This is a genomic window from Planctomycetota bacterium, assembly GCA_016125255.1.
Classification (GTDB): Bacteria; Planctomycetota; Phycisphaerae; order Phycisphaerales; family Zrk34; genus RI-421.
This window is the reverse complement of the sequence record WGMD01000009.1, coordinates 114012-229354: the sequence shown is the minus strand read 5'-3', so window position 1 is coordinate 229354 and position 115343 is coordinate 114012. Positions and strand designations below refer to the sequence as shown.

Below are 115343 nucleotides of genomic sequence, written 5' to 3'. Positions count from 1 at the left end.
GCTTTTTGCCGAAGGGAGCGAAGCAAAGCGTCCGGCATGCGGCGGCTGGCGGTCGGCCCGCGGCGGCGCTTCTGAATATAATGCGGCATGAAAATCGCACGCCGATCATGGCCCGCCGCTCTGCTGCTGTTGTTGTTGCTTGTCAGTGTCGCCGCCATCGCGGACGAGCCGGCGACGCTGAGGGCCACATGGGACAAGAACACGCTGACGATTCGTGGGCCGAAGTTGCCCGGTGGCGCGATGAACGTCAACTACCTCGAAGCGTTCTGCCGGCCCGGCTCGACCAACCGCGACTGGCGCGGCACCGTCATTCCGCACAAAACACAGCTTGTCAGCGCCGCCGATGACGGCACATCGCTGGTGCTGCGCTCGACGCTCGACGACGGCGTGACCGTCGAGCATGTCATCACCGCGCACGCGGATCACATCGACTTCGCCCTGACCGCGCACAATCCGACCGACCACGCTTCGCTCGCCCACTGGGCGCAGCCCTGCGTCCGTGTCGCCGACTTCGCCGGCTGCGGCGACAAGGACACCAAAGATGCCTCCGCCTACATTCACAAATGCTTCGTCTTTCAAGGCGGACGGCTCCAGCGCATGCCCACAGAGGATTGGGCCACCAAAGCGCGCTACACCCCCGGGCAGGTATGGTGTCCGATCGGTGTGCCGCACGAGGATCTGAATCCGCGTCCGCTTAATCCCCACGCGCCCGACAACGGGCTCATTGGCTGTTTCAACGCCGACGAAACCATGATCTTCGCCATGGCGTGGGACCATTACCAGGAGCTTTTTCAGGGTGTGGCCCGCTGCGCCCACAGCGATTTCCGCATCGGCGGCCTCGCGCCTGGTGAAACCAAGAAAATCCACGGCAAAATGTACTTTCTTCCCAACGACATCCCCGCGCTCCTGAAACGCTACAACGCCGACTTCCCCGACGCCAAGTAACAAACGTTACAAGGGTCCACAGTCGTTTCGAGGATGTGACTATTTAGCTTTTAGCCTAAATGCGAAATGGAATTTTGACTTCATGCGTTTTGCCGCGTGCTGGGTTTGGCTTTGGACGATATCTGGCAGGGTTTACCAGCGGCGGGCGCGGGCGCCGGGGGGTTTGATGCTGGTGAAGCCGAAGAGCGGGGTGAGGCGGCAGAGGGGGATGGCGAGGATGAAGCCGACGAAGGCGCTGTAGAAGAGGCCGATGGCGCGGATGACCAGTTCGCTGGTGGCGGACCAGCCGGCGAGCGGTTCGTACCAGGCGCGGATGGTGAAGACCGCGACGACGATCAGTTCGACCGCCACGCCGGCAACGAGCATCATCGCGGCGACGGTCAACGGATGCTCGCGGAAGAGCATCGGGCGGACTTGCAGGAGTACATACCCGCCGACGAGATACGCCAGCGCATGCGGGCCGAGCAGGGTCAGCCCGTGATCGCCCGGGAGGGGCCAGGTCGTGGTCAGATCGATGAGGCCGCCGATGATGAGGGAGGACGCGAGGACGACGCCGGTCGGCGCGGCGAGGCCGACGAACACCGCCAAAATCAGCATGAAATGCGGCACCACCGGGCCGAATTTCGTCGGGATGCTCAGCACATCCGACACCGACACCTCGATGCCCAGAAGCAGGTATGCGAAGATGGCGAAGACCCACCACCTCATGGCGCGTCCCCCCCGGCGGGCAGACCGGCGTGGCGCGGCACGACGACCGTGACCGTGTCCATGTACCGCAGCGACCGCAGCGGCTGCACGATCACATGCTTGCGCAGAGGATCATCCGGATCCTCCATCACCTGCTCAACGCGCCCTACAAGCATGCCCTGCACCGCATCGGGCCAGCCCTCCGATCCGCCGCGGTCCATCAAGCGGGCGTAGTCGCCGACCTCCACCACGACGTCGCGCGGCACATCGTCCGCCAGAAGCGTCTGCTCGTCCTTGACGTGAAGTTGAATCAGGCGATCTCGACCGGCGGGCAACCCCTCGCGCGGCATCGTCGGCGGGGCAAGCATCACGGTCAACAGTTCATCCTTGGCGATGATCGGCTTCAAGCTGCTCGTCGCCGGGCCGACCTGCACGAGCCGCCCCACCAGATTCGCCCCGCTCACGACCGCCAGCCCGGGGTACACGCCGTCGCCGGCGCCGATGTTGATCTGAAGCGTGCCGGACGACGGATCGGCGGATCGGCCGATGACGGTCGCTTCGCGGAATCGGTAATCGTGCCCGATGCGCTGACTGAGCCCCTGCAATTCCGCGTTGGTCAGCTCCAGTTCGCGCACCTGTTTCTGCAATGCGATGACCAGCGCATCCTTGTAACGGAGTTCCTCGCTGAGCTGCTCAAGGTCGCCGAGCACGGGGCGTTCCTCCCAGCCGCGGATGTGCGCGGTCAGGGCGGTCAGCGGCATGGAGATGGGTTTGAGCAGAACAAAGGCGGCGTTGCGCAGCGGCGGGCCGTACACGCAATACGACTCGCGCAGCAACGACATGACCATCAGCGCCGCGATGATCAATGCAAAAGAGCGTCGGGCTGTGAGCGCGGGCAAGGGCATGATTTCAAGAGTGCGGCGTGAGGAGTGCGGAGTGCGGAGTAAAAAACATCAACCGTTGTCTTGAACTCCACACTCCCAACTCCACACTCCGCACTTGATCAGATTTCATCCAGATCGCTCTGAAGCTGGTTCTTCCATTCCTCGATGTTTTCGAGGTAGATGCTCGTGCCGCGGGCGACGCAGGTGAGCGGGTCCTCGGCGATGCGGGTTTCGAGGCCGGTCGCGTTGGAGAGAATCGTGTCGATGCCGCGGAGCAGCGCGCCGCCGCCGGCGAGGGTGATGCCGTTATCGACAAGGTCGGCGGCGAGTTCGGGCTCAGCGCGTTCGAGGGTGCGCGTCACGGTGTTGATGATGGAGGAGAGCGGTTCCTGAAGGCACTCGCGGATTTCCTCGCTGGTGACGACGGTTTTGCGGGGCAGCCCGCTGATCATGTCCCGGCCGCGCACTTCCATCGTGCGCTCCTGCTCGAGCGGCGCGGCCGAGCCGATCTCGATCTTGATGCGTTCGGCGGTCTGCTCGCCGATCATCAGGTTGTAGGTCTTTTTCATGTGATTGATGATCGCCTCGTCCAGATCGTCGCCGGCGACGCGCACGGAGGTGCACTCGGCGATGTCGGCGAGGGACATGATGGCGACTTCGGTCGTGCCGCCGCCGATGTCGACGATCATCGACGCGGTGGCCTCGGCGACGGGGAGCCCGGCGCCGATGGCGGCGGCCATGGGCTCCTCGACGAGGAAGACGCGGCGCGCCCCGGCCCGCTCGGCGGAGTCGAGGACAGCGCGTTTTTCGACGGCGGTGATGCCCGAGGGAATCGAGATGACGACGCGCGGGCCGACGAAGCGCGTGCGGCCCTGCACTTTGCGGATGAAGTAGGCAAGCATCGCTTCGGTGATTTCAAAGTCGCTGATGACGCCGTCTTTAAGGGGGCGAATTGCCGTGATGCTTCCGGGGGTCTTGCCGAGCATTTCCTTGGCGACCCAGCCGACGGCATTGCCGCCCTGAAGGACCTTGTTGGTGCCCTTCTGCACGGCGACGACGGAGGGCTCGTTGAGCACGATGCCCTCGCCGCGCACGCACACGAGCGTGTTGCACGTTCCGAGGTCGATGCCCATATCGACGCTGAACCAGCCTAACAGGGAGTCGAGTATCATTCGCGTCTCAATTGATCGCTGCGCGTAGGGAAACCGCCGTTGAGGTCATCATCGGCAAATCGCGTCCGGGCATCTTAACGGGAAGGTCACACGACGCAAATTGACGGGGAGGGAGTGGCAATGCGTTCGACCATCCATGGTCAGGCCGCACCAGCAAGCGTCGCGGCGGAGGTTTACGGCTTCTCGAGGACGAAGAAGGGATTGGCCCCGTTGTTGGGCTGCTGCCCCTTGGTCACTTCCACGTTCTTCCACCAGGTCACGCCCACCGCGACCGACAGCGCCACGAATGCAATGAACATCAGCACCGTGTAAACATTGCTGACGGGCTTTCGGTTGATCGGGGCTTGTCCGGCGTTCATCTGAGTCATCAGAAATATCCAGGTTTCTAGTTTCTAGTTTCTGGTTTCCAGTTCCGGGGGGTTCAGATGCCGCCGGCGAGGACTTCGTTGTTGGCCTGAATGTCGCCGCGCTTGAGGGTGACGCGACCGGCGGCGGAGTTGAGGTCCACCTGCGTGATGATCAGGTTGGCGAGGAAAGTGTCGCCCTTGTAGACCATGAACTTCATGCCTTCGGTGACCTTGTCGTTGAGGCCGACGTTGATGGCGACGAACTGATCATCGCCGATCTGGCGGACATCGGTGACGAGGCCGTGGATCGGGACATTGGGGTTGGTGCCGGGGTTCTTGATGATATCCAGCGGGCTGGTGCCCGATTTGGCGGGCATCGAGGTCTGAATGGCGTCAACCTTGGCGACGAGCTTCTCGTTCTGGCCGGCCAGATCGGTCTGCTGTTCCTTGAGGAGCTTGACCTGGCGGACAAGGGTGTCGACCTGCGTGGTGCGGTCGCGGAGATTGTCGGACAGTTCGATGTTGCGGGTCTGCAGGCGGAGCATCGCTTCGCGACGATCCTTGATTTCGTCCTGAAGCATGCCGTTGATCTGCGTCGCCTGATCGAGACCGGTGCTCAACCGGGCAAGCTGGCCGCGGACGTCGGCGTTGGCGTTTTCGAGGGTGATGATGTTGGCCTGAAGGTTCTGCAGGTTCGTGTCGCGGCTGTTGATCTCGGCCTGAAGGCGGGCGACTTCGTTCTTGTGGTTCTCGATTTCGGTGTTCTTGGCGGTGAGCAGCGCAGCCAGATCGTTCTCACGATTGGCGGCGTTGTACTTCTGCACTTCAAGCTGCGATTGGACGTCGAGCCACTTGGTCTTGTACGTGTCGGTGTTGACCACGAAGGGCACGATCAGCGCCGCCAGCAGCACCGAAAGAACCATGACCAGCACGACGAAGATTTTGGTGAAGATGCTCAAGAGTGCCTCCAGCTAGCCCAACTTTGACGATTCACGAACGGGCGAGAACCCTCAGGCCGCCCAAACGCGGCGGACCGGCTCGAAATGGCAGGTCCAGCATGGACATATCTACCGTAACGCTAGTAGCTTGTCAAACCCCCGGCGAAGATTTTTTACCCCGGTTGGCCGGCTGGTTTGACGCCGCGCGATCGTCGTAACCTCAGCTTTTGGCCATCGCAACGCTTCTTCGCAGGACGGCGGCGGCGGCGCTGACGCGCACCAGCGGATTCGGATCATCCATCAGCACACGAAGATATGCGAACGTCCGCTCATCCTTGAAATACCCGAGCATGACGGCGGCCTGCCCCCGGACGACGGGGTTTTCGTGCCCGGAGGCGTCCAGGAGCGTGTCCATGCCCTTGAGGTTGCCAAGCTTGGCCAAAGCCCCGGCGGCGGCGAGGCGAAGCTCAACCGGGGCATTGGTCAGGAATTGTTCCATCCCCACTTCCATCTTCCGATCCCCCACTTCGCCCATGGCCAGAATCGACACGACGCGCACTTCATCAAACTGGCTGAACGCGCCGGCGCGCAGGGCATCGAGCACGCTGTCGTCGCCGAGCTTGGCGATCGCCTCGGCGATCTGAATGCGGACGACGGCGACCTGCGGGGCGGCGGCGCGCGGCATCGGTTCGTTGGCGGCTTTCTTGAGCATGGGGATCGCGCTCTTGTCGCCGAGCAGGCCCAGAAGCTGCGCCACGTTCGCCCGAACCGCCGGATCGCGACCGGCCAGATAGTCGGCCAGCGGCGTCAGGTCGATCTCCTCGCCAAGCGAGTAGAGCGAGTAGATCGCCGCGGCGCGGACGGAGGGATTGGCGTCTTTGAGCAGCGGCTTGATGGCGGGGGCCAGACTCTTGAACTTGAGCACGCCGGCGGTGACGACGGCGACGTATCGCACCGCCGGATTTTCATCGGCCAATCCCTTGGTCGCCAGCGGCAAGGCGCGATCGGGCATGATCTGCATAGCTTCTAGCGCATTGGCGCGCAGCAGCGGCAACTCGTCGGATGCCGCGCTGAGCAGAATGTCCAGCGATTCGTTCTGCACTTCGCGCAGCGTTTTAGCCGGCAGATTGCGGACTTTTTCCGAGGGGCGGATCGGCGGCTTCTCGACCGGCTCGGCGCCGATCGCGCCGAACGTCATCGCCGTCATCAGCATCGCCGCCTGTACGAACATCCATGTTCCGAGTGCATGCGTCTTCATGTATGGCCCTTCCGCCAGAAAAATTGCGCCAGTCCGAGTACCGCCATGATAGCCGTTCCGACGAAGCAGACGACGCCGACCGTGTCGCCCACAACCGAATAGATCGTCGTGCGGCTGTCGAGAGTCAGGTCGTGCGTGGCGTACCCGGCGACCTGTTGCGTGCGTCCGTCGACGATGACGCGGGCGATGATGCGGCCGCACGAGTCGATGAAACTGCTCACGCCGGTGTTCACGGAGCGCGCTTCGGACACGCGATTCTCGACGCAGCGGAAGCGCGCGATCTGCTCGTGCTGCGGGCACTGGGCGGTGCCGGCGAACCAACCGTCGTTGGTCAGATTCACCAGAAGGTCCACGCGTTTCGCCCCCCCCCCGCCGTACACCATTTCCCGAGGGACATCGCTGATGACATCCTCAAAACAGATCGGCGTGGAGATGCCCCACGCGCGCCCGTCGGCGGCTTTGACATGGAAGACCGTCGCTTCGGTGCCGGCGCGAAGCGTGTAGTCGGTCTGATACGGCGTGAGCCGAAGCAGCAGGTCCTTGAGCGGCGGAATGCTCTCGACCCAGGGGATGTACTCCCCGAACGGCACACGATGAATTTTGTCATACCGGCCAGCGATACGGCCCGGCGGCTCGATCAGGTACGCGGAGTTGTAGCGGCGATGCGGCCGAAACACCGGCGTCGCCGGGTTGTACGGGGGCCAATCGTCCATCCCGTGCGCCCCCACCATCAGCGGCACGCCCGTCCGCGCGACCCAAGCCAATAGCTCATCGTGATACACCGCCATCGGCGGATTGAGCCGGCGAAACAGATCGACCGACTCGTCATTGATCGCCCGCGGCACCATCGTCTCGGGCCAGACGATCAGGTCCGGCTTATCCGCCAGCGCCTGATCGCTCATCTGAAGCATCGACTGAAAATTCGCCCAGTCCTGCTCGTCGGTCGGCGATTCCTTGTTGCTCTGCGGTATGTTCGTCTGCACGACGGTGACGCGGATCGTATGACCCACATCGATCGGCTGATTCATCCGCCATTGTCCGTACACGAGCGTGACCGCCATCGCCAGCGTCCAGAACGGCAGACTGAATCGCAACGGCGCACCCCATTGTTTGCCATGTGCTTCAAAGAGCGGACGCGTGAGCAGGTCGGCGAGAAGCCCGCTGGTCATGGCGGTGAGGAAACTCACACCGTAGGCGCCGATCGTGTCGGCGATCTGGATCATGATCGTCGGCTGCGAGTGCCCGAGTTCGAACCACGGGAACCCGGAGAGGAACACGCCGCGCATGTATTCAAGACCGACCCAGACGACGGGCACGACCAGCGCAAGGGGCCAGCGGCGGCGACTGGCGATGGAGCGCACGATGAGCACGAAGGCGACGAAGTACAGCGCCTTGTAGGCGGAAAGGCACGCGTATCCCGGCGCCGTGACGGGGATCATCCATGCGATGGCGACGAGCCACCAGACGAAGCCGGTCAGATACGTGATGAGGATCAGCGATCGCGTCCGGCGGGCGCGGAGCGCGGCGAGCGTGAGCGGCACGAGCGAGACATGCGCGAGGGGCCAGACGTCGGGTCGCGGAAACGAAAGCCAGAGCAGCCCCGCCGTCAGCGCCGCGAGGATCGCCACGCCCGGCCATGCGGTCGTGTGCCATCGCGGATGTTCATAGGCGCGGGATTGCATGGGCAGCATCTTAACGGAAGTGATGATATGGTGAAGTGGTGATTTTGCCTTTACATCACCACTTCGCCACTTCGCAATATCACCATATCAATGCACGCCGCGAGCGGCGTCGCTAAACTGGGCGCATGGATACACCCCTGACACTGGCGGCGTTTCAAAAGCACATCTACGACCGGTATTACGCCACCGACAGCGCCCGCGGCGCGGCGGCGACGTTCGTCTGGTTCATCGAGGAAGTCGGCGAGCTGGCAACCGCGCTGCACGGCAAGGACGATGACAATCTCGCGGAGGAATTCGCCGATGTGCTGGCGTGGCTCTGCACGCTGGCGAATATCAAGGGCGTCGACCTCGAAGCGGCGGTGCGCGGCAAATACCTGACCGGCGGCGGGCCGGTGGGACATAAATAAGTGGCGATGTGGTGATGTGGCGAAGTGGTGATGACGTGAACCAGTCTTTACATCACTACTTCACCATATCGCCACTTCACCATTTCAAACCACGCCGCAAGCGGCATCGCTCATCGGGGCGACGTTCGCGCGGGGCGATGACGTTAACGCGGGTCGATTACTTGTTGGCTTCAGCCAGGAGCTGAGCTTCGGCGGTGCGCCAGTTGTAATCGTCCTGACCCTGCGGACATCCGTTGGCGAGCCAGATTTCGTAGGCGCGCGCGGCGATCTGGTCGTGCGTAACGGTGATGACGGGGGTCAGGGCGGATTTGGCGGTCTTGCGGCCGCGGGGCGCGGCGGGCTTCTTGGCGGTCTTGGACATGGTGGAACCCTTGGAAGATTCGGACTTGGCTTTCACAGGCGTCGCAGTGCCCGTGGTGTTCTTTTTCTTGGAGGTCTTGGCGGACTTGGTGGTCTTCTTGGTGGTCTTCTTCTTGGCCATGGCTTGCTTCCTTACAGCCTCGGTTTCTATTTTTTCAGTGAACCCGGCGAACGCCGATGCAGCGTGATCGCCCCCAACCTTTTTCAACGGCATCCGTCCCGTCAAACCCATTCCTGACGAGCGCCATTATACCCGGTCCGCCCCGCAACGTCCGCATCGTTATCCATGAATTGTCTGTGAAACTCGATCCACGACGAAATGCATCAGCGGCGATAGATGCCTCGTTGCTCCTGCTCGGCCATACCCATGTACATGAAGATCGCCGAAACGAACGAAAGCAACGAAATCGGCCAGCAAACGAGCATGATGATCGCCATCGCGTGAGAATTGTCCCGACCCAGCATCGGCACATCCATCCCCGTCAGAATCCCCACCGCCCACATCCCCGGCGCCATCAAAGCCAGACCGATCCCCACAAGCACCGGGATCGCCAACTTGCGCAGCGACGCGGGCCGCGGCTTGCCCCGCCGGCCCTGCTTCTTCTTGTCCGTTTTGCGCTTGGGCGTATTCAAAAACGCCGGACTCGACAGCGGATTATCATAATCCACCTCGTCATCCGTCATCACCACCGGCTCGAGCAATTCGTCATCCACAGCCCCCGCAGGCGTCAAAACCTGCTTCGACGGTGGCGCACTGACCGCTTCCTCTTCTTCCACATCGAAGAGCGGTTCCGCGACGGAGTCCTCGTCGATCCGGTTTTCCGGACCGCTGCTCAGACCCTCTAACGCATCTGCCAGAAAATCCTGCGGACCAGAAGTGCCCATACACGCTCCAACGGCATCTTACATCGTCAAACGGGCCAATGCAAAGATTTTTCCGCTCACCACCGACCTGACCCCCGGAATCCCGCCCCCGGCCTTCCCCGATCCCCAACCCCCGATCCCCGCCTCTCAGTGCATCATCCGCACATTTTCACGTGTAAACGCCTGTGCCGCCCGCGCCGCCTGCGAAAGTTCGCGGTCCGTGCCCTCCGCGTATTTGCTTAGTGTCCCGTGAATCGCCCGCACGTTGGCGCTTCCGTCCGTCGTCCATTGCGAGATGCCCATCACCAGCAGCGCCTCGATCCGGAACCCCTTGTCCTTGTCCATATCGGCGATTCGCACCAGATCCCCCACACTGGCGCCGAGCGTATGGATCGTCTTCATCTTTTGGTCCCACGACCGGGTGATCGGATCGATCTTGGCGACCCATTCCGCCATCGCCGCCGTCTTCGGATCGTTTTCGCCGTATTGCCGCGCGTAGGTGATGGCGACGTTCTGCATCATGCCCAGCCCGGTGAGCCGCGGCGAGATGCGATTGTTGTTGGCGAACAGACGATGACCAAAGGTCCATACCGCCAGCATCGCCTCCTTGCCGTCCGCCTCCGGTTGCTTCTCCGCATACCGCAACGTCAGCGTCGCAAGATGCAGCGGCGCGTTCTTGTACTGCGGCACCGTGCCCGGCTCCATCGGCACGTACGCATCGGCGAACCCGTCAGCGACCTGCCCTTTGTGCCCCGCCACGATGACCATCTTCACCGCCCTGGCCGCCAGCGCCGCATCCGGCCGATCGCCCTTCAGTTCATCGTAATGCTCGATGTAGAAGTCGATCGCCTTCTTATATGTCGCTCCCGCATCGCCTTCCCCACCGGGATTCGTCACGGTCGGCAGCGTCGTCGGCAACGTCGTCCCGGCGAGCTTTTCATCGCTCGACCCGTCCGTCGCCTGGTCCATCCCGCCCCAGAACGCCGCAATCACGCCCACGACAATCAACAGCGTGATGACCGATAAGATCAGATGCTTATTCATGTATGCTCCATGTACCCGGCCCCGCCGCGGTACAGGCCCGGAGTGTAACGAATATTCCCCGATCGGTCACGCCGATCAGGCAAAAGTTTCGGTCTGTAACGGCCGATGATTCATCCATCGAGGCGAGGCGCCTTGCGACGTTGTCCCCACACATTCCGTACAGGAGACGCACACGGATGGTTCATCACATCAACGACGGCACCGTGGAATTCGCATACTTCCGGCCCGGCGCCCGCTCCGTGCACATCGCCGGCGACTTCAACGCCTGGCAGACCGACCGCTACGCCCTGAAGCGCGACGAGCGCGGCTGGTGGCACATCCGTCTGGCCCTCACCCCCGGCAAACACCGCTTCAAGTATGTCGTCGACGGCTCCATCTGGGAAGCCGACTACGCCAGCTACGGCGTCGAAAACGACAAACACGGCGGATGGAACAGCGTGATCTGGGTCGACACCCCCGCCGCCGACGAAACATCCGACCTCCGCCGCGCCGCCTGATTCACACACCCACCACCGTTTAGCGACGCCGCTTGCGGCGGGCTTTCCTAAAGTTCGCGCTGCGCAATCAGATACTCCTCAACCACCTTCCCCCCGATCAGATGCTCCTGAATGATCCGCTCCAGCACCGGCGGGTCGCACGCCCGGTACCACGTGCCTTCCGGATACACCACCGCGATCGGCCCCCCTTCGCAAATCCGCAGACAATTCGTCTTGCTCCGGTAAATCCCCCCCTTTTCGCTCAACCCCAATTCCTTGAGCCGCCGCTTCAGATAGTCCCACGCCTCCAGCCCTCGCTCCTTCGCGCAGCACTTGGGCTTGGTCTGATCGCAACACAGAAAAATATGACGCCGCGCCGCATGCACCCCCATCGCCTCCGCAATGACCCGCTGCGACTCGATCGATCCGGTTTCACTCATGGTTCCTTGAATCCTCATCAAGACTGCGCATCGGAAAATCGGCCGATGGCGTGTGTTGTTGCCGCATGATGGTATGCATCTGCGCCGTGATGTCCGGCCGCTGTTGGGCCAGGTCGTGCGTCTCCCCCGGATCGTTCGCCAGATCATACAACTGCATGGGCTTGAGCCCGAAATCCAGATGCGTCCGAATCCCCTTCCATTGCCCCATCCACAGCGCCGCCTGTCCGCCGAAGCCGGAGGTCTCGCGGTAGAGCCAAGGCCGCGGCTCCTGTTTTTCACCCATCAATATTGGGAACAAATCAATGCCGTCGGTAATCATGTGGCCATCATCTTTCAACGGCCCATCGACCTTCGGTCGACTTGCCAAGGTGATTCTCAAATCTTCAAACCCGCTCAATTTGTCGCAGACCATACCCGCACGAATGTGCCCCGGCCAACGGATGACTAGGGGTACGCGAATGCCGCCCTCATAGAGCGACCCTTTGCGTCCGCGCAGCCCGCCGGTCGAATTAAAGAATTCACAATCCGATCCGCCAAGATTGTCGTACATCGGGCCGTTAGCGCTCGTGAACAGAATGATCGTTTTTTCAGTAAGCCCCAGGTCTTCGACCTGCGCCACGATTCGACCAACATTTTCGTCCATCAGCGTGACCATTGCGGCATAAGCGGCATGTGGCGTTCGCTGCGGCGCGAACGCGCCGCCCGTGTAGGGCTTTTCGGGAAATTTGCCTTCATACTCCTTGATCGCCGCATCCGGCGCCGCCAGAGGCAGCGACGGCAACTTCATCGGATAGTAAAGACAGAAACGCTGATCGTGCATGACGCGGATGAGCGCCAGAGCCATGCCGTTGATCCACTCCGGGGCGTACACATCCCCCTTGTATCGCGCATAGGAGCGCGGATCGTTCGGATCGACATCATCCGGTAGTCTTCCGATGTATTGCGGCTCAAGAGCATTGATACGGATGACCTGTCCATTGAGTTGCAGATCGTGCGGATAATACGTCCTTGCCTCGCGTGTTGAATAATACACCGCCGTGCGGCTGAAACTCGGCACAATGGATGCATCCCGCGCATTGGTCCGCATCAACATGGGGACGCCGCAAGCCATACATGCAAATCCGCGCTCGCGCAAGTTGTACATCATGTCGGCATCATTAAGCCCCGCATGATCCTCCGCCACGCCAGCCCCCGGCTCTCGAACTTCGTCGCGGATATTCGTATGTCCTGGATGTTCGCCCGTCAGCAGGACGTACTGCGAAAGCATATTGGTCGGCCCGCCGGCATAATGCCGCGTGAACCGAATCCCTTCCGCCGCCAACTTGTCGATATTCGGTGTGCGAATTTTCGTCTGGCCATAACACCCCAGGTCTCCATACCCGAGGTCGGAAGCGATAATGATAATGATGTTGGGCGGATACGCCGGCCGTTCGCCTGTGGCGAGCGGTGCCACGACGAGGAGACAGACCCACACCCCCATCCAACTCACCCGCCGTCGCATGACGCAGGCGGTCGCGCCCATCCGCTTGGCCCCCGTGGTGTGTCCGCTTCGCTGACGTTGACGCCCAGCAAGACACGATAGCCCGCGCCGCCCCAGCGGACCACCGCCGCGCTACTGCCCCGCCTGCTCGCCCTTGAATGTTTCGTCATTGAACCGGGCGATCATTGTCGGATGTTTGTCAACAAGGTTGACGACCGTTTCGCGCGTCGCCTGCGTGTCGATGACGGTCAGCTTGGCAAGATGCTCGAGGCGATCGAGCCGGGCGATGCTCGTATCCGTGACATGCGGCTCGAACGCCACGGTCAATTCCGTCATCTGCGGCAAACCCTCGATGAGATTCGTCAGACGGTAGTCATCAAGCCCCGTGTCGAATAGATGCACGCTCGTGAGCTTGGGCAGTTTCTTGAGATAGTTGACGCCCGACTGCGTCAGCTTCGCGTCGCGCACGCACAGGTAGCGCAGCGAGGGAATCTTACCGAGGTAGGCGATGTCCCAGTCGGTGGTGCCGTCCTTGATGAGCGTGACGGAATCGACGTTCATCAGCTCGTGCACGAGGGACATGGCTTCGCGCGTCGTCGGGTTGTCGGACAGGTGCAGCGTCACCGCCACGCCCGGGTCCTCCCAGAAGACGGACCCGCCCAGTTCGGTGATGCGTGCGGCGGCGGCGTCATGGCGGGCTTTGCGAACCTCGTACTGCTCATAAGCCGTCATCGGCTTTGAACAGCCGGTCAGCACGCTGAGCGTCACAAGCACCGCGACAGACAAAATTTGGCGTTGATTCATGAACATCAGTATGCCGCAGGGCCCGACATTGAGCAACACGACTTAAGGCCCGGCGAGCTGCGCGGGCGCGACAATGATCCAGCCCCGCTGATTCAGCGCCGGGTCGTGATCCGTGTCGTTAACGCCCAGTTCGGCGGGCGAGGCGGTCATCCGCTCCCGCGTGATCGTCGTGTATTTGGGTTTGCGATCGACCCACAGGCGCACCGCCCCCGCCGCCGCGTCGGCGTAAAACAACATGGCGTGATCGCTCAGCGAGTCCCCGGCGACGAGCATCGGTCGCCGCACCGGATCGATGTACATCTGGATCGCGATGCGCTTGCCGGTGTGCCAGGTGGCGGGCGTGATCAGCGACGGCGTCAGTTCGAGCGCCATATGTTTCGCCGGCGTGAAGTCCGCATCGTACAACGCCCCCCGGGCGATCCGCTGTCGCGCCGTCGTGACGGCTCCCGTGTCCCGATCGCGCAGCAGCATCGTCACGCCGATGACATTCGCCGGCTCGACATTCAGCCCGTACCGCGCATCGCTGACGACCATGCGCACCAGCTCCTCCAGTGATGCCGTCACGACGTACACGCGCAGACCGTGCTTTTGCAGCGTGTTCACAAGCTGACGCTGCTGCTCGAAAACACGCGGCGGATCGACGGTTTCGTCCACGAAGCTTCGCTTGGGTGCTGACCAGACCCGCACGGGAATCGGCTCATGCGTGCTCATCAGCTCGTCGACCTGCTGCTTGAGTTCGCCCAGCGTGAGCCCGCTGAACGCCTGCGCGATCCAGAGGTAGCTGATGCGGTAGTCGATGGCGTCGAGGCGGTTGTAGTACGAGTAAAGCCCCTCGCCTTCGAGGAACGGAATCGGTTTGAGCGCGGCGGGCAGCTTATCGCGGCTCAGCAGCCCGCGATGCTCCATGAACGCCAGCAGCGATTCTTCCAGGTCGGAGTGCCAGAGCGTGTTGTCCGCGTCGAACACCGCGTAGGGATGATCCGTGCGGGCTTCGCATGCATGCATCATCGCCGCAAGCTGCTCGCGCGGCGCCTGCGGCCAGCCGGGCAGCGCGACGTCGTCCGCGGCGAATGTGACCGACGTCGTCAACATCAATAGCGACAGGCAAACAGCGCGCGACAACATGCATCACCTCAAAGAGGAATTCGGCGGGTTGTGCATGTTAACCGACCGCGTCGCCGCTCACGGAAAACTCACGCAGCCGACTCGGCCGGCTCGTTGATGCGGACGGGTTTGCCGTCGATCGTGATATGCGCCAGGTGCGCCAGCGGGCCGTGCTGCTTCGTCGCCTCCTCGGCGAGGCGCTCCTCGGCGGCGGGGTTGGCGTAGGCATTGAAAATCATGGCCTTGACCGTGGCCCACATCCCGCCGAAGCTCGAGAACGTGTGGTCCACCGCCGACGGCTCGTATCCGCAGTGAACCATGCACTGCTGACACGCCTTGTTGCCCGATGCCCGCCCGTAGTTGTCCCAGTCCGTGCCCTCGATGAGTTCCTTGAACGTGTCGACGTACCCGTCCTGAATGAGGTAGCAGGGCTTCTGCCAGCCGAAGATATTGAACGTCGGATTGCCCCAGGGCGTGCACTCGTAATCGCGCTTGCCCATGAGGTATTCCAGGAACAGCGGACTCTGGTTGAAGATCCACTTCTTCTTGCGGTTGGACAGGAGCGTGTCAAAAAACCGCTGCGTGTTGGTCCGCTCGCGGAGGAACGACTTCTGATCCGGCGCCTTGGGATACGCATACCCCGGCGAGACCATCATGCCTTCCACGCCCAATTCCATCATCTCATCGAAGAACGCCCGCACGCTGTTGGGGTCCGCCCCGTCAAAAAGCGTCGTGTTCGTCGTGACACGGAACCCGCGCTGCACGGCGAGGCGAATGCCCTCGCGGGCCGTCGTGAACGTCCCCTCGCGGCAGACGGCGAAGTCGTGGTTCTCTTCCTGCCCGTCCATATGCACGCTGAACGTCAGATACTTGCTGGGCGTGAACCACCCTTCCTCAAGCTTCTCCTTGAGCAACAGCGCATTCGTGCACAGATAAATGTACTTCCGCCGCTTGACCAGCTCATCGACCAGCTCGCGAATCTGCGGGTACATCAGGGGCTCGCCGCCGGGGATCGATACCATCGGCGCATCGCACTCATCGACCGCCCGCAGCGCATCCTCCAGCGGCAGATTCTTCTTCAAAATGTGCGGCGGATACTGAATCTTCCCGCACCCCGCACACGCCAGATTGCACCGGAACAAGGGCTCGAGCATCAGCACCAGGGGATACCGCTTGACCCCGCGCAGCTTCTGCTTGAGCACATACGTCGCCACGGTCCACATCTGCGAAATCGGAACGCCCATGTCTGATTGGTCCCTGGGGAAAGGTCGGTCGGTGGGGTTGAAGCAAAATGTTAGCGGAACGGGCGGGTGAATCAAGTAAGACCTTTCATGATTCCCTCCGCCCGCGCACCAGAGCGCGCCCCTCCCCGATTTTGACCACCCCCGTGCGCCCCCCGTTTTCACCACAAAATCCCCGATTTCGTCGCCCTTCGTCCCATCCCCGTGCGCATAGGCAGGTCCGTGCGCACCGCCGCGGCCACGCCGACATCCCTGTGCGACGCTTTTTAACGACTTACCTCATCCCCCGGCGCACACCGCGCGCACGCGCGTCATCCCCATGCGCCAAACGCGCCGCCCCCGTGCGCTTTGCGACGCAATCACCGCACAACACTTCCCACATTTTCGTCCGCCCTTCCACCCCGCGCCCGCCGCTTGCGGCGCACGAGCAGCGGTGCGGCGGCTCCGAGGAGCAGGGCCGACGTCGGCTCGGGGATGTAGGCGGCGGCGAAGTTGTCGGTGATCACGATGCGGTCGACCGAAGCGGTCTGCCCGTTGTAATAGTCGCCGAACATGCGCAGCTGCGTGAAGGTCTGGCCGGGGGAGAAGTTCGTGGAGTACCCGCCGGTGTATACGAAGTCGGGCGTGCCTTCGATATCGCTGGGGGGATTGACGAAGATGCTGATCTTCTCCGCGGTCCCGCCGCCGCTTGTCGCCGGGCCGCCGGCGTCCTGCTCGAACTTGACGACGATGCGATACGTCTGCCCATCGGCGATCAGGTCGGCGTTGGACACCTTGCGGTCAAAGCTCGACAACTGGCCCGTGCCGGTCTGCCCGAAGACTTCGTCGCCGAGGATGCCGAACGTGACATATCGGCCGGCGCTGTTCTTCCATTCGAGCAGGAACTGATTGGGATTGCTGTCGGCGCCGAGGGCGGCGTCCTGCTTGAAGTAGAACCCGAAGTAGATCGGCCCGGACCCGCTGTTGGGCGAATCGCCGATCGAACGCGTCGCCGAACGGGACAGCTCGAAACTGGCGCGGTCGAGCCGGCTCCCCGCACCGCGCACGAACTGCAAGCGATTGGCCGACGGGTCCAGTCCCCCGGCGGCGATGTTCCATTCCGTGAACCCGGCCGAGAAGAACGCCGACCACGCCCCGCTCCATCCGAACCCCCCCGCCTTTGCGTCCAGATGCGAGCCGACCGTGTACGAGTCGAACGATTCATAAGCCGCTTTGGAAGTCGGCGTGATCCCCAAAAGCATCACCGCCGCGAGTACCGCCATCGCACCCAGCGAAACACATCGTTGGCGATCCCCATCCGCCGCGCACGTGAATTGAAACATGAAAGCGTCTCCTTCGATCCCCCGAAAATCTCATTGCTCACCACCCGATGCCTCGCTCACAACCACCCGGCGACGCCGCCGGCCTCATCGGGCTCCATGCTCCCAATATACACCCTCCACGCGGGAAACCAAGCCAAATCCGCGGGATTTCTCGATTTTCCGAGTCAATTTGCGGACGCAATCGACGATTCATCCGACCCGCACCACCCACCTGAGCCCCACGTTCCCACGTGGGGCTTCCTTGATGATGACTTTTCCATGTGAAGTGAGCCACGCGTGGCAACGCGGGGCTCCGTTCGAGGGATCGCGACGCGGCCGGGCGGGAGGTTGGAGGCGATAACTTCGCCGCGGCCTTCCGCGGGCTCGGCCACTTCGACGCCGACTTGGATGTTCATGACGTCATCGAGATAGAGCGCGACGTCGCGGCCGGCGGCGTGCACCCCATGGATACGCGACTGCAACACTTCAACGTCGGCGGCGAAAGCTCGTCAGGCCGAGCAGGGCCAATCCCGCAGGGAGTGCGGCGGGGGTGGGGACGGCTTCGAAGCTGCTGAGCTCGAAAGCGCCAAGGATCGTGCTGGCGGATTCGCCGGTCTGCAGGATCCATCTCGAATCGGTCGTGCGGAAATACGACCGCGAGCCGTACACGATCGGATTGCTGTAGCGCCAACCGGTCGAGTCGCCGCTGACCCATGAGACGGCCAGCACATACTCCTGCGACGTCACCAACAGGTCGTGCTCCGCCGATTCGATGTGCAAAAGGTCCGTGCCGTTGTTGTTGACGACCGGATTCAGGGCCGAGAAGTTGCCGAAGTTTTCGACGAGCGTGCCCGGCGTCGCGACGCCGTTGCTTTCGTACAGCGCGACGTTGATCGTCGAAGCGGTCGTGCTGAAGCTCAACGCCGCCAGGTCGATGGAGCCGAGATGAGCATCGATGTCGGGCGTGAAGAACGCCGTCTGTGTGGAAAAGGTGGAGGACACCGACCAGCCGGACGTGTCGTACAGCGGCGGGTCGTTGAGGTCGCCGAGCGTCGAAAAGATGTCGCCCATACCGGCCCGGGCGATCGATCCGGCGAACGCAACGGATACTGCAAAAGCAATTGAAGCGGATCGAAACATGAGAATCTCTCCATGACCCGGGTCGCCGAGGCGAACCGCGCGTCGGACCAATGAGACGCCCCAACGTGTACGTGCAACGCCTCTCGAACCGCAGGCCGATTCGTGATGCGTCAACACATCGCACACATGCGACGCGCCGAAATAAGTTCATCGCGAGGAGTGATACCCGGCCTTCGACATCGGTCCTTGAATCAGACTTCTGTCGCCTTTTATTCTCGCGATCTACGCCAATCCGCTTGTAGACGATCGCGGAACGGAGGTCAAGGACAAAATCGTTAATTTTTCAATCACGCTGATCGGATGGACGCTCTTTATCAATAACACAAGCGAATGATTTGACGGGTGAAACCCGACATGGAATCCCTGCCGCGAACGTGTGCGGTCAATCATCGAGCATGCCTTTGCCTTCGAGGATCCGCGGGGTGTGTTTGTCGACGCGGGCGGAACGGGTTTTGGATTGCTTGGCACCGGCGAAGTAGAGCAGGTAGCCGCGCTGGCGGCCGGGGGTCAGGGCGGCGAAGGCCTTTTTGAGCGCGGGGTTTTCGTCGAGCTTCGCCTGCAATTCCTCGGGGACCGCGAAATCCGCGGTCTTCTTCATTTGCACCTTCTGACCGGACTTTTCAATTTCGATGGCTTCGAGCAGGTACGCCTTCAAGACGGGCGCGAGCTTGACGATGCGGTCGAGATGGTCGAATCGGATGACGCGGGCGGACTGCGTGTCCGGGCCGGGCAGTTCGAGAATGTGTTTGGGGTCCTTGAGGAGGACGCCTTTGACGAAGCTGAGCGTGCAGCAGTCCTTGAACGCGCCGAGGAAGGCGATGTTGCGTCCGTGGTCGGTGTAACAGGGGACGCGCCATTTGACCTCTTCGATCAGGGGCGTGTCCAGGACGATGGCGCGCAGCTTCGCAAGTTCCGCGGACCATTTTTTGTTCTTGCGGAGGTAGCCGTCGACGGAAGGATTCGTCTTGTTCATCACCGGATCAATGTCGCGGGAAGACGGCGGCGCGTCAAGGGTGGGGCCGGGAGGCGGGTGAGGATCGTATGAGGGGCATGGGAGACGGGACGCGCCATCATTCGGGGCCGCCCTCACCCCGGCCCTCTCCCGGGGGGAGAGGGAGTTTGCTTCACCAGTATCCGCGGACGTTGCCGCCGCTGGCGGCGGCGTGGATGAACATCTCGCCTTGGGAGAGCCAGCGGACGGAGGCGTCCAGTGTGGCGATATTGCCGCCTTCGCTGCCCAGGTCTTTGCCGGGGTCGTAGTTCTGCGGGCCTTCGACGAGGCCGAGCGGCCCGTGCGAGGCGCTGGCGCTGGGGGGCGTGAACGTGCCGGACTCGATGAGATCGCCGGCCATGGTCCACGTGCCCTTGTCGGTGAGCCGCTGCGGACTGCGCCATTTGACGTACGGGGGGTAGGTCCAGATGGATTCGTCGCGGCCGAAGAGCGTGTAGTAGGTGATGCGAATCTGCGTGACGCCCTGAATGATGACGAAGTCGGGGCCGCGGTCGGGGCAGAGGAAGGTTTTGAGATTGACGGTCAGGTGATCGCTGTAATAGTCGTAGATGGTTTTGTTGATCCAGCTCACGTGATCGACGCGCGTGGGGCTGGTGGCGTTGATGCCGTTGCGGTCCATGCGGGGCAGCGCGTTCTTGTTCTCTCCACCGTACAGGATGGCGCCGAGCGTGACCTGGCGCAGGTTCGAGGCGCATCGCGTGCGTCGCGCGACTTCACGGGCGCGGGAAAGACCCGGCAGAAGAATGGCGATGAGCAGTGCGATGATGGCGACGACGACGAGGAGTTCGATGAGGGTGAAGCCATTTCGGCATTGAGCGCGACATTTAGCGGCGGGGCTTGCCCCGCGCGGCGGGCGCATCGAACCGCGCGGGGAAAGCCCCGCCGCTAAATGCGTATCGGATTGCATCGGTTCGTGCTTCATTTGCGTCGGCGAATCGTCAGCAGGCCCATCAGCGCCAGCCCGGCGGGGAGTGCGGCGGGCGTCGGGGCGGGGATGGCGGCGAGGGTCGAGATCTGCGCGTTGGTCAAGGCGAATTCGTACATGCGGAACAGGGCGATCTTGCCGTCGAATCCGCCGTAGACGCCGTTGACGGCGTAGGAGGCGTTGAGGCCCATGAGGTTGGCGAGTCCTTCGCCCGGCAGCCCCGCCCCGCCATCGTCGCCGGACCAGTCATTGGGCGTAAACGCGGCGGAGGCGCGCAGGGTTCCGTCGACGTAGAGCTTGATCACATCGTTGGCGGTATCGAGCACCATCGTGGTGTGAACCCATGCATTGACGCCCAGGCCCAGCGACGCGAGGTCGACGGTCGCGGAGGCGTAGCTGCCGCCGTTGCGCGTCGTCAATTCGAGGACGGATCCGGAGAGCGAGAGACTCGTGCCGATGCCGTTGCCGCCCAAGTCCATGAGCAGTTGATTGCCGGTGAGGGTGTCGGCGCTGAAGAGCATTTCGAACGAGGCCGGTGCGTCGGTCGGGTCGCCGACGAAGTCGGTCTGGAGCGTCGTGCCGTTGGACCCGTTGAAGAACCCGGCCTTTTCGGAGCCGTTAAAGTCGTAGCAGGTGATCCCGCCGTAGGTGATGGCGTTCTTGGTGACAGCGGCGTTGGCGGCGTCGCGGAAGCGGATGTCAAAGGCGTTGTCGACATCGGCCTGATCGGTCCACTCGTTGTCACCGGACGTGTCGTACTTGGCGTCGAAGTTGAGCGAGGCGCGGGCGAGGGCGAAGACTTCGGAGGCGGAGAGCGTGTTGTTGTAGATGCGCACGTCATCGATGTTGCCCACGAAATTGCGCGTCGTGTCGGAGAGGCCGTTGCCGATGCGGAGGGGGTTGCCGGCGACGGTGTTGATGGCCTGTGCGCCGGAAGAGCTGATCGTCTCGGCGACGCCGTCGACGTAGAGCTTCGCCTCGTTGATGTTCAGTGAGCCGTCGTCATTGAGGGCGACGACGACATGGTGCCAGTTGCCGTCGGCGATGTTGCTGGACCCGACGATGAACCCGCCCTGCACTTCGGATCGGAGGTTGCTGCCGGCCAGACGCACGTCAAAGCGCTGTCCGTTGGTGTTCGTGCCCCATGAGACGAGGGTCGGGTTGGTGTCGGTCTGCGTGCCGGCCTTGATCCACAGCGCGACGGTGCGGGAGGCGGAGCCGACGACGTCGGCATAGTTGGCGCTGGTCTTGGCGGCGCTGGCGTCATCGCCGGCGCCGGTGAGCTTGAGCGAGCCGGCGCCGAGTTTTTTGTTGGTGGTGTCGATGGTGGCATTGGCGCCGAGCGTGGTGTTGGGGCCGACGGCGGCGTTGCCGTTCGTGTCGAAGGACCAGCGGCCGACGAGATCGGCGTGGGCGGTCGCAGCGAGGAGCGCGAGTGCGAGGGACGCGGCGGCGAGTCGTTGGTGGTTCATTCCGATTCTCCTGTGGCTGAGTCACTTGTGGGGCGAATGCGATTGGAGGTCATGAGCCAATTGATCTGTTGGGGCGTGAGGGCGACGTCGGTGACGAGCAGTTCATCGATGTCGCCGCGGAAATAGCGATAGGGTGTGTTGAGGTAGCGTCCGATGACCAGATTGCCGGGGCGGGTGTCGACGGGCTGGGGGCGGACGGCGGAGGTCGCTTCGGGTTGAGCGTCGACGTAAAGCAGCGCCTGCGCAATGTCGGTCGAACCGGGGCGGAAGACGACGGCGATGTGGTGCCATTTGCCGTCGCGCAGATCGGTCGAGCCGACGATGTACCCGTTCTGCACTTCGCAGCGCAGCGCCCCGATGACGGCATTGCCGGTTTGTTCGCTGTTCCAACAGACCTGCCATTTGCCGCCGGCGAACGCGCGGTCCGGGTCGCCCCAGCACAGGATGGCGTAGGCATTGGCGGGGTCGGCGGTCTTCGGGATACGCACCCACGCCGCGCAGGTCCGCTCCGACGAACCGACGATGCCGGGCAGGTCCGTCTCGATCACGCGATGTCCGTCAAAGTGCATCGCCTTGCCGAAGCGGCCGGGCACGAAGTCGGGGGCGTCGATCGTCATCGCCGAGAGGGTCATGCGGCCGTCGGCGCTGACCGTGCGGGCGTCGCCGTCGAAGCTGATCTGCGTGTAGCCGATCGGGACAAGCCGGGCGAGTTCGGCGGCTTCGAGTGCGAGCGTGGCGGTCGCGCCGCGGGGGAGTCGGCAGGATTCGCCGGCCGCGAGGAATCTCATCTGATCCCCGATCGTCAGCGCCACTTTCCCTTCGCGCACCAGCAGACTGGTTCCATCGGGATCGACGTCGACGGCGAAGTGCGTGCCCAGATCGATGATGGAGGCGTCGCCGGGCAGATCGACGACGAAGCCGATCGCTTCATGAGGCACGTAGGCGTCGATGCGGCCGCGGTCGAGGCGGGCGCGTTTGGATTCGAGCGTGGCGAAGTGACAGGGGCCGGTCATGTCGATGACGGCTCCGCTGCGGAACATGATCTGCGCCCGGCCGGCGACGAGATTGACATCGCCGGGGTGCAGATCGGAGCCGAGCGTCAGGTCGGAGCCGGCGAGGCGTGCCCCGGCGGAAAGGTCGCTGATCATGGCGATGGCGGAGCGAGCCATCGGCGTGCCCGTCGTGCGATGCTTCGACGGGGGCGCTGAAGGCAGGTACACAGCCGTGAGCGCGGCGGCGAGGAGGACGGCGGCGGCGATCGCGTACCACACGCTTCGCCGCGAAGCGCCGCTCCGTGCAGGCAGCGCCGGCGCGATGATGAGCGGGGCATCGTCGCTGACCAATTCGGGTTTGCCGACCTCCGAACCCTGAACCGTGAACCCTTCATCGACGGCGGCGTGCTGCCAGAGCAGGGCGCCGTGAAGCTGCATGTAATGCGAGAACGTCAGGCGTGCTCCTTCGTCTTCGCGGAGCAATCCGCAAAGCTCGGCGTGGTCCGGCGCGGTGATGGAGCCGTCGAGCAGATCGTCGATGAGACGGGTCAGCGGGGCGCTCATGTGGCGTCCCCCGTGAGCGTGCGCTCGATGCATTTGAGCAGCGCGCCGCGGATGCGGTACAGCGCCTGCTTGATCGCCCCGCTGCTGCGGCCGACCTGCTCGGCGACGCGATCGACGGAGGCGTCCTGCTGATACCGCCGGGCGACAAGGTCGCGGTCGGCGAGCGCGAGCTTGTCCAGACAATGGACCAGTGCCGTGCGTCGCTCATCGTAATGGGACACCTGCTGCGCCGCCGTCTGGGCAAGCTGACTCACCAGCGACGAATCGAACCCGAGCCAGTTCTGCCGCGTGCGGCGCTTCAAATAAGCGAGCGTCTGGTAGTAGGCGATCGTCGCCGCCCAGGCATTAAAATCGCTGCCCATCTCGAACGTCTCGCTCTTTTCCCAAAGGACGAGATTCGTCTCCTGCAAGACGTCGTCCGCCTCCGCCGGCCGGGGCAGGAGCGTGAGGATATAGGCGTAAAGCCGCCGCTGGGCGTCGGTGACCAGTCGAACAAACTCTGCCTGCCTCTGGCGGTCGTTCATGGGGACTCCATGAAGATATAGCCGCGGCGGCGGTTTGGTCAGGGGGCGTGAGGGAATATTTTCAGGGAGGATCAGGCCAGGAAACTCGAAATCCAAAACTAGAAACCCGAAACCCGAAACCAGAAACTAGAAACTAGAAACCAGAAACTAGAAACTCAAACCCCTACGCCCTTATAAAACTGAATTCCTCACCCGTCGCGGCGACGGCGAAAACCTTGTACCCCGCGGCGTTGAGCCGGGCGATGGCATGACGTGTCCGCTCCAGATGTTTACCGCTCATGCGGTGATGAAACTCCACCAGGAACTGGCGGATGTCCAGCGACTGGTCGAGCATGTCGTCGATCACATCGTATTCCGCCCCCTCGATGTCCATCTTCACCAGATCAATGTGATCGTGGCCCAGTTCGGCCATGAGCGTCGTGAGCTTGCGGACCGGCGCGCTGACCTGACCCGCCGCCCCCGATTTCATCGTGAACGACACATGCGACTCGTCCGCCGGCGCGTCGAACGACGCTTCGCCGTCGAAGTTCGCCACGCCCACCGGGTGAAACACAAACCCCGGCGGCACGCTTTGCTGCTCGACCCATGCCATCGACCGCGGCGTCGGGTCGTACGCATGCACCGTCAGCTTGTAGCGATCGATGAGCGAGAGGTCGAAGCTGATGTCCGTGCCGACGCCGAAGGCGTAGACGATGCTGTCGGCGTTGAGCGAGCCGGCCACGATGTTCCATCCGCCATAGTCGGACCCGTGCCGCTCGACGGGCAATCGGATCTGCACGCCCTGCATCAGATCCCGGCCGCTCATGTAACGAAAAAACCGGCGAACGCGTCGGACGGCTTGGACAAAAGTGCTCGCCATCGTGCGGGTCGCCGGTTGGGGGTGTCGAACCAGTCGGAACCTGAATCCGGGGCTTGGCTGCCCTGAGCCCGCGGCTTGGGGTTACCAGGCAAAGTGGGCGAACGCCTTGTTGGCGTCGGCCATGCGGTGGGTCTGTTCCTTGATGTTGACGGCCTTGCCTTCGCGGTTGGAAGCGTCATAAAGCTCGCGGGCCAGACGGTGCGACATCGGCTTGCCCTTTTCCTCGCGGGCGCTGGTGATGATCCAGCGGTAGGCCAGCGACATCTGACGACGGCGGTTGACCTGCATCGGGACCTGGTAGTTGGCGCCGCCGACGCGCTTGGAGCGGACTTCGACGCGGGGCTTGACGTTCTCGATCGCCGCCTCGAAGACTTCCATCGCGCTGGGCTTGCCCTTGGTGCGCTCCTCGATCAGCGCCAGCGCATCGTACACCACGCGCTCCGCGACGGACTTCTTGCCGTCACGCATGACGCAGTTGATGAAACGGGCGAGGGCTTTGGATCCGAACTTGGGGTCGGGACGGAGTTGGTCTTCGGCGCGGGTGATTCTTCCAGCCATGGTGGGTTCCTTTCGGCTCGTCTGCCCCGAAGCGATTCGGGGCTTCGTTCACCGGCCCGTCGGGCGGGCGGGTTACTTGCCGGGGTGAAAATGAAAACGCGGGGCGATGCCCCGCCGCTAAACGGTGAGGTTACTTGCCCTTCTTCTGGCCGTACTTGGAGCGGGACTGCTTGCGGCCGTCGACGCCGAGCGTGTCGAGGGAGCCGCGGATGATGTGGTAGCGCACACCGGGCAGGTCACGCACGCGGCCGCCTCGGACGAGCACGATCGAGTGCTCCTGAAGGTTGTGGCCTTCGCCGGGGATGTAGGCGGTGACTTCGTTGCCGTTGCTGAGGCGCACGCGGGCGACCTTGCGAAGCGCCGAGTTGGGCTTCTTGGGGGTCACGGTGCGGACGTTGAGGCACACGCCGCGCTTCTGCGGGCTGTTGCCCAGGTCCTTGACCTTGGACTTGGCGGTCTGCGGGCGGCGGGGGTTGCGGATCAACTGATTAATCGTGGGCATAGCGCGCTACCAGTACGGGTTTGCTCGGGTCCAATCGAAGGGGCAAGTATATCAGCGCGTTTTGACACAGGCAAGACGCCCCCCATAAACAAAGCGACCGCGAACTGGGGGGCAGTCGCGGCCGCTTTGCTCTCTTGGTTCTCACGACCGGGCGACGGATTTCCCTGAATCCAGCCCACACTTTCTCAGATCATTTCCCCGCCTTCTCGGTCTTCGTTCTCCGCCGCTTCCTCTTCGAGCATCTTGCGGAGGTAGTTGTTTTCCCGACGCGTCGCCTCCAGATCGAACATCAGGTACTTGATCGACAGCCGCAGGTAATCGAGACTTTCCTGCAGGTCCGACACCGTCTTGCGAAGCTTCTGGTGCCGGTTCTGGGTGGCGTCGGCCAGGGCCTGGAGTTTGGCACGCTCGCTGGCGGGCAACGTCGAAATCTCGCTCATCAGTTCCGCCAGTTTGGTCTGGAAAACGTTTTCGTCCATGGAAATGCGTCCTCGTAAATGGGCTGAACCCAGTCAGCCGGTGACGAAAGGACTTAGAACAAGCCCGTTGCCACACGAAAACGCGGGATCACGCTTGCGGACGCATCCAAACCTAATCCATGATGAATCATGGCTTTACGAGCGAAAACAAATTTTCATGGGTCAAAAACGCCTGTCGGACGGTCGCGACGGATGTGGCGTGCATGCATCATCGCCCCTCGGGCCTGTTGCTTTGCGGCAACACTGTTGCGTCAAAGCTCGATGCGCGGATCGACGAGGGTGTACGCGACATCGACGAGCAGATTGAAGACGATCAGCAGCACGGCGTAGACGAGGACGACGCCCATGCTCAGAAACAGGTCCTTGTTCTGCACCGCGGCGACGAAGTGCTGGCCCATGCCGGGGATGTTGAACACCTGCTCGACGACGAACGACCCGGTCATCGCCCCCGCCGCCGCCGGGCCCAGAAAGCTGAGCACGGGCAGGAAGGCGACCTTCAGACCGTGCTTGAAGACGACCTTGCCGGGGGCGAGCCCCTTGGCGCGGGCGGTGCGGATAAAGTCGCTGGTCATGACATCGATCATGCCCAGCCGGGTGAGCCGGGCGATGTACGCGGCGAAGGGGAGACTGAGGGTGATCATCGGGAGGATCATCTGACTGAGGCCGCCCCAACCGATGGGGACCCAACGCAGATTCAGGCAGAAGATCGCCAGGAGCGCCGAGCCGGTCACGAAGGTCGGCAAGCTGATGCCGACGAGGACGATGCCCAGCGAGACGCCGTCGAAGACGCCGCCGATGACGCCGACGACGACGCCGACGATCAGCGCGATGACGATCGCGCCCAGTCCCAGTTCGACGCTGACGGGCAGGGACGAGCCGATGATCTGATTGACGGTCCAGTCGGTGTAGGACATGCTCGGCCCCAGGTCGCCGCGGATGACCCCGCCGCGCCGCACGCCGTCTTCATCGCGCTTGCCGATGAGGTATTGGACGTAGCACTTGACGGGATCGTCGAGACTGTAGCGGGCGAGCATGGCTTCGACGATGCGCTGCTCGGGCACGCGGTCGCCGCGCTGCAGCGGATTGCCCGGCACGACCCACGCCAGCATGAACGTGCCCGTGTAGATGACCCACAGGAGCAGCGGCAGTTGGGCGAGTCGGATGGTGATGAATCGAAGCATGAGTGTTCGCCGCATGGCCCTCCCCCGCGAGGGGGAGGGTTGGGTGGGGGTGAATCGTATCAGGTCGACCCGCGTCCGCATCGATGTGCAGACAATCTGAACTGATACGCTTCACCCTCCCCCAGCCCCTCCCTCAAAGGGAGGGGGGTTCACGTGCTACCGGCCGCCGGTGATCTTCATCAAGTGATACATCTGCAGATTCCGCGGGTGCAGACTCACGCCGCTGACGCGCTTGGGGTCGTACATGTGCAGCAGCTTGTAGTAGTAGAGCGGGACGATGGGCATCTGGTCGGTCATGACGTAGTTCTCGGCTTCGCTGAGGATGTTCAGGCGCTTTTGCGGATCGAGCGTCCGGGCGGCCTCGGCGAGCATCGCGTCGTATTTCGGATCGGTGAAGCGCCCTTCATTTTTCGGATCGCCCGTCTGGAAGAGGTTCAGGAACGTCGTCGGATCGGTGTAGTCGCCGAACCATCCGCCGCGCGCGATCATGAATTTGCCTTCGCCGCGGCGGGTCAGAAAGACTTTCCATTCCTGCGCGTCGGTCGCCACTTTCACGCCCAGTTCGTCGGCCCACATCTTGGCGATCGCCTGAGCGATGTTGTCGTGACCGGACCCGGTGTTGTAGGTCATCTCGATGACGGGCAGGCCCTGGCCGCCGGGGTAGCCGGCTTCGGCGAGCAGCTTGCGCGCCAATTCGGGATCGCGATCCAGCCCCGCCGGCGAGCGATACCCTTCGATCGCACCCTTCGGGACGAACACGTTCGTCGGCGTCTGGTAGAGCCGGGTGACGCGCTCCGTCAGCGCCTTCTTGTCGATCGAGAGGGCGAACGCCTTGCGCACGCGCGGATCGTAAAACGGATTATCCCGCCCGTCCGCCAGTTTCTTCTGCGCATTGAACACGTAGTAGTAGGTCCCGTACCCGTCCACCTCATGCACATCGTCGCGCAGCCCGGCGCGGCCGGCGGCGATCAGTTCGGGCGTGATCTTCAATGCCTCCGCGCCGATCATGACATCCAGCGATCCGCTTTCGTAGGCGACGAACATCGTGCCGGGGTCTTTGTAGTTGTCGAGCCGTACGGTTTTGCACGCGACGTTCTGGGCGTTCCAGTAGTACGGATTGGCGGCGAAGCTCAGGTAGCGCTTGAACTGCCAGTCGGTCAGAATGTAAGGCCCGTTGCAGACGATGTGATCGGGTTTGACCCACTGGGGATCGCGGCGGAGCATGCGCGAGGAGCCGTCGACGTGCGTCATCGGTTCGACGACGTGCCGGGGCAGCGGGAACGTCGGCCAGGACGCGAAGATTTCGAGCATGTAGGGAATATGCCGCTCGGTGGTGACGGACAGCGTGTGCTCATCGATGAGTTTGACGCTCACGAGCTCGTCGAACCTGGCGATGCTGTCTTGCACGCGCTGGCGCGCCGCCGCCATGCGGGCGGACGGATCGGCGATGGCGTTGACCTGCTCCAGCGCCTTGTCGCACCAGTCGAAAAAGGCCTTCCCGCCTTTGATGTCCAGAAGGAACTGCTGATAGGGCTCGGCGGTGTCGGGCATCAGGCCGATGCGCCAGGTGTAGCGGAAGTCCTGCGCGGTCAGCGGCGAGCCGTCGGACCAGCGGGCGTCGGGGCGGAGATGGAAGGTGAACGTGTTGCCGTCTTCGGAGATGTCCCATGAGGACGCGATGCCGGGGATGACGGTGAACTTGTCGGGGTCGAAGGTGCAGAGTCCTTCAAAGAGCGCATAGGCGACGCGGACGTCTTCGGTGGCTTCGACCATCTGCGGATCGATCGTGCCGATCGAGGTGTACGCGCTGACCAGCTCGGCGCGCGGCTCGGGGCGGTCCCATGCCATGAACGCCGCCAGCAGCACGGCGATGAGAATGAACGGAATCAACACGCGCATCAACGACGCACTCCATCAGGAGCGCGCCATCATAACGGATTGTGCGAGCACGCGAAGACCATCCGGAGCTTCGGCGGCGCCTGAGCCCGCGGCTTGTTTGGATTTGTGTTTGAACCCCGATCCCCGATCCCCGACTCACCCGCCGATCTTCAGTTCTTCGGGAGCGATGCCGATGGCGGAGGTCGAAAGGATGCCCGGCTTGTTCTTGTCGCCGACCCAGTCGAGGGTGGCGAGCAGGAGCGCGGCGAAGTTGCCGCCCTTGGCGGGCGCGCTCAGTTCAGGCCCCGCGGCGTGGGCGGGGTCGAGCGTCTTGAGCGAATACTTGAAGATTTCCTCCACCGCATCAACGACGTCGAGGCAGGCGGGAACCAGCTCCGCGTCGACCTTCTTGGCCTGAAGCGCGGTGGCGACGACGAGCAGGTACTTACCGCTGATGGCGGTCAGGCGATGCAGCGGCTTGGCGACATTGTTGCCGACCGCCTGCTGCACGACGAGGCGGGTGTACAGATTCAAAAGCCCCTGCTTGTCCGCCCGCAGCCCGCCGGTGATCTGCTTCGACGCCGCCGCCACGCGCTGATCGAGAATGTCCAGGAGCGTGTCCTGCGCTTCGACGATCGTCAGCGCGCCAAGCGCCCGGTACATCTGCTCGAGCACCACGTCCGACGTTTCGCCCGGCATCGCCTTCTTCATCGCCGCCAGCAAGGCGTCCTGCTGGGCCTGCGTGAAGAGCGACTGCCCCGGCTGGGCGAAGCGCGACAGCTCGGCGATGGACTTGGCGGCCCAGTAGCGGTTGGCCTGATTCGCATCGGTCAACGACGCGATGATCAGCTTGTCCGAAGCGCTCGTCGGCAGTTCGGCCACGACGATCAGTGCGTTCATGCGCACGACCGGATCCTTGGCGCTGGAACATTTATTGAGCATCGCCGCCGCCGCGCTGGCCAGTGCATCCTTCACGACGTCGCTCGTCGGTGGCGCCACCGCGCGGAAAGGACCGAGCAGCCGGTCGCGCGCCTCGGCGATCGCATCCGGCGACTCGCCGCGGCAAAGCACATCCGACCAGTACTTGGCGTACGTTTCGATCTTCTCCGTCTGCTGAGGCGACAGCGGGCCCGGCGCGGTGAGAATATCGTCGCTCAGACCCTGACGCTGCGCGAAGACGGAGATGGAAAAGACAAACAACCACATGGCGACCGCGCACGTGGTCAGGCGATTTGAATCCATCCGGCCTCGATTGAGCATCCACGGCTCCGACGCAGCATTAGGGGAAGACCGCCCGGGCGCTCGCCGGTGCGGTGTGAGCGGGGCAACCTTATCAAACATCCGTGTTCCATGTCAAGCGAATCGCTCCACAACCCGCTGACACATTTTAGCTTGCAACTCGCTTGCCGTCCTTGACCATCGGCGGATGCGTCCGTATCTTTCGCCCATGAGTCGCCATCGCTCGGACGTGCCCAATCCCGCGGTCCGCCGCCTGAGTCTGTACCTGAGGCAGCTCGAGCAGCTTCAGGCGCATCAGGTCGCCACCGTGTCCAGCCACAACCTCGCCCAATCGCTGGGCCTCACCGATGCGCAGGTCCGCAAGGACCTGGCCTACTTCGGGCAGTTCGGGCGTCCGGGCGTCGGCTACGAGGTCATCCCCCTCATCCACCGCCTGCGCACCATCTTCGGCACCGACCGCATCAGCCCCACCCTCCTCATCGGGGCCGGCAACCTCGGCAAGGCCGTCGCCGCCTACCAGGGCTTCCGCTCAAAGGGCTTCGACCTCGTGGCCGTGTTCGATTCGGACCCGCGCAAGGTCGGCAAGAAGGTCGGCAAGCTGCCGGTGAGGCCGATGAACGAATTGGCCCAGACGGTGGCGCGGGAGCATGTGCGGCTCGCCATCGTGGCCGTCCCCGCTGAGGCGGCGCAGGATGTCGTCGCCAAACTCGCCGATGTCGGCATCCGCGGCATCCTCAACTTCGCGCCGATTCAGCTTCAGACCCCCGCCGGCATGAGCGTCCGCAATCTCGACGTCGCCGCCGAACTCGAACAACTCAGCTTCGTCACCACCGGCGGCGAAATCGCCCCTCCCGCCGACTGATTGTCTTCATGTTTAGCAGCGGGGCACCGCCCCGCGCTTCAATTGGCGATGGGGTGATGTCGCGAAGTGGTGACATCAATCCACTACCGCGACCCCGCAACGACCCGATTATCAATCAGCCGCGTCGTCCCCACGCGCCCCGCCACCAGACACACCACCGGCGCCAGTTCCACATTCACCACATCCAATACCGCCAGCGTCCGCGCGCTGCGCACCGCCGCGTAATCCACCGCCACATGATGCGCCTGCATCTGCATCCGCATCGCCGACTCGATCGACGCCGGGTCCAGCACGCCGTCGCGGATCATCGTCTCCGCCTCCGCCAGTGCTTTGCTCAAGGACAGCGCCGCCGGGCGTTGCTCGCTCGTCAAATAAACATTTCGGCTCGACAGCGCCAGCCCGTCCGCCTCGCGCACCGTCGGCGCCGCTTCGATCCGGACCGGCAGGCAAAGCCCCGCCGTCATCGCCTCGATGACCTTGAGCTGCTGATAGTCCTTCATGCCGAACACCGCCGTGCGCGGCTGCACGATCGAGAACAGCTTCGCCACCACGCGGCACACGCCCACAAAATGCCCCGGCCGCGCGACCCCCTCCAGCACCGCGCTCATCGCCGGCACGTCGACCGTGACCTCCAGTTCGTCCGCCGGATACATCACATCCACCGTCGGGCAGAACGCCAGATCGACCCCCGCCGTGCGGCACATGGCAAGGTCCCGTTCGATCGGCCGCGGGTACCGCGCCAGATCCTCATGAGGCCCGAACTGCGTCGGGTTCACGAAGATGGACACCACCACCTGTTTGCTAAGCATCTTCGCCCGCTTGACCAGCGCCATGTGCCCCGCGTGCAGCGCCCCCATCGTCGGCACCAACGCCACCTCGCCCAAGGTCCCAACGGCGTCGCGCGTTTCGTCAATCGTGTGCGTGATCAGCATAAATATCTCATGCAAGGCGGGGGGACTTAAGTCCCCCCGCCTCCGAAAGTCAAGGCGCGTCATTTCACAAACGGAATATTCTCCGGCGTCGTCATCTGGCGATACCGCTGGAGCGTACCCGTGACGAACTTCGACGCCGGGTGATGCGTCTGGACGTACTCGCGCGCCGCGCGGCCCATGTCGATCATGCGCCCCGGCTCGCGCACCAGTTCCAGCAGGCAAGCCGCCCAGTCGTCGGCCGTCGGCTTCGTCAACAGCCGCGCACACTCGCCCTTGTGCAGATAATCCAGATACGGGTCGTCGATGCTGATCACCGGCCGCCCCGCCGCCATCGCCTCCAGCACCAGCGACCGCACCGAGCCCAGCGGCTGCGGCTGAATCACCGCGTCCGCCTGCACCAACAGCGCCCGGCTGCCCGGCTCGAACGGCACGATGCTCACCTGCTCCAGCAGGCCCAGCTTCTCCGCCGCCTTCCATAGAAGATGCTGATCCGAGGCGACGGTGTAGAAAAAGTACATCGCCTGCTCGAACTGATCGCGCACTTTCGCCATGCCTTCCAGCAGCGATTGATAATGCCCGTCCGCCCGGCCGTCGCCGACGACGAGGCAACTCAGCGCGTGCGTCGGATCCGACAGCGGACCGCGCTCGATGTCGCTCATGTAGATGCCGACGGGGACCAAGTCGATGCTGGCGCTTTGGCCGAGACTCGTGCGGCAGGCCTCGACCAGCGCGGGCGTGGCGGCGAGATAAGCCGTCGGCGGGCCGTCCGCGTGCGGCTTGAGCATCTGCGCTTCCGCCTTGCTCCACACGCTCACCACCAGCGGCACCTCCAACGTCGCCGCCATCCGCCGGCCCACCGTCTGCAACGACCCGTCCATCACATGAATCAGGTCCAGGTCGATATCCTTCATCGTCAGTGCGACGCGCGTCAACTGAAGGTCGCGCCAGAAGCGCCATCGGCTCCCCCCGTACCACAGCCGATCCCCCGCCATGCTCTGCATCTCCTCCGGCTCGCTGTACCACTCCGGCAGAACCCGCACCACCCCGACCTGCTCATCGACGAGCCCCACCACGAGCCGCCGCAGCGTCGTCAACTCCTGCATCAACCACAATGGATCCGCCACCAGCGCGACTTTCATCACCCCAGTTTAGCGACGCCGCATCAAACATGCCCACCCCCGCCCCGTTTAGCGACGCCGCTCGCGGTGTGCGTGGCATTCGCCAAGACGCAATTGCGAAATGCGTCGACGAAGTGTACGGTTTGTCACATGGGCAAATGGGACAAGCTTCTTGACCAGATTCTTCGCGGCGCAAGCGATGCGAATATCTTGTTTGACGATCTTTGCGGCCTTCTGGAACGTCTTGGTTTTGAGCGCAGCACCGCGGCAGCCACAATATCTTCCGCCGTGAAGGTGTTGCCGAAAAGCCCAATCTGCAAAAACAGGGAAATCACCCCAAGGTGTACCAGGTGCGACAGGTCCGGGATATCATTGTGAAGAACAAACTCGGAGACAAGCTCTGATGGACAAATATGAAGTCATCATCTACTGGAGCGCCGAGGATCAGGTCTTCGTGGCCGAGATTCCTGAATTGCCCGGCTGTGTTGCCCACGGCGACTCGCAGGAACAGGCGCTGGCCAACGCCAAAGACGCCGCGCAGTTGTGGATCGACACCGCCAAACAGCACGGTGACCCGATCCCCACCCCCAAAGGCCGGCGACTGCTTTTCGCTTAAGTTCAACCCATCCCCCCGCCCAGTTGAGCGACGCCGCTCGCGGCGTGCTTCGCCTCCCCTTCGCTGGCCTTGCACCGCCCCTTCTGCTAAAATACCCATCTGTCAAAACCCCCTTGTTTTCAAGGGCCTTTTTGCCTTCCGAACTGCCAACTGAGGCGCCTATTTCATGGACGAAACCAAGCCCAAGACCCCCGCCGCAGCCGGCGATTACACCGAAGATTCCATCAAAGTGCTCGAGGGCCTCGCCGCCGTGCGCAAGCGGCCCGCCATGTACGTCGGCGGCACCGACGCACGCGGCATGCATCACCTGGTCTGGGAAGTCGTCGACAACGCCATCGACGAAGCCCTCGCCGGACACTGCGATGAAATCCACGTCACCATCAACCCCGACGAGTCGATCACCTGCGTCGACAACGGCCGCGGCATCCCCGTCGGACCCTACAAGCACGAGAACCCCCAGCTCAACGGCAAGCCCACCGTCGAAATCGTCATGACGATCCTCCACGCCGGCGGCAAGTTCGACTCAAACTCCTACAAGGTCTCCGGCGGACTGCACGGCGTGGGCGTCTCCTGCGTCAATGCCCTTTCCGAATGGCTCGAAGTCGAAGTCGCCCGCGATGGCAAGCTCTACAGCATGGGATTCGAGCGCGGCGTCCCCACCGACCCGCTCAAAGTCATCGGCGAATCCACCACGCGCGGCACGAAAATCTCCTGGCGGCCCGACAAGGAAATCTTCGGCGACATCAAGCACACCTACGAAACCATCTCCGGCCGACTCCGCGAGCGCGCCTACCTCAACCCCGGCATCAAGATCGTCGTCGCCGACGCACGACCCGGCGGCAAAACCGAAACCTTCCAGTTCAATGACGGCATCGTCGAAATGGTCCGCCATCAGACCGAGAGCAAAACCTCGCTCCACGAACCCGTTTACATCAAGACCGACGCCAACGACGGCGCCCTCGTCGTCGAAATCGCCCTCCGCTACGTCGATTCCTACAACGAAGTCATCACGACTTTCGCCAACAACATCAACACCGTCGACGGCGGAACGCACCTGTCCGGCTTCAAAACCGCGCTGACCCGCACGCTCAACAACTACGCCAAAAACTCCGGCCTCCTCAAAGGCGACTCCGCCCCGTCCGGCGATGACTGGCGCGAAGGCATCGTGGCCGTCATCAGCGTGAAGATCCCCAACCCGCAGTTCGAAGGCCAGACCAAGGGCAAGCTGCTCAACGGGGAAGTCGAAGGCATGGTGAACACGGCCGTGGGCGAGTCGCTGGGGGCGTGGTGCGAGGAGCATCCGACCGATGCCAAGCGCATCTGCTCCAAGGCGATTCTCGCCGCCCAGGCCCGCGAGGCCGCCCGCAAGGCGCGCGAATTGACCCGCCGCAAGGGCGCTCTCGATTCGCAGGGCCTGCCCGGCAAACTCGCCGACTGCACCAGCAAGGACGTCGATCGCTCCGAAATGTACATCGTCGAAGGCGACTCCGCCGGCGGCTCCGCCAAGGGCGGACGCGACCGCGAGTACCAGGCGATCCTCCCGCTCAAGGGCAAGATTCTGAACGTGGAAAAAGCCCGGCTCGACAAGATCCTCGGCTTCGAGGAAATCCGCGTCATCATTCAAGCCCTCCGCTGCGGCATCGGTGAAGAATTCGACATCAGTAAGCTCCGCTACGGCAAGATCATCATCATGACCGACGCCGACGTGGACGGTTCGCACATCCGCACGCTGCTCTTGACCTTCTTCTTCCGCCAGATGTCCGACCTGATCAAACAGAACCGCGTCTACATCGCCCAGCCCCCCCTGTATCTGGCGAGCCGGGGCAAGAAGCATGAATACGTCCTCAACGAGCGCAAGCTTTTCAACACGCTCACCGACCTGGGTCTCGACGGCACCGAACTGATTTTGCGCGACGACACTGGCAAGGAACTCAAGCGCCTCGCCGGCGAAGAGCTTCGCCGCGTCATCAATATGCTCGCCCAGCTTGATGAACTGGCGACGATCGTCGAACGCCGCGGCGTTCCCTTCGTCGATTTCCTCACGATGCGCAACGACGACCCCGAAAAAACCGGCCGCCTCCCCCGCTTCCGCGTCCTCGTCGGTGGTGACAATCTGTTTTTCTGGAACGAGAAGGACGAGATGGCCGCGCTGAAAGAGCGCGGCGTCGCCATCGACCCCTTGACCAGCGAAGCGTATCAACTCACCAGCAAGGGCGACCGCATCGCCATCCCCCGCCAGGAACTTCACGAAGTCAAGGAACTCGAAAAGCTCCTGCCCCAGCTCGCCGCCGTCGGCCTGCCCATCGAAGACTACGCCCTCACACAAGAGATCAGCGTCAGCGGCGAAAAACTCCCCACGCGCTACGCCCTCTCGACCAACCACGGCTCCGGCGAAGCGACGCTCGTCGACGTCCCCAACATCGCCTCCGTCATCGAATCCGTCCACACCATCGGCCGCAGCGGCATGGAGATCAAGCGCTTCAAAGGACTGGGCGAAATGGACGCCGAACAGCTTTGGGAAACCACGATGAACCCCGCCAACCGCACGCTCCTCCGCGTCACATGGGACGCCGCCAGCGAAGCGGAGAAGTTGTTCACCATCCTCATGGGCGAAAACGTCGAACAACGCCGCAAATTCATCGAAGACCACGCGCTGGAAGTGAAGAATCTCGACGTGTGAATTCCGGGAGCCCGTGATGCATACCCTTGTTGCTATTGCCTTCAAAACTTTGGCGCAGACTACAGACGCCGCAGCAAACAATCATGAAGTTATCAATCTGGAGTTCTGGCAGACACTCTTTGTCGCATTGGCTTCCGCTCTTATAGGTTCTTTAGGCAGTTTCGTCCTATACGTATTGAAGAGAAAAAACGCGCCGCGTAAAGAAATTTCCTACGAAATTGACATCAGTAATACTGCGCCCAAAGTTGATGCGAGCTTAGAGGACAAAGTCGCGATCACATTTAACGGCCGCATGGTTGAAGGGCTTTCTCTTATCAAATGTGACATGATTAATTCCGGTAATCAACTGATTAATAGCTTACATCTTCGTTTCGCGGTTCCCGATAAGAATCAGATTATCGAAAGCTATTTAGAACCAAATCCGCAGGAAGAAGTCGGTTTAACAACAGACGATGATCCTAGCTCGAAGCCTAACGAACGCAAATATTCCATCTCATATCTTGAACCGGGAACAAGACTAGGGTTTCGATTCATTGCTGTAGGCGATTCGCCTCCACTCTTGGAAATGTATCCTCGCAGTCCCGAAGGTGATGTGAAACTCGTTCAACGTCTTGTTCGAATTGAATTGGATGAGCTTGCAAAGGCGAAATCTTTTGTTTCACTATTCTTGCTTTACATCCTTGTAATTCCTATCTTTCAAGAGATTTCTCGGTGGATAATGCCCGCCGGTATCTTTGTTACAGCAATGCGATTAACCCTCGTTGTGATGATGTTGCCGTTTGCTCGACAATTCGCTCATGTCGCAGTTGGCGCTCTTGGAAGTCTCCGCAAGATTAAATTTGGGCACCAAGTGAATGTTTCGGGCAATGCTGACATTGGGGATGTAATAATCACGGAGCGAGATTCTCATGTCCATGCGCCCAAAGTGTCACGAGAGCCCATTCGATTTTCGTAACGATGACAGTGACGTAGGGCAGGTCATTGACCTGCCTCTTCTATCTGAGAAGACGGCAGGTGAATCACCTGCCCTACGCCGGGTGCCGCGGCTTGGCTTTGCAAGCCGCGGCACCCGTTCCAATGCGGCAGGAGAATGAGAAGCCCCTCCGGGGGCGCGGCGAGCGTTCTGCTTTTGGTTTTTCGCATCCAGGAGGTGTCAGAGGGCGGAACGCCCTCTGACGCAAGTCATCCAAGATATCCGGGGCTTTCTGCTTCGCGAAGCGCTACGCAGAACGGAGTCGGCGGCCCTCAGCCCTCGGCTTTATAGTTACAATAGGCTGATCCACTTTCGACGGAGGCACACATGTTTCATCGCGCGGTGAAGGTCGTCATGGCGGGACTCGTGTTGATGGCGATGGTGAGCAATGCGCGAGCCGTCGAGCGCGTCGAGCACAAGGACATCGAGTACGGCAACGTCGACGGGCATTCGCTCAAGCTCGATCTGTATTTGCCGAAGGACGCCAAGGGCGAGCCGCTGGTGGTATGGATTCACGGCGGAGGGTGGCGGCAGGGAAGCAAGAGCGGCGTGCCGATTCTTTATCTGGTCGATCATGGATACGCGGTGGCGTCGGTCGAATATCGCTTCTCGCAGGTGGCGATTTTCCCGGCCCAGATTCACGACTGCAAAGCGGCGATCCGGTTCCTGCGGGCCGGTGCCGACAAGTATGGGTATGACGCCAAGCGCATCGGCGTCGCCGGCGGATCGGCGGGCGGACATCTTGTCGCCATGCTCGGGACCACCGCCGACGTGAAGGAAGTCGAAGGCGATGTCGGCGGCAATCTCGATCAGTCGAGCCGCGTGCAGGCGGTCGTCGATCTGTACGGCCCGACGGACTTCATCAACTTCCTCCAGGAAACCGGCGACCCGACCAAAGCCCGCGCCTCCGTCTCGCTCAACCAACTTTTCGGCGGACCGCCCGATGAGCACGCCGCCCTCGCCAAACTCGCCAGCCCCCTCTTGTTCGTTTCGCCTGATGACGCGCCGACGTTGATCCTGCACGGCGAGAAGGATCCGATCGTGCCGCTTAAGCAGAGCACCGACTTTGACGCGGCGCTGCGCAAGGCGGGCGTGCCCTGCGAACTGGTCGTCGTGCCGGGGGCCGGTCACGGGGGCAAGGAATTCGGCGCGCCCGAACTTCAGCGGAAAATCCTCGAATTCTTCGATAAATACGTCAAGAGCGACGGCAAGTAGGATCATGCGTCATTGCCCGCGCGGGTTCCGGGGCTTCGCTGCGCTCAGCCCGCGGCTTGGATGCGATCGAATGCAACCGGTGCGCGACCTCATCGGTAGACTCCCGGTATGAGACACATCATGCGATCGATGCTTCGTGCGCTGGTTCTGCTTTCGCTCGCGTCCGCGCCGCTGCTCGGGGCGGACCCGAAGATCGATGCGGTGCGGATCGAGAAGGACGCGGTGTACGCCACCGTGAACGGGCGGGCGCTGCATGTCGATCTGTACGTGCCGCAGTTCAAGGGACCGGCCAAGCCGCCGCTCGTCGTCTGGATTCACGGCGGCGGCTGGGTCGGCGGGAACAAGGCCAACCCACCGCTCATGTTCATGGTCAACCAGGGCTTCGCCCTCGCGTCCGTCGAATATCGCTTCTCGAACGTGGCGATCTACCCGGCCCAGATTCACGACTGCAAGGCGGCGATCCGCTTCCTCCGCGCCAGTGCCGACAAGTACGGCTATGACCCGAAGCGCATCGGCGCCGTCGGCGCCTCGGCGGGCGGACATCTTGTCGCGCTGCTCGGGGTCGGACACGGCGAAAAGGCGCTCGAAGGCGATGAAGGGGATTGCCTGGATCAATCGTCGGATGTGCAGGCGGTCTGCGACGCGCTGGGGCCGACGGATTTGCTGCACTACGAAGATTGCCTGCTCAAGGCGGCCGCGGATGATCTGATCAACAAGCTGCTCGGCGGCATGCCCGCACAGAAGCCCGACCTGGCCAAACTCGCCAGTCCGCTCTATTTCGTCGATCCCACCGATCCGCCCTTTCTGATCATTCACGGTCGAATCGATCCGCTCGTCCCTGTCTCCCAAGCCCAACGTCTGCACGACGCCCTCCGCCGCGCCGGCGTCAAAAGCGATCTGCTCATCGACCCCCTCGGCGGCCATGGCAATCACATCTTCGACGACGGCTCCGCCTTCAAACGCATCACGCAATTCTTCGACGAAAACCTCCGAAAAGACCGCCGCTGATGCGTCCGCTAGCTTTCGGAGCGGATCCACCGGCTCTGCTCCTGATGCGCTTCCTCCACGCCCGGCTGCTCGGGGAATCCCTCCAGCGATCCAAGCTCGCGCTGATCGCGCGCCGCCGTCGGACCCGATTGCATGTACAGCGTCAAAAGCGTGGTGACGCTCGACAGCGCATCCATGTGCGTGCGCTCGTAACCATGCGACGCGTCGACGCCGAACGTGATCAGCGCGGTGCGAATGTCGTTGCCCGCCTCGATGGCGCTGGCGGCGTCGCAGCGGTAGTGCCGCATGACGTCGCGCTGGTGCAGCACGTCATGCTGCTCGCAGAGATTCAGGAGCTTCTGCGTCAGGTGGTAGTCGAACGGCCCGCTCATGTCCATCATGGCGACGGTCACGCCGAACTCGCTGGCGTTCTGCTCGGGGCCGGGCGTGCCGTTGTCGACGGCGACCAACTCGGCGATGTCGCCGTGAAGCACCGCCGACGCGCCGGAGCCGACTTCCTCGAAGATCGTGAACAGCGCGTGACAATCCAGCGGCAGTTCGACGCCGCTGCGCTGCACCGCTTCGAGCGCCGCCAACACGCACGCCGCACCGGCTTTGTCATCGATGTGCCGCGCATTGATGAAGCCATTCTCGACCTCCGGCCGGGCGTCGACGGCGACATAGTCCCCCACGCGCAGTCCCAGATGAAACAGCTCCTGATCGTTCTCGCATGGGTGATCGACGCGCAGCTCCAGATTGTCCCAGCTCGCGATCTGCGTTTCGACCTGTTCGTTGTAGATATGCCCCGACGCCTTGAGCGGCAGCATCGTCCCGCGATACGAGCCGCGCGGCGTGATGACCGTCACGCGCGCCCCCTCGGCGAATCGCGCCGGCCATGTCCCGATCGGCGACACGCCCATTCGCCCGTTCGGCTTGAGCCAGCGCACCATCGCGCCCAGCGTATCCAGATGCGACACAATCGCCCGGCTTGGCGAATTCGTCCTGCCCTTGAGGTTCGCGCGGATCGCGCCGCGGCGCGTGATCTCGTGCGCGATGCCCAGCGATTCGAGTTCCTTCCCGACACAGCGCACGACCTCATCGGTGTATCCCGACGGGCTGGGGATCTCCAGCAATTTGAGCAGCGTGCGCGTCAGGTACTCGGAGTCGATGGGGATTTTGTTCATGAAACCTCGGCATAAAAGTCAGGAAGCGATCGCACTGTTGGGGAACAGCAGATCGATGAATCGCTCGGCGGTTGGTTGGGGTTCGTGGTTCGCGAGGCCCGGCCGCTCGTTGGCCTCGATGATCACATACTCGGATTCGCTCGGGGATTTGACGAGCAGATCAAGCCCGACGACTGGGATCGCCAATGCCCGCGCCGCTTCGATCGACGCGGCGGCGAGGTCGGGGTGCAGGTCGGCGGTCACATCATGAATCGTCCCGCCTGTGTGCAGGTTCGCGGTCTTGCGAACGATCAGCGTTTCGTCGACAGCCAGGACATCGCCCATGTCGCGCCCCGCTGTTTTGATGCAGCGGCGCGTCTCGTCATCGATCGGCACGCGGCTCTCGCCATCGGTGGCGGCGGCGCGGCGGCGGTTGTACATCTCGATGAGTTGCCCAACCGTGTGCTTGCCCGTACCGACGATCTGGGCCGGCCGGCGCACCGCGGCGGCGACGACCTTCTCGCCGATGACGACCACGCGCAGGTCCTCGCCTTCGACGAACTGCTCGAGCAACACTTCGTCGCATACCGACTTCGCCGCCGTGATGGCGTCTTCGATTTCGCCCATGTCCGATAGGTCCACGCGGATGCCCGCCCCCTGTTCGCCCCGCGCGGGTTTGACGACGAGGCGCTGATGCTGCGACAGGAATGTCTCGTGCGTGTCGCGCTCGCCGGCGGTGCACTGGGCGGGGACGCGCAGCTTGGCGCGCTCAAGCACGCGTCGCGTCACGCGCTTGTCATCGCACCGGCTCATCGCCACGGCCGTGGTCAATTCGCTGAGCGATTCGCGGCAGCGGACGGAGCGGCCGCCGAAATGCAGGTGAAAATAGCCCACTTCCGCGTCTTCGACCTCGACGACGATCCCCCGCCGGCGGGCTTCATCGACAATAATCTTTGCATAAGGGTTCAACTGTTCCGGGGGCGCGGGGGCGATGAAGAGCGGTTCGTTGATGGGGTTTTTGTGCTTGACGCAGAAGGCGGGCATACGGACGAAGCCAAGCTTTTCGTAGAGACGGATCGCCAGACGATTGTCGTGCATGACGGAAAGGTCGATGTACGTGCGCTCGCGCGCCAGAAAATGCTCGATCACGTGACGCACCAGCGATTCGCCGATGCCGGGGGCGAACACCTGCGCATCGACGGCGAGGCACCAGAGACTCGCGCCGTTTTCGGGATCGTCGAACGCTTCGACATGATCAACCGCGCTGACGGCGCCGATGATCTGCCCATCGACCGGCTGCTCGGCGACGAGGTGAAGATACAGACGGCGATTGGCATCATCGCGCATGACCCAGTCGGGATCGAGCTTGACCATCCCGCGGGAGGCATAGATGCGATTGACCTGCTCGACATCCCGGCGGGAGCGCAGGCGGCGGATGATCATGCCGTGCGTCTGCCGCTGCGTCGGGCGGTAGTTGTTGGACCAGAGCCGATAGGTGTGCGACGGATCGAGAAAAAGCCGCTGCGGCGCGAGCGAGAGCACGACGTGCGGGTCGCGCACATACAGCGCGATGTCGCGTTGGTGCGGCTCCTCGTCGCATAGCGCGGCGGCGAGCGACTCGGCGGAGTCATAAGTATGCGCGAACAGCAGACGGCCCCAGCCCATGGGCAGCGCGACATTGGCGCGCATCCGGGCATGATCCGGCGCGGGGGCGTCCTCCCAATGGCGCTGCGTCGGGCCGGCGAGACGATCGAGGCGAAGACCGGTGGAGGCGCGTCGGGGCATGGGTCGAATCCTTCCGTGAATTCACTTCTGATGAGTCTGAAGCCACCACTCCAGCAGGGCGATCTGCCAGAGCTTGGAGCCGCGCAGCGGCGTGATGTGCTCGTCGGGGGCGGCGAGAAGCGTGTTCACGTAGTCGTGATTGAACAGGCCGCGCTTCCGGGCCGCCGGGTCGGTGAGCACTTCGCGCACTTTTTCGAGAAATTCGCCGCGCAGGTACTTGAGCGCCGGCATCGGAAAGTAGCCCTTTTCCCGGTCGATCACGTCATGGGGGATCACCTTCCGGGCCGCGTCCTTGAGCACGCCCTTGCCGTCGGAAGCGATCTTGAGCTGCGGCGGGATGCGGCCGGCGAGTTCGACCAGTTCGTGATCGAGAAAGGGCACGCGAGCTTCGAGGCCCCACGCCATCGTCATGTTGTCGACGCGCTTGACGGGGTCGTCCACGAGCATGATCGTCGTGTCGAGGCGCAGGGCCTTGTCGATCGGTGCGTCCGCGCCGGACTGCGCGAAATGCTCCGCCACGAACGCGCGCGAGAAGTCGTCGTCCGCATATTCGGCGCTGACGGCCTTGATGTAGTCCTCGTGATGGCGGTCGAAGAACACGCGCGCGTAATCCGTCACAGCGTCCTTGCTCGCCGCCATCGAGGGGTACCAGTGATAGCCCGCGAAGACTTCGTCGGCCCCCTGCCCGCTCTGCACAACCTTGACATGCTTGGCGACTTCCTGCGAAAGGAGGTAGAAGCCGATCACATCGTGACTGACCATCGGTTCGCTCATCGCTTCGATGCAGCGGGGCAAAAGTTCCATCGCCTGCGGGGACTCGACGGCAATGCGGTGATGCTCCGTGCCGAAGTGCCTGGCGATCAGGTCGGAATACTTGAACTCGTTGCCGGCCTCGCCGTTGACGGACTCGAAGCCGATCGAGAACGTGTTGAGATGCTGCTGGCCGGACTCGGCGAGGAGGCCCACGACGAGACTCGAATCAAGCCCGCCCGACAGCAGGACGCCGACGGGGACATCGGCGATGAATCGGCGTTTGACCGAGCGGCGCAGCGTATCGAGGATCAGTTCCTGCCAATCCGCCGCGGTGAGTTTGGCGTCTTCTTCGCGCCGGTTGAACTGTGGATGCCAATAGGTTTTGGACTTCGCCTGCCCGCTGGATTCGATCGTCATAATCGTCGCGGGGGGCAGTTTGCGCACACCTTTGAACATCGTGTACGGCGCGGGGACGACGGCGTGGAAGGTCATGTAATGATGCAGCGCGATCGGGTCGATCGACGTATCGACATCGCCCGCGGCGATCATGGCGGGCAAGGTCGACGCGAAGCGCAGCCGCTGCGGCGTCAGTTCGTAGTACAGCGGCTTGATGCCCAGCCGATCGCGCCCGAGGACGACGCGGCCGGTCTTCTGATCCCAGATGGCGAAGGCGAACATGCCATTGAGCTGTTCGACGAACGACTCGCCCCAAGCGTGATACGCCTTGAGCAGCACTTCGGTGTCGCCTTCGGAAAAGAAGTGGTACCCGAGGCGGTAGAGCTCGCGTTTCAGTTCGCGGTAGTTGTAGATTTCGCCGTTGTAGACGATCCCGAGGCCGAGTTTCTTGTCGATCATCGGTTGATCGGACTTGGGGGAGAGGTCGATGATGGCGAGTCGTCGATGTCCGAAGATGGAGCCGTTGTGCCGGTAGAGTCCCTCGGCGTCGGGGCCTCGGGGCGTGAGTCGTCGATTCATTTCGCCGACGACATCCGTCGCCGGCGGCAGGCCGTCAAATGCCACTTCACCGCAAATGCCACACACTTGGGTCGAGCTCCTTGGTTTTGAATGGGGGAAAACGAATGATGAGGGGAACCGGGGACGATCATACGACGATCACGCGGCGATGGCCGGCCGTGAAAGTCATCCGTATCGGCATCGTAACGGCCCGATCGGGTCGATCCACCTTGCACTGGCCAATTCGCGTGTTTTTAACGATTTGCCAGCGATTTGGCCATATTTTTCGTCGTACCACGTACATGATTCGGCGCGGAAGCGGCTCAGTGGCCCGGCTATGGCGGGCCTGCTATACTGGCCGGTTCCCCTCCGGGCCGTGGAGCGGATTCGTGTGAATCCGGCGGCCGGAAAGACCAGGGCGACGACCCCGTTCGGGATTCGTCGCCGGCCTCGCGGACAGGATGTCCGGCATCGAGGCATGCACATAAAGGACATGTCTGTGGTTGATTTCAATCTGATCAAAGAACTCGAAGATGAGGCGTTAAGCGCCAACGCGCTGATGACCGAGGCCAACGAGCTGGGCAACGATCTTGCATCGTTCCTCGGCGACGAAGTCTCGGACATCACGCGGGGCAAGATTCTCACGGGGCGCGTCGTCGGTTTCGCCGGCGATGACGTCGTCGTGGACGTCGGCTTCAAGAGCGAGGGCCTGGTCAACAAGAGCGAGTTCGACGAGTTCGAGGAGATCAAGCTCGGGAGCACGTTCGAAGTGCTGCTGGAGAATCTCGAAGCCGAGAACGGCGTGATTCAGCTATCGAAGCGCAAGGCCGATCGCATCCGCGGCTGGGAGCGGATCATCACCGAGAAGGCCGAGGGCGACGAAGTCGAAGGCAAGGTCATGCGGAAGATCAAGGGCGGTCTGCTGGTGGACATCGGCGTGCCGGTGTTCCTGCCGGCGTCGCAGGTGGACATCCGCCGCCCCGCCGACATCGGCGAGTACATCGGCAAGAAGATCAAGGCGAAGATCCTCAAGATCGACACCGACCGCCGCAACATCGTCATCTCCCGCCGTAAGCTCGTCGAAGAGGAGCGGGCCGAGAAGCGCGAGAAACTGCTCACGACGCTCACCGAGGGCGATCTCGTCAAGGGCGTGGTCAAAAACATCGCCGACTTCGGCGCGTTCGTGGACATCGGCGGGCTCGACGGCCTGCTGCACGTGACGGACATGAGCTGGGGCCGGGTCAATCATCCTTCGGAGATGCTCAGCATCAATCAGGAGATCGAGGTCAAGGTGCTTTCGATCGACCGCGAGAAGGAGAAGATCGCGCTGGGGCTCAAGCAGCGTGAGGCCAATCCATGGGACTCGATCGCGGACAAGTACCCGATCAGCTCCAAGGTCAAGGGCGAAGTCGTCAACATCGTCAGCTACGGCGCCTTCGTCAAGCTCGAGGACGGCATCGAAGGCCTCGTACACATCAGCGAAATGTCGTGGACCCGCCGGGTCAATCACCCGTCGGAGATCGTCAACGCCGGCGACATGGTCGAAGTCGTCGTGCTCGACATCAACCGCGACAAGCAGGAAATCAGTCTGGGCATGAAGCAGGCGGAAGTGAACCCGTGGGATCTTGTCGCCGACAAGTACCCGCCCGGCACCGTCATCGACGGCATCGTGCGGAACCTCACGAACTACGGCGCTTTCGTCGAGATCGAGCCGGGCATCGACGGCATGCTGCACGTCAGCGATCTGTCGTGGACCAAGAAGGTGGCTCACCCCAACGAGCTGCTTAAGAAGGGTCAGGAGATCAAGTGCATCGTGCTCGAAGTTGATCAGGAGAAGCAGCGCGTCAGTCTGGGCGTCAAGCAGCTTTCCGAAGACCCGTGGATCGAAGCGATCCCGACGCACTATCAGCCGGGCATGGTCGTGCACGGCAAGGTCACGAAGATCACCAACTTCGGCGTGTTCGTCGAACTCGAAGAGGACCTGGAAGGCCTGCTCCATATCTCCGAGCTGGCGGACCACAAGGTAGAGAACCCGCAGGATGTGGTCAAGGTCGGCGAGGACCTGGAGGTCAAGATCCTCCGCGTCGACGTCGAAGAGCGCAAGATCGGCCTGTCGCTGAAGCGTGCTCAGCTTCCGGGCGAGTCCGAGGGCGGCAGCGAATCGTTCCGTTCGTCGGACAGCGTGCAGCCGTCCCGCGGCGGCATGGATGCACATGCCAACATCCTCGGCACCGACAAGATCAGCTTCGGTCCCGGCGGTGCGAAGACCGGCAAGGACAAGGACGACGCCGGCGAGTGATCGATCGGTTCAGTTTGAATTGACGCAGGACGCACGGCTGGCCCGTGCGTCCTGTCTTTTTTGTCGTAAAATGATTTGAACGCCCCGGGGTGTTGTGCGTCTGGAAGGGTGGCACCATGCAATCGATCACAAGGAGCTTCGTGATGCGCAGGCAAATGGCGATGCGGCATTGGGTTTGGGTCATGATCGGCGCCCTTCTGGGCACGGCGGCCTTCGGCCAGCAGCAGCAGCCGGACACTGAATTGCCTGTCACCCGGGCAGTGCTCTTTTCCAGCGGCGTCGGCTACTTCGAGCACAGCGGGAAGGTCAAAGGCAATGCGAACATGGAGCTCATGTTCAAGGCCGACCAGATCAATGACGTGCTCAAGTCGATGGTGCTCATGGACGCGGACGGGGGCAACGTCTCGAGCGTGTCCTACCCGTCGCAGGAGCCCATCGAACGCGCGCTGCACAGCTTCGGCGTGGACATCTCCGACAACCCCACCCTGCCCGAACTGCTCACGCAGCTTCGCGGCGCGCAAGTCGTCATCGAAGCGCCGGACAGGATCACCGGATCCATTCTGAACGTCGAAAGCAAGACGAAAGTCATCGGCAACCCCGAAGCGACGGTGACGGAGTACATCCTGCACCTGGTGACTCCGACGGGCATCCGGTCGGTGAACATGAACAACGTGCAGAGTCTGACGCTCTCGGATCAGAAGCTTCAGCAGGAGTTGAATCAGGCGTTGTCGCTGCTCGTTCAGTCGCGCGACAAGGATCGCAAACCCGTCGAGATTCGCTTCGCCGGCGAAGGCGAGCGGCGCGTGCGGGTCGGCTATCTGGTCGAGACGCCGATCTGGAAGACGTCGTATCGGCTGGACCTTTCGGAGAAGAAGCCGCTGCTTCAGGGCTGGGCGATCGTCGAGAACACGAGCGACAGCGACTGGAAGGATGTGACGCTGTCGCTGGTGAGCGGTCGGCCGATGTCGTTCGTGATGGACCTGTATACGCCGCTGTATGTGCCGCGGCCGGTCGTCGTGCCGGAGCTTTTCGCATCGCTGACGCCCAAGCGCTACGACGAAGGCATCGAGGCGACGGACAAGCTGGCGAACCTGCGTGCGGAGGGCGGCGAAGAACGGGAGCGTCAGGCGGATCGGCGCAAGGTGATGGAGAAGGCCGCGATGGCGGCGGCGCCGATGGCGCCGGGGGCGATGGCGCAAAACGGCGGGTTCGCGGGGCGCGGGCTGGCGATGCAGCAGGACGCCGCGAAGAAGCAGGTGGACCTGAGCGGCGGCGTGCAGTCGATCGCTTCGGCGGGCGATCTCGGCGAGCTTTTCGAATACACGCTCCAGCATCCGATCAATCTCTCGCGACGACGCTCGGCCATGCTGCCGATCGTCAACAAGGAGATCAAGGCCGAGAAAGTCAGCATCTACAACCAGCAGGAACTCGCCACGCATCCGCTCAACGGCGTGTACCTCACCAACGACACCGGGTTCAAGCTCATGGGCGGGCCGGTGACCGTGTTTGACGGCGGGGCCTACGCCGGCGACGCGCAGATCGGGCACATGGCGCCCGATGAAAAGCGACTGCTCAGCTACGCGGTCGACCTGGCGGTGACGGTCGATCCGTCGATGAAGAACGATCAGGAAATGACCGGCGTGAAGATTGTGCGCGGCGTGCTGTACGTGACGCGCATGAACACCTACCAGCAGGACTACGTCATCAAGAACAAGGCCAAGGTCAAGCGCGAAATGATCATCGAGCATCCATTCTACAACGGGCGCGACCTGATCGAGCCCAAGGCGTACGAAGAGAAGACGCCCAACGTGTACCGCTTCCGCGTGGGCGTCGACGCCGGTCAGTCGGGCAAGTTCTCCGTCAAGGAACAGCAGCCGATGACGCAGTCGATCGCAATCATTCCCTCCTCGCCCGACATGCTCGTGTTCTACATCAATCAGAAGCAGATCGACGCCAAGGTGCGGGACGCCCTCGCGAAGGCGGTCGCCATGAAGCAGGAGCTCGCGGGTCTGCAAGGCCAGCGCAACGAACTGCAGCGCCAGCTCAATGAGATTCAGCAGGGCCAGGACCGCCTGCGCAAGAACCTGGCGAGTGTCGGCAATGACTCGACCCTCGGCAAGCGCTACATCACCAAGCTCTCGGAGGAAGAGGATACGATCGAAAAGCTTCAGAAGCAGATCGACGACCTGACGAAGTCCATCGACGCCAAGAACAATGAACTCGTCGACTACGTCAACGGGTTGACAATCGGCGGATAATCCACGGAACCGAATCACCGAAAGCTCAGGGATGGCCATCCCTGAGCTTTCTCATGCGCGAAGGCGGCGTAAAATGCGAATCATGAAACAACTTCTCGCACTGTTAATCGTACTGGTCGCTGCGGGCGCTGTCGACGCCGCGAAGAAGCCGAACATCCTCATCGTGTTCGGCGACATGTGGCGGGCGCAGGCGACGGGCTACGCCGGGGACCCCAACGTCAAGACGCCTCAGCTCGACAAGCTGGCGGCTCGGTCGGCGGATCTTTTCAACGCGGTGTCGAGTCAGCCGGTGTGCTGCCCGTTCCGCGCTTCGCTTATCACGGGGCAGCGCCCGCTCACGCATGGCGTCTTTCTCAATGACGTGCCGCTGCAAACCAATGCGACGACGCTCGCCCCCGCGCTGATCGCCGCCGGTTACACGACCGGATACATCGGTAAGTGGCACCTGGACGGGAATCATCGCGAGTCGTACATCCCCAAGGAGCGGCAGCACGGATTCGAATATTGGAAAGTGCTCGACTGCACGCACGACTACAACCACTCGCCGTACTTTGAAGGGGATGACCCGACCAAACAATTTTGGGAAGGATATGACGCGTTTGCACAGACGGCTGATGCGCAAAAATACATTCGCGATCACGCCAAGGGCGACAAGCCGTTCGCGCTGGTACTGTCGTGGGGTCCGCCGCACAATCCGTATCAGACCGCGCCGAAGGAATATCGCGACATGTACGACCCGGCTTCGCTGAAGCTGCGCGAGAACGTGCCGGCGGAGCATGAGAAGCAATCGCGCATTGATCTGGCCGGCTATTACGCCCATTGCACCGCGCTCGATCACTGCATTGGCGAACTGATGGACACGCTGCGCGAGACGGGTATCGAGCGCGACACGATCGTGGTGTTCACCTCCGATCACGGCGCCATGCTCGGGTCGCAGGGCATGATCCGAAAGCAGAAACCGTGGGACGAATCGATCCGCACGCCGATGCTCTGGCATTACCCGGCGGGACTCGGTGAGGACGGCAAACGAATCGACACGCCGATGAATTCGGAGGACATCATGCCGACGCTGCTGGGGCTGGCGGGCGTGCCGATTCCCGACACGGTCGAAGGGCTCGATTACAGCGGGTACATGAAAGGCGGCGACAATCCGAACAAGGACAATGCGGCGCTGATCACGTGCCCCGCGCCGTTCGGCGAATGGACGCGGGCGCGCGGCGGCAAGGAATTCCGCGGCGTGCGGACCGAGCGTTACACCTATGCCCGCGATCTGAACGGGCCGTGGCTTCTGTACGACAATCAGACGGACCCGTACCAGCTTCGCAATCTCATCGACGACCCGGCGGCGAACGATCTGAAGACGAAGCTCGACGCCCTGCTGACGCGCCGGCTGGCGGAGACGCATGACGACTTCAAACCGGCGCAGGTCTACATCGACCGCTGGCATTGGAAAGTTCAGGCCGACGGGACGGCCGGTTACACGAAGTAGGCGCGGTCACTTCGTTGGGATGAGCAGGACCTGGCGGCAGTCCATGACGGCGGACCTGGCTTTTTTGAGGCAGTGGATGGCGAGCGTGTGCGGGCCGGGTTTGTCGAGGGTGACGATGCCGATGCCGCGGTCGATGAAGTTCTGAAATCCGCCGGTGTCCTGCACGGTGAACTGAATCGCCTGATCGTCGACGGTGACGGACACGTCGCTGCCGCCGTTGCCTTTGCCGCATCCCTGTTGAATGACGACCTGGAACGAGCCGGGCTTCGTCACGGTGAATTGCCAGTCGTACCAGTCATCGGGATTCGCCCAGTAACCGACGGTGTTTTTGTAGGGTTGTGGTTCGTAGCGGACAAGTTTGCCGTGCGTCGTGGCGTTGTGAGCGGCGAGCGTGATTGAACCATCGGTCCCCTGCTCGACGACGAACGGCTCGTCGGTCACAGGCGCCGTGTTCCCTTCGATCTCCATCACGACCACGCTCGCCGTCGCATCCGGCGCCGCGTCGGGCAGGAGGATGGTCCACGAATCGATGTTCGGCTGAAGCTTGATTTTGCCGGTTGGATTACTGATGAGATACTGCCCCGGAACCTGATTGTGCAGGCGCGGCACGACGAGCTGGTGATCCTTGGGCCAGTCGAAAACGCAAAGGTAGAGTTTGTGATCCCCCGTCGTGACGCGACCCCATGCCGGGATCGCGGGGAACGGACTGGCGGTCGAGCCGTGAATCGCATCACCATTGATCGTCATCCATTGTCCGATCGCCGCGAGACGATCGAGACTTTCGGCGGGGATTTCACCCTCGGCCGTGGGTCCGACGTTGAGCAGGTAGTTGCCGCCTTTGGAGGCGATGTCGATGAGGTTGCGGATCAGGTCGGGGGCGGATTTGAACTGATGGTCCGTCTTCTTGTAGCCCCACGAATTGTTCATCGTCATGCACGATTCCCAATCCACGCCGGGCAAACCCTGCGGCGGAATCCGCTGCTCCGGCGTGCCGAAGTCGCCGGCGTACTGCTGATCGCTCTTGCTCAAACCTTCCATGCCCTTGCGGCCCTTGCCGACGCGATTGTTGACGATGACATTCGGATTGAGCGACAACAGGTAATCGTACAAATCGCGCCCGTCCGCTTCGGTCCACCAGTCCGGCCATTCGCCGTCGAACCAGAAAACTTCAGGGCTCAGCTCGTCGGTCAGCTCCTTGAGCTGCGCTTTCATGTAAGCGACATACTCGGGCTTTTTGCCGTCCTTCATTTTCGTCGGGCTGTACTGGCCGTTTTTGCCGCCGGGTTCCTGCGATGGGTGATGCCAGTCCATGATCGAGTAGTACACGCCGAAGTGCAGCCCCTGCTTGCGGCACTCGGCGGCGAGCGGCGCGAGCAGGTCCTTGCCGTACGGCGTCGCGTCCACCACGTCGTAGTCGGTCACCTTCGAGTCCCAGAGGCAAAAGCCATCGTGATGCTTGGACGTGATGACGATGTACTTCATGCCCGCCGCCTTCGCCGCGGCGACCCATGCGGCGGGATCGTACTTCGCCGGATTGAACCGGCTGGCGTACTTGACGTATTCGCCGACCGGCACGGGCGCGTTGTTCATGAGCCATTCGCTGGGGCCCTTCACTTCCCTGCCGTCGTATTCGCCGGCGGGGACGGCGTAGACACCCCAATGCACGAACATGCCGAAGCGCGCCTCGCGCCACCAGGCCATGCGCGTCGCATGCTGCTGGGGTGTCTCAGCGCGCACCGGCAACACCATGCTGTTCATCGCCAGCTGCGCCAATACCAGCGCCAAAGCCAATCGCGCCATGCGGGAATGCCTCCATCGAATCAACCATCGGCTTCAGGGGCCGGCCGGCCGGAGCTGCAACTGATGCACATCCATCACGGCCGCGCCGGCCTTCGTCATCGACTTGATGATGAGCGTATGTCGCCCGCCCTCAAGCTGCACCTCGCCCAAATCCAGGTCCACGAAATTGTGGTATCCGCCGGTGTCCTGCACCGTCCACTTGAAGGTCCGATCATCGATACTCACCGCCGCTTCGCTTCCGCCCTGACCGTTGCCGCAGCCGTGCTCGAGCATGACGTGGTACGCACCGGGCTTGTCGATGACGAAATCCCACGAAGCGGCGTCGGTCGCTTTCGTCCAGAATCCGAGTGTGTTTTTATCCGGCCGGGGCTCGTAACGCAGCGCAACGCCATGCACGGTCGCGTCTTTCGGGTAGAGCGTCAGGATGCCGTGTTCGTCAGCCCGGACCGGCTGCTCGCCCTCGGGCGCGGGGCGGAGGATGACCGCCTTGAGGTTCATCACGGCGCCGCCGACTTTCTTGATGCAGCGGACCGTCAGCGTCTGCTTGGCGGTATCCGGCAGATAGACGCGGCCGATGGGAATCGTGGTGTAGCGATACCACGAACCGGTCGACGTCAGGTCCGCCTCGAAAATTTTACTCGCATATTCGACGGCGATGCGCGTGCCATTGGCGCCCGCGGCGGAGTATGTCAGTTCGATGTCATACATGCCCCAGCGCGTGGGCGCGTAGTCCCATGTGACGTAGTCCCCCGCGTTCGTCCAGAAACCGATGCGGTGCGAGCCGGGGTGCGATTCGAGTTTGGCCTTGTCGCCATGCACGACGGCGTCGAGGGCGGAAAAGATGATGCGGCCGTCGTCGAACTGCTGCGATTTTTCGGCGGTTTCGACGGTGACGCGATGGTCAGCGTGAATGAGAATTCTCGACGCATCGCCGTTGAATTCAAGCACGGCGGGGGAATCGTCATCCTGATGCACGCGGACGATGTTGGCGAACGGCGTCGGCAGACTCATCGGGGCCGCGCCGGCGACGGTTCGCTCGATAAGAAATCGACCTTGCCCCAGAGGAGTGATACGACCCCATTCCGGCTGCGGAACCTCCGTCTGGGCGCAAACGTGCCCGATGAAAAGCGCGACAACCGCCATACTCAAAAGCCCAAGCGTCCTCTGCATGGTCACGCTCCGGCGGGCTGATTAGCAAAAGGGAGCCAGCGCTCGCTGATCTTCTCGGCGGGGATGTCGGGGTAGGCGTGACGAATCGCCGCGGCGACGAGGCCCATGAACATCGGCGCCGGCCGCAGCGGGCGACTGCTCAGTTCCGGGTGGAACTGCCCGCCGATGAAATACGGGTGCATGTCATGCGGCAGCTCCAGCACCTGCATGATCGGCTGGGTAGGGTGCCGGCCGGAGAAGATCATGCCGTGCTTCTCGAGCGTTTCGATGTATTTGGGATCGACTTCGTAGCGATGGCGGAAGCGTTCTCGGATGCGTGTCTTGTTGTCGTAGAGCATCGAGGCGAGCGTGCCGCGCGTGATGTCGATGTCCTTGCCGCCGAGCCGCATGTTCCCGCCGAGCCCTTCAATCTTCTTCTGCTCAGGCAGAATGTCGATCACCGCGCAATCGGACCGCACATCGAACTCGCTGCTCATCGCCTTGGCAAGCCCGCACACGTTGCGCGCGAACTCGATCACCGCCATCTGAAAACCAAGACAGATGCCCAGGTACGGCGTCTTGGTCTCACGGCAGAACTTGACCGACGCGACCTTGCCTTCGGTCCCCCGATGACCGAACCCGCCGGGTACGATGACGGCGTCAAGCGCCTTGAGCTGATCCGCCACCTGATCCGCGCTGATGGTGTCCATCGCGATCGTGTCGAGCCAGCGGATGTTGATGTTCGCCGACAGATGCGCCCCGCAGTGCTCGAGCGACTTTTCGATCGAAGCGTAGGCATCGCGCAGCTCAGCGTACTTGCCGGTGATGCCGACGGAGATTTCATACTTGCGCGGCCCGGAGAGCAGATCGACGAACCGACTCCATTCGCGTCGCGCCTTGTCTTCGGTCGACGGCTTGACGCGCTCGTGCAGATCGAGAATCGAGAGGATTTCCAGGTCCAGCCCCTCGCCGTGCATCTGCTCGGGGATCGTGTAGATCGAATCGCGGTCGTGCATGGAGAACACGCGGCGCTTGGGGACGTTGGAGAACATGGCGATCTTCTCACGCACTTTCTCTGTCACCGGATTGCGCCCGCGGCAGGCGATGATGTGCGGCTGCACGCCCAGCTCCATCATGCGCTTGATCCCAAGCTGCGCCGCCTTGGACTTCTGCTCGCCCAGCGCGCGCGGCTCGATGATGTACGTCAGCCCGACGAAACACACCGAATGCTCGCCTTCCTCAAAGGCCAGTTCACGCAGCGCTTCGATGTAGAAGCCATTCTCAAAGTCGCCGACCGTCCCCCCGACTTCGACGAAGATGACATCGGCGTCCTGCTTGACGGCGAGCTGGCGGAGTTGATGCTTCACTTCACCCGTCACATGCGGGATCATCTGCACATCGCGCCCGAGGTAGCCGCCCTGCCGCTCCTTGTCGAGAATGCGGCGGTAAATCTGACCGGAGGTGACGAAGTTATCGCGCGTCAGATTCTGATCGAGCATGCGCTCGTAGGTGCCAAGGTCCATGTCGGTTTCCATCCCGTCGTCGAGGACGAAAACCTCGCCGTGACGGTACGGATTGAGCGTCCCTGAATCGAGATTCAGGTAGCCCTCCATCTTGATGGGCGCGACGCGGAGGCCTTTGTCCTTGAGCAGCTTGGCGAGCGAGGAGGAAAAAATGCCCTTGCCCAGCCCGCTCATGACGGTGCCCATGACGACGACGTACTTATGGCGTCCCCGTTCGTAACCCTTGGGAATGGGCGAGTAATATTCGGTTTCGTGCGTCTGGTGACCGACTTCCGCGAGGATGTCCGTATTTTCGGTGGGCATGTCTTATCGTAACACAACGGGAGGCCCATTGGCAAGCACGTTCGCACGACGCCTCAAAGCCCAAATCACGCCCGATTCGGCGTCGAGCCGGTTGACATGCCCCCCTGTCCGCCCCACCATGGACTCTTATCATGCAAAAACACTCACGCTGTCGCTTTTTTCTGGTCGCCACATTCGCCTGCTCCCTTGTCACCATTGCCGCCGCACACGCCGAACCGCCCGCCGAATCCGCCGCGGCCGCGGTGCCGGGCGTAGTGATCTATCACACGCCCGCGGCGCTGAAGCGCTATGTCGGTTCGCCGGCGATCGTCAACGCGCCGGATGGGGCGTATCTGGCGGCCTGCGATCTGTTCGGGCCGGGCACGACGATGAACGAGAAGGGACAGGGGCTGGTCTTCCGCTCCGACGACCGCGGGGCGACATGGAAGAACATCGCCAGGATCGACGGCATGTTCTGGACCGGGTTGTTCATGCATCGCGGGGCGACGTACCTGATGGGCGTCGATCGTCAGTACGGGCATGTGGTGATCCGGCGCAGCGATGACGGCGGACGGACATGGACGAAGCCGACCGATGCGGAGCACGGCCTGCTGACAAGCGACGCGGGGTATCACACTTCGACGATGCCGATCATCGAGCACAACGGACGGCTGTGGCGCGGGATGGAGGACAATCACGGGCCCGGCGGGAAATGGGGCTTGTTCTTCCGGGCGGGTATGCTCAGTGCGCCCGCCGACGCCGACCTGCTCAAGGCGTCGAGTTGGACGCTGGCAACGCCGCTGCCGCGCGACGTGACGTGGCTCAACGGCGACTTCGGGGGATGGCTGGAGGGTAATGCCGTGGTCGCGCCGGGCGGCGGGGTCGTCGATGTGCTGCGCGTCGAGTACCCGAGCGGGAACAAGGCGGCGATCGTCACGATCAGCCCCGATGGCAAAACCGCGTCGTTCGATCCGGCGAGCGGCTTCGTCGACCTGCCCGGCGGCGCGACGAAGTTCAACATCCGCTTCGATCCGACAAGCAAGCTGTACTGGGCGCTGAGCAACCCGGCGCCGCAGGAAGCGACCAAGGGTGCGGCCGGCTATCGCAACACGCTGGCGTTGATCAGTTCGCCGGACCTGCGCACATGGACGATCCGCTGCACGCTCATCCATCACCCCGATCGCACGCGGCATGGCGTGCAGTATGCCGACTGGCAGTTCGAGGGCGAAGACATCATCGCGGCAATCCGCACGGCATGGGACGACGACGCGGGCGGGGCGCACAATTTTCATGACGCCAATTACCTGACGTTCCTGCGCATCGTCGATTTTCGCAATGCCAAATGACGCGGATCAGCGGCCGGTCATGTGACGCACGAACGCTTCGTATTGCTCGGGCGTGTCGATGCCGGTGTGACGGACGGTACGGATCACGGCGGCGATGGGGTGGCCATGCTCGAGGGCGCGAAGCTGTTCCAACGCCTCGGCCTGCTCGCAGGGCGTGGCGGGAAGCGAGATGTACGTCGGCAGGAAGTCGCGGCGATACACGTAAAGGCCGATGTGCTTGAGCACGGTCGGCGAGCCGGTGCGCGGATAGGGAATCAGACTGCGCGAAAAGTACATCGCCCGCCCGCGCTGATCGAGCACGACCTTCACGATATTCGGATTGCCTGTATCTTCGCCCGGCTGAAACGGCGAAGCGATCGTCGCCATCGGCTCCTCGCCGGCGCAGAGACGCTCGACGGCGGCGTCGATATGCTCCGGGTCGATCTGCGGTTCGTCGCCCTGCACATTCACGACGACATCGACGTTCGCCGGGAGCCCCGCCGCGACTTCAGCGATGCGGCTCGTGCCGTTGGGGTGATCGGCACGGGTCATGACGGCTTTGAATCCGGCGGCGGCGACGACGTTCTGAATGCGAGCGTCATCGGTGGCGACGATCACATCGTCGATGCAATTGGCCCGGGCGGCTTGCTCGACGACGTGCACGATCATCGCCCTGCCCGTACGGTCAAGCAGGGGCTTGCCGGGCAGACGTGTGGATGCGAAACGGGCGGGGATGACGGCGACGACGCTCATGCGACTGAACTCACGAAGGATCGCGGCCTTCCTTGAGGTCCGTCGTGAGCTTGCGCAGCATTTCGATGCGCTGACGGATGTCGTGATAGTTGATGTCGGCCTGGGCGATCTGGCTGGCGATCTTCGCCGCCTCCTGCGCGATCGCCACATCCTTCTCGCGGCGCGCCTTGGCTTCGAGCGCGCACATGAGGTTGTAACGCAGCTCCAGCGCCAGTCGATCGTCGTTATACGGATGCACTTCGATCGCGCGGTGGTAGGTATCGATCGCTTCGTCGACCCAATCCTTAAGCGCGAACGCTTCGCCGAGGTACCGCAGCGACATGGCGCGGTATTTGGGGTCGGACTGCGCTTCCTGGAAGCTGGCGATCGCCGCGTCGAACTCGCGCATCAAAAACTGACGCTTACCCAGCTCGAAGCGCCAGCGCATGTCCGTCGGATACGCCTTGACGCGGTCCTGGAACTCGCCCACTTCGAACTTGAGCTGGGCCGCCTTGATGCGGCGGATCTGCTCGGCGACCTCGGCCTTGGCTTCGTCGGTGTCGGCGGTGGCGAGCTTGGCTTCGTACTCGCGGCGGGCGGCGGCGAACTGCTTGATGCGAATCTCGCCCACCTGCATCTTGAACATGTACTGCCCGAATCGCTCAAACCCGTCTTCGAGCCACTTGATCGCTTCGTCCTGCGACGCCTTGTCGCCCTTCTGCAACAGGGCGCGGACCAGTTTCTGAAGCCGCTCGATGTCGTCGAGCTTCTCTTCGTATTCCTTGCGGAGCCGGGCGATGAGTTCGGTGAGCTGATCGCCCGTGGCGGCGATCGAGTCGGACTGCGCCAAGGCCTTGGCCTTGTCCGCGTCCTTGAGCGCCGTGCGGAAGCTGCCGCCCTCTTCGCCGTAGCGACCTTCCATGATGGTCTTCTCGGCTTCGAGGTTCTTGTACTCCTGCACGAGCTTCATGTTGTTCGGCTCCATCGCGAGCACGAACCTGCACGCCTCGACCGCCATGTCGAAAGCGCCGACCTTGGCGAAATTATCGCGGGCCTTGAGATACACCGTCATGCTGGGCTTCTTGGACTGGCGGTTCAGATCGAGCGTGATCTCGCCGATCCAGTACGTCACTTCGTCAAGCTCCGCCTTCGCCGATCCGTTCATCACCGCCAGCGCCAGCCCGGGATCCAGCGGATTCTTCGCCCACAGAAACTCGGCGTTGAGCATCTTGTCGATGGAGGTCTTGCCGCCGGAGTGCTTGAACTGATCCTTCATGCCCGCCGGCTTGCCCCCGTTGGCACGGCGGCGCAGCGCCACTTCGCGCAGCGCTTCATGATGCCGGATCGACTCGGGGTCGAACTTCAGGCCGCTGATGTAGCACTCGATGGCGTAGTCGTAGTTGCCGGTGTCCGCCACGGTCTTGCCGCGATCAAACCACGGCTGCGCGCGGCGGGGATCACGCTGATGCTCTTCAGCCGCGCCCTTCGCATCCTTCGCGCCGGCCTTGTCGGACCCGCTCTCGGCGACGTCCGTCTGCACAGCATCGTCGGACCCAGCCGCGGCATCGTCGCCATCGGCGGCCTTTTTCTTACTGAAGGGATTCCATGCCAAATGAATTCACCTGTAAAGTTCACGCGACTCATACCACGCCGGGTCGCACCGGTGCGAAGGCGGGCATCTTTGGGCGTGAACCTCTGTTGTCAGTCTATGCGCCGCACGCACTTGAGCCAAGTCCCACATCTTGGCCAAAGCCCCCATAGCATCTATGATAACGCCATGTCCGTCAAGGCCGAACAGCTACGCATCGTGCTTTATCCCGACCCCGTGCTGCGCCGCAAGGCCCGAACGATCGAGAAGGTCGATGACGAGATCCGAGCCGTTGCCGCCCGCATGATCGAGCTCATGCACGAGGCCCCCGGCGTCGGGCTCGCCGCGCCCCAGGTCGGCCTGCCCTGGCGCCTGTTCGTCGCCAATCACACCGGCGAACCCGCCGACGACCGCGTCTTCATCAACCCGGTCCTCCGCGACCCCAGTGAAGACTACGGCCCGCACAACGAAGGTTGTCTTTCGATCCCCGATGTCACCGCCGAAATCCGCCGCCCCCTCCGCATCACCATTGACGCGCTGGACATCAACGGCCAGCCCTTTTCGATGACGAGCGACGAACTGCCCGCGCGCATCTGGCAGCACGAAACGGATCACCTCGACGGCGTGCTCATCATCGATCGCATGAACCCGATGGACAAGCTCGCCTCCCGCCGCATGCTCAAACAGCTCGAAGCTGAATACAGCGGCTGAGCCGCGCGATATTCAACTTTCGTGCGAATCGAATCGGTCGCCGATTTTCAGCGCCTGCCCGCGCGCGAATTCGGACCAGTTCATGATGCGTTTGCCCGCCGGCTGAACTTCCAGAAGTTTGATCGCGCCCGAGCCGGTGGCGACGGTGCCTTCGTCGATCAATGTGCCGGGCGTCTTGTTGTGACGCACCTCCGGCAGATCCTGCACGCGGCGCAACAAGAGCAGTTTGCGATCCTGACCGAACCAGCAGCGCACGCCCGGCCAGGGCGTCAGACCATGCACCCGACAGCGGGCCAGTTCCGCACTGAGCGAAAAGTCCATGACCGTGTCCGCCTTGCCGAGTTTGGGCGCGAGCGTCACCTGCGACACATCCTGCGCCCGCGGCTCAAGACAACCCTTGTGCAGATTGTCGAGCACTTCCAGCACGAGCTTCGGCCCCATCTCCGAGAGCCGATCGTGCAATTCGCCCGCGGTTTCCATCGGATCGATGAGCGTTTGCTGCATGCCGAGGATGTCGCCGGCGTCCATTTCTTCGACGAGACTGAAGACGGTGTTGCCTGTGATATGCTCGCCCTGCATCATCGCCCAGTTGATCGGCGCCGCGCCGCGATACTTGGGCAGCAGCGAGGCGTGCAGATTCATGGTCGCTTCGGGACCGTGGCGCGGCGACTCGATGAGCGACACGCCGATCTTCTGACCGAACGCGACGACGACGTTCGCATCCGCTTCGATGCCGCGCACTTCTTCGAGAATCTCGGGCCGATTGACGCGCTCGGGTTTGAGGATGCGCATGCCGCGTTCCTGCGCCCATGCCGCGACCGGCGTCGGCGTCAATTGCCTGTTTCGCCCCGCGGGACGATCGGGCTGCGTGATGATCAGCGCCAAATGATGCGCCTCGCACAACGCCTTGAGCGTGGGCAATCCAAACGCGCCGCTGCCGAAGTAGATCAATCGCATGTGCTCAGCGTAGGAAATTGATTGCAACGCGGCAAACACATTGGTAGTCTCAGTGCATGCGGAAGAAGACTTCGGCGGCGGTTGCGAAGTGGTTGTGGAGTCCGGCGCCGATGGCGGCCGACCCGACGCGGCGAATGAACGGCGTGATGCGCCGGCGCTCGCAGCGCCGCACCGAGCAGCAACATCGCTACGACGAACTCGTGGAGCAGATGAAGCGCGAATACGACATCCGTATCAATCGATGGCGCACCAGCAGCAGCGGATGCGCCTGGCGCGTCGAGTATCGCAACGGCACGGTGACGCGCCTCATCGAAGCGCCGTATCCGCGCGGCCCGATCAGCGCGGCGGTGTTCCTGCACGAAGTCGGTCATCACGCAATCGGTTTCTACCGCTACAAGCCGCGATGCTACGAGGAGTACAAGGCGTGGCAATGGTCGCTCAAGACCATGCGGGCGCATGGTCTGAATGTCACGCCGCGCGTCGAGCAGTTGGTCGATCAGTGCCTGCGTTATGCGGTGGCCAAAGCGCGGCGGCGCGGACTGCGCCGTCTGCCTGTTGAACTGATGAAATATCTTTGAAGTGCAAGGACCAATCAGTCCGCATATTCCCACACGGTCACGTTGAGCCACTTCGCGCCCCACTGGCGGGCGATGGCGTGCGTGGGGTAGAGCAGATCAATGCGGGAACCCTTGATAGCGCTGCCGCGATCGAGCACCGGGACGGGCTGACCATCGTTGTACCCCGGCACCGTGACGATCGCGCCGAAGGGAAAGAGGCGGCGGTCTGCGGCGACGAGTTTCATGCCGTTCGTCCAGACGGAGTACCCGCTGGCGGTGATGTTGTCGGCGAACTGTCCGCAGGAGCGGGCGTCGGGGCTGTAGGCGGTGACGAGCATACGCATGGTTTTGATGACGCGGATCGGCCGGCCGTTGAACATCGGCTGGGCGGGCTTGAGCGGCGCGGGCGTCGGAGCGCTGGGCGACACGGGTTTCTCAATCTCAACGGGCGTCGTCACGACCTGCTCCGCCGGAGCCGCGACATCCTCGATCGGCACTTCGTTCTCGACGACCGGCATGACGGGCTGGACCTGCATCACCGGCGCCGCCGTGTCGAGCACGAACAGCGGAGCGACCTGCCCGGTCGAGCGCTGCGGCGCGACTTCCGAACGGATCAGCCACCACACCCCGCCGGCGACCAGCAGGAACATCGCCGACATGAGCACGGCCGCGACCTTGGAAGCGGTGCGGTCTCGCCGATAGCGGCGGCTACTACGGTAAGTCGTCGACATGCATGCGTCTCAATTTGCGGGATTAGCCGACGTCCGTGTGCGGCGAAGGAATCGGGTCTTGCGGACCCATGGGGAGTGCGAATGATACCCCATGGTTATGGGGCGTCAAGGAAATTCCGGCAATTCTTGCGCAAATAAACAGCGCTCAGGCCGGTCGCCTTGACGGCAAATCCCGCTCATTCATGGGGTTTATAGACGAAAAAATCAGGCGTGAACCGTCGCCCGCTCGATCCGGCCCAGCGCCGAAGCGAGCCCGTCCATGCGCGGGTTAACCGCCAGGGCCTGCCGGTAGCACTCGGCGGCGGCGGGGAAGTTGCCCATGTGGGCATGGCAATGGCCCATCGTCGCCAGTGCTCCGAAATGGTTGGGCGACAACTCGACCGCGCGGCGGCAGCATTCGATCGCCGCCAAGTATTCGTCGAGCATGTAATGGGCGATGGCACACTGATGAAATGCGGAGGCGAACTGACCGTCACAACGCTGGGCCTGCCGGAAATACGTCACCGCGGCGCTGGGCTGATCGGATTCGAGGGCGGCCATGCCCTTTCGGAAAAAGCGCTGACTTTCGTTGTTGCCCGTCCGGAACCAGATGGACCAGAGGGCGTGTTCCGCGAGTTGATTGACCTGAACATCCGGATCGCGAAGGGCTCGACCGACGCACTTCAAACATCTCTGATCACCGATGAGCCCGAGTGTGACACATGCCAGTTTTCGTATATCCGGGTGATCGTGATGGAGCATCTGACAAAGCTGCTGCGGGGTCCATCGGAGACTGACCTGTCGGGCCAGTTCGTCGGCTCCGCATCGCTTGAGTGCGGGGCTGACGACTCTGAGAAACTCCGCCGTGTCCACCTGCTCCATCCACATAGGCGATACCCAATTTTAGAAGTTCACGAATGCTCATTCCCACAGCAAAAAACACACTTCTGTCCGCCCGACGAAATGCTCGGACCTGCTGGCCTCACACTAGGCCCATGCCCCCGCGTTTTCAAAGATTTTCGCCGGGCCGGATCGGATTTTTTTGGATGTCCCCTCCGCTTGCGGCCGATGCTTGATCGTACCGGAACCGGGGTCTATACTACCCACTTCCATGAGCACGCAACGCTCCATCCCGACCGCCCCGCTTCTTGGCCTACTTCTTCTTTCCGCCCATTGCGGATAGGCGCGGTCGCTCCACACGGATTTTCCCCACATGACCCCCCGCCCTGTCCGCACATGCGACAGGGTTTTTTGTTGGATGCACCTTTACTGCGAGACACGAACATGGACACGGTCAAGATCTTCGACACGACGTTGCGAGACGGCGAACAATCCCCCGGCGCTTCACTGAACCGCGCCGAGAAGCTCGAAATCGCGCGGCAGCTCGAAGCGCTCGGCGTGGACATCATCGAGGCCGGTTTCCCTATCACGTCCAATGACGACTTCGAGGCCGTGCGGCAGATCGCGCACGAACTGGGCCGCGCGACGGTGGCGGGCTTGTCGCGCTGCGTGGCGAAGGATGTGGACCGGGCCGGGGAGGCGGTGCACGATGCGCCCCATCCGCGCATCCATGTGTTCTGCGCCACCTCGAAAATCCACTGCGAGCACAAATTCAAAAAGCCCTTCGAGGAAATCGTCCGCATCAGCGTCGAGCATGTGAAGCGGGCCAAACAGTTCGTCGACGATGTCGAGTTCAGCCCCGAGGACGGGTCGCGCACGGAACTGAATCATCTCGTCGAAATCATCGGCGCGGTCATCGACGCCGGGGCGACGACGATCAACATCCCCGACACCGTCGGCTACGCCACGCCCGCCGAGTACGGCCACATCTTCGCGCATGTGCGAGCACAACTGCCCGTCATCGATCAGCGCGGCATCGTGCTCTCGTCGCATTGTCATGACGATCTGGGCCTGGCGGTGGCGAACTCGCTGGCGGCGGTCATGAACGGCGCGCGGCAGGTCGAATGCACCGTCAACGGCATCGGCGAGCGGGCGGGCAACGCGAGTCTCGAAGAGTTCGTCATGGCGCTGCGAACGCGCAACGACTTTTACAAGCTGACGACGAACATCAATACACGCAAGATTTATCCGACGAGCCGCATGGTCAGCCATCTGACCGGGCTGGATGTGCAGCGGAACAAGGCGATCATCGGCGAAAACGCCTTCGCGCACGAATCGGGCATCCACCAGGACGGCATGCTCAAGGAGCGGAGCACGTACGAAATCATGGACCCGCGCGAGGTGGGCATCCCCGAAAGCAAGCTCGTGCTGGGCAAGCACTCGGGGCGTCACGCCTTCCGCCAACGGGTCGAACAACTGGGGCATACGCTCGATGACGAAGCGCTGTCGCGCGTGTTCGAGAGCTTCAAGGCGCTGGCGGACCGCAAGAAGAACGTCTATGACGAAGACATCGAGGTGCTGCTGGAGCAGGAGATGTCGGCGGCGTCGCGGCGCGATCTGTGGAAGCTGACCAACATGCAGGTCACCAGCGGCACGCACGCCATCGCCACGGCGACCGTCACGCTCACCGACTCGGCCGGCCACGCCGAGACGGACGCCTCGACCGGCGATGGGCCGATCGACGCCATCTACTCGGCGATCCAGCGGCTGACCGGCATCAAGGCGGAACTGCTCGACTACTCGATCCGGGCTGTGACGAGCGGCAAGGATGCGCAGGGCGAAGTGCGCGTCGAACTGCGACATCACGACCGTCGCGTCCGCGGTCGCGGGGCATCGACGGATGTCGTCGAAGCCAGCGCTTTGGCATATCTGGCGGCGATCAATCGGTTGCGTCAGGTGGAGGCGAATCCGCCGTCGGAACCAGCGGCGCAGCCGTAATGTGATGCGAAGACACATTCAGCGGCGGGGCAAGCCCCGCCGTTGAATTTTACTTCTGCATCGCCGTGACAAGCGACGGGTCGCCGCCGAGGGCTTCGACGATGGCGGCCAGATCATCGGGCACGGGAATCGGCGGGTTGGCCAGCCGGCCGTGCGGCTCGTGCTGCGGGGCGGCGTCCTGCACGGCTTTCATGTCGATGCCGGTGTGATACTTGACCGTCGCATCCGGGTCTTTGAGCTGGTGACCCGTCAGAATGCAGACCACATCATCGTCCGCCGCGATCACGCCTTCCTGCCGGAGCATGTGCGCCCCGGCGACGGACGCGGCAGAGGCGGGCTCGCAGCCGAACCCGTAGCGCCCGACCATTGCCTTGTGCTCGAGGATCGTCTCGTCGTCGACCTGTCGCACGACGCCGTCCATGACCTCCAGCGCCCGCAGCGCCTTGCTGAGGTTGACGGGCCGGCCGATCTCGATGGCGCTGGCGATCGTGTTCGCCTTGATGCCCTGCGCATCGTATTCGTTGTACAGCTTGTCGCGCGCGCTCTTGTCCCATCGCCCGCCGTTCCATCGCACGCCGCGCTCATTGAAAAGCGTGTGCAGCGGATTCGCTCCGGCGGCCTGAATGACGGCGAGCCGCGGGATGCGATCGATGAGCTCCAGTTCCTTGAGCTCCATGAACGCTTTGCCGAACGCCGAGCAGTTGCCGAGGTTTCCGCCGGGCACGATGATCCAGTCGGGCACCGCCCAGTTCCGCGCTTCAAGCACACGGTACATAATCGCCTTCTGACCTTCGAGTCGGAAGGGATTGACCGAGTTCATCAGGTAAATGCCAAGCTGCGGCATCTCGGTGGCGATCTGCTTGACGCGCTTGAGGCACGCGTCGAAATCGCCCTGCACCTGTAATGTCAGCGCGCCATAGTCCAGCGCCTGCGAAAGTTTGCCGTAGGCGATTTTTCCGGAGCCGATGAAGACGACGCCCTTGAATCCGGCCATGTCGGCGAACATCGCCAGCGAGGCGCTCGTGTTGCCGGTGGATGCGCAGGCGACTTTGTCGGCGCCGACCATGCGGGCGTGCGTGAACGCCGCGGTCATGCCGTTGTCTTTGAACGAGCCAGTCGGGTTGAGCCCTTCGTACTGAAGGTGCAGATGCCCGGGGGTCATGCCCAGCTCTTTGGCGAGGCGGCGGGCATCCTGCAAGTTCGTGCGGCCTTCGCCGATGGTGACGATCTGATCGCGATTGCGATAGAACGGCATCAGCTCGCGGAAGCGCCACACGCCGGAAAAGTCGAGCCGGCCGGTGCCATGTTCGCCGCGCGTCATCCATCGGTGCTCGAAAAAGTCCCACGTCGGGCGCGGCAGGCGATCCCAGTCGTAGCGGACATCCAAAAGACTCCCGCATGACGGACAGGACACCAACACCTGGTCCACACCATAGGTCGCGCCGCAGTCGGGGTGAATGCACTGTTGGAAAGCGTGGTCAGCCATAGCGTGTCATTTTAGCTCATTGGAGGTGCGGATGTATCGCGAGCGCCGCTGGAGATATTGTCGGTTTAACGCGGGGATTCGTTGAGGCCAAAGAAGCCCTGAATCCGTTTGAGAAAGTCGGCGGCGAGCGTGCGGCGGGCATCGACGGCGGCGGGCGTGTCGAACTGCTGAAGGCGGGTCTGCGTGTGGCTCCGCCGCTCGGCGAGCACACGGGAGAGCGTCTGCGCGAATTCGGGACGGGCCTGAAGAATCGGCGTGAGCACATCACGGTCCAGTTCGTAAAGCGTCGCATCCGTGACCGCTACGACAGACGCGGACCGCGGCTCGCCGGTGAGCATCGACATTTCGCCGAAGAACTGCCCGGGTTCGAGCTGCGCCACTTTGCGCGGCCGACCATTGGCGTCGACGCGCACTTCCAGAAGGCCGTCGACCACGAGAAACAGCGTAGACCCCGCATCGCCCTGATGCACGACGTGCTGCGCCCCGTTGTAGTGACGTTCCTTGAGCCCCTGCACGAGCCGATGAATTTCGTCGCCGGTCAGCCCCGTGAACAGATCGATGCGGCTGAGCAGTTCGGCGCGGTCCTTTCGCCGGTCGATCTCGCGCGGCGGCATCTGGGCAAAGTACACATCGCGCTTCGGGAATGGCACGCTCATGCCCGCCTGATACAAGTGTCGGCTGACGCTCATCGCCACCAAGTCGATCACTTCGTGCTTCCGCGCATAGCTGCTGATGAAGAATCGCAACTCGTAAAGCACGCCGTCAGCGCCGAATTCGTAGAGCAGCACATCGGGCGAAGGCGATTCGAGAACGCCTTCGGCCGCTCGCACCGCACCGAGCAGCACGCGCTTGGCGTCCCCCACCGGCACGCCGTATTCGAGCCCGATTTTCAGACCCGCGCGGAAGTGATGTTGCGGCTTGTCGTAGTTGAGCAGTTGCCGCTCGGCGATGTAGCTGTTGGGCAAAACGACCGTGACCTGATCGAGACGGACGAGGTGGGTCGCGCGCCAGTTGATCTCCACCACGCGTCCGACCGCGCCATCGACTTCGATCCAATCGCCGATGCGGAAGGCGCGTTCGACGTTCAGCGCGATGCCGGAGAACAGGTCGTTAATGGTGCGCTGAAGGGCGAAGCCGAGCACGATGCCGACGACGCCGGAGCTGACGAGGACGCCGGTGAGCGGTTGATCGAAAACCTGTGCGACGATGATGCTGATGGCCAGTGCGACGATCAGGACGCGCATGATGGCGACGAGAAGCCGCGGGGCGGGCTGCCCCGTGCGAGCTTCGACGAGCATGTGCCAGAAGAAGGCGTCGATGAGCGCGCAACCGAGCCAGGCCAGACTCAGCCCCATGCCCGTTTCGATGATGCGTTGAAGAATGATCAGCGCCTGATCCCGGATGTCGAATCCGAAGTAGATCAGCAGGGGCTCAAGCTCGATCAATGCGACAATGTGCAGGCCGGTGACGACTGCGGGAAGGATCACAGCGGCGATACGCGAGAGACGCAATCTCATCCCCTAAAAGATAACACAATCGACGATGCGGTCATCCGCGCGGCGGATAGGGCTTGAGCTGACGGCGCTGCTCGCGCGTGGGCTGACGACCGGGGCCGAACTGCCGCATATGCGGCGGAATGCCTTCGATGGTGCCCTCGCCCGTCCGCTCGGCGGCGAAGTCGGGCACGATCTGCGGCGCCGGGCCCAGCCAGCATTGATCGTTGTAGCACTTGGTGATGAGTTCGACGGCTTCGTCGATGTCGTCGGTGACATGGAACCGGCGCACGTCATCGGGCGAAATGGTGCGATATTCGTTGGCGAGCGTCTGCTGAATCCAGTCGACGAGGCCGGACCAGAAATGCGTGCCGATGCAGACCACGGGGAACGGGCTGATTTTGTGGGTCTGAATGAGCGTCATGGCCTCGAAGAATTCGTCGAGCGTGCCGAACCCGCCGGGGAAGATGATGAAGGCGCTGGCGTATTTGACGAACATCACCTTGCGGACGAAGAAGTAGCGGAAGACGACTTCGTGGGTCTGATAGGGGTTGGGCTCCTGCTCCATGGGCAGGGTGATGTTGAGGCCGACGCTGGTGCCCTTGGCTTCGTAAGCGCCGCGGTTGGCGGCTTCCATGATGCCCGGACCCCCGCCGGTGATCGTCGCGAAGCCCGCTTCGGTGAGCAGGCGGCCGCAAGCGACGGCTTTCTGATACATGGGGTCGTCGGGTTTCGTGCGTGCCGAACCGAAGACCGTGACGCTTGGCCCGATCTCGCTCATCATCTCGAATCCGTCGACGAATTCGCCGATGATGCGGAACATCCGCCATGCGTCTTTCGACAGCGTGTCGTACTTATCCACGGGCATGCGACCTCCTTGCAATCGTTACAATCGGCTCAAACCAACGCCGGCATGAGTGTACCCGGCGGTGGGGCCGAAGTCCCCCCGTCTGGGAAGTCGCATCTATAGTTGCGAGAAATCAGCGGTCCGACTTGTCGTTGATCGGCCTGGGCGCGGCGTCGATGATGACCGGCAGCGTCACCTCCAAGTCCGCCGGCTTGTCCTTGTCCTCGGCCTTGGGCTGCTCGACCGGCAACTGCTGACGCAGGATCGACGCATAATCCGGCACCATCGACGGCCAGATCTTCACGCCCGGCATCACTTGCGAAATTGCCTTCGCCACATCATCGCCCTTGCCCTGCCCATCGGGCACCTGACCGACCGACAGCAGATTGCGCTTGCGGATTTGAACCTTCGTATTGAGTGTGCTGGCCTGCAATTCGGCGACGACGCGCGGAAGCTGCTCGGCGGCAAGCTTCATCTCATAACGACCCGGCCCGGGTTCAGACGACGTGGCGTCATCGGTGGCGAGACTCTTGACAAGCTTGCGAAGCTGTGTGATCGTCGCGGCCGGATCGCGCGTCACCACACGCATCTCCATCTGCTCCGCCAGCGACGGCTGGAGCCGAATCTGACGAGCCGTGTAAGTCGGATCATCGCCATCAACGCGCGCTTCCGGCAACTCATCGCCCGGCGATCCCGGCGTGACTGGTTTGACCGGCTTGATCTTCTGAGGCGGATCGGGCAACAGATCCTTGCGCATCGGCAACGTGTCGCCGCCGTATACACCCGGCACCGGCTCAGGCGTCGCCCCCGGTGTCTTGTCGGGCGCGAGCGGCGTCGGCTTCTCGGCAACCGTCGGCGCGGGCGTCGGCATCGGCAATTCAATGACCGGCTTCTCATCCGGCGGACCCGGCGGAATCTCAACAACCGTCGGCTCCGTGATTGACGGATTCACGCTCAGATTCGGCGACGGTGTGACGGGCTTTTCATTTGCAACCGGCGTGTCGAGCTTCTCCGGCACATCCGGCTTGACGGGCGTTTCGGGTTTCTCCGGCACCGTCGGCTTGACCGCCACCGTGTCGCTGCCGGCCTTCTTCTTGTCCGGCTTGAACGAAAAACTCGTCGGCCCGACATCCAGCAGTGAGGAAATCACCACGCCCGCCACGATCATCAACATCGCCGCCAGGGCCGTACCCAGCACGATGCGACGCATGATGTGACGCTGCGCCAGCGAAACCTTGTGCGACTGACCCAGATTGAACTCCACGAGCATCGCGCGTTCAAGCTGCCGATCGACTTCGTCCATGAGCCAGTCGGGCGTGTGCGGATCGGGCATGGCGGCGACGGCGGCACGGTCCCGCTGCATCTGCGCCACCAACTGAGCAAGCCGGGCGTCCGCCGCGAGCCACTGCTCGACACGCGACCGCTCCGCCGGCGACAGGTCGCCTTCGATGTACCCCAGAAGCAGAATCTCGTCGTACGAATCAGCCATTGTCCAAATCATCCTGTGCCACGGAGGCACTTAATTTACCGTCCAGTGCAGACCGCAATGCCAATCTTGCCCGAAACAGGCGGCTCTTGACCGTCCCCAGCGGCACAGAGAGCACTTCGGCGATCTGCTGGTAGTCCATTCCCTGTAAGTCTCGCAGCAGTATGACACTACGCAACGATGGATCCAACTGGTCCAGTGCCTGGGCCAGATGGGCAAGCTGCTCTTGTGTTTCGACGCCGTGTGCGGGCGTTTGTTCCCGTTGTTGTGAGATCAGATTCTTGAGCGGCGTCGCCTGATCCGCCCCCCCGGCGATCTCATGCTCCAGACTCACCGCCTGACGCACTCGGCTCCGTCGTAAGTGACTGATCGCCAAATTCATAGCGATCCGCAGGAGCCATGTCGAAAACTTCGCCTCGCCCTTGAAATGGTCCGCGTGCTTGATCGCCCGCAGGAGCACTTCCTGTGTCAGATCCGCCGCATCCTCGGTGTTCGAAACCATGCGCAAGATCACATGGTACACGCGCTTGTGATACGCCCCAAGAAGCTCGCCCAACGCCCCCCGATCGCCTCGTTGGACCTGGTCCACGAGTTGTCGTTCGCGTTCGGGGCTGAGAATCGGGTGCGACGCCATGCTCGATCATTCTCTCAAGTTTCGGGGTGAGCGGAGTTAGGGTAATATCACCGGTCGGACGCACGGATGCAAGCCAAACCGGACGACAGGCCCGATAAAGCATCGGTCCGCAGTCGAAAAAATGTGCATCATTTGCTCATTGGACCATTTGACCGGTCAATGGTTCCAGAACTTCTGCCCCCCAAAAAGTCTGCTGACTCGCCATGAACGACGCCAACACCTACCAATCCCCGCTCGCATCCCGCAACGCCTCTGCCGCGATGCAGGCCATCTGGAGCCCGCAGCGCAAATTCTCCACCTGGCGCCGCCTCTGGCTCGCCCTTGCCGAGTCCGAGCGCGAGCTGGGCCTGTCCATCACCAATGAGCAGATCGCCCAGTTGCGCGAGCATCTGGACGACATCGACTTCGCCGCCGCCGCTTCATATGAGAAGAAGCTGCGCCACGATGTGATGGCGCATGTGCACGCGCTCGGCGACGTCGCCCCGCTCGCCCGTCCGATCATTCACCTCGGCGCGACCAGTCAGTTCGTCGTCTGTAACACCGAGCTATTGCAGATCCGTGATGCGTTGAACCTCATCGCCGCCAAGCTCGCCGCCGCCATCGACAAGCTCGCGGCCTTCGCCGAAAAATACCGCGACCTGCCCACGTTGGCGTTCACTCACTATCAGCCCGCTCAGCCGACGACCGTCGGCAAGCGCGCGACGTTATGGGCGCATGACATGGTGCTGGCGCTCGAGGAAATCGAGCACCGCCTCGCGACGCTGCGCTTCCGCGGCGTCAAAGGTACGACCGGCACGCAGGCGTCCTTCCTTTCGCTCTTCGACGATGATCACAACAAGGTGGACGCGCTCGACGAGCGCGTGACGCGGAAGATGGGCTGGCCCATCGACCGGCGCTTCGCCGTGACGGGGCAGACGTATCCGCGCCTTGTCGATGCGATGGTGCAATCCTCGCTCGCCGCCGTCGCCGCCGCGTGCGCCAAGTTCGCCACCGATCTTCGCCTTCTCGCCAATCGCAAGGAGCTTGAAGAGCCCTTCGAGAAAGATCAGATCGGCTCGTCCGCCATGGCGTACAAGCGCAATCCGATGCGCTGCGAGCGCATCTGCGGGCTGTCGCGTTTTGTGATGGGCATGACGCAGACGCCCTTCGTCACTGCCGCCGAGCAGTGGATGGAGCGGACGCTCGATGACTCCTCGTGCCGTCGCCTCACACTGCCCGAGCCGTTCCTTGCGCTCGACGGCGTGCTGGACCTCGTCAACAACGTCGCCGGCGGCATCGTCGTGTATGAGCAGACCGTCACGGCGAATCTAGCGAGGGAACTGCCGTTCATGGCGACGGAAAACCTGCTCATGGCCGCCGTGCGCCGCGGCGCGGATCGGCAACACGTGCATGAAGTGATACGAGTACACAGCCAGGCCGCCGCCGAACGCGTCAAGAGCGAAGGCGCTGATAATGATCTGCTCACCCGCCTCGCCGCCGAGCCGGACTTCGCAGGTATCGACCTCGCCGCCGAACTCGACGGCTCGCGCTTCATCGGCCGCGCTCCCCAACAGGTCGACGCCTTCCTCGCCGAAGTCGTCGCCCCCATTCGCGCCCGCTACGCCCCCGCCCTCAACCAGCGCGTCGAACTCAAAGTCTGACGCTCCAACGCGCCCCCGTTTGGCGGCAGGGCATCGCCCCGCGCTTCTTCTGCTTCCCCGCGCTCCCCTCTCCTCCGCGCCGTACAATCATCCCATGCCCCTCCAAATCATCCTCCTTATCGCCGGTCTTGCACTCCTCATCGCCGGCGGCGACATCCTCGTCCGTGGCGCGATCGGGGCCGCGCGACTCCTCGGTGTCTCAACGCTCCTGATCGGCCTGACCGTCGTCGCATTCGGTACCAGCGCCCCCGAACTCGCCGTCAACCTCTTCGCCGCGCTTCAGGGCAACAGCGATGTCAGCTTCGGCAACATCGTCGGGTCCAACATCGCCAACATCGGCCTCATCCTCGGCGCCGCCGCACTCATCACCCCGCTGACGATCAAACACACCATCGCCATCCGCGAAATCCCCATGATGCTCCTGGCCACTGTCGCCCTCTTCATCATGGGCCTCGACACATACCTCCGCTCCGCTGCCGCCGTCAACGAAATCGACCGCGCCGAGGGACTCCTCCTTCTGATGCTATTCGGCGTCTTCCTCTACTACACCATCAGCGAAGCCCTCCGCCAGCGTTCCGACAAATATCTCGCTCAAATGTCCAGCGAGATAGAACAGACCGAAAAGCCCGCCTCGATGGGGCTCTCGCTCCTGCTCCTGGTCGGCGGACTCGTCGCCGTCAGCGCCGGCGGCAAACTCACCGTCGACGCCGCCGTCTACATCGCCGAGGCCGTCGGCATCTCGCAGACCCTCATCGGACTCACCATCGTCGCCCTCGGCACCAGTCTCCCCGAACTGGCCACGAGCATCATGGCCGCCCGCCGCGGCCACGCAGACATCGCCATCGGCAACGTCGTCGGATCCAACATCTTCAATATCCTCTTCGTCCTTTCCATCACCGCCACCGCGCACCCCGTCGCCATCCCCGTCGGCGGCTTCACCGACCTCATCGCCCTGGCCCTCCTGAGTTTCGCCCTGCTACCTATCGCCTTCATCGGCAAAAACATCGTCAGCCGCTTCGAAGGCCTTCTGCTCCTCGTCGCCTACATCGGCTACATCCTCTACCGCACCTTCGGCATGCCCGCCCCCATCGCCTGACCTCAATCCCCGCCTCCGCCCCCCACCGACACCCCAAGCGCCAACCAACCGCGCGGCGATGACAAAGTATCCCATATCAGATTTAGGCTAAATGCTAAATGTTTTCCTCACGGCAAATCGCGCCACGGTGATGATGAAACAGATCGATATCCGCGATGATCCCGCCCTATGGTTCGCGCGGCAGGCCGATGCGATCGAACGGAATCGCCTCAAAATGAAGGCGCTCCAGCATCGCCGGGTCGAGCTTCACAGCCATGTCCATCGGCGTCCGTCCCGCCGTCTCCGCCATCTCGATCTCCGGCGCGTTGTCGGCGATGGCGACTTCTTCTTCCTTGACGCCGTGCAGCGTCAGCCAGTCTTTGACATTCACGAACACGTTGTGCTCGATGACATTGCCCAAAGGTGACGCCGGATCGTGATCCTTGATCGTCGCCAGCGTCGGATAGCGTTCGCTGTACGGCGGCTCGGTTATGCGCATCGCGTCGAGTTTCTCATACATGCCCCACCCGCCGCCGGGTTTGATATATTCGCTGGCCCATCCGCGTCCGCGGGCGTCGATCCAGATGCCCGTCCGGCAGCCGATGAAGATGTTGTTGCGCGTGATGTTGTCGCGTCCGCCGCCGATGAGCATGCCCCGATCCCCGCCCGCCAGAATGTTGCCCTCCACCGTGATGCCCGGCGCGGTGTCGTCGTGATAGATCAGACTTGCACCAAACGAGCGGCCGGTCCCCTTGAGGATGCCCGGCTCATCGGGTATCTCCACCGCCGGCGCCGCAGTCGGCCCGCAGTCGTGCAGGTAGTTGTAACGGATGACATGACCCCGCGCGGTCCAGTCCCGCCCCGTGTAGATCGCGCCCGCATCGTCCGAATCGAGCACGACGTGATGAATCTCGTTGAACTCGATCACCTGATCGTTCCCGCCGTAAAGAATCCCCGCGTGCGGCCCGTCATGAATCAGATTGTTCGCCACGCGCAGCCCCACACCGTGCATCGCAATGCCCGGCCGATACGTCCGCTGCACGCGCCCGAAATCGTGGATGTGATTGCCGATCGCCACATGTCCCCCGCTCTCGAGCGTCTTGCGATTCCCCCCCGACAGAATCAGTCCGGTCCCCCCGACGCCGCCGATCTCGCACGCTTCGACGCGATCGTTCCTTCCGCCTTCGATCGCCACGCCGACATCGCCGACGTTCCGCACGGTGCATCGGTGGACCGCCACATTCTCGCCGTCGCGCACGATGATCCCCGACCCGCGCGTCGCTTCGATCGTCAGTCCCTCGATCGTGACGTGCGATGCGCCGCGCATTGAAATCATCGGACCATCCATCACCGACAGCATCACCTCGCCCGACCCCTTCGGCGGCCAGAAGTACAACTTCCCCGTCCCGCGATCCAGGTACCACTCGCCCGGCGCGTCCAATTCACAGAGCAGGTTGTAACCGATGAAGCGTGCGCCCGTCTTCATGCCGTAGTCGTGACTTACTCCCGTGATGATCGTTTTCGCTTCGGTGTCGATCGACTTGATCGGAAGATACTGATCCGCCCAATCGTGTCGCCAGTACCCGTACACCCACGCATCCGGCTCCGCCTTCCATCGCGCCGGCCGATCGCCCGGGTACGTGAACTGATCGCCGGGCTCGCCGCCCGAACCCTTTACCGCGCCCAGCCACCCGGCATTCGGATAGCGCGCCAGCGTCATCACCTGACCGTCGAAGAACAACTCCGGCCACATCGTCGCGCCGCGCCCGAAACCCGTCGCGCCAATGGCGCCGAAGTCCTTAACACCGAACTTCGCCAGATCGACGACGCGCACATGCTCCCGCGCCGCCGGATCGAGCCGCGACGTCACCGCTTCGTCCGTCACCGGTTCAAATCCGACCAGCACCACGCCGCCGCAGAACACCGGCTTCTCGTTGTTTGCCGCGCGATACGTGACCGGCGCCGCCTCCGTCCCGCCATCTTCGCGCTTCAGTTCGAAACTTGTCATGCATCGATACAGACCGCCATGCACGATGATTGTCACCGCGTCGCTGATCTGTCGCGCTTTGCGCTGAGCCCGCACACGATCGCGCGCCGCTTCGAGCGTCGCCAGCGGCGCGTCGGCTGATCCCGTCGCCTGATCGTTGCCGTCGGGCGCGACATGTAGTTCCGTCGCGCGGGCTGTCAGGGTGATGCACAACATGAGCGCGGCGAGCATCGGCCGCCGCAGGCCGTACAAATGATTCATCATTTCTCGATCCGATACAGATGCGTGCGCGTCCGCAGGTACAGCGCGTTGTCCACGACGGCGGGCGACGCCATGAACCCGTCGTCCAGTGTGTTTTCAGCGAGTTTCTTGAATGTTTTGCCCGCTTCGATGACCGTCGTCTTGCCATGTTCTTCAAAGAAATAGATGCGACCCGCCGCATAGATCGGCGAGGCGGAGTACGTCCCGTCGATGCGATCCTTCCATATTTCCTGTCCGGTCATGGCGTCGAGGCACGTCAGCACGCCGCTGTCTTCGCACATGTAAATGAGCCCGTCGACAAGCAGCGGCGACGGCTTCTTCGGCACGCCGCGCAGGACTTTCCACACCACATTCGTGTCATTGACCACCCCGCTCCCGCCCGGCCGCACGGCCCAGAGCTGCCCGCGCGCCAGTCCCGTGCAGAAGTAGGCCAGTCCGTTACCCGCCACCGGGCGCGAGCTGGCCGAGTGATTCGACTTTTCCTCGATGCGCCAAAGCTCTTCGCCCGTGCGCGGGTCGTAGGCGTAACCGGCCTTCGAAGCCGGGCTCAACAGCACCGGCTTACCATCGAGCGCCGCGATCAGCGGCGTGGCGAAACCCTTGCGGAAATCGCCATCACCCTTGGGCTTGCCGCTCGGCTCCAGGTCGCCGAAGTCCACCGAGCGATTCGTCTTCCACACGACCTTACCCGTGTTCTTGTCCATCGCGCAGATGAACTGGTAGTCGCTGCCGTCAAAGGGCAGAATCAGCAGATTCTCAAAAAGAATCGGCGACGCCCCCGCGCCGCGGAAGTGATTGCAGTAAAGGTCGCGCTGCGTCCAGAGCACTTTGCCCGTCGCCGTATCGATGCAGGCCGTGCCGGCGGAGCCGAACGTCACGTACACCCGCCCCGCTTCGATGACCGGCGACGGCGAGGCATAGCTGTTGAAGTCATGGCAGAATTGCGGTTCCGCCACCTCGAACAGCTTCATGTCATGCACGATCTTTCCCGTATTTCGATCGACGCAGACGGCGTAGCGCTCATGCCCTGCCGGGTCGGCCGTCGTCATCCAAATCTGATCGCCCCAGATAACCGGCGATGACCACGCCTTCCCGTGAATCGCCGTCTTCCACTTGACGTTCTCGCTCTCGCTCCATGTCAGCGGCAGGTCCGTCGCGTCGACGATGCCCATGTGCCCCGGCCCGCGAAAATCGGGCCAGTTGTCCGACGCCCGCACCGCGGCGTTCATCATGATCGCCATCACACCCGTCAGCACCATCACCATCGCGCGCATCATGCACCTCATTGTGTCACCGGAATCAGTTCCATGCACAAAAGTCGATCCGCCCCGCGTACATACAGCAGTCCGTGCGAAAGAATCGGCGCCGCCCATGCGGGATACTTGAGCTTCTCGGTCCCGTCGTCATCGCCCAGCGCGAGCATGCCCGCCATGTCGAACTTCTCGTGGTTGACACGCAGGAGCAGCAACCGGCCATATTCCGTCAGACAGATGAAATGATCATCGACATAGAGCAGCGACGACCGCGTCAATCGCGGTTGACTCCACTTCACTTCGCCCGTCTTGAAATCGAGGCAGCGCAGTTCAGCGTTGCCCGTGTGCCGCCCGCTGCAACCATACAGATACCCCTCGCGTACAATCGGCGTGTTCCAATGCGCCTGCATGTGCTCCCGCTCATTGGGCCCGTCGCGCCAGACGATGTCGTACCCGCCGGGTTTGACCTTCAAGAGCGACGCCCCCGGCCCGTAGGTCTCGCTGATGAACACCATGTCGTTGACCACAATCGGCGTCGAGGCGTTGACGCTCTCGTTGATGCGCGCCCGCCAAGGGTATTGAAAGTCGACTTTCCCCGTTGCGGGCTCAAAGCCGACGAGTCCCCCGCGCGTGAAGACGAAGCACCATCGCCTCCCGTCGATCGTCGCCGTCACGGGACTCGAATAGCTCGCCAGTTCATCGGTGATGTGATACACGACCTGGCCGGTGTGTTTGTTGAACGCGACGATGCCGCTGTCGAGGCCTTTGGTGTGCCCCGAGCCGATGGGTTCACTGTCGGGCGGGCTGCCGCCGACTTGCGCGATGAGCAGGTCGCCTTCGATGACGGGCGTCGACCCGACGCCGAAAAAATTGGGCACGACGTTGAACTTCTCGAATGTGTCGACCTGCCAGATGACTTTGCCATTGACGACGTTCAGGCACGTCAGTTTCCCGAGCGGCCCATAGATGTAGACGCGATCGTCATCGACGATCGGGCTGCACCGCGGCCCATTGTTGTAACCGTACATGTCTTCGTACTTGGTCGGATAGGCATAGCTCCAAAGATCCGTGCCGCCTTCGCTGGTCATGCAGGTGAGCGTGAGCTGGTCGCCGATGCGTTCAAAGAGAAAGAGCCGGCCGCGCGAAATCGTCGGCATGGAGTAACCGGTGTTGAGCTTGCGTTCCCAGATGATGCGCGGCGGGTGCGCGTCCCATTGCGTGAGGATGCCTTTCTCGTCAGACGTGCTGTTGTGATGGGGGCCCAGAAACGTCGGCCAATCGTCGCCGGCCTTGCGCGTCCCCAAATCGGGAACCTGTGCGGCGGCGTAACCCGTCGCCAGAGCGATGCTCATGATTACCCATAAAACCCGTCGCACGATACAATATTCCTCGCACATGCCTCGTTGAACCGGAGCATCATAGCACTCCGTCCCGCACAACCCCATCGAAGAGCCGACGCATGAGAAGCCCGATCTGTTGCATCGCCCTGTTGTGCGGCCTAATCGCCCCGAACGCTTTCGCGCAGGAATGGACGCGATTCCGGGGACCTAACGGGACCGGGATCAGCGACGCCGCCACGATTCCGACAAAGTGGACCGATGCCGACTATGTGTGGAAGATCGAATTGCCCGGCGAAGGACACTCGTCGCCGGTGCTCTGGGGCAAGAAGCTGTTTCTTCTGTGCACGGACAAAAAGACCGCGACCCGCACGCTTGTGTGCATCGACGCGGACACAGGCAAGGTGAACTGGAAGACGGACTTCGCCTCGTCGACGTCGCACCTTCATGATTTCAACAGCTACGCCTCCTCGACGCCGGCGGTCGATGCGGAGCGCGTGTACATCACATGGGCCACGCCCGAGAAGGACCAGATCGTCGCGCTGGATCACGATGGGAAGATCGTATGGGACTGCGACCTGGGGCCGTTCAATTCGCAGCACGGTTCCGGCGCGTCGCCGATGGTGTACGAAGACAAGGTGATCATCGCCGACGATCAACTGGGCCCGAGTTTCGTTTTCGCCATCGACGCCAAGAGCGGCAAGGTCGTCTGGCGCACCGCGCGGCGGAGTGCGAACACGGCGTACTCGACGCCGTGCGTCTACACCCCCGCCACCGGACGCCCGATGCTGCTGTTCACCAGCAACGGCAACGGCATCAGCGCGATGGACCCCGACAGCGGCGCGATGCTCTGGGACACGCCCAAGGTGTTCGACAAACGCAGCATCTTCTCGCCCGTGCTCGCCGGCGACGTCGTCATCGGTAGCTGCGGGTCCGGCGGCGGCGCGAAGAACTACACCGTCGCGCTCAAACTCGACCCGCATCATCCCAACGATCCGCCCAAGGAACTCTACCGCATCGATCGCGCCTCGGCGTACGTGCCGACGCCGATCTCGTTCAACGGGCGCATCTTCATGGTCGCCGACAGCGGCGTAGCCACATGCTTCAACCCCGAAACCGGCGAAGTCGTCTGGCGCGAACGGCTCGGCGGGGAGTTCTTCTCGTCGCCCCTGTGCATCAACGGCGTGATCTACGCCGTCAGCCGGGCGGGCGAAGTGGTGACATTCAAGGCGTCGGATCAGTTTGAGGTCCTCGGGCGCATGCCGCTCGACGAACTGACGCATGCCACGCCTGCCGTCGCGATGGGCCGCCTGTACATCCGCACGCTGACGCATCTTTACTGCATTGGAGGCAAGTCTTGAACCAACCGACGCTGACCCGACGCTCGCTCTTGTCAGCCGCCGCTATCGCCGCGGTGTCGCCGATGTTTCCCGCAGCACGAACGCTGGCGATGGAACCGATCAAACGCACCGGGCGGCAGCACCTGAAGCTCAGTCTCGCGGCATATTCGATGCGCAAATATCTGGGCGCGGCCAAAGACAGCGCCGACGCGATGGACATGCTCGGGTTCATCGACTGGGCCGCCACCCTCAATCTCGATTCGGTGGAGCTGACGAGCTACTGGATTCCCGATCCGCCGACGCCCGAGTACCTCGCGCAGATCAAGCAGCACTGCCACCTGCACGGCCTGAACGTCAGCGGCGGCGCGATCCGCAACAACTTCACGCTCCCGGCGGGCGATGAACTGGAAAAATGGTTCAAGCACGTCGAATCGTGGGTCGAGTACTACGCGGCGATCGGGGCGCCGGTGATCCGCATCTTCGCCGGCGTGCCGCCCAAGGGGACGAGCGACGAGGAAGGCATCGCGCGGGCGATTCCGAACATCGAGCGGGCGTGCGACATCGCCGGCAAGCGCGGCATCATGCTCGGTCTCGAAAACCACGACTATCTCACCAACATCGACCGCCTCATGCCGATCATCGAAGCGGTCAAGTCGCCGTGGTTCGGCGTGAACCTCGACACGGGTAACTTCAATTCGCCCGATCCGTATATCGACATCGAGCGCGTCGCGCCGTATGCCGTCAACGTGCAGGTCAAAGCCGAGATTCACCGGACGGGCAAGCCCAAGGAGCCGGCGGACCTGAAACGCGTGGTGAAGATCCTCAAGGACTCGGGCTACAGCGGGCCGCTCGCGCTGGAGTACGAAGCGGAGGAAGAGCCGCGCACGGCGATTCCGCGTCTGCTCGATGAACTGCGAAGCTACCTGTAAGTCGGCGACGTGACGTATGGATCGCAACTACTGGGACATGGCCGCACAGGATTACGACCGGCAGATCCTCGATTCGCTCAACACCGATCTTCGCGGCGTGATCCCCCGACGGCTCGATGAACTGTCGGACGCCCGGCACACCGCCTGCGATTTCGGGTGCGGCGTCGGGCATTATCTGCCGTCGCTCGCTGCCCGATTCAAGCGCGTGATCGGCATCGATCTGTCACCGAAACTGCTCAAGATCGCTTCGGAGCGCTGCGGGCATCTCAATAATGTGGAACTGGTCGTCGGCGATCTGGCGCGGACACGGCGGAGATTGCCGAAGGTGCATCTGGCCGTGTGCACCAACGTGCTCATCGCGCCGGCTCTTCACAAATCTCGGGCGATTCTCGGCAATATTCACCGCCATGTCGTGCGCGGCGGGCGACTCATGCTGCTCGTGCCGTCGCTCGAATCGGCGCTGTGGGCGAACCTGCGCCTCATCGAATGGAACCAACGCTGCGGACAATCGCTGGCGGCGGCTCGGCGGGAGGCGATCAAGCCCGACTACGCGGCGCTGGAAGGCGTGATCGATCGCGAGGAGGTGCCGCACCGTCACTACCTGCGCGAGCAGATCATCGCGATGCTCGACGAAGCGGGTTTCGTCACGGAGCGGACGGACAAGGCGGAGTATCCGTGGGACACGGAGTTCGAACATCCCCCGGGGTGGATGAAGGAACCCTATCCGTGGGACTGGCTCATCATCGCGCGGAAACGTTGAGGTCAGCTCAGAATGGCGTGCACCGGCTCGGCGGGGTTGACGCCGGTGAGGCGCATGTCCAGTCCCTGGTACTTGACGCTGAAGCGGTCGTGATCAATGCCGAGCTGATGCAGCATGGTCGCATGCAGGTCGCGGACGTTGACGGGGTTTTCGACGGCGCTGTAGCCCAGTTCATCGGTCGCGCCGTAGCTGACGCCGCCCTTGACTCCGCCGCCGGCGAGCATCATGGAAAAGCCCTTGATGTGGTGATCTCGCCCGTCGCCCTGTGCCATGGGCGTGCGGCCGAATTCGCCGCCCCAGATGATGAGCGTGTCCTCGAGCATGCCGCGCTGCTTCAGGTCATTGATCAGCGCCGCGGTGGGCTGATCGGTCAGGCCCGAGCAGATTTCCATGAACTTCTTGAGACCGCCGTGATGGTCCCATCCACGATGATAGAGATGAATGAATCGCACGCCGCGTTCGGCGAGTCGCCGCGCGAGGAGGCAGTTGCTGGCAAATGATCCGTCGCCGGGCTTTTTGACGCCGTACATGTCGAGGATATGCTTGGGCTCGTCGGACATGTCCATCAGTTCGGGGACGGACATCTGCATGCGGAACGCCATCTCGTACTGCGTGATGCGCGTGGCGATTTCGGGATTTTCGACGGCTTCGTTGCGGACCTCGTCAAGCTGCTGCACCGTGCGGATGACGCATTCCTGCTGCGCGCGGGTGTAGCCGGCGGGATTGGACACGTAATGCACCGGGTCCCCGGTCGAGTAGAACTCGACGCCCTGAAAGCGCGAGGGGAGAAAACCACTGGACCACTGACGCGACGAGATCGGCTGCGGGCTGCGGCCGCCGCGGCTGGTGAGCACGACGAAACCGGGCAGGTCCTGCGTGTCGGAGCCGAGCCCATAGAGTGTCCATGAGCCCATCGAAGGGCGTCCGCTGATGGCGGTGCCGGTGTTCATGAACGTGTGCGCGGGGTCGTGATTGATCTGCTCCGTGACCATCGAACGCACGATGGCGACCTCGTCGGCGATCGAACCGATGTGCGGGAAGAAGTCGCTGATGACCTGTCCGCTCTTGCCGTACTTTTTGAATTTCGTCTGCGGGCCGTAGCAGTTGAGCGGCTTGCCCTGAAGCTGCGCGATGGGCATGCCGGCGGTGTAGGACCCGGGCATGGGCTTGCCGTTCATCTCTTCGAGCTTGGGCTTGTAGTCGAAGGTTTCGAGGTGACTGGGTCCGCCGGCCATGCACAGGAAGATGACGCGCTTGGCCCGGGGCGCGAAATGGCGGGGATCGACGACGCCCCGGTACGGCGTCGACGCGGCGGCGCTTCCCGGCACTGCCAGCAGGCGTTCATTGAGCAGTGTCGACAGCGCCGCCGCACCGAGGCCGACGCCGGAGTTGCGCAGGAATGTGCGGCGGGTCGAATGAAGCTGAAGTTTTTCGAGGGGATTCATGAGAGTTCTCCGCGTTGGCGGTTTGTCAGTTGCGTGTGATGGTTTCGTTGAGGTTCAGAAGCGCGCGAGCCACGCTGGTCCAGGCCGCAAGCTCCGGCGCCGCGATATCCTTCGGCGCCGGGGTGAACCCGACCTGCGCGAGCGACGCCGCCGAGGATGGATCCGCGGAAAATTCGCTGCGATGCTCCGTCAGCAGATCGCTCAAAAGTGCGACCTCGCGCTCCTGCGGCGTGCGGCTCGTCGCCATGCGGAATGCCCAGCCGATCTTCGCCTTGTCCGTCGCCCCGCCTTCGTGCACGATCCGAGCGGCGAAGACGCGGGCGGCCTCGGTGAACGTCGGATCGTTGAGCATCGTCAATGCGGCCGTCGGCGTGTTGCTCACCGGCCGCATCGCCGTGCATTCCTCGCGGCTCGGGGCGTCGAAGGCCTTGAGCATCGGATGCAGGAACTGACGCTGCCAGTGCATGTACACGCCGCGACGCCACTGGTTTTCATCCTTATCTTCCTGATATTTACGCTCGGGAAAGTTCAGGTGGGCGTAATAGCCCTGGGGCTGATACGGTTTGCAGCTCGGGCCGCCGATCGTATCGACGAGCAACCCGCTGATCGCCAATGCATTGTCGCGGATCATCTCGGCGGGCAGGCGCGGGCGGGACTGATGCGCATAGAGTCGATTGTCCGGATCGCGCTCGGCGATCTGCGCGGGCGTGACGGACGACTGGCGATACGCGCGGCTCATCACGATGAGCTTCATCATGTGCTTGACGTCCCATCCGCTGTGCATGAACTCCAGCGCCAGCCGATCGAGAAGTTCCGGGTACACCGGCGGCTCGCCCTGTCCGCCGAAGTCGTCAAGCACGCGCGCGATGCCGACGCCCATGAGCAGGTACCAGAATCGGTTCGCCTGCACGCGCGCCGTCATCTCGCCGACGCCGCCCTCGGCGACGGGCTTGAAGAGCCAGTGCGCCAGGTCAAGCCGCGTCGCCCGCTGGTCGTCGGCACGGATGTGGCCCATGAACTGCGGAATCGCCGGCTCGACGATCTCGCCTGACTCATCCATCCAGTTGCCCCGATTGAGCACGCGCACCACGCGCGGCTCCTTCAGCGCCCGCGTGTACATCGTCAACGGGCCCCGCTTCTCGATGCCATCGCGCTCCTTCTGAAGCACGGCGATCTGCGCACCGAGTTTCGCATAATCAGCCGACTGGCCCAACTGATAACTCGCCAGTGCTTCACGCTGCGCCTTCGTGCGTTTGTCGCCGGGCGTGCGCAGCGCTTCAACAATGGCCGGGGGGAGCTGAGCGGCGCTGACGACGCCCATGTCATCCCAGTACACCGACCCGCCGAACTGGGTGAACGCCACGGCGGACACCGCATCGCCCTTGTTCAGGCCGACTTTCGCCGCGTTGACCTCAAGGCGCACCCACTTGCCCGCCTCGGGCAAATCACCCGCGCGGTGATAGGACGGCACATCCTTCGCATCGCGCCCGTAGGTAATGGCGTTCTCGCCCCAATAGGCGCGGTGCACCCAGTCCGTGCCGTCGTTGAACTGGATCATGACCGCCTTGGGCGGATTCTTGGCGTCGAGATAGACCCAAAGATAGAACGCTTGATCATCGACGATCAATTTCGCGGGATTGATGCCTTCGAAGATATGCTGCGTCAATCCGCCTGACGTCTGCAACCGACTGGTCTTTCCGCTGTGTACCGGTCCTTTGTCCGCTGCAACATCCTTCCATCCGCCGCGCACCTTGCTGCCCGCCAGCGGACCGTCATCAAGCCACGCATAATCCTGCGGCTTGGCGCCCTTGATATCCGCAAGCATTTCCTTCTCCCACTTCGCCTGACCCGACGCCAGCGTCGCCTTGAACTGATCCATCTCTTTCTGCACCGCGGCGATTTTCTGATCGAGCTCCGCCGCCTTCGCCTTCAGCTCCGCCGTCATCACGCGCATCTCCGGCAAGCGCACGGTCGGCAGGCCGTTGAGACTGCCCTGACGCCGCAGATGGTCTTCATCATCGATGTCCGCGAAGAACGCGCCCATCGAGTAGAAGTCCTTGATGGTGTACGGATCATACTTGTGGTTGTGGCACTGGCAGCAGCCCATCGTCGCGCCCATCCACACCTGTGAAAAATTGCGGATGCGGTCGGCCTGATAAATCGCGCGGTATTCCTTGAGCTGGAGCCCGCCTTCGTGCGTCGTCTGAAGCACGCGGTTGTAGCCCGTCGCCACGATCTGATCCTCCGTCGGATTCGGCAGAAGATCACCGGCAAGCTGCTCGGTGCTGAACTGGTCGAAGGGCTTGTTCGCGTTGAGCGCGTTGATGATGTAGTCGCGATAGGGATAGATGCTCTGGGGTTGATCCCCGTGATACCCGACCGTGTCCGCGTAACGCACCAGGTCGAGCCAGTAGATCGCCATGCGCTCCCCGTAATGCGGCGAGGCGAGCAGGCGATCGACCACTTTCTCAAACGCATTGGGGCTCTTGTCATTCACGAACGCATCGACTTGAGCAAGCGTCGGCGGCAACCCCGTCAGATCGAACGATACGCGACGAATCAGCGTCGCGCGGTCGGCGTCCGGAGCCGGATGCAGCCCCTCCGCATCGAGCCGGGCCTCGACGTAGTTGTCGATCCAGTTGGCGGGCCAGGCCGCATCCTTCACCGTCGGCGCCGGCGTCTCCTTGGGCGGCACATACGCCCAGTGCTTCTCGTACACCGCGCCCTGCTCGATCCATTTCTTAAGCGTCGCTTTCTCCGCATCGCTCAGCGGTTTGTGCGCCTTGGGCGGCGGCATGATGTCGTCCGGATCGCTGGCGTAGATGCGCTCGACCAGCTTGCTCTTTTCCGGATGACCCGCCACGATCGCCGCCGCGCCGTGTTTGTCGAGCTTGACGGCGCTGTCGCGCTGGTCGATGCGCAGATCGCCCTTGACGTGCTTGGCGTCCGGGCCGTGACAGGCGAAGCATTTGTCCGTGATGATCGGGGCGATGTCGCGGTTGAAGTCCACGGGCTTGTCCGCCTTCGCGACCGCCCCGAGGATCAACACGCACGCCGGCAACATGAAAAACTTCCGAACCATAACTGCTCCCAATTACGGGTGATGAATCATCTGATAGTGCTCGCGGATTTGTTCGTCCGACAGAGCCCGGTTGTAGATCGCCACTTCGTCAAGCCGCCCGATGAAGTACCGCCGATAGGGCATCGTCTTGATGTCCGTCAGCTTGCCGAACGACACGTATGGATCGAGGTAGATGTTCGTCGCATCGGTCGCGATGCCTGTCAGTTCGCCGTCGAGATAGAACCGCATGTTCGCGCCCTGCTTGACCGCCACGACATGATGCCACTTGCCCGGCTCGTAGGTCCGTGCGGAATAAATGTTCGTCCCGCCTTCGATCCCCGCCGGCACGCGATGCAGGAAGCGGATCGTCGCGTCGTCTTCGAGTTCCGCCGCCATGACATGATGCTGACGGTCCGTGCGCGTCGGTTCACCGCTTCGCTCGGTCATCTCCACGAGCATCCCGCGGTGCACCCATTCGGGCATGACCCAGAACTCCACGCAGTAATCATTCATCTGCATCCCGTCGAGCGGTTCGGTTGCATACAGATACTGGTCCGACCGGTTGGGGCGGAACACCGCCGCGCGATCGCCCGGCGGACCGACCAGCGTGACCTTCCCGACGATCTGCGCCGCGTAATGGTCAGACATCTCGTTGGGCGATTGTCCATCGACAATCCGCTCGAACCGCCAATACCCGACCGGGTTGAGCGACTCGACCGCGTTGACATAGGCGTTCGTCACGCCCAGCCGGCGCGCTTCCAATTCTCGTATGAAATGCATCGGCTCTGCGGGCTTCCAATCCTCGATCGCCCCCGCTTTCGTCATGCAAATCTGCTCGCTGGCATGAAGCGCCCGCGTCACCGTTTGCCCCTCATGTTCCGTCACCGCATCGACGACGCCCTCGAACACCTGCACATTCGTCTCGCCGCCCACGTCGACGCCGAACGCCGTCCCGCGATCGATGACGCGCCCTGTCGGCGTGACGACCGTGAACCCGACGCTCTGCGGCGGCACATACGCCGTCAGCCGCCCCCGCCGCACATGCACCTGCATGCGCGAATCGAGCGACAACTCCGCCGGTCCCTCCACGATCAAATTCGCCCCCGACAACATCGCAATCTCCGCCCGCCCCGAGTCGATCGAAATCGTCCGCGGCGTCATCTCCTGCCCCACCCTCACCGGCTCCATCGCATCCGGCCAGTGCGCATCCTCCGCATACGTGAGCACCGCCACCGTCGCCGGCTCCGTCGCCGGGCGATTCGGCGTGAACATCCATACGAAAAGCCCGCACATCATCACCATCGCCGCCGCCGCCAGCGCCGGCCGCGCCCAGCGCCGCCGCACCGTGAAAATCGGCTCGATAAGCCCCGGTTCGTGCATCGCCTGCCGCAGCATCCGCTCGCGCGTGAGCCGCACCTGCATGCACGCATCGACGAACATCCGTCGCGCCGCCGCGTCCTCCCGCAGTTCGTCGTTCAACGCGCGCATCTGCGCTTCGTCCAGCGCACCGTCCAGATACGCCGCGAGGCGCTCGTCGATCGTCATCCGCGTCGCCTCAGACATTCGGCGCCTCCGAACCATGCACCTGCCGGTGCATGCAATCCGCCACCGCGCGATGAATTCGGCTCAAAGCCGTGTACACCGACGCGACTGTCTGCTTCGTCCGTTCCGCCACAGTCTCCCCGCTCATGCCCTGCTCGTATCGCATGGCGTACATCTGACGCGCCCGCGGCGTCAGCCCGCTCAGACAATGCGCCAATGCATCATCCAGTTCGTACTGCTCAATCCCGTCAAACCGGCTCCACTGATCCTCCAAAAGGTCCAGCACATCGCTGTCGATCACCGTCGCGTGCCTGGCCGCATCGCGCTTCAGATGTATCACCTTGTACTTCGCCGCCTGACGCAGCCAGCCCAGCAGATGTGCCGCGCTTTCGATCTCGGCGCGCTTGCGGATCGCCAGAATCGAAATCTCCTGGTAGACGTCCTCCGCCGCGTGATCGTCGCGCAGCAACGACCAGATGAACGCCAGCAGCTTGGCGCGATCCTTCAGAAGCAGCCGAACAACAACATCGTGATCAATCGCCATGGGTCTACCTGTATCTTCCCACAGCGTGGACCGACTCAACACCGTCCCGAAAAAATATTTTATGCAAGGATCGGGTGAATCACCTCGCCCGCCACGTCCGTGAGCCGGAATCGCCGGCCGTTGTACAGGTAGGTCAGCTTCGTGTGATCCATGCCCATCAGGTGCAGAATCGTGGCGTGAAAGTCGTTGACCGACACCTTGTCGACCGCCGCCTTGTGCCCGATTTCGTCGGATTCGCCGTAGCTCGTGCCCCCCTTGACGCCGCCGCCGGCGAACCAGGCGGTGAAACAGTGCGGATTATGATCACGCCCCGGCTTCGCGCCCGTCTGGCTCAGAGGCAGACGCCCGAACTCGCCCGCCCAGATCACCAGCGTCTCATCCAATAGCCCCCGCTGCTCCAGATCGGCCAGCAACCCCGCCACCGGTTGATCCGTCTCGCCCGCGAACTGCGAATGGTTCCCGACGATGTCGTTGTGCCCGTCCCATGAACGCTGGTTCTCCATGCCCCCCGAATAAATCTGCACGAAGCGCACGCCGCGCTCGACCATGCGCCGCGCCGTGATGCACTGACGCGCGAAGTGCGTGCACTTCTTGTCGTTCAGGCCGTACATCTCCTTGATGTGCGCCGGCTCCGAATCGACATCCAGCGCCTCCGGCGCCGCTGACTGCATGCGATACGCCAGTTCAAAACTCTCGATGCGGGCCGTCAACTCCGCTTCGCTCTCGTTGCCGTTCATGTGTGCATGATTGAGTCGGCCGATCAGGTCCAGTTGTCTGCGCTGCTGCGCTTCGCTCATCGCCTTGGGCCGATCGAGATTCGCGATCGGATCGCCGGTCGGCTGAAGCCACGTGCCCTGATACACGCCCGGCAAAAACGCCGCGCCCCAGTTGGCCGCATTGCCCTTGGGCAGCCCGCGGCCGAGCGGATCGCTCATCACCACAAACCCCGGCAGATCCCGGCTCACGCTGCCCAGCCCGTATGTCACCCATGAACCCACACATGGAAAGCCCATGCGCGGCATGCCGGTGTTCATCATGAACAGCGCCGGGCTGTGGTTGTTCGACTCCGTGTGCCCCGAGTGAATGAACGCCATCTTGTCCACGTGCTCGCCGAGGTACGGGAAGATTTCGCTGACCATTTTGCCGCACTGCCCGCGTGGCGTGAACTTGAACGGCGACTTCATCAGCGGGCCGACGTTTTTAGCGAAAAACCCGGTGTTTTTGTCGAATCCCGCCAGGTCCTTGCCGTCCATCTTCTCGAGCCCCGGCTTGTAGTCCCACGTGTCGACCTGGCTGGGCCCGCCGTTGATGAATATCCAGATCACCGCCTTGGCGCGCCCCGTCGTGTGCGACGGCACCGGCGCCATCGGGTTCAGCGCCCGCGAACCGAGACTCGCGCCCTGGGCTGCGCTGAGCAGACCTTCATCATTCAAGAGCGACATCAATCCGAGCAGGCCCGCGCCCGCGCCGCAGCGGGCAAGCCACTGGCGACGGGAGAAGATTCGTTCGTTGGGGTTCATGGTCATGATGATTCACTCCATGTAGAGAAATTCGTTGAGGCCCATCAGCGCCTGGCAGAAATCGATCATCGCCAACCGCGGCGCGTCCGCCTTCTTCGTCGCCTGATACGAGGCGATCTGCTGATTGATGAAGGCCTGTGCATCGGCGCGTTCCACCTTCGATGGCTCGCGATTGAAGGCGAGGCGATACGCATTGCCGATCGCGTCGTCGCCCGACATCTTCGTGACCCGCTGGGCGAAATCCGTCGCATAGGTCCGCGCCTGCGGGCTGTTCATGAACATCAATGCCTGCGGCGCGATTGTCGTCGACGCCCGGGCGCCGATGCTCACCAGATGTTCGGGCCAGTCGAAGAGCATCATCGTCGGAATCAGCTTGCTGCGCTTGATGGTGAAATACACGCTGCGCCGGGTCATGTTCTCGTCGAGCGTGCCCTGGCCGTACATCGCGCTGTTGAGTGTGCCGGCGACGCTGAGCATGGTGTCGCGAATCGCCTCGGCTTCGAGCCGCCGCGGCGACCATCGCCAAAGGTACAAATTCGTCGGATCGATCTGCGTGCGCTGCGAATCGCTGTCGGCGCTCTGCATGTATACCGCGCTGGTCATGATCAGCTTCTGGAGCCGCTTGAGTTTCCAGCCGTGCTCGATCAGATCGCTCGCCAGAAATTCGAGAAGCTGCGGGTGCGTCGGCCGATCGCCCTGCACGCCGAAGTCATTGGGCGTGGCGACGATGCCGCGGCCCAGATGATGCTGCCAGAGTCGATTGACGATGACGCGGGCGGCCAGATGTCCCGCGCCGTGATCGACATCCGTCATCCAGTTCGCCAGCGACGCGCGCCGATAGCTCGTGCGGGCGCCCGCAGGCGGCGCGATGCGCCAGTGATTCGCGTCCAGCCCGTCGCGTTCGAGCACCTGCAAATAGCCCGCCTCGACCACTTCCGTCTTCTGATTCACATCGCCGCGCTTCAGCAGGTAAGTCTGCGGATAAAAGTGCGGGAACCCGCGATCGTCGGCATGATGTTTGACCGGTTTGAGGCCTTCGCTGGTGATCTGAATCTTCTCGTTGTGCGACTTTGGGGCGGACTTTTCGCATTCGAGCACCGCAGCATTGAGCTTCGACCACTGCGCATCGCGCGGCGCGAACCACGCAAGCAGCACCTCGCGCGAGGCATCGGGCAGCGTGTCCAGCGTCACGCCCTCATCGATCTGCTTCAACGCCGCCGCCACCTCCGCGGGCGGCCCCGCATCGCCGACCGCCACCGGCGCGTCCGTCGTCCCGCTCACCGAAAGGCGCGGCCGGCCGATGTTGTGACTCGTGTTCACGCGGAAGTCCATTTCAATGGTAAGTTCCGCGCCGTCGTCGAAGGTGATCGGCTTCTCGAAGTCGAACACCGCCGCCTGCGGCTTGCCGATGCCGCCGAAGTCCACCGCCCAACCGGTTTTGGGGTTATCGTCGAGCGAGGACGCCACCGACAAACCCGTCTGGTTCTGCTCATGCGTCGCGCGAGCGCGCGTCAGCTTCACCGCCACGGGCTTCTGATCGCCGCCCAACTGTTTGACGCTCACTTTCAGATCGCTCAGCGCGAAGTTGCCGTTGCTCGCCCGACCCGGTCCGCCCTTGACCATCGACGGATCCGTCAGCGCTTCGATGCGCAGCTCGGCGATGGACTTGAGCGGCGTGGTGACGACGAACGTGTAATGCTCGTCCTTCGCGTTCGGACCCTCGGCCAGCAGCGACCCGTCGTCCTGCGGCTTGAACGTCGCCCCGCCGCTCGAATTCGCCGAGACGATCGTCGGAAGCAACCATGCACCCCGCGCCGCCGCACGATTCGCCGGATTGGCGAGCCACTTGATCAGCGCCTGCCGCATCGGCCCCGCCGCGTAATCATCGCGCGCTTTTTCGGCCGCATCGTGCCGGGCGTCGTACGCCTTCTGAGCCGCGTCGTCCTCATCGGGCGCGACGGAGAAATCGATGTCGTTGCGGATCGCCGTCGTGAACACGGCGGCGAAGCGGTAGTAATCACGACTCGGAATCGGGTCGTACTTGTGATCGTGACAGCGGGCGCAGCCGATGGTGAGCCCGAGCATGGCCTCGCTGGTCGCGCGCGCCATGTCGTCAAGCTCATCGTATCGGGCCGACTCGAATTCCTTCTCGGTAAGCTGCGTCGGAAACGCCCCGGCGGTCAGAAAGCCCGTCGCCACCATCGCCTGTTCGTCCCGCGGCGCCAGTTCGTCGCCGGCAAGCTGCCACTTGAGGAACTGATCGTAGGGCATGTCGTCGTTGAAGGCCCGGATGACAAAGTCGCGGTAGTGCCAGGCGAAAGGCCGATCGTAGTCCTGCTCGTAACCCATCGACTCGGCGAAACGCGCCACGTCCAGCCAGTACGGCGCCCACCGCTCGCCGTACTGCGGGCTGGCGAGCAGGCGGTCGATGAGCTTGCCGTAGGCATCGGGGTCGGTGCTGGCGACGAACGCCTCGACTTCCTCCGGCGTCGGCGGCATGCCGATCAGATCGAAATAGGCGCGGCGGATGAGCGTGCGCCGATCGGCGATCGGGTTCGGCTCCAGCCCGCGCGACTCCATCTGCGCCAAGGCATACCGATCGATCGGCGTGCGAACCCACTTCTCATGCTTCACCGGAGGCGGATCGACCGGGTGCAGCGGCACGAACGACCAGAACTGCCGATCCGAATCATGAACGATCATCTCCTTGCGCGCCCCTGCGCCGTTTTCGATCAGCGGCTTGTCGTATGGGGCGCCGAGATTGATCCAATCGGCGATGAGCTTGATCGACGCGTCGGGCAGCTTGTCCTTCTTGTAAGGCATGTGCGGCGTGTCGAGATGAGCGACATGGCGATACAGGGCGCTGCCGTCGGCATCGCCGGGGGTCAGCACGGGGCCATGATCGCCGCCTTTGATGAGCGATTCGCGCGAGGCCAGGTCGAGGCCCGACTTGACCTTTTCGCCGCCGTGACACTGAAGGCAGTGGTCGGTGAGGATGGCGCGGACGCTGGTGGAAAAGAGCTTCAAGCCGGCGGCCATGTCGGCGGCGTGATCAGCGGCATGCGCGGACCGTCTCGACAGGGCGACACACAAACACATCATGATCAGGCGACGCATCATGCAGGCACTCGTTACTGAGGTTTGCCCGCCTCGTACATGCGGCTGACTTCGTCGGCGGCAAGCGGGCGGGAGAAGATGATGAACTCGTCGATGGAGCCGTTGAGCGTGCGGGCCTTGTCGGCGGGTCCGTTGTACTGGCTCCAGTTGCCGATGGCGGTCGGGCCCATCGTCAGGGGTTGGTTGGCGGTGATGGATTCGGTCGAGACGACGCGGCCGTCGAGGTAATGCGTGACTTTGCCGGCGGGCGCGTCGTAGACGGTCACGAGGTGAACCCATCGGCCCAGGTCTTCGGAGCCGAGCAGATGTTTGGCAGTGTAGTAATTGTGCGAGGGGATTCTCGAATTACCGCCGACGCCGAGAATCATCTCGCCTTCCCAGGTGACGTGCCAGTGCGGATGCCCGGGGCCCCACGAATCGGTGAGCATCAGCGAACTGAGCCAGCGGTCGAAAGCGTCGAAGCGGACCCACGCCGCGAGCGTCAGCGATTCATACGTGCCGGGAATGCTCACGCGCACCCGATCGCTGAGGCGTTTGAACTGAAGCGCGCCCTTGCCGGGCCAGCGGCCGGTGGACCAGTCGCAACCGACAATCGCGCCGTCGCGCGAGCCGTCGGAGTTTTCGCGCTGATCGCGCAGTGTGCGCTGCCATGCGGGCTGATCGTCGAAGGTGTAGTAGAGCACGACGGAGGGATCACGCTTGATGCGTTCGCTTTCGAGCTTCCATGTCGCAAGCCGCTGATCGCGATCGCGGTCGGCGAGGGTGGCGAGCCGGGCGGAGGACATGAAGGCGTGGTCGTCGATGGAGATCGGCGTGAGCGAACCGTTGGATTCAAGGCGCATGCCGTGCCCCGTGGTCAGACTCATCGGCGCACCGTCGCGGGGGTGGTGCAGCTCGACTTCGCCATCGAAGACATGCACCTCGGCGTGACCGGTCGCATCGACGTTAAGTCCAAACTCCGTCCCGAGATCGACGACGTCCATATCCGCGGCTTCGAGCGTGAAACCGTGCGCGGGGACGGGGACGTGCGCACGCACGCGGCCGCTTCGGACGATGCCGCGCTTGGCGCTGACAAGCTCGAATTTCGCCGGGCCTTCGAGCACGACCGTCGCGCCGCTGTAGAACTCGATCTGGGCCAGGCCCTTCGTCAATTCGATCATGCCCGGTTTGAGCGCCGCCCCGATTTCGGTCGGCGTGTCGCCCCCGGCCCATGCGGCATCGACCGCCCGGGTCAACACGGCGATCGTCCGCGGGCCGGTGTCGACGTCCGTCTGCTCGGACGGGTTGGCCTCCGCGATCGTCGGGGCCGACGGCGCCGCGGAATTGTCATGGCGCTGCATCAGCAAAGCCGCCCCAAGCGCGACGGCCAAGAGCAAACTCGCCGCCAGCGCCCAGCGCGTGAGCACCATGCTGTGCCTCGACACGGCCGGGGGCGCCGCTTCGATGCGCTGACGCAGCAGCGCTTCGCTGAGCATGATGGCGGCTTCGGGCGATTCGCCGTCGGCGGCGAAGCTCAGATCGGTGGCGTAACCGCGAAGACCGGCGGACTGGTTCATGTACTGAAGGTAAATCCGCCGCGCCTCGGCATGCTCAGCGAGCAGCGATTCAAGCAGCCGCGCCTGCTCATCGGTCAAGGCGTCGTCGCGCAACGCGGCGAGAAGCGGGCGCATCCGCGCATGCAATGTTTCGTCATGATTCATAGCTTATCCGCTCCGGTCTTGCGGTTGACGCAGTCGTGCAGCGCGTCCTCGATGCGGGCGAACGCCTTGTAGAGCCCCTGCACCGGCCGGCCCACCGCTTCGGCGATCGCCTTCACCGTCGCGCCGATTTCATAGCGCCGGCGAATCAGATCGCGATCCCGCGCCGGAAGTTCGGCCATGCACTCGGCCAGGGCGGCATGACGCTGGTCCATCTCCTGCGTCATCGATTCGAGCTCGCGGCTCATGGCGTCAATGAGCGACTGATCGAACTTGAGCCGACTCCGCCGGCGGGTCTGCAAGTGGGTCATCACCTTGTTGCGCGCGATGGCGAAGGCCCATGCGGTGAAGCTCGTGCCGGGCTGATAGTCGGCGAACTTGCGCCAGAGAACGACGCTGGTCTCCTGAAGCACATCGTCCGCGTCGGCGAGATTGGGCAGCAGCGCCAGGATGTAGGTGTAGATGCGGCGCTCGTTGGCCATGAAAAGGCGGATGAACCGCTCCGCGGCATCGGCGTTGGGCTCGTGCATCGGCAAAAGTCGCCTCGCATCAGACTTTAAGGAAATCATATCCGGCGGCGGGTCTATCAGATAATCACGCTCACATGGCGAATTGGAGGGCGCGCCGGAAAATTATTGTTCGCAAAAATGTCCTGAACGCAACCAGCGCAAGGATCGACAATACTCTGCGATGCGATCTGGCCTGCTCCCCAAAATCTGATTCAGCGGCTATGAGAGTCTCAGCGGCCCGGATGGGCCAGGAGACTTTCGATGTCGGACAGCAAGAAGTGCAAGCGGCACAGTGGCGAGCAGATCATCGGCAAGCCGCCCGTGCGGCCGCTCCATGACGTAAGGTAATGGGGGATGATGAGGCGGGGTCATTGCCATTTTTGGGACTATGACTCTCGGCCCTCATTTCTTCCCAGTTTCAGAGTGGGTGAGCAACTACGTCGCTAATATGGTTGATAGTGATACATGAGGCGGTTTTGACCCGCATTATTGTGCGTCACCCATGCCTGCTTCAAGTACCCAGCACCATCGGACTCGTAGACTGTCCACTCCGAATCCGTTACGGCTGCTCTCCACCACTCCGGGCAAAGCGCAAGCACGTCTTTGTCGAATCTTGGCTCGATCTTTTGGAACTGATCTGACTTGAGGATGATCCCCAAGTCTGCATCGTTGACGACGAACTCCAAATAAGATTCATATCCTTCCGCAATATTCTGGTCGCCAGTTTCGTAACGCAACATGCGCAACGACGCTGGCGGCGGGCTAACAACAACATGCTCAAAATTTCCTTGCGGTGACCGGTCCGGAGGCCAAGCAATACCGGCGATGATCATTGCGAATAACAAGATCGCAAGACCGCAGCCAATCTTGAATCCGAGCTTCACCTGGCTTACTCGCATGTTCGTTCCAGGCAACGATGCAGGTCCGGGCCTGCCCGGACACGAATGACGAACGCATGAACATCATACGATGAACGCCCGCCGCTCGGTAGCGCGGGAGCGGCGTAGGTTCCGGGCCTGCCCGGACCGGTTGCCGAAATTACTTTTCGCTGAGCACAAGCTGGCCGGCGAAATCCTTGGGGGGAGTGACGAGGTATTTGCGGCAGGTTTGGCGGTAGAGGTCGGTCAGTTTGTCGGGGCTGAACATGGCGTCGAGCATGTCGGCGGCGTTGATGCACTCCCACCACTGGGAGGCGACGTAGGCGTCGACCATCGTCTGCGTCATCGTCACCAGCTCGCGCTGACGGTCGGTCGCGGCTTCGATGAGACACAGCGGGTTGTAGGTGAGGACGCCCGCCGACTTGCCGACGACCTGAAGCCGGCCGACCGGTCGGAAGAGGAACTTGCCCTCGGCGAGTTCGGCGGTGCGGGAGGAGAGCATGGTCAGCGAGCCGACGGCTTTGTTGGCGGATTCGAGTCGTGCGGCGAGGTTCACGACGTCGCCGAGCACGGTGTAGTCGGAGGCGTCGGGCGGGCCGGCGTCGCCGACGATCATGAGCCCGGTGGCGATGCCGGCGCGCATCTTGACGTTGGGGAGGTTGCGCTGGGTGAGCGTTTCGTTGAAGGGGTCCATGGCCTGCTGCATGGCCATGACGGTTTCGATGGCGTGCTGGGCGTGGTGGGGATTGTCGAGGGGGGCGCTGAAGAAGAACATGATGCCGTCGCCGAGGAACTTGTTGACGAATCCGCCGCGGGCGCGGATGAGGGGGACCATCAGGCCCATGTACTCATTGAGCAGCTCGACGGTCTTTTCACCGAGGCGTTCGGAAAGGGTCGTGAACCCGGCCAGGTCGGTGAAGACGACGCTCATCTCCTTCTGCGTGCCGGCGAGATGGGCCTGTTCGGGGTGCTCGATCACGTAGCTGACGAGGGCGGGGTCGACGTAGGCGCGGAAGCGGCGGGTGATGCGGGCGCGTTCGGCGCGTTCGGCGATGAAGCGCATGACGGTGCAGCCGGCCCATGCGGCGATGACGGCGAAGGCCGGGGAGCCCAGGTCGGCGACGATGTTGCCGTAGTCGAACATGACCAGGCAGTTGAGAAGCGTCCAGCCGAGCAGGATGCTCACGGCCGCGACGGCCGCCCGGGCGGGCGAGAAGCTGGTGACGAGAAACGTGGTCATCGCACCGAGGACGAGGATGACGGTCGGCGTGAACCAGAGGGGGGCGGCCTTCCAAAGGTCGCCGTTGAGGATGCCGTTGTAGATCATGCCGTGCACGACGACGCCGGGGCAGCGCGAATGCAGCGAAGTGGGCACGAAGTCGGCCGCCGCCGCCGTGGCGGTCCAACCCATGAGCACGGCTTTGCCCTGAAAGATCTGCTTGAGCAGGTCACGCTTGTCGTGCAGCGACTGTTCGAGCGTTCGATTGATCTGAAGGACGCCCTTGAGCCCGCGATACAGATTCATGAACGCCTTGTCTTCGTCGCGTAGTTCCTCGGGCTTCATTTCCTCGTAAAACTTCATGTAGTCGGCGGCATTGGCGAGGATATACTCGATGGTCGGAATGCGCGCGGAAAAATCATCGAGCGGCGGGATCTGCGCCGCGTACGCCGTCGCTTTCGCCCCATCGAGCAGCGGCAACAGCTTGCTGACGGCGAAGTCGATCTGGTGATTGTTGCCTGCGAGCCGTTCGCGAATCTCGATGACGCTCCAGACGGTATTGAGCGGCACGTGCTGGCGCGGCTCGCGATAGTCGGGAAAGTCGTACATGTCCTTCCAGTCCTCGCGCGGCCCGAACCAGGGAATCTCGACGAAGCCCGAGTAGCTTCGGCCCGCCGCCTCGATGTAGTGCTGACGCGTGGGGATGACGACCTGCGTACCGTCGGGTTTGGGGATGATGACGGTGTGATCGGTGATGATCAGGTCCTTGACGTCCACGCCCATCGTCAGACACGCCAGCGCAAGACTGAACTGCGGGTAGAGCCGGCCGCGGTATTCGATCCACAGGGGCACGCCTCGGACGACGCCGTCGCTGAAGGGGACGTAGGTGACGTACCCGCTCATCGCCGCCGCGCGCGCCAGGCGCGTGATCGGCGCGATGTCTTCGTAGCCGTGGAGCATCTGCGGCAGCTCGGGCCGCATCGGCTTGGAGAACTTGTCGAGCGAGTGGATCGCCTGCACGTGGCGGAACTGCCGCTCAAAGAGCCGCAGCACCGGCGTCGTCACATACAGGTTCTCATGCGGAAGAAGCTGCGCCGCCGCCTGCGGAAACGTCAGGTCGTCGTGCGAAAGCAGCGCATCGATCCGCTCGTACATCGCGCCCTTGCGCGCCTGAATGTAGTAGTCGGTCAACTCCGGTCCGCCGTGCGCGATCAGGTCGTTGGTCGGCGAGAGGATCTTGACGACCTGCGGGAGATCCAACTCCAGGTTCGTCGTCAACAGCGTCTGCATCGCGTCCTTGAGGGGATTGGTGGCGACATGCGGCGTCGGCGTGATGGCGATGGGAATGAGCACCCGGCCGAACTCGCGCACCGCGCGTTCGAACTCGGCGTCATCGTCGATGAGTTCGGTGGGCTTGCCCTCCGCGTCGATGCCGTAGCGCGGCTCCTGGGGCTCGCCGAAAATCACGTCCATCGCCAGCGCATCGGTGCCCGCCAGATGAAGCTCGTCAAGAATCTCCGCCAGGCGCCGCCGCGGCCAGGGCCACGAACCGACGACCTCCAGCGCCGCGTCGTCGATGTCCAGGTGCACGAACTTGTCCGACGGCGGCGGCGTGAAGAACTGAAAGTAGGCGACGCGGCGATGGTAGAGCCAGTATTCGGCGGGCGTCAGCCAGCCGGCGCGATCGGCCGCAAACACCAGCGCCGTCAGCGCCAGGCCCACGAGCATGGTGTGCGTCCATCGCTGCCGTTCTACACGCGTCATGGCCATGAGGCGTCAAATCGCTCCGTACGGACGACTTATGCATCGGTCCAAACATGATATCGGAATAGACCGCACCCGTACCGGAGTCTTTGCGAATTGAAAATGATTCGGCCGCGACACGAAGGAAACCCGCGGCGAACAATGCGTCAGATGAGGGTCACGCGGCGGTCAAACCGCCCTGCTGTACAGTTTCGTCGCTCAGCCGTCGAACTCGGACAAGTGATGATAAACCTCTTCCATCTGCGTGCCCTTGTTGCCCTTGACTTCGTCGGTGATGTCGTTGGTGGTGTCGCGGTAGGTGCCGTCGGGGTTCTCGCCGTTGAGTTCGTCTTCGGTGTCGGTTGAACCCTTCTTCTGAGGATTGAAGGTGTTGGTGCGAAGAGCAGTCTTGATGGGGTTCGCGTCCTTGTCGGTGGTCAGCACCTTGTTGGGAAGGGGAATGTGACGGAGGAGGCCGTTGGCGTCGTGCATGATGGCGGATGCTTCGTGCTCGGTGCAGTAGACGATGGTCTGGAACGCATCGGTGACCATCGCACCGGCGGACCCGCGGACGGCCAGCGAAGCGGTCGGGGCATGAATCACCGATTCGTGCTCCACGCCGCCCGCCTCGACGCGCAGCTCCGATCGGCCGTATTTGAGGCCCAGGTCCATCTTGATCGCCCCGTTGGCCTTGATGGCGTCGAGCACCTTGATCGTGCCGAGCCGGTCGAGTTTGACGATCTGTGTGTCGCCGACCTTGAACTCCACGGTCGAGCGCGGCCCGGTCCGGAACTCCGCCCCGTTATCGAGCTTCATCCCCACCGTGGCCTTGACCCACGGCTGATCCTCGCCCTGCCGCACCTGCACCAGTCCGGTCACCGAAGTGATCTCGGTCGTCATCGCGGCGCCGGCCTGCTCAGGCGCCGCAGCCGGAGCGGCGGGCTTTTCCGCCTGGGGCGCGTCCGCCCCCCAGACGACCGAAGCGGTCAGGAGCGTCATGGTGAGCACGGCTCGTCCGATGCGGAGGGGATGGAATGAAGTCATGACACCTCAACTTTACAATGTACATTGAAACGGGGCCAACCGGAAGCACGATTCATTTTCCTAACTCAACCGCCGCCGGGCACGACCACGTTGAAGTTCGAGCTGAACTGCCCGCTGGTCAGGGTGCCGGTCTTGGTGACGGAGGTATGTCCGTTGTCGCCGGAGAGGATCAGCGTGAAGGGGGTGGTGGCGTTGCCGTGCGAGCTGAAGTTATGGACGAAGAAGGTGTAGGTTCCGCCGGGGACGCTGGTGCCGTTGACGGCGATGTTCTCCACGCGGTAATCCGGAGCGGCGTCGATGACGCCGCCGGTGTTGTCGTGATCGAGCTTGGCGATCGCGCCGCCGCCGTTGAAAGTCACCATTGTATTGGAGAACGAGACTTCGTCCTCCGAGGGCAGGATCAGGTGCAGGTCGAGGTCGGCGGTGTTGTTCCAGATGAGCTGCCCGCGGATCTGGCCGGTGCCGCCGATGTTGATGAGGCCGCCGCCGCTGTTGTCGGCGACCATGTCCTGCATCATTGAGGTGTTGCCCGCACCGGTCAGACCATTGGTGTCCACGCCGCCGCCGGCGCCGGTGAAGGTTCCGGTCGGGTACTGGGCGTAGAGCGTATTTTCGGTTTCGGTCGAGCCACCCTGCTGCGGGTTGAACGTGTCGGTGGAACGGATGGCGTCGGTCGAGTCGCCGTTCTTGTCGGTGGCGAGGACCTTCTCAGGCAGCTTGACCTGCACGACCTTGCCCTTGCTGTCTTTGACGGTCGCGGTGGCCAGATGCTCGGTGCAGTACACGACGGTGCCCCATGCATTGGTGTCCATCGCACCGGCGGACCCGCGGACGGCCAGCGTCGTACCGGGGGCGTAGATCTTCGACTCGTGTTCGAGACCGCCGCCGGCGTCGACCTTCAGTTCCGATCGGCCGTACTTGAGGCCCAGATCGGTTTCGACCTTGCCGCCCTGCTTGATGGCGTCGATGACTTTGATGGTGCCGAGGCGGTCGAGACTGACGATCTGCGTGTCGCCGACCTTGAACTGCACCTGCGAGCGCGGCCCGGTGCGGAACTCGGCGCCGGCGGCGAGCTTCATGCCCACTTCCGCCTTGACCCAAGGCTGATCCTCCGCCTGCCGCACCTGCACCAGACCGTTGACGAACGTCACGACCGTCGCCAGGTCCTGCACCGGAGCCGCCGCATCCGCCGGCTTCTCGGCGGCGGGCGCTTCGGCGGCGGGCTTCTCCGCGGCCGGCGCTTCATCAGCCGCATGCAACACACCGGTCCATCCGCCAAGCACGAGACTCAGCAGCGTGACGAGCAACATGTTGTGTTTGTGATTGTTCATGGTTTTATGCCAGTGCAACGAGACTGGCTCCTTCTCACGGGGTTTTTGCAGGGACGAAGAACGGAATATGAATGTCCTGTCCTGGCGACAACACGCCGAGGTTGGACAGGTTCTTGATGACGAGGAATCCGCCGCCGCCGGTCGCCGCCGCGGCGCCGAAGTCGTCGATACTCGCCGCAGCGGGGCCGTTGTTGAAGATGATCGCTTCGTAGGTGCCGGCCTGGAGCGGTTCGGATGACGAGAATGTCGTGATCTGCTCGAAATTCTGCATGGCTAGGTTTGGCGAGGATCGATCGCCGGTGCTGTGCAGCCCGCCGAGCGGGTCGGAGACGTTGAAGGCGATGAGGTTACCCGAGGGCGACTTGAGCCGCAGATCGACGTTCGCCGCCATCGCCGACGCGACGGAGGTGAAGTCGATGCTCACATCGAGCTGGCCCATGGTCAGCAACCCGCCGGTCACCATGTCCTTGTTGGTGTCGAACTTGTTCATCTGCTGCAGGCCCTGGGTCCCGGCCTGGCGATTGGCGAAGGTGCCGTTGGGCTGCTGCGCGATGACCATCTGCTCGCCGCCGGTCGTACCAGCCTGTTGCGGATTGAAGGCAATCGCGCGGGCGGCGGTCGCATTCGGATCGACGTCCGCGTTCGTGGTGAGCAGGCGTTCCTGGAGCGGGACGGTGACGACCGTCCCCGACGGGCCGCGCATGTGGGCTTCGGCGAAGTGGTTCGTGCAGTAGGCGACGGTTTCAAAGGCATCATCCACGATCCCGCCGACCGATCCGCGCACCGCCAGCGTCGCGCCGGGGGCGTGAATCGCCGACTCGTGTTCGATGCCGCCGGTCTCGACCTGCAGTTCGCTGCGGCCGTACTTGAGACCCAAGTCGGTCATGACCTTGCCGTTCTGCTTGATCGCGTCGATCACCTTGATCGTGCCCAATCGATCGAGCTTGACGATCTGCGACTCGCCGACCTTGAACTCGACGGCGGAATGCGGACCGGTGCGGAATTCGGCCCCGGCCTCAAGCTTCATGCCGGGCTCGGCCTTGACCCACGGCTGTTCCTCCGCCTGACGCACCTGCACCAGACCCTTGACCGCCATCACCACCGTCGGCAGCGCAACCGCCGCCGCCGCGACCGCCGCTTCCGGCTCGGCCGCCTTGACTTCCGCCGCCGGCTTCTGTGCCGCCGGTTCATCGGCCGCCCAGACCATCGTCGCGCCGATCGACAGCGCCGCGAACGTCAGGGCCAGCGTCAGAGTGTCAAAGGCAAAGTCGAACATGGGTCATCCACAATGCGTCGTTCACTTGCTCGCAACGATCTCGGGCTGCGAAGCGGAGTTGCCGCCGGAGCTCTTGAAGGGGTTCTGACGCTGATAGTCTTCGGCGCGACCGATGAGACTGACGAACTGAGCGCCGCTGAACGTCTGCTGCTCGCTGGACGGCGGGACGACCTGCAGGTACTGCAGTTCGCGCAAGGCGTAGCGCGGCGAGGGACCGAACGCCTGCATGATGATGCCGCCCTTGATGTGCAGGATGCCCACCAGCAGCATCGCCGTCGTGCCGCGGCCCACCGCCCGGTCGGCCGACTCATCGAAATTCGCCGGCAGGAACTTGCGGCCCTTGAGCGCGGCCACGCGTTCGTCGTAGCTCTTGGACGCGTCCGAGCCGTCGGTGAACAGCAGCACGGCGTGGAACGCTTCGTCATTGGACGTGAGCGGGCGCTCCTCGAGCGTGTGCCAGAATTCCATCTGGGCGTCGATGTCGTCGCCGGCGAGCTTGGCGGTCAGCGGCTCGGCGACTTTCGCGCTGGAGCAGCCGGTCAAAGCTGCGGCGGTGAGGCCCAGAACACCCATGCGATTCAGAAAATTCATGATCGTCTCCAGTAGATCAGAATGCGACGGTCAAACCGGTGAAGAAGAAGTGACGGATATCCGAGTCGGCATCGACGATGCCCGAGCCGGGGAAGAACACGCCGTAACGCGCCGACACGGCCAGATCGCTGGTGATCTGCCAGTTGGCGTAGAAGTCCGATTCGAAGCCCAGGTAGCGGTCGCCCGCGTTCGTGGCCTCATCGATCGGACCATCGGGATTGAACTTGTTGAACAGGAACAGGTCGACGCCGATCTGAAGGCGACGGAACCATTCGGTGTTGCGGAGCGGATACGTCGCCGCGCCGACGCGCATCACGAACAGGTTCGACACGTCCGGCGAGAACGCCAGACCCGTGTTGAGCAGGCCGAAGGCGTTGAACGCATGGTCCTTCGTGCCGGGTGTGTTGCCGCCGAAGGAGCTTGAGGAACTGAGCACGCGGTCGGAGTCGCCGGTGGCGAGAATCAACTCGCCGCTGAAGAACGTGCCCGCCTGGTCATGCAGGAAGTAGTCGAGCCGGGCGTCGACGGCCCATGCGGAGATGTCTTCTTTCGTCTGCGTCACGCCGGTGAACACGCCGCCGGTGTTGACAAACGCGCTGCTCAGCGAGGTCCCGCCTTCGTAGGCGAACTCGACGCCGTAGCGGAGGTAGTCGGTGATTTTGCCCTTGGAGCCGAACCCGACGTAGAAACTGTTGTAGTCGAAGTTCGTGTTGGTGCCGCCGACGGTGACGGTGTCATCGGGGTTGTCGTCCTGCTGCACGAGGCCGTACAGATACGGCGTGTGATCGCCGTCGGCCAGATCGCAGCTCATCATCGCACCGAAGAAATTGCGGTGCGTCGAGTCCTCGAAGTTGGGGCGGGCGCTGTCGATGTCGACCTGATCCGGTCGCGTGCGGCCCAGCAGCAGTTCGAGCTTGCCCGGGCCGTATTCCAGATCGACGACCGCACCGTCGATGTCCTCCGAGAGCACCAGACCGTTGGCCCAGTGCACGAGCTGTCGCCCGCCGGTGAACACGAAGTTGTACGGCAGGGTCTCGCCCTTGTACGCTTCGCTGGCGCGTCGGAGGTCGAAGGTGTAGGACGCGCGATCGAGCGTGGCGTCGATCCATTCGTCGCCCTTGCCGTCAAAGTCATCGCCCTGATTGAAGTCCTGATATCCGACGCGGCCGCGGATGAACACCTGGTGCACGCCGTCGATGTCGGCTCGGAAGTAGCCGTTCAGTTCGGACTGGCGCAGCAGGTGCGTATTGCCCGTTGGGTCATCGAGGGCGAGGAAATAGAACGAGGCGTAGCCGCCGTAATCGATCAGGGCTCGCTGCTCGGGCGGCACGTCCGGGCGAACCAGCAGCCGCGTGTCGCGGCGGATCTGCTCAAGCTGTCGCTCGAAGCGGTCAAGTTGGGCCTGCCCCATCGCAGAAGTCGCACCCAACCCCAAAAGGCCGGCCACGGTGAGCGCGCGATACATCGACGTTCCTCTGGTCTTAGTCAATGGTTGTCCCCGCTAATACGGTTCATGTTGGACACAGCAAAGTTGAAAAGCACCCTGAACACCCTAACACACACCCTGCCGCCATAGGGTATCACCCATCGCGGCGATTGACAACTGCAAATCTTCATCGGGATTCCGCTTTGAAACTCTGGAATTAGGACAGCTTATCAAATATCGCCCGGCGATCGGCGACCGCTTTGGCTCAGGGCACCGCCTTGGCGCCGGCGGGCGGATTGAAGTCGCCCAGGTCCTGCTGCCACCAGTACACCATGCGCGAATAGCTGTTGCCGTGCCAGTTGTGCATGAAATACATATCCCCGAATGGCACCCACGACCCCGACCCGTCGGCGAACACCTCGTTGCCCCCGACGGGCCACGGGTCGGCATCGCGGTGCTGGGGCATATCGCCGTACATCGACGCCCGTCCGCCGCCCCAGACGCCGTCGATCTTGGCGACCGCATCGACGATCAGCGCCCAGCTTGGCCGGGCCGAGTCGAAGTCCGACGGGCTGCGGGCCTTGAATTCCCCGAACGGGCTCGTCCACTTCTCCATGCCGCCCAGGTAGTGATACGAGATCGCCATCTGCCCCGTGCCCTCCCACTGACTTTCGTATTTGCGCGACGGGCAATTCCACACGGGCGCGGGCAAATAATTCCCGCCCGGCGCCTGCCCCTTGTTGATCGCCAGCCCGACCTGCGCCATGGCGGCGATCCAGTCCACCTTGGCGTCCTCGGCACTGGACCACCCCCCGCCGCCGAGCGGATTCATCGCATCGACCACCGTCCGCCCGCGGCAGGGAATCAACTCGTTGCGGTTGGACGTGGCGTAGATCGTCATCGCCTTGTGGATCTGCGCTTCCTGCGCCAGGCAGGCGACGCGCTTGGCCATCTCCCGCGCCCGTGCCAGCGACGGGAGGAGGATGGCGATCAGCAAAGCGATGATCGCCACGACGACGAGAAGTTCGATCAATGTGAAACCATGTCGGCATCGAGCGCGCCATTTAGCGGCGGGGCTTGCCCCGCGCGGCCTGAGGCGCGCGCCGCGCGGGGCAAGCCCCGCCGCTAAATGAGCCGCGCGATGTGCGTTGGTTTTCATCATTTGCGCCGGCGCACCATGAGCAGTCCCATCAGCGCCAGACCCGCCGGCAGGGCCGCGGGGTTGGGCACGGCGATGAGCGTGAACCCGTTGAGCACCGTCTCGTGATCCGAAGGCGACACGTCATCGAAGAAGATCGTGATGGGATTGACGCCGTCGGAGTAGATCATGTAGGTGGGCATGGCGACGCTCGAAGGCGACGTGCCGCCGCTGGTCACCAGGTTGTCGACGACGAGGCGGTTGGAGCCCAGCGCATCGGAGACGTAGATGTCGATGAGGTTGCCCGCCCCGCCGGCGTTCGTGCCGTTCTGGCCTTCGTGATGGAAGCTGGTCATGTCGTACCAGCCCTGAGCCAGGTCGGTGAGGGTCAGCAGCAGGCCGGCGGTTTGGCCCTTGATGTGATCTTCAAGCACGTCGCCAATGGAGTCGAAAGTCACATCACCGCGATCGCGGAAGTCGACGTTGATGCCGCCTTCGCCCGAGACGGACACGCTGACGGTCCCGCTGTTGCCCAGCACGCTGTCGTACACCTCGGTGATCGGACCGGCCTGCCCGAAATTGTTGGCGCTCGTGCCGCGGGAAAATTCCTGAAAATACGGATTGACGTCCTGACCGCCGGCGCCGAAGTCAACCGCCAGGCCGGGCGCGGCGAGAAACTGATAGTCGGGCAGCGCCACGTCGCTGAGGCGGATTTCATCGAGGAACCCCGCGTTGATCGACGGCGAGGAGAGCGTGCCGCCGTCGACGCCGTTGCCGACCTTCAGGTCGCCCGCGCCGGTCCATCGCAGGGCCTGCCCGGCGGTGCCGGTGTCGGTGGCGGTGACCGCGCCGTCGACGTAGGTCCTGCCCACGCCGCTGGCCTGATCGTACGTCCAGGCAAAGTGGTGCCACGTCGTGTTGGGATCGAACACGTTGCTCATCGTATGGGTCACGCTGCCGCCGATGCCGTCGTCGGTGTAGTACGTCAGGTCCAGGCCGGTGAAATCGCCGATGGTGAACCCGGACGACGAGCCGTCGGTGCGGGAGATGAGCGTGCCGGAGCCCTCCGCGGAGCGGACCCACAGTTCGACGGTGATCGAACCGGAGTCGAGGGCGGCGTAGCTGGTGACGGTGGCGTTAAGGTCGTTGTTGCCGTCGAAAGTGCCGGTGTTGATCGCGCCGGTCTGGGGGATGACTTTGACGGGCAGCGAGGCGGGGTTGAAGTCGACGCTCGCGGCGGAGGCGGTCAGCGGATTGCCGCCGGCGACTTCGTTGGGGTTTGAAAGCCCCCCGCCGCCGTTCGTATCGGATTCGGCTCGCCAGTAGCCGGTCGTCGAAGCGTGTGCGGACGCGGACGAACCGATGACGGCGGCGAGGACCATCGCGGCGAACTTGCTGCGTTGCGTTGTGTGACCCAATCCCATGGCGTTCTCCTTGCAGAAATATGTTTGCCCCACAGAGGGCGTCTCACGGTTCCAATGACTCATGGGCCAGCGCCGGCAGCGCCGCCCGGTAATGTTTGCGGATATCCCCCATCGACAGCGCGTGGTCATACACGGCGACCTGCGCCATCGAGCCCTTCCAGTAACGCTGATGCTCCGGCGAATCGTTGGCGTTGCCGAGCCGGCCCAGTTGCATCGTCGGATCGGGCACGACGCCCGTCGACTCCGCCTCCGCGCCGACGAGCCGGCCGTCCAGATAGATGCTCATCGTCGACGCATCCTTGACGAGCACAAGGTGGTGCCAGATGCCTTCATCGCAGGGCGTATCCGAAAAGAGCGACGTCCCGCCGCCGGGCCCCGGCGGGTTGCGATGCATGTATCGCACCGCGCCGTCGCTCTGCATCTCGACCTGCACGCCGTTGCGATTGCCCAGCGAGCCGGGCTCCGCCGCGTACAGCAGCGACACCAGTTCGCCGTAGTTGATCGCCTCGCAATGGAGCCACAGTTCGATGCTGTACGCATGCGGTCCGAACTTGGGCAGCGGGCCGTCGGCCATGGCGAAGTCTTCCGTCTCGACGCCCTTGAAACGAGCCGACGCCACGCCGTGCGGCGCCTCGATCTTCAGCCCGCCTTCCAGCGCCATCGCCGGCCCGTCCGCCACTTCGTTGGCCACGCGCCCGTCCGTGGCCGACGCGAAACGCCAGTACGACCGCGGCACGTCCGACAGCACCGCGTTGACATAGCTGACATTGAACTGCGGGCGATGCGCGTCGGCCGTGGTCGGCGTCCCCGACCCGACATTGACCAGTTCCATCCGCCCCGTCATCGGATCAAAGCGCAGCCCTTCGGCCACGCCCAGTTCCACGACCTTGCCCGTAAACGGCGGGCGCATCGTCGCCATGACGCGCCCCGATCGCACGCCCAGTTCCGTCCGCCCGCTGCGATCCACCGAAACGTCGAACGCCGTGCCGAGGTCGACGATCTCCATCGTCGGCGTGCTGATCGCAAAGCCCGATGTCCCCCGCGTCATCGTCGCCGAAACGCGCCCGCGCTCCAGTTCCAGGTGCATCCCGTCGACAAACCGGAACCGCGTCGGCCCGGTCATCGTCAGCGACACGCCGCTGTACATTTCAAACGTGGTCGAGCCCTGCTTGAGTTCGACCCAGCGCGTGTCGCACGACTGACCGTCCATGATCGGCGCCGTGCCCCACGTCACGCCGTTGGTCTGCATCAGCACTGCGACCTTCGGGCCGGTCATTTCGATGGGCGCATCCGTCGCATGCGTCGAGGCGAAGTAGTTGATCAGCCCCGCCGCCAGGGCGATCATCGCCGCCGCCGACAAGCCGATGGCCCAGCGGCGGCGCCGGCGATGGACCTGATCCATGAACTGCGCCGCCCGCTGCGCCGGCTTGATCTGCTGACGCGAGCGGCGCGTCTCGGCGAAGGCCTCGCTGCGGAACGTCTCATCGACGAGCCCCGCCGCATGTACGAATGCCGCGAACGCCCGCCGCGCCCCGCCGTCTTCCGACAGCCGCGATTCGAGCTGCGCCGCCTCCGCCGCGCTCATCAATCCGTCCAGGTAGCGCATCGCCAGATCAGCGATGGGCTCGGGCGTCGGGTTGCGGGCGGTCGGGGTCATGAGGTTCTTCGATTACGAGTGCGCGGAGGTGCGACGCTGCATGCACTCAGCCAGCGCCGAATGCGCCCGGCTCAGTGCGACGTAGACGGTATTCATGGGCCGGCCCATGCGCTGGGCCAAGCTCTGACCCGTCAGATTCTCGCGATACCGCTGACGCAGCAGATCGCGGGCGTAGTCGGACAGTTCGCCCATGCAGCGCTCCAGCGCATTGAGCATGTCCGCGGTCTTGTGATCGAAGCCCGCCCATTCCGATTCGATCAGGTCCAGTACCTTCTCGTTGAACACCAACGGGTCGCGCTGCTGCTTGCGGAGAGCATTGAGGGCTTCGAACTTGGCGCTTTTGCGGAGCCAGGCCGGCAGATGGGCCAGCGAAGCGATGTCCTCGCGTTTGCGGACGGCCAGAATCGACACTTCCTGAAACACATCCTCCGCCATGTGCCGATCGCGCACGATCGACCGGATGTATCCGATCAGACTCGCTCGCTCCGAGAGCAGATGACGCAGAAGTTGGTCCTGTTCGATGCCGATGTGACATGACCTCCTATCCGTCCCCGTCGAACCGCACGCCGGATTTTACATGCGGCGGAAAATTTTCCGAGACTTTTTTCCAATCCCCGCCGCGTTCCGGCCCCGCGCGATCCTGCTATACTCCAAAATCCCCCCATCAAGGAGCCCGCCATGTCCCGATCCTTTCGTTTTCACGTCGGCGTGATTCTCCCGGTTTTGATGCTGCAAATGGCGGCGTCCGCGGCGGATGTGACGCTCAAGAAGCTCGATGACCGCGTCCGCGTCGAAGTCCGCGGCAATCTCTTCACCGACTACCTCTTCACCGGGTACAACAAGCCGATCTGCTACCCCATTCTCGCGCCGGGCCAGGTCCCCATGACCCGCGACTTCCCCCAGAAGGACGACACCCCGGGCGAATCGCATGACCATCCCCATCACCGTTCCCTCTGGTTCACCCACGGGTCCGTCAACGGCATCGACTTCTGGGCGGAAAAGCCCGGCGAAACCGGCTCCATCGTCACGACCCAGACCCACATCGAAGGCCCGACCCTCACCACACAGGACGAATGGCGCGCCCCCGATGGCAAGGTCATCCTCACCGACACCCGCACGCTGACTTTCTCCGCCACCGAGGATCAGCGCGTCATCGATATCGCCGTCGAACTGCACGCCTCGCATGGCGACATCACCTTTCAAGACACCAAGGAAGGGACGATGGGCCTCCGCACGCGCCCCGAGCTGCGCCTGACCCCCGTCGACAAAAAAGCCCACTCCGAAGCCCACGCCCTCAACAGCGAAGGCCTCAAGGACAAAGCCCTCTGGGGCAAAAAGGCCGACTGGGTCGACTACTGGGCACCCATCAATGGCCAGACCTACGGGATCGCCATGTTCGACAATCCCCAAAACCCCCGCCACCCCACCTACTGGCACGCCCGCGAGTACGGCCTCGTCGCCGCCAATCCTTTCGGCGTCCACGACTTCACCGGCCAGAAGGACGAACCGCACCTGGGCGACTTCCCCATCAAGTCCGGCCAGTCCGTGACTTTCCGCTACCGCATCATCTTCCACAAAGGCGACCCCGAAACCGCCAAAATCGCCGAGCAATACAAGGCCTATGCCAAATAAGCCGCTTGCGGCTTAGCATTGCCTTCACCGCTCTTCGGAACAGGCGTCAGAAAATATTTTTCAGGTTCCGACACAGGTTCGCCCTCGCCGGCGCGATAGCTTATAGAGCCATTTCGCTTCCGTGAGGCGCCGCGTGGATGAGACGCTCGCAAAATCCGGTGACTTTGAAGCCGCGGACCCGGCGGTGCGGCACGAGTAGTTCATCCGCCGCTACTCCGATGCGCAGCGCCGCCTTCATGCCTACATCGCCTCCTTCCTCCGCAATCCCGCCGACGTGGACGAGGTCCTGCAGGACACCAGCGTCGTGCTCTGGCGCAAGTTCGAGACGTTCGATCCGACGGGCGACTTTTTCAGATGGGCCTGCGGGATCGCGCGGCTCGAGGTGTTTCGCTTCTCGCGCGAGAACAAGCGGGCCGCCCTGCCGCTCGATGAACAGACGATCGACGCCATCAGCTTCGAGCATCAGCGGCTCAGCGACGATCTGACCGATCGCCGGGCGGCGCTGGCAAGCTGCATGGACAAACTGTCGGCGACGGATCGTGATCTGGTGCGTCGATGCTACGCGGCCGACAAGCTCTCGCGCGATGTGGCGGCGGAACTGGGCCGGCCGGTCAACAGCGTCTACAAGTCGCTGGGCCGCATTCGTTCGGCGCTGCAGGAGTGCATCCGCCGCACGCTGAACCGGGAGGCGTCGGCATGAACGAGCTGCAAGCCCTTCTCAACGCCTGGTGCAACCGGCAGACGACGCCCGAAGAGGAGCAGCGGCTCGCGGAACTCATCCGCACCGATGCCGACGCCCGCCGGGCGTACATCCAATACATGGACCTGCACGCGGCCCTGGCGTGGACCACCAGTGCCGAATCCGAAGCAACTCCCATCGAATCCCCCGCCTCGCACGAGCCCCTTCCGGTGGTGCGACCGAGCAGGAATGTTTTTGCATGGTCCGCGATGGCGGCGTGCATCGCGCTGGCCCTCGGTGCGGCGATGTTTCTTGTCTTCGCCGATCCAAAATCCGCAAACCAAAATCCAAAATCACCCAACGCCGTCGCGCTCCTGACCGATACGGCCGACGCACAATGGGGCGATGCCTCCGTGCAGCCGTCGCTCGGCGCCGACCTGTTGCCCGGCCGCATGGAACTCGTCGGCGGGACGGCCCAGATCATGTTCCGCTCCGGCGCGGTCGTCGATCTGACCGGCCCGTGCCAGATCGAAATCACCTCGCCCGACAAGCTGACGCTCCTGCGCGGCGTACTGGAGGCGTTGGTCCCCAAGCAGGCGCACGGGTTCACCGTCATCGGCCCGACCGCCAACGTCATCGACCTCGGCACCGCGTTCTCGTATGAGATCACCGACGGCGGCATCGCCAACGTCGCCTGCACCGAAGGCCGCATCCAGCTTGTCCCGCGGCACGGATCGCCCGTCGCGCTCAAGGCCGGGGACGTCGGCACGGTGTCGAATCCCGCGGGGTCGCCGACGTTGATGAAACTCGATGTCACGCTCGGCGCGGATCGCGCCGCGTCGCTCGTCGGCCTGGCTCAGCAGAACGTCACGCCCGGCTTCGACGCCGATCCGACGACGATGATCGTCGGCGTCAGCGGGTCGGGGACGACGCACTCGCGTCAGATGACCAATGCGCTTTTCGGCTTCGACCTGCCGCCGATGACGGGCCGGCTCGTCAAAGCGGAATTTGTCGCGGTCAAGGCCGAGGACAAAATCGCCAGCACCACGGCGGGACTGAAGGTTTCACTGAGCATGATGAGCAGCGACGATCCGCAGGCGACAGGACTTGACGCCTTCGTCAACGGGCCGGTCGATGCGGCGCATGCGACGCTTGTGACCGACCATTTCATCAGCGATCAGACGCCCGATCAGCAGATGGCGACGGCGGACCTCACCGAGCTTGTCCGCGCGTTGTATGCCGACGGCCTGCCGGCCCGCCGCACGATGTGGGTCCGGCTCAGTCCGTCGCGTCCGCTGGCGCTGGACGTCATCGATCGCATCAACATTGAACCGAAATCTGCACGGTTACATCTGGTTTTCGAGTCCGCCAATCCGTCACGCAAGGAGAACTAAGTCATGACGAATGAGAACCAACTCCCCGGCCAATCCAAGCGTCTTTTGCCGATCGCGGCGCTGATCGTCACCGCAGCGTGTCGTTTCGCCGCCGCCGAACTGGTCGCCGATTACCAGTTTAACGATGTGTTGACGAGTTCCGATCCGCAGACGGCATGGACCACCAGCAGTTTCGCCTCCGCCAGCGGTTCGTTCACCCCCGCGTTCATCGCCGCCGGCAATCCGGGCAAATCCATCGAGACCGATGGCTCCGAAACGCAGAACTCGGTGGCGACGTCGATCAGCACGAGCCGGTACTACACGTTCAGCGTGACCCCGGCGGCGGATCATGTGATCGTGTACAACTCGATTTCATGGGACGCGCGGGCGCTGGCATCGGGGACGGGCGCGATGAACACCAACACCGCGGCGTTCTGGTCGACGGACGCGTTCGCGAACGAAATCGGCGCTCAGGAATTCACCGAAATCGCCCCGGACAATTCCACCAGCGCCTGGGGCACGCACACGGTGAGTCTGGGCGGAACGGTCGTCGAATCCGGCGCGACCACGTTCCGCCTCGCCGTCTGGGACAACAGCACCTCGCCCAACAAGCGCAATCAGATCGACAATGTGCGCGTGCAGGCGAGCGTCTACGCGTATCAGCACCTCACGCCGACCTCGATCGACAACATCCGCGGCGAAGGCCAGTCCAACGCGCCGACCGGCTACTACGCCAACGGCGGTCGAAACGTCGTCGGCGTGCAGGGCTCGACGGCGACCAACACGCGGCAGAACGAAAACCTCGTCCTGGGCTTCACCCTGCCGACCAACATCGGCGGCGAAATCTACAAGGCCACGCTGAGTCTGGCCAAGCTCGATCAGCGCTTCGACAGCGGCGTTTTCAACCTCGATCTCTACGGCCTGCTCACGAGCAATCCCGATGTGACCGGCACGAGCTTCTTCCTCGAAGCCAACACCGATGGCAACGTCAACGTCGACAAGCTCGCCGACAACTACATCACCAGCGGGCAGGCCAACGGATCGACCTCGACCGTCGACGTCACCGCATTCATCAAGGCCCTGTATTCGGGCAACAACCCCACGCAGACCGAAGCGTTCTTCCGGCTCAATCCCGACCGCAATCTGGCGTTCACCTCCGCCATCGACCGGATTCTGGTGGACCTGGCCAGCGCGGACCTGGCGATCGTGGTGATCCCGACGCCGGCGGCGCTGCCGGGCGGGCTATTGATGTTCACGCTGCTGATGGTGCGCCGTCGCAAATGAAACACGCTCGCAGACAATGTGAGTTCGCGTTCACCTTGATCGAACTGCTCGTCGTCGTGGCGATCATCGCGCTGCTGATCGCCATTCTGCTCCCGTCGCTGGCGATGGCGCGGCAGACGGCCAAGGCGACGGTCTGTGCGTCCAACGAGCGGCAGATCTACCAGCTCGCATCGTTCTACGCCGCCGACTACGCCGGCTGGCTCGCGCCGGAGGTCGCCTCACCGCTGGATAATCAGCTCGATGAGACGTTCCACAGCCGCTACTTCAGCCAGTTCGGCAAGCGCAAGAACCTGGGCGTGATGCACAAGGCGGGGTACCTCGACAAGGATGAGTATCGCCTGTACTACTGCCCGTCGATGCGGTCGCCGGGCTTCATGCCTGATCTGTACCTGCCGTTTCCCAAAGAGGACGTGACGCTCAACGACACCAACTCAGCGGTGCGCGTGCCGTACAACTGGAACCCGCACGTCAAAAATTTCACCTCCAACCACAAGCGGGCGTACGTGCGTCTGGCCGACGCGCCGGCGGGCGACATGCTCCTCGTCGATCTGCTCACGGACATCAAGGCCGACACGATGGCGCACGCGGAGCTGGGCGGGTGGAACGTGCTGGGCTTCAGCGGGGCCGTCCATTTCGCACAGTCCCGCACCGTCATCGCCAACCTCGCCACGCACACCTCCAACTACACGCTCTACGGCCAGTCCATCGAACTGCTCGAACAGTAGCCGCCCTGCGGTCCCTCCTCATCGACGCCCGTACAATGTCGCCATGATGCGACCTACCCGCCATACGATCGTTGTGGTCCTCGCGATTCTGTCGGCGACCTGCGCCGCTGAGGCCCGCGATTATTATGTGACCCCGCAAGGCGCCGCCGACCGGACGGGCGCGGATTTTGACCATGCGATGAGCCGCGATGATCTGACCGGCCTGCTCGCCGAACGCGTCGAGCCCGGCGATCACATCCGCCTCGGGTCCGGCGACTATTTCATGATCGATCACAAGGATCACAAGACGATCACCTTCGCCCGCTCCGGCCGCACGGACGCGCCGATCCTCGTCGAAGGCGTCGACACCGGCGCGGGCCTGCCGCGGATCGTCGGCCAGTGGTCCGACAAGAAGATCACCTATCACGCCCACAGCTATTGCGCCCTCTCCTTCGCCCCCGGCGCTTCGTACATCCAGGTGCGCCATCTGCGCATCGCCGGCTACATGCAGGGCGTCACCACCAACGCCGATCACGTCGCCCTCGAATTCGACGACCTGGCCATCGAAAACGTCCGCGAGGGATTCTCGCTTGAAGGCGTCGCCGATTCGACCTTCCGCAACTGCTCGATCACGCACTACGTGAAGCGCGGCTTCCGCTTCGAGAAAAAGTGCCATGACCTGACGCTCTCGCATATCACCGCCGACGCCACCGCCGGCGAACCCGACGCGGTCACCGAGAATTTCCCCATCGGGTTCTCGATTCAGGACGATGCGTCCAATCATGACATCGCCTACGACCATTGCGTGGCCCGCAACAATCAGTACCACGACGACACGCATGCTTACTGGAACGGCGACGGGTTCTGCTGCGAATCGTCGCCGCGGCGGATTTCGTATCGCGACTGCGCCTCGTTCGACAACACCGACGGCGGATGGGACGACAAATCGCTGACGCCGACGCTCGT

At 63.0% G+C, this 115343-nt stretch carries 96 protein-coding genes and 1 pseudogene (1 of these 97 only partly in view); 28 read left to right on the top strand and 69 right to left on the bottom strand.

The features are described from left to right. Nucleotides 1-87 precede the first annotated feature (87 nt). Nucleotides 88-945 carry a hypothetical protein gene (locus GC162_09710; protein MBI1368914.1) on the top strand — a complete coding sequence of 286 codons (858 nt, stop codon included), beginning with the start codon at nt 88-90 and terminating at the stop codon, nt 943-945. Between the two features lie 132 nt (nt 946-1077). On the opposite strand, the gene GC162_09705 is transcribed toward GC162_09710, so the two are convergent. The 7 genes from GC162_09705 to lnt form a co-directional block, all read right to left on the bottom strand. Next, nucleotides 1078-1653 (bottom strand): hypothetical protein, encoded by a 576-nt coding sequence (locus GC162_09705; GenBank protein MBI1368913.1) that lies wholly within the window; start codon nt 1651-1653, stop codon nt 1078-1080. Beyond that, a complete protein-coding gene (locus GC162_09700) occupies nt 1650-2537 on the bottom strand; it encodes a hypothetical protein (GenBank protein MBI1368912.1) in 888 nt (295 codons plus the stop codon). The genes GC162_09705 and GC162_09700 overlap by 4 nt, the downstream gene beginning before the upstream one ends. Before the next feature lie 98 nt (nt 2538-2635). Further along, a complete protein-coding gene (locus tag GC162_09695) occupies nt 2636-3673 on the bottom strand; it encodes an MreB/Mrl family cell shape determining protein (GenBank protein ID MBI1368911.1) in 1038 nt (345 codons plus the stop codon). A 188-nt stretch (nt 3674-3861) separates the two neighbouring features. Beyond that, nucleotides 3862-4056 (bottom strand): hypothetical protein, encoded by a 195-nt coding sequence (locus tag GC162_09690; protein MBI1368910.1) that lies wholly within the window; start codon nt 4054-4056, stop codon nt 3862-3864. A 53-nt stretch (nt 4057-4109) separates the two neighbouring features. Further along, nucleotides 4110-4994 (bottom strand): hypothetical protein, encoded by an 885-nt coding sequence (locus GC162_09685; GenBank protein ID MBI1368909.1) that lies wholly within the window; start codon nt 4992-4994, stop codon nt 4110-4112. A 199-nt stretch (nt 4995-5193) separates the two neighbouring features. Then, a complete protein-coding gene (locus GC162_09680; GenBank protein ID MBI1368908.1) occupies nt 5194-6231 on the bottom strand; it encodes a hypothetical protein in 1038 nt (345 codons plus the stop codon). Beyond that, entirely contained in the window at nt 6228-7922 is a 1695-nt protein-coding gene (lnt, locus tag GC162_09675; GenBank protein ID MBI1368907.1) for an apolipoprotein N-acyltransferase, read from the bottom strand. The genes GC162_09680 and lnt overlap by 4 nt, the downstream gene beginning before the upstream one ends. 116 nt (nt 7923-8038) lie before the next feature. On the opposite strand from lnt, the gene GC162_09670 reads away from it, so the two are divergent. Continuing rightward, nucleotides 8039-8320 (top strand): nucleotide pyrophosphohydrolase, encoded by a 282-nt coding sequence (locus GC162_09670; protein MBI1368906.1) that lies wholly within the window; start codon nt 8039-8041, stop codon nt 8318-8320. Between the two features lie 157 nt (nt 8321-8477). On the opposite strand, the gene GC162_09665 is transcribed toward GC162_09670, so the two are convergent. From GC162_09665 to GC162_09655, 3 genes are all read right to left on the bottom strand, one after another. Beyond that, on the bottom strand, nt 8478-8801 hold the full coding sequence (locus tag GC162_09665; protein MBI1368905.1) for a DUF2934 domain-containing protein: 324 nt from the start codon (nt 8799-8801) through the stop codon (nt 8478-8480). Between the two features lie 203 nt (nt 8802-9004). Beyond that, entirely contained in the window at nt 9005-9565 is a 561-nt protein-coding gene (locus tag GC162_09660) for a hypothetical protein (protein MBI1368904.1), read from the bottom strand. Nucleotides 9566-9691: 126 nt separating this feature from the next. After that, nucleotides 9692-10588 carry a hypothetical protein gene (locus GC162_09655; GenBank protein MBI1368903.1) on the bottom strand — a complete coding sequence of 299 codons (897 nt, stop codon included), beginning with the start codon at nt 10586-10588 and terminating at the stop codon, nt 9692-9694. A gap of 2 nt (nt 10589-10590) precedes the next feature. Here GC162_09655 and GC162_09650 point away from each other — a divergent pair, with 2 nt between their 5' ends. Continuing rightward, entirely contained in the window at nt 10591-11085 is a 495-nt protein-coding gene (locus GC162_09650; protein MBI1368902.1) for a hypothetical protein, read from the top strand. A 47-nt stretch (nt 11086-11132) separates the two neighbouring features. Here the strand turns inward: GC162_09650 and GC162_09645 are convergent, their stop codons facing one another. The 19 genes from GC162_09645 to GC162_09555 form a co-directional block, all read right to left on the bottom strand. Next, the gene (locus GC162_09645) at nt 11133-11504 is read right to left on the bottom strand and encodes a (2Fe-2S) ferredoxin domain-containing protein (protein ID MBI1368901.1); all 372 of its coding nucleotides are present in this window, start codon (nt 11502-11504) and stop codon (nt 11133-11135) included. Next, on the bottom strand, nt 11497-13026 hold the full coding sequence (locus GC162_09640; GenBank protein ID MBI1368900.1) for a sulfatase-like hydrolase/transferase: 1530 nt from the start codon (nt 13024-13026) through the stop codon (nt 11497-11499). Before GC162_09640 ends, GC162_09645 begins: the two co-directional genes overlap by 8 nt. A gap of 90 nt (nt 13027-13116) precedes the next feature. Further along, entirely contained in the window at nt 13117-13788 is a 672-nt protein-coding gene (locus tag GC162_09635) for a hypothetical protein (protein MBI1368899.1), read from the bottom strand. Nucleotides 13789-13830: 42 nt separating this feature from the next. Further along, nucleotides 13831-14913 carry a haloacid dehalogenase-like hydrolase gene (locus GC162_09630; protein MBI1368898.1) on the bottom strand — a complete coding sequence of 361 codons (1083 nt, stop codon included), beginning with the start codon at nt 14911-14913 and terminating at the stop codon, nt 13831-13833. Nucleotides 14914-14981: 68 nt separating this feature from the next. Further along, nucleotides 14982-16136 (bottom strand): adenosyl-hopene transferase HpnH, encoded by a 1155-nt coding sequence (gene hpnH / locus GC162_09625; GenBank protein ID MBI1368897.1) that lies wholly within the window; start codon nt 16134-16136, stop codon nt 14982-14984. Between the two features lie 356 nt (nt 16137-16492). Beyond that, nucleotides 16493-17455, bottom strand: coding sequence for a PEP-CTERM sorting domain-containing protein (locus tag GC162_09620; protein MBI1368896.1), 963 nt, complete (start codon nt 17453-17455; stop codon nt 16493-16495). Between the two features lie 465 nt (nt 17456-17920). Beyond that, on the bottom strand, nt 17921-18574 hold the full coding sequence (locus tag GC162_09615) for a hypothetical protein (GenBank protein ID MBI1368895.1): 654 nt from the start codon (nt 18572-18574) through the stop codon (nt 17921-17923). Nucleotides 18575-18956: 382 nt separating this feature from the next. Then, nucleotides 18957-19547 carry a hypothetical protein gene (locus GC162_09610; GenBank protein ID MBI1368894.1) on the bottom strand — a complete coding sequence of 197 codons (591 nt, stop codon included), beginning with the start codon at nt 19545-19547 and terminating at the stop codon, nt 18957-18959. Nucleotides 19548-19698: 151 nt separating this feature from the next. Then, the gene (locus GC162_09605; GenBank protein ID MBI1368893.1) at nt 19699-20445 is read right to left on the bottom strand and encodes a prepilin-type N-terminal cleavage/methylation domain-containing protein; all 747 of its coding nucleotides are present in this window, start codon (nt 20443-20445) and stop codon (nt 19699-19701) included. Between the two features lie 59 nt (nt 20446-20504). Then, a complete protein-coding gene (locus tag GC162_09600; GenBank protein ID MBI1368892.1) occupies nt 20505-21983 on the bottom strand; it encodes a hypothetical protein in 1479 nt (492 codons plus the stop codon). After that, nucleotides 21980-23539, bottom strand: coding sequence for a hypothetical protein (locus tag GC162_09595; protein MBI1368891.1), 1560 nt, complete (start codon nt 23537-23539; stop codon nt 21980-21982). The genes GC162_09600 and GC162_09595 overlap by 4 nt, the downstream gene beginning before the upstream one ends. Continuing rightward, on the bottom strand, nt 23536-24063 hold the full coding sequence (locus GC162_09590) for a sigma-70 family RNA polymerase sigma factor (protein ID MBI1368890.1): 528 nt from the start codon (nt 24061-24063) through the stop codon (nt 23536-23538). Before GC162_09590 ends, GC162_09595 begins: the two co-directional genes overlap by 4 nt. A 163-nt stretch (nt 24064-24226) precedes the next feature. After that, on the bottom strand, nt 24227-24922 hold the full coding sequence (locus GC162_09585) for an FkbM family methyltransferase (GenBank protein MBI1368889.1): 696 nt from the start codon (nt 24920-24922) through the stop codon (nt 24227-24229). Nucleotides 24923-25003: 81 nt separating this feature from the next. Then, nucleotides 25004-25480 (bottom strand): 30S ribosomal protein S7, encoded by a 477-nt coding sequence (rpsG, locus tag GC162_09580; GenBank protein MBI1368888.1) that lies wholly within the window; start codon nt 25478-25480, stop codon nt 25004-25006. A 130-nt stretch (nt 25481-25610) separates the two neighbouring features. Further along, nucleotides 25611-25982 carry a 30S ribosomal protein S12 gene (locus tag GC162_09575; GenBank protein ID MBI1368887.1) on the bottom strand — a complete coding sequence of 124 codons (372 nt, stop codon included), beginning with the start codon at nt 25980-25982 and terminating at the stop codon, nt 25611-25613. Between the two features lie 185 nt (nt 25983-26167). Next, nucleotides 26168-26461 (bottom strand): transcriptional regulator, encoded by a 294-nt coding sequence (locus GC162_09570; GenBank protein MBI1368886.1) that lies wholly within the window; start codon nt 26459-26461, stop codon nt 26168-26170. Nucleotides 26462-26712: 251 nt separating this feature from the next. After that, nucleotides 26713-27642, bottom strand: a complete 930-nt coding sequence (locus GC162_09565; protein MBI1368885.1) for an ABC transporter permease subunit — start codon at nt 27640-27642, stop codon at nt 26713-26715. 156 nt (nt 27643-27798) lie between these two features. After that, nucleotides 27799-29541: a hypothetical protein gene (locus GC162_09560; GenBank protein MBI1368884.1), complete on the bottom strand. Its 1743-nt coding sequence runs from the start codon at nt 29539-29541 to the stop codon at nt 27799-27801. Between the two features lie 135 nt (nt 29542-29676). After that, nucleotides 29677-30762: a hypothetical protein gene (locus GC162_09555; GenBank protein MBI1368883.1), complete on the bottom strand. Its 1086-nt coding sequence runs from the start codon at nt 30760-30762 to the stop codon at nt 29677-29679. A gap of 205 nt (nt 30763-30967) precedes the next feature. Between GC162_09555 and GC162_09550 the strand changes: the two genes are divergently transcribed. Next, nucleotides 30968-31621, top strand: coding sequence for a redox-sensing transcriptional repressor Rex (locus GC162_09550; GenBank protein ID MBI1368882.1), 654 nt, complete (start codon nt 30968-30970; stop codon nt 31619-31621). Nucleotides 31622-31704: 83 nt separating this feature from the next. Here the strand turns inward: GC162_09550 and GC162_09545 are convergent, their stop codons facing one another. Then, nucleotides 31705-32553 carry a pantoate--beta-alanine ligase gene (locus GC162_09545; GenBank protein MBI1368881.1) on the bottom strand — a complete coding sequence of 283 codons (849 nt, stop codon included), beginning with the start codon at nt 32551-32553 and terminating at the stop codon, nt 31705-31707. Nucleotides 32554-32612: 59 nt separating this feature from the next. Beyond that, nucleotides 32613-33692, bottom strand: a complete 1080-nt coding sequence (locus tag GC162_09540) for a glycosyltransferase (protein MBI1368880.1) — start codon at nt 33690-33692, stop codon at nt 32613-32615. Nucleotides 33693-33821: 129 nt separating this feature from the next. On the opposite strand from GC162_09540, the pseudogene GC162_09535 reads away from it, so the two are divergent. The 6 genes and pseudogenes from GC162_09535 to GC162_09510 all read left to right on the top strand — a co-directional run bounded on the left by GC162_09535 (nt 33822) and on the right by GC162_09510 (nt 40163). Beyond that, a pseudogene (locus GC162_09535) lies at nt 33822-34075 on the top strand (type II toxin-antitoxin system HicA family toxin). Continuing rightward, nucleotides 34075-34287 (top strand): type II toxin-antitoxin system HicB family antitoxin, encoded by a 213-nt coding sequence (locus GC162_09530; GenBank protein ID MBI1368879.1) that lies wholly within the window; start codon nt 34075-34077, stop codon nt 34285-34287. Before GC162_09535 ends, GC162_09530 begins: the two are co-directional and overlap by 1 nt. 166 nt (nt 34288-34453) lie before the next feature. After that, entirely contained in the window at nt 34454-36967 is a 2514-nt protein-coding gene (gene gyrB / locus GC162_09525; GenBank protein MBI1368878.1) for a DNA topoisomerase (ATP-hydrolyzing) subunit B, read from the top strand. Nucleotides 36968-36983: 16 nt separating this feature from the next. Beyond that, the gene (locus GC162_09520) at nt 36984-37922 is read left to right on the top strand and encodes a hypothetical protein (protein MBI1368877.1); all 939 of its coding nucleotides are present in this window, start codon (nt 36984-36986) and stop codon (nt 37920-37922) included. A gap of 345 nt (nt 37923-38267) precedes the next feature. Further along, nucleotides 38268-39155 (top strand): alpha/beta hydrolase fold domain-containing protein, encoded by an 888-nt coding sequence (locus tag GC162_09515; GenBank protein ID MBI1368876.1) that lies wholly within the window; start codon nt 38268-38270, stop codon nt 39153-39155. Between the two features lie 108 nt (nt 39156-39263). Then, complete coding sequence (locus GC162_09510) at nt 39264-40163, top strand: alpha/beta hydrolase fold domain-containing protein (protein ID MBI1368875.1); 900 nt, start codon at nt 39264-39266, stop codon at nt 40161-40163. Between the two features lie 8 nt (nt 40164-40171). Here the strand turns inward: GC162_09510 and GC162_09505 are convergent, their stop codons facing one another. Genes GC162_09505 through GC162_09495 form a run of 3 tightly spaced genes read right to left on the bottom strand, consistent with a single transcriptional unit; the run spans nt 40172 to nt 44884 of the window. Then, nucleotides 40172-41326 (bottom strand): osmoprotectant NAGGN system M42 family peptidase, encoded by a 1155-nt coding sequence (locus tag GC162_09505; GenBank protein MBI1368874.1) that lies wholly within the window; start codon nt 41324-41326, stop codon nt 40172-40174. An 18-nt stretch (nt 41327-41344) separates the two neighbouring features. After that, on the bottom strand, nt 41345-43090 hold the full coding sequence (gene ngg / locus GC162_09500) for an N-acetylglutaminylglutamine synthetase (GenBank protein ID MBI1368873.1): 1746 nt from the start codon (nt 43088-43090) through the stop codon (nt 41345-41347). A gap of 21 nt (nt 43091-43111) precedes the next feature. Further along, nucleotides 43112-44884 (bottom strand): N-acetylglutaminylglutamine amidotransferase, encoded by a 1773-nt coding sequence (locus tag GC162_09495; GenBank protein MBI1368872.1) that lies wholly within the window; start codon nt 44882-44884, stop codon nt 43112-43114. Between the two features lie 412 nt (nt 44885-45296). Here GC162_09495 and GC162_09490 point away from each other — a divergent pair, with 412 nt between their 5' ends. The 3 genes from GC162_09490 to GC162_09480 all read left to right on the top strand — a co-directional run bounded on the left by GC162_09490 (nt 45297) and on the right by GC162_09480 (nt 50843). Further along, nucleotides 45297-47096 (top strand): 30S ribosomal protein S1, encoded by a 1800-nt coding sequence (locus tag GC162_09490; GenBank protein MBI1368871.1) that lies wholly within the window; start codon nt 45297-45299, stop codon nt 47094-47096. Nucleotides 47097-47239: 143 nt separating this feature from the next. After that, the gene (locus tag GC162_09485; GenBank protein ID MBI1368870.1) at nt 47240-49354 is read left to right on the top strand and encodes a hypothetical protein; all 2115 of its coding nucleotides are present in this window, start codon (nt 47240-47242) and stop codon (nt 49352-49354) included. 73 nt (nt 49355-49427) lie between these two features. Further along, complete coding sequence (locus GC162_09480; protein MBI1368869.1) at nt 49428-50843, top strand: sulfatase-like hydrolase/transferase; 1416 nt, start codon at nt 49428-49430, stop codon at nt 50841-50843. 6 nt (nt 50844-50849) lie between these two features. Here the strand turns inward: GC162_09480 and GC162_09475 are convergent, their stop codons facing one another. Genes GC162_09475 through GC162_09465 form a run of 3 tightly spaced genes read right to left on the bottom strand, consistent with a single transcriptional unit; the run spans nt 50850 to nt 55618 of the window. Beyond that, entirely contained in the window at nt 50850-52643 is a 1794-nt protein-coding gene (locus GC162_09475) for an alpha-L-fucosidase (GenBank protein ID MBI1368868.1), read from the bottom strand. Nucleotides 52644-52676: 33 nt separating this feature from the next. After that, complete coding sequence (locus tag GC162_09470; protein ID MBI1368867.1) at nt 52677-53813, bottom strand: carbohydrate-binding protein; 1137 nt, start codon at nt 53811-53813, stop codon at nt 52677-52679. 2 nt (nt 53814-53815) lie between these two features. Then, a complete protein-coding gene (locus GC162_09465) occupies nt 53816-55618 on the bottom strand; it encodes a CTP synthase (GenBank protein ID MBI1368866.1) in 1803 nt (600 codons plus the stop codon). Nucleotides 55619-55812: 194 nt separating this feature from the next. Between GC162_09465 and GC162_09460 the strand changes: the two genes are divergently transcribed. After that, the gene (locus GC162_09460; protein MBI1368865.1) at nt 55813-56943 is read left to right on the top strand and encodes an exo-alpha-sialidase; all 1131 of its coding nucleotides are present in this window, start codon (nt 55813-55815) and stop codon (nt 56941-56943) included. A gap of 6 nt (nt 56944-56949) precedes the next feature. Here GC162_09460 and kdsB read toward each other — a convergent pair whose 3' ends face one another. Together kdsB and GC162_09450 are read right to left on the bottom strand one after the other, a co-directional pair. Then, complete coding sequence (gene kdsB, locus GC162_09455; protein ID MBI1368864.1) at nt 56950-57675, bottom strand: 3-deoxy-manno-octulosonate cytidylyltransferase; 726 nt, start codon at nt 57673-57675, stop codon at nt 56950-56952. Nucleotides 57676-57685: 10 nt separating this feature from the next. Further along, on the bottom strand, nt 57686-59266 hold the full coding sequence (locus tag GC162_09450) for a hypothetical protein (protein MBI1368863.1): 1581 nt from the start codon (nt 59264-59266) through the stop codon (nt 57686-57688). A 165-nt stretch (nt 59267-59431) separates the two neighbouring features. Between GC162_09450 and def the strand changes: the two genes are divergently transcribed. Continuing rightward, on the top strand, nt 59432-59953 hold the full coding sequence (gene def, locus GC162_09445) for a peptide deformylase (GenBank protein MBI1368862.1): 522 nt from the start codon (nt 59432-59434) through the stop codon (nt 59951-59953). A 12-nt stretch (nt 59954-59965) separates the two neighbouring features. Here the strand turns inward: def and GC162_09440 are convergent, their stop codons facing one another. Beyond that, complete coding sequence (locus tag GC162_09440) at nt 59966-60910, bottom strand: methionyl-tRNA formyltransferase (protein ID MBI1368861.1); 945 nt, start codon at nt 60908-60910, stop codon at nt 59966-59968. A 56-nt stretch (nt 60911-60966) separates the two neighbouring features. On the opposite strand from GC162_09440, the gene GC162_09435 reads away from it, so the two are divergent. After that, nucleotides 60967-61488: a hypothetical protein gene (locus GC162_09435; protein MBI1368860.1), complete on the top strand. Its 522-nt coding sequence runs from the start codon at nt 60967-60969 to the stop codon at nt 61486-61488. A 14-nt stretch (nt 61489-61502) separates the two neighbouring features. Here the strand turns inward: GC162_09435 and GC162_09430 are convergent, their stop codons facing one another. Both GC162_09430 and GC162_09425 read right to left on the bottom strand, forming a co-directional pair. Beyond that, the gene (locus GC162_09430) at nt 61503-62198 is read right to left on the bottom strand and encodes a hypothetical protein (protein MBI1368859.1); all 696 of its coding nucleotides are present in this window, start codon (nt 62196-62198) and stop codon (nt 61503-61505) included. Nucleotides 62199-62402: 204 nt separating this feature from the next. Next, nucleotides 62403-63065 carry a tetratricopeptide repeat protein gene (locus tag GC162_09425; protein MBI1368858.1) on the bottom strand — a complete coding sequence of 221 codons (663 nt, stop codon included), beginning with the start codon at nt 63063-63065 and terminating at the stop codon, nt 62403-62405. A 396-nt stretch (nt 63066-63461) separates the two neighbouring features. On the opposite strand from GC162_09425, the gene GC162_09420 reads away from it, so the two are divergent. Beyond that, nucleotides 63462-65015, top strand: a complete 1554-nt coding sequence (locus GC162_09420; GenBank protein MBI1368857.1) for a 2-isopropylmalate synthase — start codon at nt 63462-63464, stop codon at nt 65013-65015. A gap of 49 nt (nt 65016-65064) precedes the next feature. Here GC162_09420 and thrC read toward each other — a convergent pair whose 3' ends face one another. The 5 genes from thrC to GC162_09395 all read right to left on the bottom strand — a co-directional run bounded on the left by thrC (nt 65065) and on the right by GC162_09395 (nt 70961). Continuing rightward, nucleotides 65065-66501 carry a threonine synthase gene (gene thrC, locus GC162_09415; GenBank protein MBI1368856.1) on the bottom strand — a complete coding sequence of 479 codons (1437 nt, stop codon included), beginning with the start codon at nt 66499-66501 and terminating at the stop codon, nt 65065-65067. 65 nt (nt 66502-66566) lie between these two features. After that, on the bottom strand, nt 66567-68018 hold the full coding sequence (locus tag GC162_09410; protein MBI1368855.1) for a mechanosensitive ion channel: 1452 nt from the start codon (nt 68016-68018) through the stop codon (nt 66567-66569). A 31-nt stretch (nt 68019-68049) separates the two neighbouring features. Next, nucleotides 68050-68862: a TIGR00730 family Rossman fold protein gene (locus GC162_09405; protein ID MBI1368854.1), complete on the bottom strand. Its 813-nt coding sequence runs from the start codon at nt 68860-68862 to the stop codon at nt 68050-68052. Nucleotides 68863-68974: 112 nt separating this feature from the next. Then, a complete protein-coding gene (locus tag GC162_09400) occupies nt 68975-70330 on the bottom strand; it encodes a hypothetical protein (GenBank protein MBI1368853.1) in 1356 nt (451 codons plus the stop codon). Beyond that, nucleotides 70323-70961 carry a sigma-70 family RNA polymerase sigma factor gene (locus GC162_09395; protein ID MBI1368852.1) on the bottom strand — a complete coding sequence of 213 codons (639 nt, stop codon included), beginning with the start codon at nt 70959-70961 and terminating at the stop codon, nt 70323-70325. The genes GC162_09400 and GC162_09395 overlap by 8 nt, the downstream gene beginning before the upstream one ends. Nucleotides 70962-71164: 203 nt before the next feature. Here GC162_09395 and GC162_09390 point away from each other — a divergent pair, with 203 nt between their 5' ends. Together GC162_09390 and GC162_09385 are read left to right on the top strand one after the other, a co-directional pair. After that, nucleotides 71165-72601 carry an adenylosuccinate lyase gene (locus tag GC162_09390; protein ID MBI1368851.1) on the top strand — a complete coding sequence of 479 codons (1437 nt, stop codon included), beginning with the start codon at nt 71165-71167 and terminating at the stop codon, nt 72599-72601. 94 nt (nt 72602-72695) lie between these two features. Next, entirely contained in the window at nt 72696-73697 is a 1002-nt protein-coding gene (locus tag GC162_09385; GenBank protein MBI1368850.1) for a calcium/sodium antiporter, read from the top strand. 166 nt (nt 73698-73863) lie between these two features. On the opposite strand, the gene GC162_09380 is transcribed toward GC162_09385, so the two are convergent. From GC162_09380 to GC162_09370, 3 genes are read right to left on the bottom strand one after another with little or no spacing between them, the layout of a single operon-like run. Then, nucleotides 73864-75927 carry a hypothetical protein gene (locus GC162_09380; protein ID MBI1368849.1) on the bottom strand — a complete coding sequence of 688 codons (2064 nt, stop codon included), beginning with the start codon at nt 75925-75927 and terminating at the stop codon, nt 73864-73866. Next, nucleotides 75924-77183, bottom strand: a complete 1260-nt coding sequence (locus GC162_09375; GenBank protein MBI1368848.1) for a PQQ-binding-like beta-propeller repeat protein — start codon at nt 77181-77183, stop codon at nt 75924-75926. The genes GC162_09380 and GC162_09375 overlap by 4 nt, the downstream gene beginning before the upstream one ends. A gap of 23 nt (nt 77184-77206) precedes the next feature. Continuing rightward, on the bottom strand, nt 77207-78529 hold the full coding sequence (locus GC162_09370) for a PQQ-binding-like beta-propeller repeat protein (protein ID MBI1368847.1): 1323 nt from the start codon (nt 78527-78529) through the stop codon (nt 77207-77209). A 107-nt stretch (nt 78530-78636) separates the two neighbouring features. Between GC162_09370 and GC162_09365 the strand changes: the two genes are divergently transcribed. Genes GC162_09365 through GC162_09355 form a run of 3 tightly spaced genes read left to right on the top strand, consistent with a single transcriptional unit; the run spans nt 78637 to nt 81543 of the window. Continuing rightward, a complete protein-coding gene (locus GC162_09365; protein ID MBI1368846.1) occupies nt 78637-79875 on the top strand; it encodes a PQQ-binding-like beta-propeller repeat protein in 1239 nt (412 codons plus the stop codon). Continuing rightward, nucleotides 79872-80783, top strand: a complete 912-nt coding sequence (locus GC162_09360) for a TIM barrel protein (GenBank protein ID MBI1368845.1) — start codon at nt 79872-79874, stop codon at nt 80781-80783. The genes GC162_09365 and GC162_09360 overlap by 4 nt, the downstream gene beginning before the upstream one ends. Nucleotides 80784-80799: 16 nt before the next feature. Next, on the top strand, nt 80800-81543 hold the full coding sequence (locus tag GC162_09355; protein ID MBI1368844.1) for a methyltransferase domain-containing protein: 744 nt from the start codon (nt 80800-80802) through the stop codon (nt 81541-81543). Between the two features lie 2 nt (nt 81544-81545). On the opposite strand, the gene GC162_09350 is transcribed toward GC162_09355, so the two are convergent. The 19 genes from GC162_09350 to GC162_09260 form a co-directional block, all read right to left on the bottom strand. Beyond that, nucleotides 81546-82988: a DUF1501 domain-containing protein gene (locus GC162_09350; protein MBI1368843.1), complete on the bottom strand. Its 1443-nt coding sequence runs from the start codon at nt 82986-82988 to the stop codon at nt 81546-81548. 25 nt (nt 82989-83013) lie between these two features. Beyond that, nucleotides 83014-86070 carry a DUF1549 domain-containing protein gene (locus GC162_09345; GenBank protein ID MBI1368842.1) on the bottom strand — a complete coding sequence of 1019 codons (3057 nt, stop codon included), beginning with the start codon at nt 86068-86070 and terminating at the stop codon, nt 83014-83016. A 12-nt stretch (nt 86071-86082) separates the two neighbouring features. After that, nucleotides 86083-87612, bottom strand: a complete 1530-nt coding sequence (locus GC162_09340; protein ID MBI1368841.1) for a hypothetical protein — start codon at nt 87610-87612, stop codon at nt 86083-86085. Then, a complete protein-coding gene (locus tag GC162_09335) occupies nt 87605-88135 on the bottom strand; it encodes a sigma-70 family RNA polymerase sigma factor (protein ID MBI1368840.1) in 531 nt (176 codons plus the stop codon). The genes GC162_09340 and GC162_09335 overlap by 8 nt, the downstream gene beginning before the upstream one ends. Nucleotides 88136-88194: 59 nt before the next feature. Next, nucleotides 88195-89655 (bottom strand): DUF1501 domain-containing protein, encoded by a 1461-nt coding sequence (locus GC162_09330; protein ID MBI1368839.1) that lies wholly within the window; start codon nt 89653-89655, stop codon nt 88195-88197. Nucleotides 89656-89667: 12 nt separating this feature from the next. Further along, a complete protein-coding gene (locus GC162_09325) occupies nt 89668-91740 on the bottom strand; it encodes a DUF1553 domain-containing protein (protein ID MBI1368838.1) in 2073 nt (690 codons plus the stop codon). A 1046-nt stretch (nt 91741-92786) separates the two neighbouring features. Next, nucleotides 92787-94472: an iron dicitrate transport regulator FecR gene (locus GC162_09320; protein ID MBI1368837.1), complete on the bottom strand. Its 1686-nt coding sequence runs from the start codon at nt 94470-94472 to the stop codon at nt 92787-92789. Further along, a complete protein-coding gene (locus GC162_09315) occupies nt 94469-95038 on the bottom strand; it encodes a sigma-70 family RNA polymerase sigma factor (protein ID MBI1368836.1) in 570 nt (189 codons plus the stop codon). Before GC162_09315 ends, GC162_09320 begins: the two co-directional genes overlap by 4 nt. Nucleotides 95039-95421: 383 nt before the next feature. Further along, nucleotides 95422-95877, bottom strand: coding sequence for a hypothetical protein (locus GC162_09310; protein MBI1368835.1), 456 nt, complete (start codon nt 95875-95877; stop codon nt 95422-95424). Between the two features lie 139 nt (nt 95878-96016). Further along, on the bottom strand, nt 96017-98845 hold the full coding sequence (locus tag GC162_09305) for a CHASE2 domain-containing protein (protein MBI1368834.1): 2829 nt from the start codon (nt 98843-98845) through the stop codon (nt 96017-96019). A 192-nt stretch (nt 98846-99037) separates the two neighbouring features. Further along, entirely contained in the window at nt 99038-99862 is an 825-nt protein-coding gene (locus tag GC162_09300; GenBank protein ID MBI1368833.1) for a hypothetical protein, read from the bottom strand. Nucleotides 99863-99927: 65 nt separating this feature from the next. Further along, a complete protein-coding gene (locus GC162_09295; protein ID MBI1368832.1) occupies nt 99928-101193 on the bottom strand; it encodes a hypothetical protein in 1266 nt (421 codons plus the stop codon). 34 nt (nt 101194-101227) lie between these two features. Continuing rightward, the gene (locus tag GC162_09290) at nt 101228-102469 is read right to left on the bottom strand and encodes a hypothetical protein (protein ID MBI1368831.1); all 1242 of its coding nucleotides are present in this window, start codon (nt 102467-102469) and stop codon (nt 101228-101230) included. A gap of 21 nt (nt 102470-102490) precedes the next feature. Next, nucleotides 102491-103060, bottom strand: coding sequence for a hypothetical protein (locus GC162_09285; GenBank protein ID MBI1368830.1), 570 nt, complete (start codon nt 103058-103060; stop codon nt 102491-102493). 16 nt (nt 103061-103076) lie between these two features. After that, entirely contained in the window at nt 103077-104525 is a 1449-nt protein-coding gene (locus GC162_09280) for a hypothetical protein (protein MBI1368829.1), read from the bottom strand. Nucleotides 104526-104751: 226 nt separating this feature from the next. Beyond that, nucleotides 104752-105648, bottom strand: a complete 897-nt coding sequence (locus GC162_09275) for a prepilin-type N-terminal cleavage/methylation domain-containing protein (protein ID MBI1368828.1) — start codon at nt 105646-105648, stop codon at nt 104752-104754. Continuing rightward, entirely contained in the window at nt 105645-107048 is a 1404-nt protein-coding gene (locus tag GC162_09270; protein ID MBI1368827.1) for a hypothetical protein, read from the bottom strand. The genes GC162_09275 and GC162_09270 overlap by 4 nt, the downstream gene beginning before the upstream one ends. Nucleotides 107049-107091: 43 nt before the next feature. Then, entirely contained in the window at nt 107092-108705 is a 1614-nt protein-coding gene (locus GC162_09265; GenBank protein MBI1368826.1) for a hypothetical protein, read from the bottom strand. Nucleotides 108706-108717: 12 nt separating this feature from the next. After that, complete coding sequence (locus GC162_09260) at nt 108718-109233, bottom strand: sigma-70 family RNA polymerase sigma factor (GenBank protein ID MBI1368825.1); 516 nt, start codon at nt 109231-109233, stop codon at nt 108718-108720. 150 nt (nt 109234-109383) lie between these two features. Between GC162_09260 and GC162_09255 the strand changes: the two genes are divergently transcribed. From GC162_09255 to GC162_09230, 6 genes are all read left to right on the top strand, one after another. Continuing rightward, complete coding sequence (locus GC162_09255) at nt 109384-110337, top strand: hypothetical protein (GenBank protein MBI1368824.1); 954 nt, start codon at nt 109384-109386, stop codon at nt 110335-110337. Nucleotides 110338-110539: 202 nt separating this feature from the next. Beyond that, nucleotides 110540-111037 (top strand): sigma-70 family RNA polymerase sigma factor, encoded by a 498-nt coding sequence (locus tag GC162_09250; GenBank protein ID MBI1368823.1) that lies wholly within the window; start codon nt 110540-110542, stop codon nt 111035-111037. Further along, entirely contained in the window at nt 110893-112410 is a 1518-nt protein-coding gene (locus GC162_09245; GenBank protein ID MBI1368822.1) for a hypothetical protein, read from the top strand. Before GC162_09250 ends, GC162_09245 begins: the two co-directional genes overlap by 145 nt. Nucleotides 112411-112413: 3 nt before the next feature. Continuing rightward, complete coding sequence (locus GC162_09240) at nt 112414-113673, top strand: hypothetical protein (GenBank protein ID MBI1368821.1); 1260 nt, start codon at nt 112414-112416, stop codon at nt 113671-113673. After that, complete coding sequence (locus GC162_09235; GenBank protein MBI1368820.1) at nt 113670-114398, top strand: prepilin-type N-terminal cleavage/methylation domain-containing protein; 729 nt, start codon at nt 113670-113672, stop codon at nt 114396-114398. The genes GC162_09240 and GC162_09235 overlap by 4 nt, the downstream gene beginning before the upstream one ends. Nucleotides 114399-114441: 43 nt before the next feature. Further along, a protein-coding gene (locus GC162_09230) for a hypothetical protein (GenBank protein MBI1368819.1) crosses the window boundary here: on the top strand, nt 114442-115343 show its 5' portion. The gene runs 454 nt beyond the window's last position; the window shows 902 of its 1356 coding nt (coding positions 1-902); its start codon is at nt 114442-114444; its stop codon lies beyond the right edge, outside the window.

Excerpts from the sequence above, each read along its gene's own strand:
- GC162_09710 (MBI1368914.1), top strand. The coding sequence starts at position 88 with ATGAAAATCGCACGCCGATCATGGCCCGCCGCTCTGCTGCTGTTGTTG.
- GC162_09705 (MBI1368913.1), bottom strand. The coding sequence starts at position 1,653 with ATGAGGTGGTGGGTCTTCGCCATCTTCGCATACCTGCTTCTGGGCATC.
- GC162_09700 (MBI1368912.1), bottom strand. The coding sequence starts at position 2,537 with ATGCCCTTGCCCGCGCTCACAGCCCGACGCTCTTTTGCATTGATCATC.
- GC162_09690 (MBI1368910.1), bottom strand. The coding sequence starts at position 4,056 with ATGACTCAGATGAACGCCGGACAAGCCCCGATCAACCGAAAGCCCGTC.
- GC162_09680 (MBI1368908.1), bottom strand. The coding sequence starts at position 6,231 with ATGAAGACGCATGCACTCGGAACATGGATGTTCGTACAGGCGGCGATG.
- lnt (MBI1368907.1), bottom strand. The coding sequence starts at position 7,922 with ATGCTGCCCATGCAATCCCGCGCCTATGAACATCCGCGATGGCACACG.
- GC162_09670 (MBI1368906.1), top strand. The coding sequence starts at position 8,039 with ATGGATACACCCCTGACACTGGCGGCGTTTCAAAAGCACATCTACGAC.
- GC162_09665 (MBI1368905.1), bottom strand. The coding sequence starts at position 8,801 with ATGGCCAAGAAGAAGACCACCAAGAAGACCACCAAGTCCGCCAAGACC.
- GC162_09660 (MBI1368904.1), bottom strand. The coding sequence starts at position 9,565 with ATGGGCACTTCTGGTCCGCAGGATTTTCTGGCAGATGCGTTAGAGGGT.
- GC162_09655 (MBI1368903.1), bottom strand. The coding sequence starts at position 10,588 with ATGAATAAGCATCTGATCTTATCGGTCATCACGCTGTTGATTGTCGTG.
- GC162_09650 (MBI1368902.1), top strand. The coding sequence starts at position 10,591 with ATGCTCCATGTACCCGGCCCCGCCGCGGTACAGGCCCGGAGTGTAACG.
- GC162_09645 (MBI1368901.1), bottom strand. The coding sequence starts at position 11,504 with ATGAGTGAAACCGGATCGATCGAGTCGCAGCGGGTCATTGCGGAGGCG.
- GC162_09640 (MBI1368900.1), bottom strand. The coding sequence starts at position 13,026 with ATGGGCGCGACCGCCTGCGTCATGCGACGGCGGGTGAGTTGGATGGGG.
- GC162_09635 (MBI1368899.1), bottom strand. The coding sequence starts at position 13,788 with ATGAATCAACGCCAAATTTTGTCTGTCGCGGTGCTTGTGACGCTCAGC.
- GC162_09630 (MBI1368898.1), bottom strand. The coding sequence starts at position 14,913 with ATGTTGTCGCGCGCTGTTTGCCTGTCGCTATTGATGTTGACGACGTCG.
- hpnH (MBI1368897.1), bottom strand. The coding sequence starts at position 16,136 with ATGGGCGTTCCGATTTCGCAGATGTGGACCGTGGCGACGTATGTGCTC.
- GC162_09620 (MBI1368896.1), bottom strand. The coding sequence starts at position 17,455 with ATGTTTCAATTCACGTGCGCGGCGGATGGGGATCGCCAACGATGTGTT.
- GC162_09615 (MBI1368895.1), bottom strand. The coding sequence starts at position 18,574 with ATGTTTCGATCCGCTTCAATTGCTTTTGCAGTATCCGTTGCGTTCGCC.
- GC162_09610 (MBI1368894.1), bottom strand. The coding sequence starts at position 19,547 with ATGAACAAGACGAATCCTTCCGTCGACGGCTACCTCCGCAAGAACAAA.
- GC162_09605 (MBI1368893.1), bottom strand. The coding sequence starts at position 20,445 with ATGCGCCCGCCGCGCGGGGCAAGCCCCGCCGCTAAATGTCGCGCTCAA.
- GC162_09600 (MBI1368892.1), bottom strand. The coding sequence starts at position 21,983 with ATGAACCACCAACGACTCGCCGCCGCGTCCCTCGCACTCGCGCTCCTC.
- GC162_09595 (MBI1368891.1), bottom strand. The coding sequence starts at position 23,539 with ATGAGCGCCCCGCTGACCCGTCTCATCGACGATCTGCTCGACGGCTCC.
- GC162_09590 (MBI1368890.1), bottom strand. The coding sequence starts at position 24,063 with ATGAACGACCGCCAGAGGCAGGCAGAGTTTGTTCGACTGGTCACCGAC.
- GC162_09585 (MBI1368889.1), bottom strand. The coding sequence starts at position 24,922 with ATGGCGAGCACTTTTGTCCAAGCCGTCCGACGCGTTCGCCGGTTTTTT.
- rpsG (MBI1368888.1), bottom strand. The coding sequence starts at position 25,480 with ATGGCTGGAAGAATCACCCGCGCCGAAGACCAACTCCGTCCCGACCCC.
- GC162_09575 (MBI1368887.1), bottom strand. The coding sequence starts at position 25,982 with ATGCCCACGATTAATCAGTTGATCCGCAACCCCCGCCGCCCGCAGACC.
- GC162_09570 (MBI1368886.1), bottom strand. The coding sequence starts at position 26,461 with ATGGACGAAAACGTTTTCCAGACCAAACTGGCGGAACTGATGAGCGAG.
- GC162_09565 (MBI1368885.1), bottom strand. The coding sequence starts at position 27,642 with ATGCTTCGATTCATCACCATCCGACTCGCCCAACTGCCGCTGCTCCTG.
- GC162_09560 (MBI1368884.1), bottom strand. The coding sequence starts at position 29,541 with ATGCGCGTGTTGATTCCGTTCATTCTCATCGCCGTGCTGCTGGCGGCG.
- GC162_09555 (MBI1368883.1), bottom strand. The coding sequence starts at position 30,762 with ATGGATTCAAATCGCCTGACCACGTGCGCGGTCGCCATGTGGTTGTTT.
- GC162_09550 (MBI1368882.1), top strand. The coding sequence starts at position 30,968 with ATGAGTCGCCATCGCTCGGACGTGCCCAATCCCGCGGTCCGCCGCCTG.
- GC162_09545 (MBI1368881.1), bottom strand. The coding sequence starts at position 32,553 with ATGCTGATCACGCACACGATTGACGAAACGCGCGACGCCGTTGGGACC.
- GC162_09540 (MBI1368880.1), bottom strand. The coding sequence starts at position 33,692 with ATGAAAGTCGCGCTGGTGGCGGATCCATTGTGGTTGATGCAGGAGTTG.
- GC162_09530 (MBI1368879.1), top strand. The coding sequence starts at position 34,075 with ATGGACAAATATGAAGTCATCATCTACTGGAGCGCCGAGGATCAGGTC.
- gyrB (MBI1368878.1), top strand. The coding sequence starts at position 34,454 with ATGGACGAAACCAAGCCCAAGACCCCCGCCGCAGCCGGCGATTACACC.
- GC162_09520 (MBI1368877.1), top strand. The coding sequence starts at position 36,984 with ATGCATACCCTTGTTGCTATTGCCTTCAAAACTTTGGCGCAGACTACA.
- GC162_09515 (MBI1368876.1), top strand. The coding sequence starts at position 38,268 with ATGTTTCATCGCGCGGTGAAGGTCGTCATGGCGGGACTCGTGTTGATG.
- GC162_09510 (MBI1368875.1), top strand. The coding sequence starts at position 39,264 with ATGAGACACATCATGCGATCGATGCTTCGTGCGCTGGTTCTGCTTTCG.
- GC162_09505 (MBI1368874.1), bottom strand. The coding sequence starts at position 41,326 with ATGAACAAAATCCCCATCGACTCCGAGTACCTGACGCGCACGCTGCTC.
- ngg (MBI1368873.1), bottom strand. The coding sequence starts at position 43,090 with ATGCCCCGACGCGCCTCCACCGGTCTTCGCCTCGATCGTCTCGCCGGC.
- GC162_09485 (MBI1368870.1), top strand. The coding sequence starts at position 47,240 with ATGCGCAGGCAAATGGCGATGCGGCATTGGGTTTGGGTCATGATCGGC.
- GC162_09480 (MBI1368869.1), top strand. The coding sequence starts at position 49,428 with ATGCGAATCATGAAACAACTTCTCGCACTGTTAATCGTACTGGTCGCT.
- GC162_09475 (MBI1368868.1), bottom strand. The coding sequence starts at position 52,643 with ATGGCGCGATTGGCTTTGGCGCTGGTATTGGCGCAGCTGGCGATGAAC.
- GC162_09470 (MBI1368867.1), bottom strand. The coding sequence starts at position 53,813 with ATGCAGAGGACGCTTGGGCTTTTGAGTATGGCGGTTGTCGCGCTTTTC.
- GC162_09465 (MBI1368866.1), bottom strand. The coding sequence starts at position 55,618 with ATGCCCACCGAAAATACGGACATCCTCGCGGAAGTCGGTCACCAGACG.
- kdsB (MBI1368864.1), bottom strand. The coding sequence starts at position 57,675 with ATGAGCGTCGTCGCCGTCATCCCCGCCCGTTTCGCATCCACACGTCTG.
- def (MBI1368862.1), top strand. The coding sequence starts at position 59,432 with ATGTCCGTCAAGGCCGAACAGCTACGCATCGTGCTTTATCCCGACCCC.
- GC162_09440 (MBI1368861.1), bottom strand. The coding sequence starts at position 60,910 with ATGCGATTGATCTACTTCGGCAGCGGCGCGTTTGGATTGCCCACGCTC.
- GC162_09435 (MBI1368860.1), top strand. The coding sequence starts at position 60,967 with ATGCGGAAGAAGACTTCGGCGGCGGTTGCGAAGTGGTTGTGGAGTCCG.
- GC162_09430 (MBI1368859.1), bottom strand. The coding sequence starts at position 62,198 with ATGTCGACGACTTACCGTAGTAGCCGCCGCTATCGGCGAGACCGCACC.
- GC162_09425 (MBI1368858.1), bottom strand. The coding sequence starts at position 63,065 with ATGTGGATGGAGCAGGTGGACACGGCGGAGTTTCTCAGAGTCGTCAGC.
- GC162_09420 (MBI1368857.1), top strand. The coding sequence starts at position 63,462 with ATGGACACGGTCAAGATCTTCGACACGACGTTGCGAGACGGCGAACAA.
- thrC (MBI1368856.1), bottom strand. The coding sequence starts at position 66,501 with ATGGCTGACCACGCTTTCCAACAGTGCATTCACCCCGACTGCGGCGCG.
- GC162_09410 (MBI1368855.1), bottom strand. The coding sequence starts at position 68,018 with ATGAGATTGCGTCTCTCGCGTATCGCCGCTGTGATCCTTCCCGCAGTC.
- GC162_09405 (MBI1368854.1), bottom strand. The coding sequence starts at position 68,862 with ATGCCCGTGGATAAGTACGACACGCTGTCGAAAGACGCATGGCGGATG.
- GC162_09400 (MBI1368853.1), bottom strand. The coding sequence starts at position 70,330 with ATGGCTGATTCGTACGACGAGATTCTGCTTCTGGGGTACATCGAAGGC.
- GC162_09395 (MBI1368852.1), bottom strand. The coding sequence starts at position 70,961 with ATGGCGTCGCACCCGATTCTCAGCCCCGAACGCGAACGACAACTCGTG.
- GC162_09390 (MBI1368851.1), top strand. The coding sequence starts at position 71,165 with ATGAACGACGCCAACACCTACCAATCCCCGCTCGCATCCCGCAACGCC.
- GC162_09385 (MBI1368850.1), top strand. The coding sequence starts at position 72,696 with ATGCCCCTCCAAATCATCCTCCTTATCGCCGGTCTTGCACTCCTCATC.
- GC162_09380 (MBI1368849.1), bottom strand. The coding sequence starts at position 75,927 with ATGATGAATCATTTGTACGGCCTGCGGCGGCCGATGCTCGCCGCGCTC.
- GC162_09375 (MBI1368848.1), bottom strand. The coding sequence starts at position 77,183 with ATGGTGCTGACGGGTGTGATGGCGATCATGATGAACGCCGCGGTGCGG.
- GC162_09370 (MBI1368847.1), bottom strand. The coding sequence starts at position 78,529 with ATGAGCATCGCTCTGGCGACGGGTTACGCCGCCGCACAGGTTCCCGAT.
- GC162_09365 (MBI1368846.1), top strand. The coding sequence starts at position 78,637 with ATGAGAAGCCCGATCTGTTGCATCGCCCTGTTGTGCGGCCTAATCGCC.
- GC162_09355 (MBI1368844.1), top strand. The coding sequence starts at position 80,800 with ATGGATCGCAACTACTGGGACATGGCCGCACAGGATTACGACCGGCAG.
- GC162_09350 (MBI1368843.1), bottom strand. The coding sequence starts at position 82,988 with ATGAATCCCCTCGAAAAACTTCAGCTTCATTCGACCCGCCGCACATTC.
- GC162_09345 (MBI1368842.1), bottom strand. The coding sequence starts at position 86,070 with ATGGTTCGGAAGTTTTTCATGTTGCCGGCGTGCGTGTTGATCCTCGGG.
- GC162_09340 (MBI1368841.1), bottom strand. The coding sequence starts at position 87,612 with ATGTCTGAGGCGACGCGGATGACGATCGACGAGCGCCTCGCGGCGTAT.
- GC162_09335 (MBI1368840.1), bottom strand. The coding sequence starts at position 88,135 with ATGGCGATTGATCACGATGTTGTTGTTCGGCTGCTTCTGAAGGATCGC.
- GC162_09330 (MBI1368839.1), bottom strand. The coding sequence starts at position 89,655 with ATGAACCCCAACGAACGAATCTTCTCCCGTCGCCAGTGGCTTGCCCGC.
- GC162_09325 (MBI1368838.1), bottom strand. The coding sequence starts at position 91,740 with ATGCTCGGGCTCACCATCGGCTGCGCCCGCTGTCACGATCACAAGTAC.
- GC162_09320 (MBI1368837.1), bottom strand. The coding sequence starts at position 94,472 with ATGAATCATGACGAAACATTGCATGCGCGGATGCGCCCGCTTCTCGCC.
- GC162_09315 (MBI1368836.1), bottom strand. The coding sequence starts at position 95,038 with ATGATTTCCTTAAAGTCTGATGCGAGGCGACTTTTGCCGATGCACGAG.
- GC162_09310 (MBI1368835.1), bottom strand. The coding sequence starts at position 95,877 with ATGCGAGTAAGCCAGGTGAAGCTCGGATTCAAGATTGGCTGCGGTCTT.
- GC162_09305 (MBI1368834.1), bottom strand. The coding sequence starts at position 98,845 with ATGGCCATGACGCGTGTAGAACGGCAGCGATGGACGCACACCATGCTC.
- GC162_09300 (MBI1368833.1), bottom strand. The coding sequence starts at position 99,862 with ATGACTTCATTCCATCCCCTCCGCATCGGACGAGCCGTGCTCACCATG.
- GC162_09295 (MBI1368832.1), bottom strand. The coding sequence starts at position 101,193 with ATGAACAATCACAAACACAACATGTTGCTCGTCACGCTGCTGAGTCTC.
- GC162_09290 (MBI1368831.1), bottom strand. The coding sequence starts at position 102,469 with ATGTTCGACTTTGCCTTTGACACTCTGACGCTGGCCCTGACGTTCGCG.
- GC162_09285 (MBI1368830.1), bottom strand. The coding sequence starts at position 103,060 with ATGAATTTTCTGAATCGCATGGGTGTTCTGGGCCTCACCGCCGCAGCT.
- GC162_09280 (MBI1368829.1), bottom strand. The coding sequence starts at position 104,525 with ATGTATCGCGCGCTCACCGTGGCCGGCCTTTTGGGGTTGGGTGCGACT.
- GC162_09275 (MBI1368828.1), bottom strand. The coding sequence starts at position 105,648 with ATGATGAAAACCAACGCACATCGCGCGGCTCATTTAGCGGCGGGGCTT.
- GC162_09270 (MBI1368827.1), bottom strand. The coding sequence starts at position 107,048 with ATGGGATTGGGTCACACAACGCAACGCAGCAAGTTCGCCGCGATGGTC.
- GC162_09265 (MBI1368826.1), bottom strand. The coding sequence starts at position 108,705 with ATGACCCCGACCGCCCGCAACCCGACGCCCGAGCCCATCGCTGATCTG.
- GC162_09255 (MBI1368824.1), top strand. The coding sequence starts at position 109,384 with ATGTCCCGATCCTTTCGTTTTCACGTCGGCGTGATTCTCCCGGTTTTG.
- GC162_09245 (MBI1368822.1), top strand. The coding sequence starts at position 110,893 with ATGCTACGCGGCCGACAAGCTCTCGCGCGATGTGGCGGCGGAACTGGG.
- GC162_09240 (MBI1368821.1), top strand. The coding sequence starts at position 112,414 with ATGACGAATGAGAACCAACTCCCCGGCCAATCCAAGCGTCTTTTGCCG.
- GC162_09235 (MBI1368820.1), top strand. The coding sequence starts at position 113,670 with ATGAAACACGCTCGCAGACAATGTGAGTTCGCGTTCACCTTGATCGAA.